Genomic DNA, 115,343 nt, shown 5'->3' on the forward strand with positions numbered 1-115,343 from the left:
AGTCATAAACATACCCGTTTGCCTATCCCTTATCTTAAGGGGGGAACGGTGTCCTGTCTTTCATGGGGCTCGTTCAGAAGGTACAAACGCCCCGCGCGCTCATGCTTTGAGTTTGAGAGTGAGGATTACAGCTCTCTTGAAAACGACTACTGCCAGGCCGATTGTTGGCTGCGCAGTACCTGGCCAACCATCTCTCTCAGCCACTTGTTCTGAGGGTCTCGATGAAATCGGTCATGCCAGTACAGATCAATCTCGAACGAGGGTATTTGCAGAGGCAGAGGGTGTAGGACGAGAGGATAAAAACGCGCCAAGGTTTTACCCAAGGCAATAGGCAGCGTCCATATCATGTCGGTATCCAGCAGCAAGTGCGGACCGGACAAGAACTGAGGGGTGCGCATTTTAATGCAGTCTCTGCCACCCGCATCGATCAGGGCACGCTCCAGTGCCTGGTGACCACTACCCCCGGATTCCACCAACAAATGCTCACTGGTGACAAAGGCTTCAGGGCTTAAGCCGCAATGTGCCAAGGGGTGGTCTTTGCGCATGGCGCAGACATAATGCTGAGAAAAAACCGGTGTACGGTGAATGTCAGTCTGAAGGGTCGGCATAAAGCCGAGTGCCAAGTCGATCCGGCCAGTGGACAGGCCATTGAGCGTCTCATCCATCCCACCCCCGACGGTGTGTATTCGCGCTTGAGGTGCAACCCTGGACAATTCACTCAAGATGGGGGGCAAACAAACGACTTCGCCAATATCGCGCATTCTGAAGATAAATGATTTTTCACAGTTTTTCGGATCAAACGCCGGCATTTGGCATCCGGCCTCCCTGACCATCGCAAGGGAGGCCAACAGTCGCGGCGCGATATGGACGCAAAACGGAGTGGGTTCCATTCGGCGACCGACCAGCGTAAACAACCTGTCACCATAATCATTTCGTAACCGCTTGAGCGAACCGCTGACGGCTGCCTGCGTGACACCCAGATTCTGCGCCGCAATTGAAGCTGAGTGGTCTCGCCACAACGCCTCAAACGTATAGAGCAGATTCAAATCCTTCATCACAACGCCTTGACTGATGTCCGGAAATCAAAACACTGCACTCGCCAGCAAAGCGTCGTGGGCTCCAACCGGCAAGTGCAGTAAAACTGGCACTCATGAGTGTTATGCAGTCGCGTGGATAACATCACTGGCAGATGCGCTACTGTGCAGCGGTGAAAGATCAATGTGAATTCGATAATCATTGATCAAGCGGGAAGCATTGAAGTGAACGACGACACAGCAAGGAACATTGATAACCGTGCCGTCATGCTTTGTATAATACGTATCAAAGCGCATTATTGTTGTGTCGCCTTCGCTCCACACGCCTTGAAGAACATGTTTCAGAGAGGCTATTTGAGTAAAAAATAACTCAATCGCCTCCCCGACAACTTTTTTCCCCTTCATTTCCGGGGGATTGCCAAACCGAAACACGACATCATCAGCCAGATAACTCAAAAAACCTTCAATCGACATCCGATCGACACTTTCAAACATACCTGTCAATTCATGGTTCATTGCACGCCTCATTTCTTGTTTTTGTTTTTTCATTTCTGGTCGCTGCGGTGAATCTTATGCCGCTTTGCTGACCTTGTTACGGATGGCTTGCAGGGTGGATCGCACGGCGCTCAGGTAGGACGTCTGCATGCCGGTTGAGAACTCGACTTCCTTCTCGCTGCCCGCCGATACGCCCGGCAGGGAGAAATGGAAGGAGAAGCGCAGGAACAGTTCGCCATCCTCTTCCTCGATGACGTTCTTGATCAGACCACGGGCATTACCGGAGAGGCGCACGAACTCGACTTGCTGCTCTTCAGTAAGCAGGACCATTTCCTGAAGGCGCTCACCGTAAAGCACCACTTCGCGGATAAAGGTATTGCCCTGGTCCTCAACGACATTACATTCGGTAATGGCATCAACGAACGGCACCGCATTGCGAGCCTTGCTCACCAACCCTTCCCATACCTGGCTGCGGTTCAGGTTCACACCGTCCGACTCCTCAGGGGCATTGACTTTCAAGCGACGACTTACATTGATCATGGGGTACTCCGGGGGTTCAGGTTCAAAAGTGACCGACTCCCTGTCGAGTGTCAGGGACAGTCTGTCAGGAGTCTCAAACGGTGAGATAACCACCGTCTACGGCCATTGCCGTACCGGTCACAAAACTGGCGTCATCGGACAGCAGCCATAGCGCAGCCTTGGCGATTTCTTCCGGTTTTCCGAAACGACCGATAGAGTGTCGTTCGCGCAATGCAGCGAACTGTTTTGCAAAATTCGGCTCTTCACTCGCACGCACGATCATCGGCGTTTCGATGATGCCTGGCATGATTGCGTTGACCCGGATATTGAGGGTGCCGTAGTCGACGGCGGCAGCCTTGGTCAAACCGACCACCCCATGCTTGGCAGCGATATAGTCCGACGCAGCGGCAATCGCTACCGAGCCCAGGGACGAAGCGGTATTCACGATGGCGCCACCGCCACTGTTCAACATGGCGCGGATCTGATGCTTCATGCAGTAGAAAACACCGGTCAGGTCGATGCGGATAATGCGATCCCACGCCGCAGACGAGATTTCATGCAGAGGCAAATTGCTTTGCTCGACCCCTGCATTGTTGAACGCGCCATGCAGACAGCCAAATCGAGTGACGACATCATCGACTGCTGCGGCCACAGCATCTTCGTCGGTAACGTCGCAGGGGATTGAATAAACCTTGCCGCCGGCAACCGTGACAGCACTGGCGGTTTCTTCGATGCCTGCGGTATCGCGATCAAGCAGCACAACCCTCGCGCCCGCTTTGGCAAAAGCCAGTGCCGAAGCACGGCCAATTCCGCCCGAGGCGCCAGTGATAATGATGTTCCGGTCGTCAAGGTTGCTCATATCCACACTCTCGTTTTGTAATGCCACTTACTGTATTTACCGGGGCAACGATCGAGAATCCCGTAAAACCACCAAAGACTGTTGCGCTGTTGCACCAATCAGCGGCGGGTCAAATCCAGCGCCACATCGACGATCATGTCCTCTTGCCCACAGACCATTTTTCGCCGAACCAATTCGACCAGGATGTCGACGGTACGCAACCCGTAGCGCTGGGCAGCCGCTTCGGCATGGCGAAGGAAGCTTGAGTAAACGCCGGCACAACCCAATGCCAGCGTTTCGCGATCAACGCGCACTGGACGGTCCTGCAGGGGACGAATGATGTCATCGGCGGCATCCATCAGGGTGTACAGATCGGTGCCATGGTTCCAGCCCAGGCGCTCGGCTGCGGCGATGAACACCTCCAATGGTGTGTTGCCTGCACCGGCCCCCATTCCAGCCAGACTGGCGTCAACGCGATCACAACCCTGACCACCGCGACGATGGAGTTGGCAACGCCCAAGCTCAGGTTGTGGTGGGCATGGATACCCGTCTTCGCATGGGGGGCGAGAACATTTTTCAACGCCCGGAATCAGTCGCGCACGTCGCCCATATTCAGCCCTCCCGGAGTCGACCACATAGATGCAGTTAGCACCGTAGCTTTCCATCAGCTTGCCCTGCTGCACCACCCCTTGGGAGGGCTACATATGGCTCATCATCAAGAAGCCAACCACATCCATGTCCAGCTTTCGTGCGTATCCGTTGGTCCTACGCCCACTTCCATTGAAAATTGGGGTGGCTTGTAGTCGCGGAGCGATAGCTTCAGTGATATGAAAGGACAGAAGAAAAAATCGGAGCCGGACTCGCCGGCCCCATTCCTTTCAGTCAATCAGACTAATAAGGTTGAAAACCTATTACACGCTCAAGCACAGATACTTGATTTCCAGATAGTCTTCGATGCCGTACTTGGAGCCTTCACGGCCCAGGCCCGAGGCCTTGATGCCACCGAACGGCGCGACTTCGTTGGAGATCAACCCGGTGTTGACGCCGACCATGCCGTATTCCAGGGCTTCCGCCACGCGGAATACACGGCCCAGGTCGCGAGCATAGAAGTACGAAGCCAGGCCGAACTCGGTGTTGTTGGACATCGCGATCACCTCGGCTTCGTCTTTGAAGCGGAACAGTGGAGCCAGTGGACCAAAGGTTTCTTCCTTGGCCACGGCAGCGCTCTTCGGTACGTTGACCAGAATGGTCGGCTCGAAGAAGTTGCCTTCGATGGTGTTGCCACCGGCCAGTACCTGGGCGCCTTTGCTCAAGGCGTCGGCGATGTGTTCTTTGACCTTGGCCACGGCTTTTTCGTCGATCAGCGGACCAGTGGTGGTACCGGCTTCCAGACCGTTGCCGATCTTCAGTTTGGCGACAGCCACTTTCAGCTTCTCGGCGAATGCGTCGTAAACGCCGTCCTGAATGTACAGACGGTTGGCGCAGACGCAAGTCTGGCCGTTGTTGCGGTACTTGGAAATGATCGCGCCTTCGACGGCCTTATCCAGGTCCGCGTCGTCGAACACGATGAACGGCGCGTTGCCGCCCAGTTCCAGGGACACTTTCTTGATGTCCTTGGCGCATTCGGCCATCAGTTGACGACCGATTTCGGTCGAACCGGTGAAGGACAGCTTGCGTACGATCGGGTTGCTGGTCAGCTCGGTACCGATGTCGCCGGCGCTGCCGGAAACAACGCTGAACACGCCAGCCGGGATACCGGCACGCTGGGCCAGTTCGGCTAGGGCAAAAGCGGAGTACGGGGTTTGCGAAGCAGGCTTGAGCACCATGGTGCAACCGGCGGCCAGGGCCGGGCCGGCTTTACGGGTGATCATCGCAGCCGGGAAGTTCCACGGAGTGATCGCAGCGGTCACGCCGATTGGCTGCTTGATCACGATCAGGCGCTTGTCTGGCTGGTGGCCCGGAATCACGTCACCGTAGATGCGCTTGGCTTCTTCGGCGAACCATTCGATGAAGGACGCGGCGTAAACGATTTCGCCCTTGGCTTCGGCCAACGGTTTGCCCTGCTCCAGAGTCATCAGGCGAGCCAGGTCGTCCTGGTTTTCAATGATCAGTTCGAACCAGCGGCGCAGCTTGTTCGCACGCTCTTTGGCGGTCAGTGCACGCCAGGCCGGCAGCGCTTTGTCAGCGGCTTCGATCGCACGGCGGGTTTCGGCTGCGCCCATTTTCGGCACGGTGCCCAGAATTTCGCCCGTTGCCGGGTTGGTGACGTTGATCGTCTGACCATTGTCCGCATCGACCCAAGCGCCATCAATGAAGGCTTGCTGGCGGAACAACTGAGTGTCTTTAAGCTGCATGACGTTTCCTTTTCTGAATGAGGGGTTGGCGAGCGTTGGCTTAAACCAAAGCGCTACGTCTTTTCAGCTCATGGTTCAGAATGAAATCGTTCTCGGAATAATCCACCGGGCAATCGATAACGTGCACACCCGGCTCACTGATGCAGCGCTGCAGTAGCGGCAAGAAGCCTTCGGCGCTTTCCACCCGGTGGCCCTTGGCACCATAGCTTCGCGCATACATGACGAAATCCGGGTTGCCGTAGTCCAGCCCAAAATCAGTGAACCCCATGTTGGACTGCTTCCAACGGATCATGCCGTAGCCATCATCGCGTAGGATGATGACCGTCAGGTTCATCTTCAAACGTACGGCGGTTTCCAGCTCCTGGCTGTTCATCATGAAGCCGCCGTCACCGCACACAGCTACCACAGGACGATCCGGATAGACCAAATGTGAAGCCATCGCCGAAGGCAGGCCCGCACCCATCGTTGCCAAGGCATTGTCTAACAGTACGGTGTTGGGTTTATGTGCCTTGTAGTTGCGCGCGAACCAGATTTTGTAGATACCGTTATCCAGAGCCACGATGCCTTCGGAGGGCATGGCACGACGCACGTCGGCGACAAAGCGCTGCGGGTAGATCGGGAAACGGTTGTCGTCCGCGCCCTCGATCACTTGGGCCTCGTTGGATTCACGGATCGTCATAAGGCGGGTGAAGTCCCAGTGTGAAGTGTCATTCAAGGACTCGCCGATCTGCCAAACAGCATTGGCGATATCGCCGATCACTTCGACCTGTGGGAAGTAGACCGGATCGACCTCGGCGGAGCGGAAGTTGATGTGGATGACTTCGGTGCCGCCACGGACCATGAAAAATGGCGGTTTCTCAATCACGTCGTGGCCAATGTTTACGATCAGATCAGCCGCCTCGACGGCACGGTGCACGAAGTCGCCGGAAGACAGTGCGGCATTGCCAAGGAAGCGTGGATGACGCTCATCTACCACGCCTTTGCCCATCTGAGTGGTGACAAAAGGGATGCCGGTCTTGTCGATCAGTTGCTTGAGTACCTTGGCAGTCATCTTGCGATTGGCGCCGGCACCAATCACGAGGATCGGGCTACGGGCTGTCTGCAATTTCTCGACTGCGGCCTCGATGGCCTTGTGTTCGGCCAGTGGGCGACGATGCAGGCTCGGAGGAATTGGCCGGCTTTCGGTCTGCTCCGCGGCGATGTCCTCGGGAAGTTCAAGATGAACCGCTCCGGGCTTTTCTTCCTCAGCAAGGCGGAAGGCTTCACGCACACGCGAGGGAATGTTGTCAGCGGACGCCAACTGGTGGGTGTACTTGGTCAGCGGTTGCATCATCCCAACAACATCAAGAATCTGGAAACGGCCCTGCTTGGACTTTTTGATTGGCTTCTGCCCGGTAATCATGAGCATTGGCATTCCACCCAAGTAGGCATAGGCGCCAGCAGTGACCAGGTTCGTAGCGCCAGGGCCAAGGGTCGATAAGCTGACTCCCGTTTTGCCGGTTAACCGGCCATAGGTTGCCGCCATGAAACCAGCCGATTGCTCATGTCGAGTGAGAACGAGCCGGATGTTGGAGCGCCTGAGTGATTCAAGTAAATCCAGGTTCTCTTCACCAGGAATCCCGAACACGAACTCTACGCCCTCATTCTCGAGGCACTGCACTACGACGTCTGAAGCCTTGAGCATTTCACTCTCCTCTAAAATCATGTATCCGCGCTTGAGGTGCAATCTTGGACAATTCGCTTACGATGGCGGGGAACCTAACGACTTCGCCAACGTTGCGCATTCTGATGGTAAATGTCTTTTCACAACGTTTCGGATCAAACACCGGCATTTGGCTTCCAGCCTCCCTGACCATCGCAAGGGAGGCCAACAGTCGCGGCGCGATGTGGACACAAAACGGTGTGGGTTCCATTCGGCGACCTACCAGAGTAAACAACCTGTCACCTTAGTCGTTTCGTAACCGCTTGAGCGCCCCGCTGACGGCTGCCTGCGTAACACCCAGATTCTGCGCCGCTATTGAAGCGGAGTGGTCTCGCCACAACGCTTCAAAGGTATAGAGCAGATTTAGATCTTTCATCACAGCGCCCTGACTGACATTCAGAAACCAAAACACTGCACTTGCCAGCAAAGCGACGTGGGCTTCGACCGGCAGGTGCAGTAAAACTGGAATTCTTGAGTGTTATGCGGACGCGTGGATAACTCAACGTCGTGTCAGGTCCAGTGCCACATCGACGATCATGTCCTCTTGACCACCGACCATTTTTCGCCGTCCCAATTCGACCAGGATGTCGACGGTACGCAACCCGTAGCGCTGGGCCGCCGCTTCGGCATGACGCAGGAAGCTGGAATAAACGCCTGCATAACCCAGCGCCAGCGTCTCGCGATCTACCCGCACCGGACGGTCCTGCAGCGGACGGATGATGTCATCGGCGGCATCCATCAAGGTGTAGAGGTCGGTGCCATGATTCCAGCCCAGTCGCTCGGCGGCAGCGATGAACACCTCCAATGGCGCGTTGCCCGCCCCCGCCCCCATGCCAGCCAGGCTGGCGTCAATGCGGTCACAGCCCTCTTCCACCGCGACGATGGAGTTGGCCACGCCCAGGCTTAAGTTGTGGTGGGCGTGCATGCCGGTTTCGGTTTCCGGCTTGAGCACCGCCTTGAACGCACGGAAACGCTCGCGGATGTCCTGCATGTTCATCGCCCCACCGGAATCGGCCATGTACACGCAGGTCGCGCCGTAGCTCTCCATCAACTTGGCTTGGGCAGCCAACTGCTCGGCCGGAATCATGTGGCTCATCATCAGGAAACCGACGGTGTCCATGCCCAGCTCGCGGGCATATTCGATGTGCTGTTTCGACACGTCCGCCTCGGTGCAATGGGTGGCGATGCGCACCACCCGGGCACCGGCGTTGTAGGCTGCTTTCAGGTCATGCACGGTGCCGATGCCGGGCAACAACAAGGTGGTTATCTTGGCGTGGCTGATCACGTCGGCCGCGGCCTCGATCCACTCAAGGTCGGTGTGCGCAGCGAAGCCATAGTTGAAGCTTGAGCCTTGCAGGCCATCGCCATGGGCGACTTCGATCGAGTCAACCTTGGCTTTGTCCAGGGCGCGGGCAATATCCTGCACGTTTTGCAGCGAATACTGATGGCGAATGGCATGGCTGCCATCGCGCAGGGTGACGTCGGAGATGTAGAGTTTTTTACCGGGATTAAAGGTCATGTCGGTCTCCTCAGGCGTTCAGCATCGACTGCGCCATGCGCTCGGCGGTGGCCAAGGCAGCGGAAGTCATGATGTCGAGGTTGCCGGCATAGGCTGGCAGGTAGTGGGCGGCACCTTCGACTTCGAGGAACACTGAAGTCTTGAGCCCGGAGAACTTTCCGAGGCCGGGGATGTTCAGCGGGGCGTCTTCCGGGATCACGTCGAACTGGACTTTTTGCTTCAGGCGATAGCCCGGTACATAGGCCTGTACGGCGGCAGCCATCTCGACGATAGAGGCTTCGACCAGCGCCTGATCAGCGGCTTCGGACAGCACAAACACCGTGTCACGCATCATCAGCGGCGGTTCGGCCGGGTTCATCACGATGATCGCCTTGCCCTTGGCTGCGCCGCCGATCGCTTCGATAGCCTTGGAGGTGGTTTCGGTGAATTCGTCAATGTTGGCACGAGTGCCAGGACCCGCGGACTTGCTGGCGATCGAGGCGACAATTTCGGCATAGTGCACCTTGGCCACGCGTGATACCGCTGCGACCATGGGGATGGTCGCCTGGCCACCGCAGGTAACCATGTTGACGTTGAGTTGGCCGAGATTCTGTTCCAGATTGACCACCGGCACGCAATACGGGCCGATGGCTGCAGGTGTCAGGTCGATCAGACGGATGCCGGGTTTGATCGAGCGCAGGAAGGCATCGTTTTTCACGTGGGCGCCGGCCGAGGTGGCATCGAAGACGAAATCGATGTCCTTGAACACGTCCATGCGGGTCAGGCCTTCAACACCTTCATGGGTCACCGCCACGCCCATGCGTTGGGCGCGGGCCAAGCCGTCGGAAGCCGGGTCGATGCCGACCATGGCGGCCATTTTCAGGTGTTTGCCGTGACGCAAAATCTTGATCATCAGGTCGGTGCCGATGTTGCCCGAGCCGATGATGGCGACGCTGATTGGATTACTCATTGTTATTGTGTCCTGTCGTTGCACACAGCCTGGGATCAGGCGTTACCACGCCGGCGTTCGGCAAGTGTCTTGCCACCCGCAGCCCACTGGGTTTCGGGAATCTCTTGAAGCAGCACGCGTACGCTATCTACGGGCACATCGAGGCTTTGCGCGATGGCCTGGGTGACGTTGACCAACAGTGCATGCTTCTTCTCTTCACTGCGGCCCTCGGCGAGGTGGATCATGGCGATAGGCATGGTCGATAGCTCCGGATCAACGCTGGCTGGACGAGGTGAAGCGCATGGAGACGCTACCCAAATGCTGGTAGCGGACGGTGATGTTGTCCCCGGCAGCAACGGCAATGGCTTCAGTGATACCACCGGTCATGATGAAACAGCCCGCCGGTAGTTCACGCCCCTTGGCGCCGAGCATGTTGGCCAGCATGGCGACGCTCTGCGCCGGGTGCCCAAGCACCGCGGCGCCGGCACCGGTGGCGACCACTTCGCCGTTCTTCTCCAGCACCACGCCCAGGCATTTGAGGTCGATTCCCTGCACACCGCACATCTGCCCGCCGGTGACGAAGCGCGCCGAAGAGGTGTTGTCGGCAATGACGCTCTTGAGATCGAAGCGGAAGTTCTCATAGCGCGAGTCGATCACTTCAACTGCCGGCAAAATAAAATCGGTAGCTGCCAATACGTTTCCAACATGCACGCCCGGTCCCTTGAGCGGATGCTTGAGGACAAAGGCGATCTCGGCCTCGACTTTGGGATGGATCAACCCGTCAACATCGATAGCCGCGCCGTCCAGGCAAGAGCCGTAGTCCGTAAGGAAGCCGTGGATCGGCTCAGTGACCCCCATTTGCTTCATTTTTGCGAAAGAGGTCAGGCCCATTTTCAGGCCGGCGATACGTACACCGCGAGACTCCTTGCGCTGGCGAATGGAGTCCTGGATGGCGTAGGCGTCTTCCCAGCCCATGTCCGGGTGGGCGTCGGTAATCTTGGCCACCGCCTCGCGGTTGAGCTCGGCGTTTTCCAGGTGTTCGGCCAGTTGGGCGATAGTGCTTGCAGAGAGATTCATAAAGGTTTCCTTCAAACGAAACGAACGGAGGCCGAGCCGATGCCGCCCAGACTGATGCGCAATTGATCACCGGCCTTGACCGGCACCATGGCCGCCAGTGAACCAGAGAGGATGACTTCGCCCTTATTCAGGCCAATGCCAAGTTGACCGAGTTTGTTAGCCAACCAGGCCACGGCATTCGCCGGATGGCCGAGGGCCGCAGCACCGGCGCCAGTGGCAACCACTTCACCGTTCTTTTCCAGGGTCATGCCGACACAGGCCAGGTCAACGTCACGCGGGGCCACGCCCTGCCCGCCCAGGACGAAAGCCCCGGCGGAAGCGTTGTCGGCGACGGTGTCCTGGATACGGATCTTCCAGTCACGGATGCGCGAATCGACGATCTCGAAGCACGGCATCACATAGTCAGTAGCCCGTAAAACATCAGCCACGGTGATACCAGGGCCATGCAGGTCTTCCTTGAGCACGAAAGCGATTTCGCCTTCGGCCTTGGGGGCGATCAAACCGTCGATGGCGATGGCGGCGCCGTCGGCATAGAGCATGTCCGAGAGCAGATGACCGAAGTCCGGTTGATCGACGCCGAGCATGTCCATCACCACTTTGCTGGTGACGCCGATCTTTTTTCCGATGACTCTCTGGCCGTCGTCAAGACGTCGCTGGATCATCGACAGCTGTACCTCATAGGCCTGCTCCAGCGTCATGTCCGGGTAGGTGTCGGTCAGCGGCGCCAGAGCCTGGCAGTTGCTGAGGGCCTGGTGCAGTTGCTGGCCGAGAACGTGGACCTCTTGCTTATTCATGAATGGCTCCTTACAGCCGCACGCAGACGTTGCGCAGCTCGGTGTAGAACTCAAGCGAATGCACGCCCCCCTCACGGCCGATACCCGACTGTTTGGCGCCGCCGAAGGCGGTACGCAGGTCGCGCAGGAACCATGAGTTGATCCAGCAGACACCCACGTCCAGCGCGCTGCCCAGGCGATGGGCGACCTGCAGGTTGCTGGTCCACACGCTGGCCGCCAGGCCATAGGGTGTGTCGTTAGCCAGACGGACGACTTCTTCTTCGGTATCAAAGGGGGCGATATGGCAAACCGGGCCGAAGATTTCCTCGCGAACCACGGCCGAGGTTTCCGAAAGACCGGTCCAGATCGTCGGCTCGAACCAGGCCCCTTCGGCCAGGTGTTCCGGTACCTGGGCAATGCCACCGCCGTGGACCACCGTGGCACCGTCGGCGACCGCCTGACGGCAATAAGAGAGAATTTTTTCGCGGTGACCGAGCGAGATCACTGGTCCCATGGTGCTGTCGTGCTGGTTCGGGTCACCCACTTTGATGCCTTCTGCGTGGGCCTTGAATGCAGCGACAAAGCGCTCGAACAGCGGACGCTGCACGTAGATGCGCTCGGTCCCTAGGCAGACCTGACCGCTGTTCTCGAACACGGCGCGCCCCAATCCTTTGACGGCCTTTTCCAGGTCCGCATCGGCGAAAACGATGCCGGCGTTCTTGCCGCCCAGTTCCAGCGATACCGGGCGGATACCCTTGGCTGCGGCTTTCATGATGATCTCGCCCGTGCCGGTTTCACCGGTGAAGGTGACACCATTGACCTCTGGGTGAGCGGTGAGGAAGGCACCAGCCGAGTCACCGCCGAAACCATGCACCACGTTGTACACACCCGGTGGCACGCCGGCCTCATTCATGACCTCGGCGAGCAGTGTGGCAGTGGCCGGTGTCTCTTCAGAGGGTTTAACCACCACAGTATTGCCACAGGCAAGGGCCGGCCCGACCTTCCAGGTCATCAGCAACAGCGGCAGATTCCAGGGACAAACAACAGCGATGACACCACGCGGTGCTCGCACGCTGTAGTTCACCGCCTTGCCGCCGTCAGGGGTGTCCATCACAAAACTTTCGGTCGGTACATTCTTTATCAGGTCGGCGAACACCTTGAAGTTGGCCGCACCACGGGGAATGTCCAAGTGCCCGGCGAGTGCGCGGGGTTTGCCGGTATCGGCCACTTCGGCAGCCACAAACTCTTCATGGCGACGTTCGATGCCATCCGCCACTTTGTGCAACAGGGCCGTTCGCTGGGCGACGGTCATGCTGCCCCAAGGGCCTTTCAATGCATCGCGTGCAGCTCGTACGGCGGCATCGACCTCAGCTTTGCCGGCCTCATGCACCAAGCCGATCAGACTGTTATCGGCCGGGTTTCGGTTCTCGAAGGTACGGGCGCTACTCACCCATTCACCATTGATGAAATGGCGGAATTCTTTCGCAGGCATAAGGTATTCCTTCTTGTTTTAGAGTGTTGGAGCGCTGGTTTCGGGGTCGCCCGCCGTCAGGTATTCCCACATGCGCTCGTAAATTCGGCCGCTGGTGACAGCCCGTCGTGCGCAGGCCTGTGCGTCGAGTACCGGCCCTTGAGCGGCAAGACCTGCGCTGTGCAGTTGCAATTCAATTCGCGCGGCGTCTTCCAGGTACCAGGTCAACGTCAACGCTTCGATCAGCGACGCGCCAACGACGATGGCGCCGTTGCCACGCATGACCAGGGCGTTGCCCTGTCCTAATTGATTGGCCAGGGCGCTGGCCTGTTCGTCGCTGCGCAGCAGCTGCGGGTCGTCCCACAGCGGGATTGGCGACTGGAAATAGCTGCCCATTCCATGGCGAGGACGGGGTGTGAGCCTTGCGCAAGACAGGGTCATGACCTGGGCAGGCATGCTTCGAATCACTGCGTGGACATCCGGGCGGCGACGGTATATTTGCTGGTGGATGCGGACTTCACCCAGCACTCCGTCGGGCAATTCACCTTTGATCGGCACCACAACTCCTGACTCGCCCGGCCGGATCAAACCCATCGGTTGCGCTGCGCAAACCAGAAAGTGCTCCTCATCCAGCCGCAGGCTGCAGTGCCCATAGGCATGAACCAGACCAGCGCGGGCCAAGGCGCGCGCGGCCACCCGTACTTGCGATTGCTGATCGCGGCTGGGAGTTGGCAAGCGATTCACGATTTGAACTCCGGAATGTCTGGCTTGGCGCCCCACACGCAGAATCCCGCACCCTCCGCCGGAAACTGGCGAGGCTGGTGGCTTGCATCATTCTCCGGAGAGATCAAGCTGACCCCTGTCGAGTATTCGTAGGTCATGCCGTCAGGTCCCTCGAAATAGAGGAACATCGCGCCCGAGGTGGGGTGGCGGCCCGGACCGAAGAGGATGCGAATGCCCCGCTCAACCAGGAAGTAATAGGCGCGCATCAAGTCATCGACGGTTTCCACCTGGTGGTTGATGTGTTGCACGCCGGGATGGGACGAAGGGAACAATGCGATTTTGTGGTGAACCTCGTCGATGCGCAGTAACGGCGCCTCGCCAATTCGGTCACTTACCCTGGCGTTTGCCAGCTGAGTCCAGAACAGTTCGTCACGCCGGGCATTCATGGTGCGCAAGCCAATGTGGCTGAAACCGGTGATGCCCGCATCGCGGCTTGGGAAATAGCGTCGCCCGCTGGCAAGGGGACGCAACACCAGTTCGATGTTGTTGCCGCTGGGATCCTTGAAGCGAACGAAGTCGTCGACATAGCGCACTTCAGCGTCTGCACGCGAGCCATGCTGCACGTCGAATTCATGATGCTCGAGCAACACCGCTGCGTCTTCCAGATCTTGCGCCGTCCTGACCTCGAACGCTGTCGTGGTTTCCTGCGGATCGCCTTCGTAATAGCAGAGCGTGTGGTCACGACTGTCCGATCGGAAATACACCGCGCCGTTGGCTTCTCGGGCGACCTGCAGCCCGAGAATCTGAGTGGCGTAGCGACGCGCGTCATCCAGATTCGCGGTTCCCAACCGTATGTATCGAATGTCATGCAGGTTGATCATGAGGGATGTCCTCTTATTTATTGTTGTCTGGGATTCATCTTCCCGTTGACCAGTAAATAAAAGAAGCAAATATTAGTTATTCGCACTATCTGAAATACTTATACAGATATCACCACCAGCCACCTGTTTTCTGGAGCAAAAAAAATGCCCCGTATCAGTAGATACGAGGCATTGGCACCAACGGATTAGGTTACCCGATTGCCTCTTTGGCAATGTCTGAAGTGCCCATCAGCGTACTCACCTCACCCACTGTTTTATTCCTTGGCATGGAGATCACGAACAAGGCGGAAATGACGTAGAAGCCGGCGCAGACCATCAGTCCCGCAGCCAGGCTATAAAAGCTGGCAATGCCACTGAGCAGCAAGGGGGCAAAAGCTGCTAACCCGCGGCCTGCATTGAAACAGAAGCCCGCCCCCAGCGTTCGCACCCGGACGGGGTACATCTCGCCGAAGTAAGAGCCGAACAATCCTGCAAACACCATGAAAAATGCGTACCCCGCCCCTATCCAGATCAGCGATTGGGTCTGGACGGTATAGACGTAGACCAGCGCCATCGTTGATGTGAGTAGTAGCGATATGACAATCGTAAGCCACTTGCCAATGCGGTCAGCGATGAAACCGAATACGTTCAGGCCAAAGAAATTCCCTAGATGGAGTACCGCCATAAAGCTGGTCATCGACGCCACACTCAAGCCACGGTCCTGTATCAGGTAGGTGGGCAGCCACGTGCTGACTCCCCAGGAGCCAAGCAATGCAAAGCTGGCTGCAAGAGACCCCAGCAAGGTGTTACGAAGTAGTTCAGGCGAAAAAATCTCGCTGACGGATATCCGCTTCGCAGCCGTTCCCTGAGTATCGCGCTGAGCCTTCCAGGCCGGAGACTCCGGAATTAGAAAGTACACATAAATGATCGGCAGTATCACCGAGGCGCCGGACACGAAAAACATCAAACGCCATTCCGGCAGCATGAACTTTGCCGCCATGGCAGCCACGATGGCGCCAACCGGGAAGGCACTGATCACGAAGGATATGGCTCTGGCGCGTTGCGTGGGCGGCCACGTTTCGACGATATAAGCCGAGAGGATCGTCCATACCCCGCCAAGTCCAAGACCCGAGATAAATCTCAAGCCCATCAGTACGTAGAGATCATGAGCGAATGCAAAGAAACAGGTCAGTGCGCCGAAGATTGCCAGCGATACCATCAATGCCCTGCGCCGACCGAAGTTGTCGGAGTACCAGCCTGTGGCAACGCCGCTCACACCAATACCCAGCAATGTAGCGCTTGCCAGCGCTCCCACTTCATTGAGGCTCAGCCCCAGATCCTGACGGATAACGGGCAGAGCGAGCGTTAGCAGGATGATCTCCATTGCATCAAACAGGTAGGCGATAAATCCACCGATCAGTACATGCCACTTGGATATTCCAGTCACGATTTCACCTGATTTTAATTATTGGACAGTGATGTTTGTTCCGCGGGCTGCCATGTTGTTTATGGCAGCCTTGGAAAGAGGCAAAGTTCAGAATCGGTAAACGGCCTGCAGCCAGACTTTATTACCTTCGGCACGGTTCTCGACCAGCATCTCGTGCTGCACTTTCATGACAAACCCGATTGCCGGGGTTTGGTATTTGATCGAGGGGCCGATTGCGGCGACCTGACCACGGTTACCGTCCAGGTACGTCTGACCATTCTTCCCATCATCGCTGACCTGCTTATACAAATAGCCGTTCACGCCCACTTGCCATTCGGGAGTAATGTTGTAGCCAATGTTGTAGTCGGCGTTGAACTCACGGCCGGAACGATAGTGGGTAGCGGGGTTCTCACCATTGATCATATAAATGAGCTTGGCGCTGACCTCCAGTTTTTCCAACGGATAGGCGGTAAACGAATACCATGGCCCGTAAGCCCAGTAGTTTCGACCCGGGTTGAAAAGGCGGTCCTTGTCATAGGACCCCACAGGCGCAAACACATCCAGAGCGAGTATTTGGCTGTACCGTGGAGAGCTCCACCCCAATACAAATGGAGTTACCGTCAGATCGCCGATGCCCTCTTGATGATCGCTGCGATGAACTCGACCAGCAGGCGTATCGACATCGAACTTGACGTCGCCCTTGACCAAGGGCAAGGCAATGCGACTGGCCAGCTTGGCACCCAAAATCGAGTAGTCCTGATAGACGTAATCCACTCGCATCGACAGTGCTTGAACATCAAGGTCGAAGTTGTGAATACCTTGTTTTTGATTGCCATCGCCATCCAGCGTTTTATTCGCACTGTAGTCGGACAAGTAGAAAAACTCGGTAAAGCCTGGCGGTGGCATTTTTCCCGCGAGGACCGTATTCACACCCAGTGGATATGAGGTGCCGCCGCCCTCTGTTGCATGGGCAAGCGGAACGAAAAAAAGACCTATGCAGAGGGTGCTGATCCAGGTGTTTGATGCACGATGGGTATTTGATCTTAGTGTGTTCATCTCATGTTCCATTTTTATTTTTGTATTACGGAGGAGAATTTTTTTAACTTTCAGCCCTAGCGTTACTTAAAAGCGGCTGGCAAATTTCAGGTGCGGCGATGCATACCGTCATTTGTCAGGACGCTGCAAACAGTTGAGTTATTCAACGGCCGGGCACTGATAGCCCGGTCCTCCGAGAGGTATTACCGAATAGTGGTTTCCAGCTCGCCCAGCCCTTCAATGCAGACTTTCAAAACATCACCGCGGTCCAGGAATGTGTGGCTTTCCATGCCCACGCCTGCCGGGGTTCCCGTCAATAGAACATCGCCGGGAAACAGATCGATGGTCTGACTCAGATAGGAAATCTGCTCTGCAATTCCGTACATATGATTGCGGGTATTGGAATCCTGTACCCAAGCGCCGTTCCTCGACAGCTTGATATTCAAGTTCTCGGGATCTTTGACGAATTGTGCCGGCGTCAGGTACGGGCCCAGCGGGCAAGAACCCGTGAAGCATTTGTGTCCAATCCAGTCGAAGCGAAACGGCGAGCTCGGATCGACTTGCTCTCGGCGCAGTCGATCACGCGCGGACAGGTCATTGGCGCAGGTATAACCCGCCACATAGTCGAGTGCATTTTCAATGGAGACACGCGACGCTCTCTTGCCGATCACCACCGCCAACTCGGCTTCCCAATCGAGCATGCGGACACCTTCGGGAATGTCTACCGCTTGCTTGTGTGCGACCAGACTGCCGCGGCCGGGCTTGATGAAATGCCATGGAGCAATGCCCTCGCTGCGCGGATCCAGCGACAGTTTCATGTTGAACGCACGAGCCATGGCTTCGACATGGTCACGGTAGTTTGCGCCCGCGCAATAGAGTGTGCCGGGACGCTCCAGGAATGGAGCGAAGTGCAAAGCGTCAAGGTCGAGCCGTTGCGACTCATAGTGCGCTGGCGCTTCAAATACTGATATTGCAAGGTCTTGAAGCTTTGGATTGGACGTCTCCCAGCTCTCGAGCAATGTATCAATGGAAGCTGTCGGCAACTCAAGGCCGGCCGTGGCTACCAGCTGACCGAGATCATAGGCGTATTCGCCAACCAGCAGGCCGGTAGCGTTTGACTGGACATCCATCCGATAGGTGAAAAGCTGATACTTCATGGGGCCACCATCACAGGAGCGAAAAGCGTTGGTTGGAAAAGCTGACGTGGAGCGTCAGGCCGCCTTCCATGAGCAGCCACTTGCGTATGTCCACGTCATAAACGCCGTGGGCGATAAAGGGATCTGACTGGACAATGCGCTGCGCTTCGGCATGATCCGCCGCACGCAGAATGCTCATGCCACCCAGCTCACCGGGAAAGGTCTGATCCGAAACAAAGGGCCCGGAAGCGAACAACTCGCCGCGTTGTTGCGCCAGAATCGCCCACTTCAAGTGGGCGTCCAGCAGCTCTGGTACGCGGGTCAGATCCCGTGGCGTACGCATGACCACGAACAGCGGCTTGTTCAACATCCCTGCCAGCAGTTCCTTGGTCTTAGAGCTATCACTCATCACGCACCGCCTCGAAGTTCTGAATGAACGCCTCAGGGGGTGGATTGGTTGCCCACACGGCGATCAAGTCTGGCGGTGCCCCGTCGATAGCCAGCCATTCGCTGTCATCTTCGGGAATGACATCGATGTCCCAGAAATATTCGACCATGCTGTCCCAAGGATCGCGGATGTAATGGAAGTAGTTGGAGCCGGCCACATGTCGTCCCATGCCAAAAGCGCTTTCGTAGCCCAGGCTCATCAGGTGTTGAGCGCCCAGTTCGATCTCATCAATACCCATCACCTCGAAACTGAGATGATGCAGGCCACTATGGCTGCTCTTGGCCAGGCCCAGCACATGGTGATCACCGCCACAGCCACAACGCAGAAAGGCGATCTTGTCCCCCGCACGATCAGAGACTTTCATCCCTAGCACCCGGGTATAGAAATCAATCGAACGATCCACATCGGGGGTGAATTTGATCAAGTGGCCCAGGCGTAACGGTGTGACTCGACGCAACTTCGAGGCCGGTGTGCACCCGCGCTGACCGATGCGACGGTACCGTCCAGGGGTATTCAACTCTGGCGCCGGTAACGGAGCCATCGGCATGGACTCGGCCTCACTGACGTGTACCCAGTCGCCGGAGGGGTCACGAAACCACAGCCCTTCCTGGCCAATATCAAAAGGTGCCGGATGGATGACCACACCGTGGTAGCTCAGGTTTTCGCGAATGGTCTGCAGCCCCTCAGCATCGGTACCAAACGAGACATAGCTGAGGCGCTTTGTAGTGCCGGGCATCAGTCGCACTTGATCCTGGGCGCGCCCTTTGCAACGCAACACCAAATGCTCACCTGCCATGCGGGTTTCGAGCCCAACAGCTTCGTAGAAGGAACGACCCACTTCAAGATCTGGAACTGTCACGCCTACGTGTTGTAGAGAACGAATCATCTTGGATGCTCCTTCTTAACGAATAGGGGAAAAGGGTGCGGCGCTCAACAGTTCAACCTGCTGGGCAACCACCAGATGACCGTTCTTGCCGAGGAACGTACGCCATCTTGGATCGCTGGACAGCGCCGCACGGCGTTGGGCACGGTCCTCGTAGCTGGAATATCCCCACAACTGAATGACTCGATTGATGTCCCCTGTTTCCGGCTTGAAATAACCGATCAAGTTGCCCAGTGCCTCACCCTGAAGTGGTAGCCCCTCCTCCTCGTAAGCACGGAGGAATTCGTGCAGGGCGCCAGGCTTGAGTTGATAGGTACGTTGTTCAATCAGCATGTTGTTTTCTCTTTTTTGGAATGTGCCTGGGAGTCGGCCTGGGAGTCGGCCTGGGAGTCGGCTTCGATCAACTTGATCACTGCCGAGATATCTTCTTCACCAATGCCTTCTTCGATAGCCCTTAGAAAATAGGGCTTGGCGGCATTAAACAAAGGCGCGGCGCTACCGAGTTCCTCGGACAGCTCACTGGCCATGTCGATGTATTTTTCCAGCGTGGCGAAAGGTCCTGGCGCCGGCAGGAAGTGACGATCAGCCATCATCGGTGCTCTTGCGCTGAACATCGTTGAGCCACCCGCGCTTTGGCGTATCACCTCAACTACCTGCTGTGCGCTGAACCCTGCTTTCACGCCAAGGTTTAGCGCCTCAGCTGCGGCCAATGTGTGAATAGTCACGAGATAGTTGGCGATCAATTTCATCGCGACCGCGCACCCAAACCCACCAATGTGGAACTGGATGTCGGCGATCGCATCGAGCACCGGCTTGCAGTGCTCTACCAGGTCAGGGTCGCCGCCCAGAAACAAGGAAGCCTTGCGTTGGGAAACCATTGATGGCGTACCACTGACCTCCGCCTCCAACACCCGCGCACCACGTTGTTCGATACGCTGAGCCATACGTTGCTTGAAGGCTTTGTGATAGGTGCCGATCTCGATCAGGGTGTGCTGCGGCCCTATGGACTGAAGCAGGCCATCAGGCCCCTCCATGATTCCCATGTGGGCCACTTCGCTGGGCAGGCAGGTGAGAATGAAGTTTGATTGCGCCGCTACGGCGGCTGGGCTTTCAAGCGCGATGCCACCTTGACGGACAAAGGCTTCACGATCTCGACGTCGGTAACCGACAACGCGAAATCCGGCCGCAAGCAGGTTGGTTGCGATAGGAAGGCCAAGTTGGCCGATTCCCACCATACCGATGGTTATCACAGGCATTTTTAGCCTCTCTTATTGTTGTTCTTTGACGCAAAGCTTGAAGCTCGGCTAAGCGCTAACCTAGGCGCAGCCGGGTTTGGGAGCAAACAGCTCAGGTTATGAATAAGTAGAAGCGAGGGTTATACAAAGGCCGTGAATGGGCTTGATGCCTCAGTCAGGAGGCTGGAAAGCGATGATGCACATGAAGCGGCGGTAATCGGTCCAGGCTGTATGAAAACTCGCTGGACACGCTTGCCTGAGTCGCTGGTGCAAAGGGCGAACCGCATTTGCAGCAGATGATCAGCGCGGTACAGATGGTGGTGCGTGGCGAAGCGGCACTGGACCTTGCGAACTATGGCTTCAAGGTCCCTTGCGGCACTGGTCACTGGAGGCAAACGCATCCAAACCCGTACGGTGAGCGATGTGGTGACGCCCATGAGCGTCGGTCTGGCGTGGCACCACGAACGCGCCTTTACCCCCGCGATGCAGGCAATGCGTGATTATTTCCACGATGCCTTTCTTGCGCCGCAGCGGCTTTCGTCACGGCGTTGATCGATCAAATCCGAAAACTGCCCACCAACTGTTTCAAGCGAGCCGCCTGCTGCTCCAGATCGGAACAGGCCCGCAAGGTCGATTGAAGATTTTCAACGCCGTCCCGATTGAGGGTGTTGATTTCTCTGATGTCCATATTGATCGACTCGACCACGGCGGTCTGTTCTTCCGTGGCAGTGGCGACCGATTGGTTCATGCCATCGATCTCTCCGATGCGCAGGGTCACGCTGTTCAAGCGCTCGCCGGCCAGGTTGGCGATCTCCATGCTTTCCAGGCTGTGGCGCTGGCTCTGACTCATGGTACTGACCGACTCGCGGGCGCCGACTTGCAGCTCTTCGATCATCGTCTGCACCTGTTGCGCCGATTCCTGGGTGCGATGAGCCAGGTTGCGCACCTCATCGGCGACCACCGCAAAACCGCGCCCTGCCTCACCGGCACGGGCAGCTTCAATCGCGGCGTTGAGCGCCAGCAGGTTGGTTTGCTGGGAGATACTGGTGATCACCTCCAGAATCTGCCCGATGTTCACCGTTTTGCTGTTGAGGTTCTCGATATTACCGCTGGAGGCGCCGAGCATCCCGGACAACGTGTTCATTGCCTGGATGGTTCTATCGACGACCTGCTGACCCTCTTCAGCCAAGCCTCGGGCATCGCTGGCCTGATGCGAAGCCTGGGCAGCATTGCGGGCGATTTCCTGGGCTGCGGCGCCTAACTGGTTGATGGCGGCCGCCACGCTATTGCTCCGACTGGACTGTTCGTCGGAGTTGAGCATCGACGAATTGGAGGCACTGACCACCCGCTGAGCGACTTCGTTGACACGCTCCGTGGCCGAGGAAACCTCGCGGATCGAACCATGAACCCGCTCGACAAAACGGTTGAAAGCCGTGCCGAGGATGCCGAATTCGTCCTGAGTCTGGATGGTCAGGCGTTTGGTCAAATCGCCTTCACCGTCGGCGATGTCTTGCATGGTCCGGGTCATCACCAACAGTGGTTGCATCAGGATGCGAATCAACAGGCTGAGTAACGCGATGATGATCAGCACAGCGATGACGGTGGCTATCAGCGCTGAAGCACGAAACTCGCTGAGCATCGAAAAGGCCTTGTCCTTATCAACAGACAAACCGACGTACCATTTCAGTGAGGGCAAGCCTTTGATCGGCGCAAAAGTGACGATGCGGTTTTTGCCATCCACTTGAACTTCACTGATATCGCTGCTGATCCGCGGGGCATCTTGCGGATAGACATCCTTGAGCGCCTTCATCACCAGGGTCTTGTCCGGGTGGACCAGGATCTTGCCATCGGCACTGACCAGGAACGCATAGCCCATGCCATTGAAATCCAGCGCATTGATACTGTCGGCAATCGCCTTCAGGCCAAGATCACCGCCAGCCACACCCAAGGTCTGCCCGGCCTTGTTGATCGCATCAACGACCGTGACGACCAGCCCACCGGTCGTCACGTCAATGTAAGGCTCGGTGATCGTCGGACCGCCACTGTTGACGGCGTCCTTATACCAGGGGCGGGCACGAGGGTCATAACCATCCGGCATCTTCGCGTCCGGAAAGGTAATGAACTTACCGTTCTTGTCCCCGATGTAAGTGGCTGCAAAGGTTGAGGCCAGGGCCTGTTGTTTCAACAAGAGCGTGATGTTTTCCGCCGACGGATCAATCGCCACCGACTGCGAAAGGCTTTCCATCAACAACACCCGACCATATAGCCAGTTGGCAATATTGCTCGCGGTGACATCGCCCATTTCGTGAAGATAGCTATCCAGATCTTTACGAATCGCACTGCGCTGCAGATAGTCGTTGTAGACCGTGAACAACCCGAACGCGGCGATGACAATCAGAGACACGGCCAGCAGGATCTTGTGGCTGAACTTGAGGTTTTTATTCACGACTAATCTGCAGCCCGGGTCAGCGAATCGATTGTTCGCCGCGGTATCAACATTGAAGGAGAAGCGCGAAGGCCGAATCATCAGCACGGTGTTAGTCGTTTGCATGGGAGCCTTTCAAGAAAGGGAAGTGAGTGCAGTTATTCTCCCTTCGCTGCAGCAACCAACTCGGCTGTTATCCCATGGGCGCTCGACTCAAAATGTTGAAAGCTTTACGTCGGCAGCCGATTCCGCTCTTGCTGAAAATGGACTCTCGTTGCGCAAATCACCCCTCTGTTGTTTACCCCCTTTTAACAGCGCCATCCGCTGCGTCAGCCCCATAACACCACATAAATAAACAACGCCTTTGCATAAAACTTCCATGGCTGTTCGCTCCATGCCATAGGGACCTGGCGGATGCCAATACCCCATGCGCACAGAGCTCTCCTCATCTTGAATGGAAGACTCGATATGCCGCGTTTTATGCTCAGCACGCTGACGCTCGCTCTGGCTTTGACGGCAATGACGCCCGTGGTCAATGCCGCCCCTTTGCTCGATCCCGCGCCAGAACATCCACGCGCCGACAACCAATCAGACCAGGCCAACACCTGGCTGGAGATTGATCAGGTCGCCTTCGAAGGGAACATCACCAAGCTCCAGCAACGACTGGCGGGTAAAAGCCAGATGTGCGCTGTGATGAAAGCCGATGCCTATGGCAATGGCATTGCCCTGCTGGTTCCTTCCGCAATCCGAATGGGCGTCACCTGCATCGGTGTAGCGAGCAACGAGGAGGCGCGCGTTGCGCGGGCCAAAGGCTTCAAGGGGCGTCTGATGCGTTTGCGCAGCGCCACTGTTGACGAAGTGGCCAATGCGCTGCGCTTCAACATCGAAGAACTGGTCGGCAATCTTGAGGTTGCGCGCCAGCTTAACGAATTGGCCACACGCAAAGGCGTGAAACTGCCTGTTCACCTGGCGCTGAACTCGGCGGGCATGAGCCGCAACGGCCTGGAAATGAGCACAGCAGAGGGGCAACAACAGGCGGTGGAGCTGACTCGGCTCGATCACCTGAATATCGTCGGGATCATGACCCACTTCCCGGTCGAAGAACGAGAGGACGTTCTGCGAGGGCTGGCGACATTCAAGGAGCAATCCGGCTGGCTGATCGAGCACGGCAAACTGGACCGCAGCCGAATCATCCTGCACTGCGCCAACACCTTCACCACCCTTGAAGTACCCGAGGGCTGGCTGGATATGGTGCGTCCCGGCGCTGCGCTTTATGGCTATCCGGTGGGCGGGCATAACGAGTTTCAACGGGTGATGCAGTTCAAGTCGCGGGTCGCGGCGGTCAACGCCTACCCGGCGGGCAGTACCATCAGCTACGACCGCACCTTTACCCTGAGCAAAGACTCATTGATCGCCAACATCCCGGCCGGCTACTCAGACGGTTATCGAAGAGCATTCTCCAACAAGGCCTCGGTGCTGATTCACGGTCAACGCGCGCCTGTCATCGGCAAGGTCACCATGAATACACTGATGGTTGACGTCAGTGGTATCAAGGGCGTAAAGGCGGGAGATGAGGTCGTTCTATACGGCAAGCAAGGCGATGAAGAAATTACCCAGACGGAGCTTGAGACCATCAACGGGGCGTTGTTGGCGGACCTTTATACCGTCTGGGGCAACTCCAATCCGAAAGTTTTGAAGTCCAGGTAAGAGAGGCAAAAGAAGGTGCGCAGGCACCTTCTTTTTTGCCCTGAGATGCGAGTTCTCGCAGGTTAGTCCGCAAGAGCTTTAAGCACCCCGAATTGGAGAAAGTCTTGTTGGTTCGGTCAAATCAATAATCGGAGGCCTGGACGCAATAGCCGGAATGACTCGTCAGACCAAAGTCCCCGTGCGACTGCGGCACCGGCAAATCGCTCCTGGAACCGGCGGAAAATCAAAAAGTCAGTCTTCCTTGCCGACCTCTTGATCGGAAGATTGTTCTGCAACGGCAATGGCATGCTGGAAACTTTCAAGAAATACGGTTTCTGCATGGGTCATTTTTTGCTCGCGGTTCCACAACAGGTGAATGTCTACATCGGAGACACCGTCCCTGGGTGGCAGGCGCCAGAGCATGCCGTTGTAAAGGTCAATATCAAGTAAGTGCTCTGGCAAACAGCCGATACCAAATCCTGCGATCACCAACCTGCGAATTTCTTCAAAGTTTGATGACGAGGCGACGATCCTGCCGGTGAAACCCTGTTGGTCACGAAACACGGTAAGCGGCGAAAGGTTGCCGCCTATCTGATCGCTCGTGAAGCTGACAAAATTTTCCCCCTGCAGCTCCGCCAGATCGAGACCCCGCATTCCGAAAAAACGATGGCGTTTTCCGCAAAAGAAGGCATATCGCTGACGTATCAGGCAACGCTGCTCAAGCTTGGGTTGAGCAATGCGACAGAGACCAACACCGGCGGTGGCGGTCTTCTGCATCAGCGAACTGAGAATGTCAGAGCTGCGCAGAACCTCTATTTCCAACTCCACACGCGGATGGTTGAGATGAAAACTCGCGAGAAAATCATCATAGACCGCCGATTGCACCCGGCTGATCGAGAGCAGACGAACCTTCCCCACCACATCATCCTGGGGGCCTTCGATGGCCGAGCCGATGCGCGATACGTTGCCATACATCTCTTCGGCAATTCGCAGCACTTCCTCTCCGGCCTCGGTGAGATCGAAGCGTGGCCCTTTGCGCGAAATCAAGGCGCACTCCAACTGCTCTTCCAGCCGCTTGAGCGATTGACTGACGGCCGATTGGGTAATGAACAGCCGCGCTGCAGCACGGCTGATGCTCCCTTCCTGACCAATGGCCAGATAAGTGCGCAACAAGTTCCAGTCCAGACGATCGTTGAGGAAGCGCCGCCCCCCCCATCTCGCTTGTACTAGCTCTTCATTCGAGTTTTTGCTGCTCATCTTGACGTCCATTATTAGCATTGCTTAATCAGCGATTAAGAATTAGCAAATTGCTTAATTATAGAGGCTACGAGATAAAGCACGGAAGCGCCACAGGGACAGAGCGTTACCGTGATCCGATTGATCCCTGTCGGAATAATAATTAAAGAAGGGCCTTGCATGCGTACTCACTCCAACCAACCGCGTCGCGCAGCGGCTGCAGCCTTCATTGGCACGACCATCGAATTCTACGATTTCTACATCTATGCCACTGCGGCGGCTCTGATCCTGGGGCAAGTGTTTTTTCCCAGTTCGGACGCCACGCTGAGTACGTTGGCCGCATTCGGCACTTTTGCTGTGGGCTTTATTGCCAGACCCATGGCGGGCATGGTCTTCGGCCATTTGGGTGACCGTCTGGGACGCAAAAAAATGCTGCTGTTCACCATGCTGCTGATGGGGCTGGCGACCACCGCCATCGGTTTGCTGCCCGGCTACACCAATATCGGCGTCTGGGCTCCTGTCGGCCTGATAGCACTACGTATTATCCAGGGCATTTCGGTGGGTGGTGAATGGGGCGGTGCCGTACTGATGGCCAGTGAGCACGCTCCGGCCAAGCGCAAGACCTTCTACGCATCCTTCGCCCAATTGGGCAGCCCGGCAGGTTTGCTGTTGGCGTTGATCGCCTTCCGTCTGGTGACCTCGCTTTCACCTGAACAATTCGCCCAATGGGGCTGGCGTCTGCCCTTCCTGTTCAGTGGTGTGCTGATGATGATTGGCCTGGCGATTCGGTTTGGCGTGCAAGAGTCTCCAGAGTTCAAGGCAATCGCCGACAAGGGCGAAACCGTCCAGTATCCGGTGCTTGAGGTGATTCGTACCTGCTGGCGGCAGATTCTGTTCGCGGCAGCTGCAGTGACCATAGGCTCGGCCGGGTTCTTTTTCACCAACACGTTCATGATCACGTATGTCACGCAGTATCAGGGTATTGCGCGGTCGACGATTCTCGACTGCCTGTTCCTGGTCACGGTGATCCAGTTCATCTCCCAACCCATCAGCGCACTGCTGGCCGAGCGCATCGGTGAGGGCCGCTTCCTGAAGTTGGCCGCCCTGCTGTCCATGCTGGTCCCCTACCCCATGTTCCTGCTGGTCAGCACTCAGAACATCGTCTTGATGACCCTCGGCATTGCCATGGCCGTGGTCGTTCTGTCTGGCCTCTACGCGGTGATTGCCGGCTACATGGCCCAGGCGTTTCCAGCGCATTTGCGCTACTCGGGAATTTCCATCGCGTATCAACTGATCTGCGCCATTGCCGGGGGATCCACGCCCATTATCGGCACCCTATTGGCCAGTCACTATGCCGGCCAGTGGATGCCACTGGCGATCTTCTTCAGTTTGCTGGCCGCCCTGTCGTTGATCGGCGTCTGTGGCCTGGCCCGTCTGCGCGGTGAATCCACCGCCACCGCCCCCCAACTTGCGCTTTAACAAGGAGCTCACATGTACACACCCGACAACATCGCCCCCACCGAGTGGAAGGCACGCTGCGAGTTGGCGGCACTGTATCGACTGGTCGCATATTTCCGCATGACCGATCTGATCGATACGCATATCACCCTGCGCATCCCCGGTCCCGAACACCACTTCCTGATCAACCGCTACGGTGTCATCTTCGATCGCATGAAAGCCAGCGATCTGGTGCGCATCGACCAGCATGGCCAGGTGGTGGGCGGTCCGAACGAACGTACTCGGGTCAATGCCGCAGGCTTCGTAATTCACTCGGCCATCCACATGGCTCGTTCGGATCTCAATTGCGTGGTGCATACCCACACCGCAGCCGGCATGGCCGTGGCAGCCCAGGAGCAAGGTCTGTTGCCAATCAGCCAGCATGCGCTGAAGTTCTACGGCAAATTGGCGTACCACACGTATGAAGGCATCGCGCTGTCACTGGCCGAGCGCGAACGACTGATTGCCGACCTGGGGCCACACAAGGCCATGATCTTGCGTAACCATGGTCTGCTGGCGGCCGGTGGAAACGTGGCTGAAGCCTTCCACGAGATTCACTTCCTGGAGCGCGCCTGCCAGGCGCAGGTCGCGGCGCTGGCTGGTGGCAGCCAGTTGGTCTATCCGAGCGAAGAAGTCTGCCGACACACTGCAGAACAGTTCGGTCGCGATGAAGCCGAGGAAATCATGGGCCTGAGCTGGAATGCTGCCTTGACCTTGATTGAAGACCAGCGCGAGTCCTATTGCTCATGAACACGATCGTACTGCTGTCGCGCGACAGCATCCTGCTCGGCCAGCTCCAGGCGGCCTTTGCCCGCCAGGCGCCGGATATGCGAGTGGTGCTCGCCGACGACCCGTTGGCCAATGAAGCACAAGTCGCGGCATGCTGGTTCCCGCCGGCCAACAGCCTGGGCGCGCTGCCCAATCTGCAACTGGTGCATTCGGTCGCCGCGGGTGTCGATCACTTGCACACCGATCCCAGCTGCCCGAACTTGCCGGTGTGCCGCGTGGTCGATCCCGCGCACCGCCAAGGCATGACCGAGTACGTACGCTGGGCGGTGATTCACTATCACCGACGTTTCGATCAGGTCTTGCAGCAACAGCCTGACCAGCACTGGCAGCGCCCGCTACAGATCCAGGCAAAGGACTTCAAGGTCGGTGTAATGGGCCTGGGCTCGTTGGGCGCAGCCATTGCCGAGGACCTGGCCAGCGCCGGCTACAGCGTTCGCGGCTGGGCGCGCAGTGTCAAGAGCATACCTAACGTGGCCTGCCACAACGGCGAGCGGGAGTTCAGCGGCTTTCTCGAAGGCCTCGATCTATTGATCAACCTGCTGCCGTTGACCTCGGCTACCCGAGGCATTCTCTGCACTGAAACCTTCCAGGCCCTGGCGCCAGGTGCAGTGGTCGTCAACTGCGGTCGCGGCCAGCACGTACGCATCGACGATCTACAACAGGCATTGAGCAGCGGCCGGCTGCGCGGTGCAGTGCTCGACGTCTTCGAGCGTGAACCTCTGCCGGTCGATGATCGCCTGTGGCGCATGCCTGGGGTGATCGTCACCCCGCACATGGCCTCGGCCGCGTCCCACGACTGCATCGCCAGCCAGATTGCCGAAAACACGCGGCGGCTGGCCCGTGGTGAACCCCTGAACAACCCCGTCGATACGTCCCTGGGCTATTAAGACACGCGACAAGAAGGTGAATGATGAAAGTATCCAACATCAATGGCGAACGCCTTTGGGGCAGCCTGATGGACATGGCCAAAATCGGCGCCACCGAGCGAGGCGGCAATTGTCGCCTGGCCCTTTCCAGAGAAGACCTGGCCGGTCGCGAGTTGTTCATGAGCTGGTGCCGCGAAGCTGGCCTGAGCATTGCGTTTGACGCCATCGGCAATCTGTTCGCCCGTCGCGAAGGCCTGGACAACAGCCTGCCGCCGATCGTCATGGGCAGCCATTTGGACACGCAGCCAAAAGGTGGGCGCTTCGATGGTATCTATGGTGTGCTGAGTGGCCTGGAAGTGGTGCGTTGCCTGAATGATCAAGGCATCGAAACCCGCCAACCCATCGAAATCGCCGTGTGGACCAACGAGGAAGGTGCGCGCTTTACCCCAGCCATGTTCGGCTCGGCAGTGTTCACTGGCATTCTTCCGTTGCAAACCGCACTGGATGCCCGCGATGCCAATGGCATCAGCGTCGCTGAAGCCCTCGCCGATATCGGCCAGAGTGGTGAACTGCCCTTGCAGCGGGCCTTCGATGCTTACTTCGAAGCCCATATCGAACAAGGTCCGATTCTGGAGGACAACGGTCTGCCGGTGGGTGTTGTCACTGGAGGCCAGGCGATTTGCTGGCTGGATGTGCAGGTTGGCGGTGTCAGTGCCCACGCCGGCACCACCCCTATGCCACTGCGCAAGGACGCCCTGTTCGGCGTCGCGGAAATGGCCAGCGTGCTGGAAGCCCTCGCCAGAGACTTCGCGCCCAAGGGGCTGGCCACCGTGGGCCAGCTGGAGATAGCCAAGTCATCGCGTAACACCATCCCCGGCCGGATCAACTTCACTGTCGATCTGCGTCACCACGAAGACCAACAGATCGCTGCAATGGAGCAAGCCGTATACGAGCGCTTGCAAATCGTTGCCGACAAACGCGGTTTGAGCCTGGCGATCAGTCGTCACTGGCTCAGCCCGGCGACGCCCTTCGATGCCGATTGCGTGGCCGCGGTGCGTTCAGCGGTGCAGGCGCTGGGTTACCCCCATCAGGATATCGTCAGCGGTGCCGGCCATGACGCCATCCACCTCGCCGGACATTGCCCCACCACGATGGTCTTCATTCCCTGTGTCGGTGGCCTGAGCCACAACGAAGCCGAAGACGCATTGCCTGACGATGTCCGCATGGGCTGCGACGTGCTGCTCAATGCCGTACTCCGGCGAGCACAGCACCTGACCGACTGATTTTGCAAGCAACACCAAACCTTTGAGGTCGCATCACCCACGCGACCTCAAAGGCAGGGCCCGCTTGTGCCTGAAAAACAATAAAAACCCACATCCAATCCAAACATCACCGTTACCCACACTGCCAACCAATAAATCAATCCACTGAGCCTGACGCTCAATTTGGAGATAAAAGGCATGAACAGCTCCGCGTGCATCCAGACCGCTACCCCGGCGGTCGACCCCAGCGTCAACATGAAAAAAGTCGCTGTAGCCAGTGTCATTGGCACCACGGTGGAATGGTACGACCTGTTTGTCTTCGCCACGGCATCTGCCCTGGTGTTCAACAAGATTTTCTTCCCGGCTTTCGACGCCCTGATCGGTACCCTCCTGGCGTTCGGCACCTTCGCTTCGGCTTACGGCGCACGCATTGTCGGGGCCGCCTTGTTCGGTCACTACGGCGATAAGCTTGGGCGCAAATCAATGCTGCTGATTTCGCTGTTGACCATGGGCGCGGCGACGTTTGCCATCGGTCTTTTGCCGGATTACGCCACTATTGGCATCTGGGCGCCGATCCTGCTCCTGACCCTGCGGATCATCCAGGGCCTGGCGCTGGGCGGTGAATGGGGTGGCGCGGTGCTAATGGCCGTCGAGCATGCCCCAACCAACCAACGTGGTTTGTATGGCTCATGGGTGCAGATCGGCGTGCCCGCCGGCACTATGATTGCTAACCTGGCCTTTCTGGCGATTGCCTGGCTGCAGTCACCTGAAGAGCTGCTTGCGTGGGGTTGGCGCATCCCATTCCTGGCCAGTGCGCTGCTGATTGCCGTGGGCTTGTATATCCGCCTCAACATCACCGAGACACCCGCATTCAACAAGGCAAAAACCTCCGAGCCGCAGATCAAGCTGCCACTGGCCGAAGTCTTCCGTAAATACTGGAAACAAGTCCTGCTCGGCGGTGTGGCAACCATGTCGACCGGCGCATCCTTCAATATAATTGTCGCCTTCGGCCTGACCTACGGTACCCAGACCCTGGGCTTCAGCCGCACCATCATGCTCAGCGTGGTATTGGCCTCCTGCGCGCTGTGCATCGTGCTCCTGCCAGCCTTCGGCGCACTGTCTGACCGCTACGGCCGCAAGCCGGTGATCATCGCCGGTATCGTCGGTGAAGCATTGGTTGCCTTCCCGATGTTCTGGCTGATGGATACACGCGAACTACCGCTGGTATTTCTCGGCTACGGTCTCTTGATGACTGCATTTGCCGCAAACTACGGGCCCATCGCAACCTTTCTCGCCGAGCTGTTCGGCACCCGTGTGCGTTACTCCGGCCTCTCGGTGGCTTACATGCTCTCCGGGCTGTTGGGCAGCGCCGCCACGCCCATCGTGACCACTGCCCTGCTCGCGATGACAGGCAAAGGTTCGTCAGTGGCCTGGTACATGATCGGCTCGGCGCTCATCTCCCTGATTGCCCTGTTGCTGCTGACCGAAACGTTCAAGCGCGACTTGAGCGGTGGACGTGCTGCGTAGCGCCAAGTGACCCACAACAACAATAAATCTACCTGCACTTGATCCTGCTGCCATTCACACACCGTCTGGACTTACACACCATGGAAAAAACTCTGCACCTGATTGGCCTGGGCGCCGGCGCTTGCCTCTTGACCCTGAGCCAGGTCGCTTCAGCCGATTTTATCAGCGACAGCAAGGCTACTCTGGGCCTGCGCAACTTCTACTTCAACAACGACTATCGCAATCAGCCCGGCAGTGCCGGACAGAGCAAGACCGAGGAGTGGGCACAGGGGCTGATACTCAATTACACCTCCGGCTTCACCAACGGAACACTAGGGTTTGGTGTCGATGCGCTGGGGCTGGTGGGCGTGACTCTGGACAGCGGTCAGGGGCGCCATCGCGGCAGCTCAATGATCCCCTCGGACGGTGATGGCGCCGTCGATGAGTGGAGTCGCCTGGGCATGACGGCAAAAGCACGCTTGAGCAAGACCGAAATGCGCTATGGCACGCTGATGCCCAAACTACCGATCCTGCAATCGAACGACGGGCGCCTGCTGCCACAAACCTTTGAAGGTGGTCAGATCACCAGCAAGGATATCGACAAACTGACGCTGACCGGTGGGCGCCTGGATCACGCCACCGGACGCGGTTCCAGCGACAGCACCGGATTGGCGGTCAGCGGCGGACGCCAGGAAAGCAATGAGTTTCTGTTTGCCGGTGCCGACTACGCCCTCTCGAAAGACCTGATTGCACAGTACTATTTCGCCAATCTCGAGGACTACTACACGCAGCACTTCTTCGGATTGCAGCACGTGCTCGCGCTGGGTGACGGCCAGTCGTTCAAGACCGACCTGCGCTATTTCGATACCGCCTCCGACGGTGCCAACGGGTCAACCAGCGGTCGAGCTGACGGTTATCGAGTTGGCGGTTTCACGCGCAACGGCTCAGGCGAAATAGATAACCGAACCTGGAGCGCCATCTTCACCTACAGCCTTGGCGGCCATGGGCTGACCGGCGGCTACCAGAGCGTTTCCGATGGCAGCAACTTCGTCCAGCTCAACCAGGGTTCCTTGCCCGACAAAGGCGCCGGGGGATCGAGCATTTATCTGTTTACCGATCGCATGCTTGCCAGCTTCAACCGGGCCGGTGAGCGCACCTGGTTCGGTCAGTACGCCTACGACTTCGCCGCTTCCGGCATCCCGGGACTTCGCGCGTCACTGGTTTACCTCAAAGGCAACCAGATCAAGACCACTTCCGGCAACGACCAACAGGAATGGGAGCGTGATCTGTCTCTCGATTACGTCATTCAGGACGGTACGTTCAAAGGCCTCGGATTCGGCTGGCGCTATGGCGTTTTGCACTCCGACGCTGATGGCAATCAGGACCAGAACCGCCTGATCGTCAGCTACACCCTGGCGCTGTTCTGACCCACTGGCCCGCCGCCACACGATGGTCGGCGGGCCTCATTTTTAGCGAGGTTTACCCTATGAAACGCATCCAGGCAGCACCTGGCACAATCGGTCCGGTCGGTCCTTACTCCCAGGCAGTGGTCAGCGGCCATCTGGTGTTCACTGCCGGTCAAATACCCGCCGCAGGCGGACTGGACCAGCAACCCGAAGGCTTCGAAGAGCAAGTGCGCCAGACCTTGCGCAACCTGGAAGCCATCCTGATCGCGGCAGGCTCGGACTTCGATCACGTGATCAAGGTTAACGGCTATCTCACCGATCCTGCTCAACTGGAGCCCTTCAACCGGGTCTATACCGAGGTGCTCGGCCATGCGCCGCCGGCACGCACCACAGTCTGCGTGGCACTCTGGGGAGTGGCACTGGAAATAGATTGCGTGGCCGAACTCATTGACTGCGCGCCGCAGAGGTAAGCCATGAACGCCTCTACTCAATTGCTTGAAAAGCTCCATCAGGTCAGCTTCGCCACCCTCGGGCATTTGCTCGAAGACGGCTTTGTCAGCACCGAGATTCGCTCCATGCTGAGCGCCGTCAAAGTGGTAGGTCGTGCCGTGACGCTGAGCGTGATCAACGCCGATGCCATTGCTGTCAACCGCGCCTTGGCAAGCCTGCAAGACGGCGACGTGCTGGTGATTGACATGAACGGCGATCGACGTCACGCCTGTGTCGGTACGGTCACCGCCTGCGCGGCTCAAGCGCGAGGCGCCAGAGCCATCGTGGTCGATGGCCTGGTGACCGATATCCTTGAACTGCGCGAAGCCGGACTGCCCGTTTTCGCCCGTGGCACCAGCCTGCTGACCACCAAACTGCACGGCAACGCCGAGAGCCGCTTGAATGTCCCGGTCCAGTGCGGTGGGGTTCAGGTGCACCCGGGTGATCTGGTGCTGGGCGACGATAACGGTTTACTGATTCTTGGCAGTCAGGCACTTGCCGCAGTCATCGACCAGGCACTGGCCAGTGATCGTGCAGAACCCGGTCTGCTGGATCGTCTTGAAGCCGGAGAGTCAATAGCATCCGTACTGCGTGTTCAGTGATTGGTTGCTTGTAATGTAGCCAACGATTCCGGTGCCGCGAGTCAACATGGAGTGGGCACCTGGATCGGTCAGTGAGACCTGTTTATCCAGCGATTTGGTTCTCCGGCTGCTAGTTCTGTGTAACGCAGAAGCAGTGTACGACGGCTAAGGAGCGACCCGTATCTTCACGAACACCACGTTGGCACCAACAAAATCGACAAAACCCGCTGAACGATTTAGCCAATCTGTTGCGTCGACCGGTTCAATCCACAACCATAAGCAGTCACTCAGCGACATTCAATAATGTGTGTGCTTTCCCGGGTGTTTAAGACCATATGCACTGGTAAATTAAGACTGCACGGTCATCGTCTCAATGCTCTTTGACTTTCTTGATACGGAGCACGATCAACGCAAGAATACCGATCGCGAACGGCGCCATTACCAGCATGGCCTCTCGCGGGGCCACCGCAACGCCAAGCAGGTGCAGCCCTGAGTAACCCAGCTTGAGCAAACTGAGCAGGTAGTAGGTAATGGCAATAATCCTATAGGTCTCGATTTCCAGCAGGCGGCGTATCATCCGCCCCTGGCGGTAGGCGTTCAGGCGCCGGTTGACGAACAGAATGTGGTTGTTGCCATCCTCGCTCAGGCGAAAATCACTCTAGACCATTGCATCGCCACCCCCCACGCAAGAACCGCTCGGATCCTTGAAGCCGTAACGGGACAGATCCAGGCCGACTTCACCACGCACTACGATCTGCACCGAGTTGATCAGCGCCGGCAAATTCACTTCAACCTTTGACGCCAGCACCTCGGGCAGCGTTGTCCAGGACAAGTCATCACACATAGAACGGCTCGTTTGGTGTCTTGACTTCCGAACCATCAGCCAAAAGCGTGACGAGTGTCACATTTAGAAAATATGTGCCCCCCTCCCCTTGAAAAACTTCAAGCGAGAAGGAGCCTTATTATTTGAAAGCAAAGAAAAAGCGGCGATCCCCCCCTCCCGTGAGCCCTTACTGCCACGCAATTTCAGGTGGCCTCTGCTCCTCGCACTTTTCCTGTCTTTGATGACGCAACCATTAGGTTGCACCGAGTGGGTGCTGGAGGGGATCGCCTTTCTTTGGCGGCTTTGCCGCCACCTTCTCTTTGCCTACAAAGAGCGCTTTTTCACTCAGAAAAATTCGATACAGGGCACCTGCGGTGGGCGATTTGAAGGTACTCGTACGCCTGGAATTTGAGGGCTGTGTCCGTCTGTGTTCACGTAGCCTGCAGCCTCTGGGAAATCGCACCTTACTTAATCAGTGTCTTTCAAGCGGATCGTCGACACTCCGGAGAAGCAGGCGTCGATCCTCAGCAACATTCTGGTGGAAAAAAATGGCTAATATCGAGGAAATTTTTCATAGGCAGTGGCAAGTCGCTCAGGATCAATGATGATGGGGGCTGCGATGATCACTGATAGAGACTGGACGGCGAAGTGAGGTGATTTTACTCACGCCTCTTGAATCTCCACCATCTCACGAAAATCCCGCCTCGGCTTACTATGTTCTGGTGTAGGCGAGATGATCGGTATTTAACAGTGATTTTTTCTTATTCGCTGAGTGGCTTTCCTATCACATAGATTGGCGTCCAGTTGTTTGGATATTTTCTGGACTTCCACGTCGCCATAAATCTTTCGGTTCCCAGAAAATCTTCCGTAACATAAAATACGGCGTAAAAATATTTAAATACGGGATGATCTTCGTAACCTACCACGTCGTCGCTAATACCTGCAAAAGCGGAGTCTAAGTCGGTTTTGTTTTTTGATAGTTTAACCTCGATGCCCACCCCCAGCTCTTCGATGTAGATATCGCAGAAGTATTTTTTATTGATCTTCGGATGTACTACTTTCGATCCTATGGTTGTTGGGAATAGTATCTGCAGATAATCCTTAAGCGCATCCTGTATACATTTTTCTTTTCTTATTGCGGTCTTGGTTAGGGCGCATATTTGTCCGGTTGATCGCAAGGATCGTTCTAAAATGGCAAACTGCAACTCATTTTGGGTTGCACTGCAAGAACCATAGAAATTCAGCCCTCTGAGAAAGCTCTTCACTTCACGAAGATGCGTATTTTCATATTCATTTATTTCATATATATGATTCATGGCTGTGGCGGCTTTATATGCATCTAAAGTCTCTCCGAATTTTGAATAAAACTGCCTCAGTAGTGCATCGTTTTCGAATAGCGATAAATAGGCGATGATCGCTATGTGTAGTTCGCCGAGTCGCGAGCTCAAATGGAATTCATATTCCCCCTCATCTTCGAGGATCTGCATCGGAGGAGGAATATTGCCATTGTGAATTTCCCAGTTAACCCGATCGATTTGGAGGTTAGCCAGTGGCTGAACCAATTGATCTGCCTGATCGGCGATGCTGAGGATGAGCCCTTTTTGTTCCATTTTTTCCATGATTGCTCCTGGTTTTCTAGCTAGCTTTCAGCTGAAGTGCATAGGTGAAGCCTCACTTTGGGGAAAAGCCCACTAGCTATGCGCATTGCCTTTAGTATCGCAGCGATGGTTATCTTTAACGACATGAAAGATCCTATCCAAACGCTTGGTACTGGCCCAACCTAACACCGTGGCGATGTCTGCAGGCCTCCGAAGGTATAACAGACTCATTGATAATGTTGGAGCCGACGTGAATTTGACCCTGGTGCCGGTGTTACAGCACCCCCACCCCGATGCCCTCGAAATCGCAGGAGGCGAGATGCTCGCAAAATGGTTTTTCATCGTGATGCTCGAGGGAAAGCAGACAGAGGCGTTTGAAGCTGCCTCAGAGGCTCAATGTGAGCTGATCGGGATCAAGGTGATAGCGATAAACCAAGAGGTGGGCAAAAAAGTCACAGGCGCCTGCTTCGTAAAAGCCAGTGAAGAACGCTCAAAAGTCGGTGCTGCAGGAAACTGAAAAGCGTCTCCGCCTTCGCTCCGAAGAGGGGCAAAGCCCCTCCGACCAAAGGTCTACCCCGCGGTGCTAAAAAATTGGACCTACCGGGACCAGTCCTAACAAGGAGCTATACGCTATGGGACCGAGCTGGCTACGCGAAAGACCGCGCACTAAAAGCTTGGGTTGAACAATGCGCGAGGGGAGTTTTGCGGGGGACTGGAGAGCCTGGCACGCGATCGAGGACAAGGGAGCATCGCATAATGGACGTTATGGCTAAATCCTCGCCGGGAGCTTCGATTATCCCGGCGTCGGATTCGTTGTAAAACAACGGCTTATCTACCATAACGTCATGGAAATTATGCGAAGTATCTAATTCAGGCTTGTCGGCGTTGGCCTCACACAATTACGCTACGTTACGGTACCCAGGCCTCTACAGCACGATGACGGTCTGTGACGGTTCCGCGCTCTGAGCCGAGCCGCTTTCACCGCCACCGGCATACGTCGCTTACTTGCCCATGTTTTGGTTCATTAAATTATCCAACACCGGTGCTTGATTGGCCGCTTGCCATTCATGCAAATTTTTGCAGCCTTCCACGTTGACTTCAGCTGCGTTACTGCGCGCATCACAAATCATTGACCATTTTTTCCGTAAAGTCGGGTACTTGATAAAGTCTTCTCGCGTCGGTGCTTGGCAGCCGGATAAGGTCGCTGCCGACATGATGATGGCTGCCAATTGCCAGGCGATTGAATAATGTTTTCTAAAGATCATGATTATCAGCGCTCCCATTAAGGAAGCTCTCCCGGTCTTATTAAATGGATCTAACAACTGTCTTCAGCTGTTCAAGATGCATGAAAATCCTACGAGCTAAATGGCTCCATTAGTAGATCCATTTCCAGGTCATTTGACAGGACCATTAGGTCGCTGATATCCGCTACCGCGGCGGGATGCTGGTGAGTTCGACTTTGCCGGCTCATCTAGCCAAGGGAAAACAAGGGGAACCGTTTTATTTTCCCATGACCCGCGTGATAGACGAGATCTCACCCGTCCCCTGCCCTCGCGCCTGGCGGTCGAATTGGACGTGCGGCAAGCTATATTGATAACTGTGACGACGCGCCAAGGCGTTGCAGGCGCGGCCCTGGTCAGCTGGAACAACCCCGGAAAGAGGTTTGATCGTGAACAAACAAGACACCGCCTTCTGCAGGCTTCTGAATGAAATCGCCCTGGGCAAAAATGAGGTCAAGGCCCCTGCCGAAGTCGATACGCTGGAACGGTTGATCAGCTTCAATTATGCGCAAGCGCTGGCCGACGTCAGCCATCCGCAGCTGGTATACAGCGATGTCCAAATGACAACGATGGGAAAGGCTTTCCTGGCGGGATGTAAAGCTGCGGAACATTTTTAGCCAAGTGCTTCATCGCAAATCCGCGCTACGCTATCTCAGCGGTCGCCATGATTTCTCCGGGCGTTTCCGGGAGCTGCCAGCCGTGCTTGAGATATCAGGTCATGAGCCAGATCAGACGCGCAGTCGATAGTCGTACCCAGGCGCTTTGCAGACTGTGTCTGCTGGTGTGCCTGCTGCTGGCCTGTAACGCGTATGGCGCGCCCTTGCCGATTGATTTTTTTATCCTCGATGCGCCCCCACTGACCCTGGTCGATGATGCCAAAGGCCACGGCATCGTCGGTGACGTGGCCCTGCTGGCCATCGCTAACGCCGGTTATGTCGCCCATATACAGACGCTTCCCTGGGCCAGGTCGCAAAAATACGTCAGTGAAAATCAGGATCTCTTGATCGCCCCCCTGTCACGCACTCCAGAACGTGAAGATCACTTCACCTGGATCGCCCCGGTCATGACCATGGACCGCGCTTTTTTCAGCCTTGAACACCGAGTGAGCAGCTTCGCGGAAGCCAGGAAAATTTACCGTGTGATCGGCGTAGGCCTGGGCAGCGCGCAAGAGGAAATCCTGCGCACGCAAGGCTTCAGCAACGAGCAGATCCACACGTTGACCATCGGGGAAAACCCCGCGCAAATGCTCTTGAAAGGTCGTATCGATGCCTGGTTCAACGGTGTGCCCGAGAGCCAATACATTTGGCCGAAAGTGTCTCGACGCAAACTGCTCATGAGTCCCGTCATGAGCAGCATCGACCTCTATCTCGCCTGCTCGAAACAATGCTCCGCCGAACGGGTGCAAGGTTTGCGCGATGCGCTGGAAGCGCTTCGCCTTGACGGGACTCTGGCGCGAATACAAAAGAGTTATTTGTCGCAATAGTGCGCCTTGAACTCACTGAACCTTCTTGCGATACGCCATCGAGTCGTCGATTCTCTTGAGTATGTAGTCCCCCGCTGCTACCGGCGGATACAGGCTCAGCGCCGAATCGATGCCCAGCTCGCAGGGATCGACCATGGCCCCATAGGTCGGATCGTAGAAGGTCGCGATGGAGTAACGCTCGTGACCTGAGGTATTGATCACCCGATGCAGGGTCGAGCGAAAACGATTGTTGGACCAGCGCGCCAGCAGATCCCCGACGTTCACCACCAGGCTGCCCGGAATCGGCGTCGCATCGATCCAGCTGTTGGAGCCCAGCTCACGGACCTGCAAACCGCCGCTGTTGTCCTGATAGAGCAAGGTGATACAGCCGTAATCGGTGTGCGGCGCAACGCCGAATTGATCGGCTTCAGCCTGGGGTGGTTGCGGCGGGTAATAGACCATTTGGGTGCGTTGCAAAGGCTTGGTGTATTTGTCGATGAAAAAATCTTCGTCAATGCCCAACCCGGTCGCCACCACCCTCAACAAGTCTGTCCCGGCCTTGCCGACCTCCTCATAGTACTCAGCCAAGACCTCGCGCAACGACGGCATGAACGTCGGCCACTGGTTCGGGCCGCGCAGTGCCTCGCCAGCGAGTACGCTGGGGTCCTCTTCGGCCAGCTCAAGACCGATACTGAAAAACTCCTTGTGATCGGGTTTGCTGGCTTCGTACATGGTCGCGCCGCCCAGCGCGTGCCAGCCACGATGACGTTTATTGACGGCCGCCTCACGCTTGACCTCGGTCGGATAGGCAAAGAACTCCGCGGCGGCCGACATCGCCCGGTCGATCACCGGCTGTGGTACACCGTGATTGATGATGTAGAAGAAGCCGATATCGCAACAGGCGGTGCGGATGGCGTCGGCGGCTCGGCGAATACTCGCCTGGTCACCTTCGCGAACCCCGGACATATCGATCAGAGGCAGGCGGATACGGGTAGACATAGTCACTCCTGAGGTTGTGGTTGAGATGACATGACGCACTTATTACGCAGCTGTATATACAGCCATAAGCATTTACCGTGCCGCCCCTCTCGCCCACCACCGCTGCACCGCATGCCAAAGCGCCTATCCGCTGTTCGATAGCGCTGACGGGGGTTGATTTCTCCACGATCATTGATTTCCATACGCCCCAACAGCGTGCAATGAGCACGTATCAGGTGCGGCTTTTGGTTACACCCTCTGAGACAGCAAGGCCAGGCTGTGTCGGGCGATGACAGCGTTCTCGTCGGTGGCGATGACCCATGCCGATACTTTGCTCCCGGGCAGGGACAGACAGGCAGACGCTGCCCGATCAGGTGTCTGCCTGCCTGCGCTTTTCCGAGCTACGCCCAACCAGGCACACCCCTCAAGAATCCCATAGCGCACCTCATGCGCATGTTCTCCGATGCCCCCGGTGAACACCAGCGCCTCAATGCCACCGAGCACCGCGGCCAGCGCGCCGATTTCCTTGACGACGCGGCGTACAAACAACGCTATGGCCTGTTTGGCGGCGTCCGAACGACTGGTCAGCAGCGTGCGCATATCACTGGCCTCGCCGCCAGAGACACCCAGCAAGCCACACTCGTGATACAGCAGGTGTTCGACTGCCTGCACGCTCATGCCCCGCTCACGCAGCAGGTACAGCACGATCCCGGGATCCAGGCTTCCCGGTCGACTGCCCATAAGCAATCCGTCCAGCGTGGAGAAGCCCATGGTGGTAGCGCGACTGATCCGGTTATGCAGCGCACACAAACTGGCGCCGTTACCGAGGTGAGCGACGATCGTCCGCCCTTGTGCCGCATCGCGGTCGTAATCGGGCAAAACACCGGCAATATACTCATAGGACAAGCCGTGGAAGCCGTAACGGCGCATGCCCGCCTCACTCAGGGCCTTGGGCAGTCCGTAAAGGGTTTCCAGCGAATCGAGCGTGTGGTGAAACGCAGTGTCGAAACAGGCCACCTGGGGCATACCGGGATACTCACGGGCCAAGTGGAGCATGGGCGCCAGGCACAATGGCTGGTGCAACGGCGCCATCGGCGTCAGCGCCTGCATCTCGCGGATCAACGACGCATCGACCAGCGCCGCCACCTCGCGCCGCTGGCCGCCATGGACCACGCGATGCGCCGCGGCGCGGACACGCCACCGGGTGTTGCTGTCGATCCAGCCCATCAGATGGCTCAAGGTGGCAGCGTCCATGCCGTCACCGGCACTCGACCAGTGCGCCTGCCGTCCTGCCTTGAGCCGGGTGTCCTGATAACTCAGGCTCGCCTTGTGTTCGCGCACCTCGACACTGCCATGCCCCAGACAGTGGGGCGCTGACGCGCTCGCGTCATAAAGGGAAAATTTGAGCGTCGAAGAACCCGCGTTAAATACCAACAACGCAGGGCAAGGATCATCCATCGTGGCGCACTCCTGTTTTGCCGCACCCGTTAGTGGCCAGTGCCGTCCGCTCAGTTTTCGGAGGCCGGCGTCCATTGCCATTGCGCCACTTCCGGCAAGTCCTGGCCATGCTCGATCAGGTACAGGGCATGCCTTTCCCGAGAGGCCCAATAACGTGCACGCGCGGTCTCGACCTGCGGCTGCAGGCGCGGGACACGCTCAATCACATCCAGGGCCAGTTGGTAACGATCCAGCTGGTTGATCACCGTCAGGTCAAAGGGCGTCGTGGTGGCCCCCTCCTCCTTGAAACCCCGGACATGAAAACGCTCCTGCTGTCCGCGACCGTGCAAGAGCCGGTGGATCAACGATGGATAGCCGTGGAAGGCAAAGATAACCGGTATATCGCGGGGAAAAAGTTCCTCGAAAGCCCCCTCCGATAGACCGTGGGGGTGCTCGCTATCGGGTTGGATCACCATCAGGTCAACCACATTGACAACCCGGACCTTCAGATCCGCTACGTAATCACGCAACAAGGTCACCGCCGCCAGGGTTTCCAGGGTCGGAACATCACCGGCGCAGGCCAGCACCACGTCCGGGACCTCATCGTCATGACTGGCCCACGCCCAGCGACCAATGCCACGCAGGCAATGGTTGATGGCAGATTCGATATCCAGCCACTGCCAGGCCGGTTGTTTACCCGCGACGATGACGTTGATGTAGTTGCGACTGCGCAGGCAGTGATCCGTCACCGACAACAGGCAGTTGGCATCAGGCGGCAGGTAAATGCGCACCACCTCGGCTTTCTTGTTGGCCACCAGATCGATGAATCCAGGGTCCTGATGGGAAAAACCATTATGGTCTTGCTGCCAGACATGGGAAGACAGCAAAAGATTGAGCGAAGCAATGGGTTTGCGCCGTGGCCCGGGCCGGTGACAAAGAGCAGGTTCAGGTCATGAGTCTTGATCAGGTAGTTAAGGTGCACGTAGATCAGATTCAAGCCAGGGCTGGTCCCCCAGTGCCCCAGCAACCGAGGTTTTACATCGGTCAGCACCAGGGGTCTGCGCAACAGCGGATTATCCTTGAGGTAAATCTGCCCAACGGCCAGATAGTTGGAAGCCCGCCAGTAGGCATCGAGACCTTCCAATTGATCATTGTTCAGAAAGTCACTCATGAAAAACTCCGATTGGTACGCGCACGGGCTTTTACTATCGGAGCCGGAACACTTTCCGGCTTGATCTACATCAAGCCGACCGGCTTCCTGGCCCGTTACCGAGCCATCAATTCCGGTTGCAATTGATGCGCCCTATCGGCTTGCGCCCCCTCTTGCACCTGCTCATACGTATTCGAGGCCGCGGGAGGCAGTTTGAGTGCTAGCACATTGCAGACGGGATTATCGAGAATACCCTCAGCGGTGCTTCCGATGGTCGAACTGAGAAGATGGTGATTGGCCGAGCCAATGATCAGAAGATCATAAGCATTGCGCTGGACATAACCACGAATGACGTTGGCCGGTGCTCCCACCAGGAAATGCCGATGGTCCTTGGCGAACCCATGCTCAGTCGCCAATGCATCGAATACGTTCCTGCGGGCCTCATAACTCGGCAACCCACCACTTGAGAAGGCTGCCGTAATGCGCTTGCAGCCCACGGCATCGCAGTTGTAGACCGTAATCAGATGCAACAAAGCATGACGGGCATCCGCCAATTGCCGGGCCATACGGATGACTTGGTCATTTTCAGTGGCGCGCCCCTCGCCCTCCAGTTCAATATCCACGGCAATCAGGAACTTGCGCAGGCGCGGGGCTGGTGCTTGCTTGATATAGAGTACCGAAGTCGGACTGGCACATAACAAGTCCCAATCGAGCGACGACAGCACCGGACGCTTTAAATGAGCGCCTTCATGCAAGTCCTTGATAATCAGATCAGCGTTCATCTGCCGCGCGTAGGTCGCCAGTTCGAAAGCGGTTGGTTTGCCCCAAATAACCTCGTGCTGCACTTCAATTCCTTTTTCGCGCAACGATACCGTTTCGTTGTTCAACCACAGCCGATAAACATCCATCATGCCGTTGCGGGCTTTGTCCAGATTGACCGAACTGCCGTGCCTGACCACATCAAGTTCCGCTGCGTGGACGAAAGCAACCAGATGCAAGGCCGCGTTGAGCGTCTGCGCCAGCCCCCCCGCATATTCCAACGCGGGGCTGTGCACCGGCTGGGAAGGCGCGATAAGCAGTAAGCGCAATGATCGGATCATGACCCACCTCGGCATTTGGCAGCCCTGCCGTTGAATGACCCATGTACGCCCGTGCTGCGTCATGGCCTGCTCTCATCGTGGACCCAAAGCAGCGGGCGAATTTGATCTCCCTCAACAAGCACGCTGTTGTTGAGCACCGTACAGAGCAGAATCCATCACTCAAGATCGGCGGTGCGCCGCCGGCCCGGACTGTTATCGACTGTCAAGATAACGGAACAGTTCTTCCTCCTGATCAAAATGCAAACGCACGAGGGTATCCAGGCGAATCAACTGATGCTGAATCTCATCAGCGCAAACCGTTGCATGAGCGGCACTGAAATCGAGGCTCATCCGCGCCAGCAAATGGATAAGGCGGAAAATCTCGCGGTGTACGTGACTCATGGCCGACAAAGGGTCCTCGCCCCGCAGGCTTCGGGTCAACAGCGGATACAGGGTGTTTTCATCTTCCCGTTCATGTCGCGCCAGAGTGACTTGCAGTTTTTCCACCAACGTCAGTAAATCGCTCCGAGCTTGCTCAAGCGGGCGCTGGGCAAAGTCGCCGGCCAGTTGATGCAGGTCGCTCAGCACAGTGGCCAGTTGCGTGTGTACGTCCTGGAGGTGATCGATATGTGCCGCGGCAAGCTTTCGTTGGCGGAACCCCCACGACGCCGCCAATGCACGCAAGGCATTGATGATGATCAGCACGTCGATGCCCTCTTGCACAATGGCGCCGGCAAGCGGCGGCAGATAGCCGAAGGCCGCGATGGCCATCGCCAGCAATGACAGGCCCATGCCGACCTGTACACCCCGGCGGGCTATCTGGCGGGTCCGCCGGGCAATATCCAGCGCCTCGACCAGTCGGTCCAGGCGATCCACCAGCAACACGACACCGGCGGCTTGCGCGGAGGCAGTAGCGCCGGCCGCACCCATCGCCACGCCAACGTCGGCCGCCGCCAGGGCCGGGGCATCGTTAATACCATCGCCGACCATCAGCGTACTGGCACGCCGGCAGCCCTCCTGTACGGCACGTACCTTGTCCTCGGGGGCCAAGCCGGCATGCAACTCGTCGATTCCGGCTGACAAGGCAATCATCTCGGCGGTTTCCAGGCGGTCCCCGGTGAGCATGACGATCCGCTCGATGCCCCTGCCACGCAATCGACGCAGCGTTTGCGGGGTTTCCCGACGCAGGTTGTCGGAAAACACCAGCAGCCCGGCGAGTGCCCCATCCACCTCGATGAAGCTTCCACTGCACGCCAGGTAATCCATGTGGCGCAGCATGGCGGCGGCCCAGTCAGCCATGGGGACTTTCGCATGGGCAAAAGACAATGTACCGAAGCGCACCCGCTGGCTGTCGACCCGTCCACAAAGACCCGCCCCCGGGCTTTCTTCTACTTCCTGCGGGGCGCTGAGTGGCAGTTGGCGCTGCTGCGCCGCTTCGACAATGGCCTGGCAGATGGGATGCGTCGAGGCCTGCGCCAGCGACGCGGCCAGGCCCAGCAAACGCTGCGGATCGAGCGGACCGTTAACTTCGATCGACTGCAGCCGGGCATGACCGCTAGTCAGCGTGCCGGTCTTGTCGAGAAACACCTGCTTGACCCCGGCCAGCGCTTCCAGGGTCGCCCCGTCCTTGATCAGGATCCCGCGCCGCGCCGCCCTCGATATGCCTGACATGATGGCAATCGGCACCGCCAGAATCAAAGGACAAGGTGTGGCCACCACCAGGACCGCCAGGGCTCGCAACGGATCTCCGCTTATTTGCCAGGCTATTGTGGCAACCAGCAACGTCAGAGGAATGAAGAGCAAGGCATAGCGGTCGGCCAGGCGCACGTAGGGTGCGCGCGAGCGCCGTGCGGCCTCGGCCAACCGCACGACCCCGGAGTAGGTGCTCTGTGCGGCCGTTCGCGTGGCCATTAACAGAAACGGGGCACCGACATTGGATACGCCGCTGAGCACCAGCTCGCCTTCCCGGCGGGTAACCGGCAACGACTCGCCGCTGAGCGCCGACTCGTCGAGAATGGCCACGGCACTCAACAGGCGACCGTCGACCGGAACCACCTCGCCCAGGCGTACCAGCAATGTCTGGTGCGTCTGGACCTGCTCGACGGGGACTTTGCGCAAGTCATCCTGTTCCTGCAGCCAGGCAAAACGTGGCGCCCGGTCGACGAGCGCACGCAATTCGCGTTCGGCGCGTTGCTTGGTAAAGAACTCCAGGGTGCGTCCGCTGGCCAGCATCAAGGCAATCACCGCCGCCACCAGCATCTGCTGAAAGGCCAGGGCGGCGGCAATCGACAGCAGCGCAATAAGATCGACGCCCACCTCGCGCCGAGCCAGGCGTCTGGCGATCTCGAACAGCAATATCAGGACCATCAACAGGCTGCCCGCGGCCCAGCACATCGACGCCCAGTTGGACTCATGAGCGAAATGCGCGACCGCCCCGCCCAGCAGTGTCAGGGCGGTGATCAGCAACAGCAACGGGTCCAGCCACTTGCCTGGCATCGAAGTGACCCCCTCAAATAATCACTTATCCCCCAACACCCACCGCCGCCACTGCCATGAACGAAGACCACCAGACCGATTGCATTCATTGGTAGAAGCAAGTCGGCTGAACATTCGACATCCATCAGGTCCAGCTTTCGAGACTGGGGCTCAAGTATCGGAAGGCTCCTCGGTGTTTGTGTCAGGCGCCGATTCGCGTCGCCAGGCCCGTTGCAACAGATCGATGACCTGCTCATCCGAGGTCTGGGAAAAATCGTTGTACCAATAGCCGATTGACATGAGCCAATCGGGGACAAGCGGGCATATCACCTCATTCACCTCGCAGCGCAGCGCCTCCACCGTTTCAAGCGGTGCAACCGGCACGGCGACGACGATGCGAGCCGGCGCCTGCAAGCGCACCGCCGCTATCGCCGCCCTCATCGAGGCACCAGTCGCCAGGCCGTCGTCGATCAGAATCACCACCTGATCCTTGAGCGACACAGGCGCACGCGATGCCCGGTAAACCTGCTCACGACGCGACAACTCCCACGTTTCCCGGGCGACTACCGCCTCTAGCGTGGCCGGGGCAATCGGGTGAGCCCGCAGGGTGTCTTCATTGAGAATCCGTATGCCGTCACCGGCAATGGCGCCCATGGCGAACTCAGGGTGTGCCGGAACCCCCAGCTTGCGCACCAGTATCAGGTCCAGGGGCAAGTCCAGGGCGGTGGCCACTTCATAGGCAACCGGAACACCGCCACGGGGCAAAGCGAGGACAATGACCTCGGGCCGCCGAGCGTATTTGAGCAAGGGTTCCACCAGGCTGCGACCGGCGGCAGCCCGGTCGGGCAAGAGGGTTTGCGAGGAGAGACTCTGGGTCACTGGAAAACCTCCTCAGGCGATCGCGCCTGAACAACTGTGTCCTTTGAGCTTCTATGAAACGATGGGGGCAACGTTGACTTATATCAATATAGACACTACGTCGCGCAGCCTCGCGGACAGTGCCCTGGAACTCATCATAAAACTGCGCAACACACTGGCCAACATGAATCCGGCAAACAACCCCAACGGCGGTGCCGATACGTCCGGTGGCGAGTTTGCTTGATCCATATCAATCACGAAAAACCCCATAGGCCGGCACCTCCCCCTCGACGCTGATGGCCACTTCATCGCCCGGCCGCGGGCATAAATGGCCGGGCAAACGCGCAATCAGCGTTGTCGATACGGCCGCATCATCCGAGAGATTCAGGTGCACACAGGCATCGTGTCCGTAGTAGTCCACTTTCAGCACCCTGCCCCGCGCCTGAGCAGCGCCGCTGCGCAGGCCGTCATGTAGCGCTGCAAGCCTGATCTGCTCAGGCCGCAGCAGCACCTGCACCGGCCCGTCGGGCATCGCCGCCATCAGCCGCAAAGAGCCGAGGGCACACACGACACCAGCGCCATTGACGATACCCGGCAAGAGCATGGCATCACCGACAAAACGCGCCAGTTCAGGACTCACCGGCATCCGGTACAACTGCTCGGGGCTTGCCACCTGTACCAGCTCGCCCTGCCATAACACCGCGACCTGGCTGCCCATCGACAAGGCTTCGGACTGATCGTGAGTGACCAGCAAGGCCGTGGCGCCGGCGGCCGACAAGGCCTGTGCCACCGCTTGCCGGGTTTCCACACGCAAAGCGGCGTCCAGCGAGGAAAACGGCTCATCGAGCAGGACCAGTGCCGGCGCTGGCGCGAGCGCCCGGGCCAGCGCGACTCGCTGCTGCTGCCCGCCGGACAATGAATGCGGCGAGCGATTGGCGAAGTCGCCGGGCAAACCGACCAGTTCGAGTAACTCGGCCACCCGATGGCGGGTCTTGCGCAGCTGCCGCGACAGGCCAAAGACGATGTTCTCAGCCACCGACAGGTGTGGAAACAGCGCGCCTTCCTGCGGCACATAACCGATATGACGTTTCTCCGAGGGCACAAAGACGCCGGGGCCGCTGACCCGCAGGCCATTGATCTGAATCGTCCCCCCGTCCCCGCGCTCGAAACCACAGAGCAGGCGCAACAAGGTGGTCTTGCCGCTGCCGGACGGGCCAAGAATCGCCACCAGGCTACCGGACGCCACCGACAAATCGACGCCACGCAATACCGGAGCGTTGCCAAACGTCTTGCGCAGGCCGCGAACTTCTACATCAGCCATGTCGATCCCTATGATTGGAAGCTACCCAGCACTGCCGATTTGCCGAACAACGACATCAGCAGCCAGGTGGAAAACAGTGAAATACCGACCAGCATGGCGGCATACGGCGCGGCGGCGGCAAACGCCAGCGCCGAGGTATCGACCCAGACCTGGGTGGCCAGCGTGTGGGTGCCGATGGGCGACAGCAACAAGGTGGCGGTCAGTTCCGTGACGATGCTGATAAACACCATCGAGGCCGCCGCGCCGATCCCCGGTCCGGCCAGCGGCAGAATCACCCGCCATGCTGTTTGCCACCAACGCAGGCCCAGCGAACGGGCAGTGTCTTCAAGGCGTGGTTCGATCTGCACCAGGGTTGCATGCACACCGACCAGGGCCAGCGGCAGAAACAGGATCGCATAGGTCAGGATCAGCAACGCCGCACTCTGGTAAAGCGGCTGGATGAAGCGAATCGAGATCGAAATCACCGCCAGGGCGATGACGATGCCCGGGACGCCCTGCCCCAGATACGCGATACGCTCCAGCAAGGTACTGATACGGTTTGGAAAACGCGCCAACAAAAAGCCCAGCGGCAACGCGAGCAACGTGGTCAGCAGCGCCCCGGCCAGGCCAAAGCCCAAGGAGGCACAGGTCGTGCTGATCAATTGCTCGGCGGAGAATTCGACCGGCGTCACGGCGGCCTCACTGTGCTGCAGCAGCCAGTAGCCGATCATGCCCAGGGGAACGCCCAGGGTGGTCGCGGTCAAACCGGCAAACCCGGCCCATACCAGCCATTTCGCCCGGCCCAGCTCGTAGCGAGTGGCCGATCGACGTGTGCCACGGTCGAGCCGGTCATAACGGCTGAGACCGCGCACCTTGAACTCCGCCACCAGGCAGATCAGGCACAGCAACACCAGCACGCTGGCCAGCAAGGCCGCACCGGCACCGTTGAAGCTGGCACGATATTCGGCGTAGATCTCGGTGGTAAAGGTACGGAAACGCAACAGTGCGAACGCGCCAAACTCGGACAGGACACTGAGGGCAACCAACAGTACCCCGCCCAGCAATGCCGGTTTGAGCTGTGGCAGCACCACACGATAGAAGCAGCGCCACGGTCCGAGCCCGAGGGACCGGGCGGTTTCCTCCAGTGCCGGGTCCATGCCCCTGAGTGCGGCGGAGACCGGCAGGTAAACCAGTGGAAAGTAGGCGGTGGTGACCACCAGTAAGGCACCGGAGAAATCCTGCAACGACAGGCTCAAGGAGACCCACGCATAGCTGGTGATAAAGGGTGGCATGGCCAGCGGCACCACCGCGAGCACGGCCCAGACACCTCGGCCCGGCAGATCGGTGCGTTCGACGAACCAGGCCAGCGCCGTACCGATCAGGGCCGAGGCGAACGTCGCCGCCCCGACGATCAGCAGGGTATTGCCCGCCAGTTCCCCGACAATTGGCCGGAACAGCAACTCAACCGCATCATCGTAGCTAAAGCTCGCGGCCTGCTTGAGCGTGAAGGCCAGCGGCGCCAGCACCAGCAGCGCCACCGCGACACAGACTAGCAAAAGTCCGAACGGCGTGCGCCGCGCGGACTTGACCGCGATGCTCGGATTGGCCATTTACAGCAAGCCGGCCTGACGCAGCAACTTGACCGCATGGCTATCGTCACCCAGCGTCTTCATATCCAGCGCCGGTGGCGAAAGCTGGCTGAGCGGCAGCAGCAACGGGTCCGGAGCGACGCCTGCCCGCAGCGGATACTCGTAGGTCACCTTGTTGCCGGCCATCAATTGCTGCGCGCCCTCGCTGGTCAGATAGGCGACAAACTGGTTCGCCGCCTCCTGGTTGCGCGTGGTCTTCAGCACCGCGACGCCCGACACGTTGACCAACGCCCCGACATCGCCCTGGGTGAAGTGATAGAGCGCACTGTGGGTCCCTTTGTCGCCCAGTTCGGTATGCAGGCGAGCCCAGTAGTAGCTATTGATCACACCGACAGCAACCCCGCCGCGGTTGACGGCGGCGCTGACGCCTTCGTCATCGTTGAAAATCTGCGAGTTGCTGCGCAGGCCCTTGAGCCACTGCAAGGTGCTGGCTTCGCCCTTGAGTGCCAGCATGGCGCTGACCAGCGGCAGGAAGTCGGCATCCGACGGCGCGATGGCGACCTTGCCTTTCCACGCTGGTTCGGCCAGGTCGAGCAGCGAGGCCGGCAGTTCAGTCGGTTTGACCAGCTTGGTGTTGTAGGCCAGCGCGTTCTCGCGGGCCAACACGCCAACCCAAGCGCCGCTCGGCGAGTTGTAACGCGCCGGGATAGTCGCCAGGGTAGCGGGCTGCACGGGGGCCAACAGGCCCTTCTCTTCCAGCAGCATCAGCTCGGGAGAGTTCTCGGTAAAGTACAGATCAGCGGGCGAGGCGCTGCCTTCAGCCAGCAGTTGTGCCGCCAGTTCCGGGCCCTCGCCGGTACGTACCTTGACCGAGATGCCGGTCTGCTTTTCGAAATCCTTGACCAACTGATTGACCGTCTGCTCGTGCTGCGCACTGTACAGGGTCAATGAAGCCGCCTGAGAGAGTCCGGACGCGAGCAGCGCCGCCGCCAGGCAAGCGAGTTGGAAGGTGCGCGGCAGCGTGTGGTTGAAAACCTTGAAAGACATTCGAATACTCCAATACAGCGATGATTACAGCCCAAGGGGCGCATCCCGCTAGCGGACCCGCCCCAACTCGACAGCCCTTAGCCTTCGAGCCCCTCGAACAATCCGGCACCGATGAACGAACCCTCGCGGGCACCCGGTGGGCAGGCAAAGATCGCGCTGCCCACATGGGTGGTGAACTGGTTCATGATGTCCTGGGTGGCCAGTTTCTTGTTGATCTTGATAAAGCCGCTGCGCGGGTCGCGCTGGTAAGCCACGAAGAACAACCCGGCATCGAGCATCATGCCTTGGCGCCATGGCGGCCAACGCTCGGCATAAAACCCCACGCCATCGTTGTAGGAGTAGGCGCGACGCAGGATCTGCGCGCCGTCGTTTTCGGCGGCGGCGGACAGGCGCGCATGGGCATTGTCCGGGATGACCAGGTTGCCGTCCTTGTCTTGAGCCTCAAGATCCAGCGGATCGGACTCGTGGGTCTTGCCCAGCGGTGCGCCGCTGGACTTGTCCCGCCCCACCACCTCCTCCTGAAAGCCCAGCTCCGTCTTGTCCCAGTGCTCCAGCGCGATACGGATGCGCCGCACCACGACATAGGCGCCCGCCTTCATCCAGCCACCTTCATCGCCGACCCAGACCACCTGGTCCATCATCTTGCTGTCGCGCGTGGACGGATTGTTGGTGCCATCCTTGAAGCCCATCAGGTTGCGCGTGGTGCCGCCGCCAGCCGGTGGGCTGGTAAAGCCGGACTGCATCCACTTGATCAGGGCCACACCATCCGCCAGGGCCAGCAGTTCGCGCAGCGCATGGAAGGCCACCTGCGGATCATCGGCACAGACCTGGATGCTCAGGTCGCCACCGCACTTCTCGGCCACCAGTTGATCACCGTTGAATTTCGGTAAATCGACCAGCGCTTCCGGGCGCCGCGCTGCCAAGCCATAACGGTCCTTACCATCACTGCCGACAAACAATCCCGGGCCAAAGCCAAAGGTCACGGTCAGGCGCGACGGCTTGAGCCCCTCGGCCGAACCGCCGTCCAACGGCGCGGCATCCTTGGGTAGCGCCAGCGGCTGTGCGGTCTCGCCACCGCTCATGCGGTTGGCGGCAATGGTCCAACGCTTGAGCAGCGCGATCACCTCCGCCCGCGCGGTGGCTTCCAGGTCGAACGCGGCAAACAGCGAGTGGCTCTGCTGCGCCGTGACGATGCCGCCCTGGTGCACGCCATAGAACGGCTCGACCGAGGACAGCGCCCCGGCCGCCTGCGGCTTTGCCAGGCGCTCGGCGGCGGCCACGCCGCCGCTACCAATCACCCCCGCGGCAACCGCCAGGCTGCTGGCCGCGCCGAGGAAACGACGCCGGGACAGGCCAGGGGCGTTTTCGTCGTGCCGGCTCATTTGGCCAGGACCAACATGTTCACGTCGTCTTCGACGTAGTAGAAACCGTCACCGCTGGGGGTGATGACCAGACCGAACAGATCGCCGTTACCAGGTGGGACCTGGGCCTTGTTGGCATCGATCCACTGAGCAAAGAGTTGCTTGCCGGTTTGTGGGTCGATCTCCACGACCTTGCCGTTCAAGCCATTGGTGGTCAGTAGATGACCATTAGGGGCGGTGGTCAGCGCCAGGGGACGCAGCAACATCCCATCCTTGGTCAGCGTGCGGCCTACACCGGCACTGGTGGTCCGGGTGCTGGCATCCCAGATTTCGCTGATGCGGTTGGCGAGCGTATCGGAGACATACAGTTTGTCGTCCTTGCCCATGGCCAGGCCCGTCGGCCCAACGAGGAACACACCTTTGTCAGCCTGGGCGCTGAAGCCGCTGCCGACCACGGTCTGCTTGCTGATCACCGGCGGCTTGCCTTCCGGGATGGACAGGTCCAGGCGCAGTACCGTGGACTGAATCACCACCGGTGGCGTGCCTTTGGCGCTACCGATAGCAAAGCCGGCATTGCTGACGAACAAGGTCGCGCTGGAACCGTTGTCGATCACCGCCATGTTGCCCCACGGGTCATTGATATTCGGCCCGGACCAGACATCGACGACCTTGCCGTTCGGGTCGAGCACCACCAGGCAACCGGCGCCCTTGGTGTCGGTGGTCCCGTCATTGCTCGGGGTGCTGCCGACGATCACCCAGCCACTTTTGAGCATGGTCATCGCGGTGCTGAGGCCTACGCCACCCGGGCACTGCGGCAAGTCATGGGGCAACTGGGCAAACAGCGACAGCTGTTTGGTGCTCGGGTTGTAATCGACAATGGTGCTGCCGACACCCTGCAGGTTGGCCGCGTTGTTGAAGTTGTCGACCAACACGTCGTCTTTCTGGATTTTTCCGGCGGACACCGGCGCCACGGCAATGGCGTAGGGATTCTGGTCGCCATTGTCCGGCACCGTGGACGTCAGGGTCTGGTGCTTGTGGATGTTCGGCAAAAAGCCTTGGGCGTCATCGGCGTGTGCCGGCAGGACGATGTTGAAGGTCAATAGCGTGGCCAGGACCACAAGGCCCTGGCCCAGGCGCGGCAAGCTCGAATACGTCATGCAATACTCCTGATTTCTCGAAGTCGGCAGGCCCAGTCAGGCAGGGCCACCGTCAAACAAAGCGGATCGGTGCGGTTGGGCGGGCGCGGAGCTCCCGGCCAGCGTCCGGTCTAGAGGGTGATGTTGGTGCGCAAGCCCCAGACCAGCGTGTCGCCCATTCGCCGCGTTGGATCGTTCGGGTTCTGGCCCGCGCCCGGATTGAGCGTGTACTGAATATCCGGTTGCAGTTGCAGCCAGGGGGTTAGCTGATACTGGTAGGTCGCTTCAACAAAGGTCTCGCCATTGCGCACGCGGTTGCCACTGTCGAGATCCAGACCCGCGGCGCGGCTGCCGACCTTGACGTAGCCCAGCCCCAGGCTAACCGTATCGGCATCGCGGCCTTCGAAGGGCGCGGCGAGGGTCACACCGGCGTTGGCACTGAAGCTGATCAGGTTGCGATCGCCCGGTGCGCCCATCAGGCGCGTGAACACGCCCACCGAACGCATGCTGTCCGGGGCTTGGCGCCAGATCATCTGGTCGGCCACGGCGTAGACGCTGTAGTTGCCTGAGTGCTCGGTCGCGCTGCCATTGCTGTTCGGATCGGCGAGCGACAGCCCGTCGGTGCCGTAGCGCTGGTCGGCGAAGTTCTGCGTGTTGTACCAGGCGCCAAGTTTGTAGGTGCCCGGCAGGCCAGCGTTGGCGGTCTCCGTCTGGCCCAGCGAGGCCTGGTTGACGCCGTACTGCAGCTCGCCGATGTACAGCGCGCCGGTGTGCAGGTCGAAGTTGGTGCCGTGGGCGTTTTGCCGTTGCGGGTCACCGTCGTTGGTGCCGGCCGGGTTACCGTCATAGACACCCGCGAGTACGGTAATCGCATCGGACGGGTGGACCCGGACACGGATCCCCAAGGCCGACAACGGGTACGCCGGGCCCCCGGCCGGCATGTCGTAGGACGGCACCGCCGGCCAGCCGAACATGGTGTTGACGAAGGTGCTGGCGTACTGGCTGACCATGAACTCCTGGTCGATGCTTTGCTGGCCGACCCGGAAGTCCAGGGCCTCATCGAGGAATTTCTGCTGGTACCAGGCCTCCCACAGACGGGTGCCGGTGTCCGCTTCGATGCCGCTGGCGGTCTGCAGGGTGCCGAGCTTGTTCGCGCTGAGGTTTTGCCCGTGAACGTTCACCGCACTGATGTTGAGGGTGCCGCCGGCCAGGCCGAAGAGCTTGAGGGTGTCGAGCTTCAGCGTCATGGTGGTGAGACCGTCGTAGTCCCCGCCACGATGCAGGCCACCCTTGGCATTGTTCAGGTATTCACTGGTTTCGGTCAGCCCCAGGGTCACGCCATAAGCCGCAAGGCCCGAGCGCAGCCCGCCGATATCGCCAAGCATGTTCTGCCGTGTCAGGAAGCCGGTCCACTGACCCGCGGGGGCTGCCTTGATCGCCAGGTCCGCTTCGGGCAGGTCGGCGGGATTGACGTCGTCAGCGGCTGCGGACGGATTAGCGGCCGGTGCCGCGGTCGCCGCGCAAGCGGGATTGACCCATAGCCAGGCAACAGAGCAAGCCAGTGCGGTCGACAGGACAACACGCTGTGTGGATCGGTGGTACGACAGTGCGCGCATCGATGACTCCAGAAGAACTTGACCCTACTGCTGCGCGGCAAATACGGTTTGGCCACGGCATACGGATCAAAATGAGAATCTAAATGAGAATCCATATCGAATTTGCGCGCATACTAGTCCAGCATTTTTTTTAATACAATTTGTTTCGGATGAAACTTGGCCCTTCAAACATGAAACTTCGCCCGAGGGATCTGGATCGGCCTTTGTGGAAGTGGATGTGGCGAGCGGGCAAGCCCGCTCGCCACAAATCTCGGCCAAGTTTGAAATCAACTCAGTCATTAGCCCCTGACGGGGGCCTCAGCCCAGGTCACCCCCGCCCACCGGCAAGGTCACGCCGGTGATGTAGGCGGCATCGTCGGAAGCGAGGAAAAGGATCGCCCCGGCCTGTTCATCAACGCTGCCGTAACGCTTCATCAAGCTGCTGTCCACGGTCTGCTCGACGATCTGCCGGTACCAGGCTTGCTCATCCTCGCTGGGTGCCTGGGCATTGCGCGGGATACGCCGTGGCGGCGCATCGGTCCCTCCCGGCGCCGTGGCATTGACCCGGATTCCGCGGCCGGCGGTTTCGAAGGCCAGGCAGGCGGTCAGGGCATTGACCCCACCCTTGGCCGCGCCGTAGGGCACTCGATTGACCCCGCGGGTGGCCACCGACGAGACATTGACGATCGCCCCGCTGCCTTGCTCCAGCATGTAGGGCAATACCGCGTGACAGCACCACAGGGTCGGGAACAACGAGCGGCGTACCTCGGCTTCGATCTCATTTTCCAGGTAATGCTCGAAAGGCTTGGCCCAGATAGTCCCGCCGACATTGTTGACGAGGATATCGATCCGCCCGAAGCGCTCGTGAGCCGCGCCCATGACTTCCGTGCACGCGGCATGACGCTCCAGGTCGGCGGTAAGGGTAAGCGTTCGTTCACCACGCAGCTCATGGATCAGCTCGGAACGATCCACCGCCACCAGCCAGGCGCCCTCCTCCAGAAAACGCTCGGCCACCCGCCGGCCGATGCCTTGGGCTGCGCCAGTGACCAGTGCGACTTTATCCTTGAAACGTGGGTTCATCACGATCTCCTCAGGCGGCATCGCCGGTCACGATGCTATTGGCGGTGAACTTCTCGTAGTAGACGCTGCTCGGGGTCACGCCCTGGACCTTGAAGTGCTGCCTCACGGCATCGACCATCGGCGGCGGCCCGCACAGGTAAACATCGACCTCGCCACCGTTGAGCATCCCGTCTGCCAGGTGCTGGGGCACATAACCCTGGCGCGGATGTCGCGTCTGTGGGTCCGAGACACAGGTGACAAAGCCGAAATTCGGCAAGCGCTCAGAGAACCCTTGCAGTGCCTCGACCATGACTAGGTCCTGGTCCCGGGAGACCCCATAGATCAGGTGGATCGGCTGATGTTCGCGGCGCTCGGCGAGCACTTCGAGCATCGACAGAAACGGCGCCAGCCCGGTGCCACCCGCGAGAAACAGCAGCGGCCGAGTGACCGTGCGCAGGTAGAAACTGCCCAGCGGCCCAGTCATCGACACTTTCTCTCCGGGTTGGGCACCGTCCAGCCAGCGGCTCATGAGCCCGCCGGGGACATGCTTGATCAGGAAGCTGGCGTGGCGGTCGCCAGGCAGGCTGCTGAACGAGTACGAACGGGTCTGCTCACTGCCGGGAACGCCGATATTCACGTACTGTCCCGGCAGGAACGCCGATGCCTGGTCGAGTTCGAAGCACACTTCCAGGGCCGCGCCGGCATGGCGGGTGATGCCCGCCAAGGTTGCATCGAATCGCGAGGTAGCGGTCTTGCAGGCACTGGACGGCACCGGCACAGCCAGCACACAGTCGCTTTCCGGGATCATCTGACAGGTCAACACCTGGCGCTGCTCGACCTCATCGGCCCCCAGCGCGTCCTCCAGATAGTCTTCGCCGAGGTCATAGGCGCCACTTTCGCAACGACACTTGCAAGTGCCGCAGACGCCGTCGGAGCAATCCATGGGCAGGTTGATCCGCTGGCGAAAAGCGGCGTCGAGCACCTTCTCGCCGGTTTTGCAGTCGATAAAACGGGTGACCCCGTCCTCGAAATTCAGGGCTATGCGATACGTCATGGGACCCACCCTTAAATATGATAGATATCAATGACCTGGTGGATATAGTCATTCTTGAGTATCACCTTCTTGCGGGTGATCAGCGGTTGTTCGCCGCTGATATCCAGGCGATAGAATGAGGTCCCGAAGTACGAATCCGTGGTCTTGTAGCGATGGCTGAGGGTGTGCCAGTTGAAGCGCAGTTCGACTTCGCGTCCGTCGCCACCCAGCACTTCCAGGTTGGCGAGCAGATGCGCAGTGCGCGGTTGCGGAGTACTGGCGCTGGAACGCTCGGTCTTGATCCGGAACACCCGGTCTTCCAGGCCGTCGCGGTTGGGGTAATAGATCAACGAGATCTCGCGCTGCGGGTCTTCGGTCAGGCTGTCGTGGTCATCCCAGGCAGGCATCCAGAACTCCGCCCGCGGGCTATAGCATTGCAGCCACTCGTCCCATTGGCGGTCGTCGAGCAGCCGGGCCTCGCGATGGAGGAAATCCAGCAGGCGATCACGTGACAGGCTCATAGCTGGCCCTCCTTGTCCGTGGCGATCAAGCCCTGGCGCTCACTCTCCAGTGCCCTGAGCAGGCTGGCGGCCCAGTGCGCGTGCTGACGCACGAACAGGCCTTCGTCCTCGGTCTTGATGCCGCTGAGCTGCGGGGTCATGCCCATTGCCCGGGCATTCTCATCGGGCCCATCCAGCCATTGCTTCGCGCCACGGCTAAGATCGTTCCACAACGGGATCGAGCCCTGGTAGCCGGTCTGGCAGGAACGGAATTCCTCCAGGTCATCGGGCGTGCCCATGCCGCTGACGTTGAAGAAGTCCTCGTATTGGCGGATACGGGTCGCACGCTCCTCGGCGCTTTCGCCCTTGGGTGCCATGCAATAGATGGTCACCTCGGTCTTGTCCACCGTGAGCGGTCGCACGACGCGGATCTGCGTCGAGAACTGGTCCATCAGGTAAACGTTGGGGTACAGGCACAGGTTGCGGGTTTGCTCGACGATAAAGTCGGCCCGTTCCTCGCCCAGGCGCTGGGCCAAAGCCTGGCGATGGGCATGCACTGGACGGACTTCAGGGTTGAGCAGACGGGTCCAGAGCAGGATATGGCCATGCTCGAAGGCGTAGACGCCGCCCAGGCTTTTTGACCAACCATTGGCATCCACGGTGCGTGTGCCCTCGGTTTCGTAGTTGCGCCGCTGCATGGTCGCCGAGTAGTTCCAGTGCACGGAACTGACGTGGTAACCGTCGGCGCCGTTCTCGATTTGCAGCTTCCAGTTGCCGTCGTAGACATACGACGAACTGCCGCGCAGTACCTCCAGGCCCTCGGGGGCCTGGTCGACCATCTGGTCGATGATGACCCGGGTTTCCCCCAGGTATTCGTGCAATGTCAGGACCTGCTCCGAGAGGCTGCCGAACAGGAACCCGCGATAGTTCTCGAACCGCGCCAGGCGCCGCAGGTCATGGGAGCCATCGCAGTCGAAGCTGTCGGGATAGGCGCCGGTCTTGCCATCCTTGACCTTGAGCAGCTTGCCGGTGTTGCTGAAGGTCCAGCCGTGGAACGGGCAGGTGAATGAGCCTTTGTTGCCTTGCTTGTGCCGGCAGAGCATGGCGCCACGGTGCGCGCAGGCGTTGACCAGGCCATGCAGTACCCCCTGTTTGTCGCGGGTGATCACCACCGGCTGGCGGCCGATGACGGTGCTGAAGTAGTCGTTGATCTCGGCGACCTGGCTTTCATGGGCCAAGTAGATCCAGCCGCCTTCAAAGATGTGCTTCATCTCCAGCGAGAACAGTTCGCTGTCGGTGAAGATGTCGCGGCGGCAGCGGAAGGTTCCGCTGGTGGGGTCTTCCTGAACCGACTCGCGGATCTGGCGGGCGAGTCTGTCGAGTGTGTCGGTCATGGGCTGGGCTCTCCATTGTTCTTGTCTCAGGCGCCCTCACCTTATGCCTGCCCTGCCCGCGACAATATCCGCCCCCTGCAAATCGCTATCCGTTCAGCGCAAGCGCCTCCTGGCGCCGACGCCAGGTCTGCGAGGGCAGCTCGCCAAAGCGTTTGCGATAGGTTTCGGAAAAGCGCCCCAGATGGACAAAACCATGGTCCAGGGCCACTTCGGTGACGCTACGGGCGCCCGGCAACTGCAGCATCGCATGCACCCGCTCCAGCTTGCGTTGGCGTACATAGTCACGGGGCGAGAGGCCGACATGGCGCTCGAACAGCAAGTACAGGGAACGCTCGCTGACCCGCGCCACCTCGCGTAATTGCGCGATGCCAATCTCGTCGCGCAGATGCGCCTCGATAAACTGGCGTACCGCCTCGAAGCCGCCGCTTTCCTCAGCCTCGGGGCTGACCCGCCGGACATTGCTCGCCAGCAGGCCCAGCAGCTTGCTGGCGACTATGCGCTCATACAGCACCTGCACCTCGGGTGCCGCACAGTGCTCGGCTTCGTGACAGATCAGCGCCAGCAACGGCACGAAGCCCTCGAGCCCGGCCAGGTCGCGGCGCTCGCTGTCGAAGCGGATGCCCTGGCGCGGCAGCAGCCAGTGCTGCTCCAGGCAGGCATTTTCCAGCAAGCGCACCGGCAGCTTGACGATGAACTTCTCGCAATCGGCCGAGTAGGTCAGGTCCACCGGGTCATCGGGGTTGATCAGCAGGATTTCGCCCGGCGTGTAGATCCGTTCCGCGCCCCGGAAGCTCGAACGACAATGCCCGCTCAGCAGGATCTGCAGGTGATAGATGCTTTCCAGGGCCGGTGACATCACCTGGACCCGGGCACCGTAGCTGATGCGGCAGAGGTCGAGGCTGGAGAAGGTCCGGTGCTTGATACTCGCCTGTGGGCGGCCCTTGGGCGGCAAGCGAATGCAATGGCTGCCAACGTGTTGGTTGACATACTCGGAGACAGCGTGGGCGTCGGCCTGTTCGAAGATCCGGCTGCGCTCGCTCAACAAGGTGGTCATGGAATAAGCCTCTCTTGTTTTTCTATTCAAGGCTGGCGTAACGACAAAAGTCCCGCGGGCAGACGCACGCGGGACCTGTCACGCCGGAACGCGGCGAGCGTCAGGCTTCGAGGGCCCTCACCCGCTCACGCTTGTCCTGCTCCTTCGCGGCGTCGGTCGACTGCAAGGCAAAATCGAAGTCGATCTCGGCATGCCGGCCGTTCGCATCGTCCTTGAAGACGATTTCGGCAATCAACTCGTCGCGGGTGGCATAGGCAAAGTCATCGTGCAGGTACGGGTCGCCGGCCAGGTTGATCTGCGTGGTCAGGTGACGGTGACCCGCGGCGGAAATGAAGAAGTGGATATGCGCCGGGCGCTGGCCGTGCCGGCCCAGTTGATCGAGCAACTGCTGGGTAGGGCCATCCGGCGGGCAGCCGTAGCCGGAAGGCACGATACTCTGGAAGCGATAGCGACCTTCGGCGTCGGTACGGATCCGCCGACGCAGGTTGAACTCCGATTGCGCGGGGTCGAAGTACGAATAGGTGCCACCGGTGTTGGCGTGCCAGACATCGACTAGCGCATGGGCCAGCGGCTTGCCTTCGAGGTCACGAACCTGGCCGCGCATGAACAGCACGGTGCCCGGATCACGGCCGTCATCGAGTCGGGCCTGCTCCTCGCAGAGTGGCGCGCCGGCCACATACAACGGCCCTTCGATGGTCCGCGGGGTGCCGCCGACATGGCCGGCCTGCTCGTCTTCGGCATCCAGCAGCAAGTCGAGATAATGTTCCAGGCCCAGGCCGGCCACCAACAGCCCGGCCTCCTGGCGACTGCCCAATTCGTTCAGATAGTTCACCGCCTTCCAGAACTCTTCAGGCGAGATCCGCAGGTCTTCGATCAGACGGATGCTGTCGGTCAGCACCCGATGGACAATCTGCTTCACCCGCGGACTACCAGCCGGTTGGTCAAGGCCGGCGGCACCTTCGAAGAAGCTCTGGACTTCGGCGGTTTGGGAAATACGAACGGTCATGCTGGAGTTCCTCATCATTGTTCTTGTGGATACAAACCTTGGAAAACCCGGGTTCAGCGGTCGTCGGCGTGGACCGAAGAGGGGTGCCTGCACAGCGCCATGACCTCAATCTCCATATAGGGATAAAGCGGCAGTTGCATCAAGGTGTCGTGCAGCGCCTGGGCATCCGGCACATCGAAGACACTGACATTGGCATACAAGCCGGCGATGCGCCAAAGGTGCCGCCAGCTGCCTTCGCGTTGCAGGCGCTGGGCCAGTTCGCGCTCCTCGGCCTTGAGCTGCGCGGCCTGCTCGGCGGGCATGTCGGTAGGCAGTTTGACGGTCATGCGGACGTGAAAAAGCATGGTGCGAAGGTCCTCTCGGTTCAAGTCAGTGGCGGGCAAAGCGCGCCAGGCGTGCTTCATCGAGTGTCAGGCCGAGCCCGGGGGTTTTCGGGATCAGCAACTGGAAATCACGATAGGTCGGTGGTTCGATCAGGATGTCCTCGGTCAGCAACAGCGGGCCGAACAGCTCGGTGTGCCACTCCAGCTTGTCGAGGGTGGCAAAGGCGTGCGCGGCCGCCAGGGTGCCGATACTGCCTTCGAGCATGGTCCCGCCGTACAGGCCGATGCCCGCCGCCTCGGCAATCGCGGCCGTGCGCAACACGGCGCGTGGGCCACCGGTCTTGGCGATCTTCAAGGCAAAAATACTCGCGGCGCCCATTTGCGCCAGGGCAAAGCTATCCTGCACCGACTCGATGGCTTCATCGGCCATCAGCGGGATCGGGCTGTGGGCACTCAGGCGCACCATGCCGGCACGATCATGCCGAGACAACGGCTGCTCGATCAGTTCGACCCCGGCCTCGGCCAGTCGGCGACAGGCCTGCACCGCCACGGCTTCGCTCCAGGCCTGGTTGATGTCCACCCGCACGCTGGCGCGGTCGCCCAGGGCGCGTTTGATCGCCGCCACATGGGCGATGTCCCGAGCGGGTTCGCCGGCACCGATCTTCAGTTTGAAATGACGATGGCGACGCAAGTCGAGCATCCGCTCGGCTTCCTCGATGTCCTTGCCGGTGTCGCCGCTGGCCAGGGTCCAGGCCACTTCGACACCGTCACGCAAGCGGCCACCGAGCAGTTCGGCCAGTGGCAGACCGAGACGTTTGCCCTGGGCGTCGAGCAAAGCGGTCTCCACCGCCGAGCGGGCGAAGGTGTTGCCGCGAATGGCCCGGTCGACCCGCTGCATGGCCGCATTGACATTGCTCGCCTCCTGGCCGATCAACAGCGGAGCGAACCAGGTATCGAGGTTGATCTTGATGCTTTCCGGGCTTTCCCCGGCATACGCCAGGCCACCGATGGTGGTGGCCTCGCCAATGCCGACGATACCGTCGCTGCAGCGGATGCGCAGGATGACCAGCGTCTGGCCGTGCATGGTGTGCATTGCCAGCTTGTGCGGGCGAATCGTCGGTAAATCGACAATCTGGGTATCGAAGTGTTCGATTACTACAGCGCTCATGGCGTATCCATCTACGTGGTGTTTGTCTTTGAGCCATGATTGACGCCCAAGGCGGCGCCGGTCCAATATTGAATAAGTCTCGCTTCATACCCAGGAGGTATCGTGGAGCTTCGTCATTTGCGCTATTTCAAGGTGCTCGCCCAGACCTTGAACTTCACCCGCGCCGCCGAGCAGTTGAACATCGCCCAGCCGCCCCTCAGCCGGCAGATCCAGCAATTGGAGGATGAGTTGGGGGTTCCACTGCTGGAGCGCTCGCGGCCGTTGCGCCTGACCGAGGCCGGGCGCTTTTTCCAGGAGCATTCCAGCCAGTTGCTCGAACAGCTGGAGCGGGTCTGCGCCGACACCCGCCGGGTGGCCAGCGGCCGCAAGCGCTGGCTGGGTATCGGCTTCGCGCCGTCGACCCTGTATGGCGCCCTGCCCGACCTGATCCGCCGCCTACGCGGTTTCGGCGATATCGAACTGGGCCTGTCGGAGCTGATTACCCTGCAGCAACTGGAAGCGCTGAAAAGCGGGCGGATCGATATCGGCTTTGGCCGGATGCTGTTCGATGACCCGGCCATTGTCCAGAAGGTCCTCAGGCAGGACCCCCTGGTCGCGGCGTTGCCGGCCGGGCACCCGCTGCTCGGGCGGGCGGTCAGCCTGGAGGAACTGGCCGCGCAGCCGTTTATCCTCTACCCCGCCAGTCCGCGTCCGAGCTATGCCGACCATGTCCTGGGGGTGTTCGCCGGGCATGGCCTGAGTATCCACGTGGCGCAGATGGCCAACGAACTGCAGACCACCATTGGCCTGGTGGCCGCCGGGGTCGGCATTGCCCTGGTCCCAGCCTCGGTACAGCGCCTGCATCGGGATGACATCGGCTATACGTCGTTGCAGGACAGCAGCATCACCTCGCCGATCGTGGTCAGTTACCGAGCCGGCGATGTCTCGGACGTGTTGCAGCGCTGCCTGCGATTACTGAACAGTCACGATGAGTAGCACTTTTCCGAGCGCTTTTCATTTGTCTGATCGCCGGCTTGGCTGCAAACTGCCCATCTGCCGTGAGCTACAAGGAGCCCGCATGACAGAGCACAGCACGGGGGTCACCCTCACCGCCAAGGGTTTGGTGTTCGAGGATGATTGCGGCGAGCCCTTTCTCCAGGACACCGCCATACGTGGGCTGCTGGAGAAGGTCTTTGCCGGTAGCGGCGTCGATATCGACGCAATCCACACCCAGAGCCAGTACAAGAAGGCCCTGCGGCATGTGATGATCAGTTCGATCCAGGGCCCGGGCGGCGTCGAGGCGATCCTGGCCATGGCCCTGCAAGGGGTCGAGCTGCTGCATCAGCAATTCGCCGGGCGCGATGACTTCCAGTCGCGGCTGTGTGCCAGTGCGCTGCAAGGTCTGTTGAACGGCGATCCCGATGGTCTGGCCAAGGCCAAGAGAGCCAGCAGGATCCTCGCCAGCGGCTTGCGGCCCGTCGCCGCGCCGCGAGACCTGTAGGCGCAGAGCTTGCTCGCGAACCGCTGCAAGCGGCCATTCACCGCAAGACCGCGGCGCTTACAAAACCGTCTTCGTACCCACGGAAAGAAGTTTTTCGAGTTCTTGCGGTGAAACAGGCTTGCTGAAGTGATAGCCCTGCATTTCATCGCACAGGTTATTGCGCAGGAACCTGAGTTGATCGTCGGTTTCGACCCCCTCGGCTATGACCTTGAGATTCAGTTGATGACCCAAGGTGATCACCGCTTTGGCGATGGCTGCGTCAGCCGGATCGGTGTGGATGTCGCGGACGAACGATTTATCGATTTTCAGTCGCATGATCGGAAAGTTTTTCAGTGCACTCAGACTGGAGTAACCGGTGCCGAAGTCATCAATCGAGAGCCCGACGCCCATCTGGTTGAGTTGATTCATGGTCGCGATAGCCTGCCCGATATCCTGCATGATCAGACTTTCGGTGAGCTCCAGTTCGAGATAACGAGCTTCCAGTTTGCTTTCCTGTAATGCATGGGTGACACGCGCGATCAGATTTTTTTCCCTGAACTGACGCGCAGATACGTTCACCGAAACGGTGCTGGGCGGAAATCCTCGCAACTGCCAGTCTTTGTTCTGTTTACAGGCAGTTCGCAGCACCCAGTCGCCGATCGGCACAATCAGTCCGGTTTCTTCCGCCAGTGCGATGAAGTGTTCCGGCGTGATCAAACCCAACTGCGGGTGCTGCCAGCGAATCAATGCTTCGACCCCGATGATACGGTGTGTTTGCAGATCGACCTGCGGTTGGTACAGCAGCAGGAATTCATTACGGGCGATGGCATTTCGAAGTCCTTCCTGCATCACCAGCCGATCACGAATCCTGGCATTCAACGCTGGAGTGAAAAACTGAAAATTGTTGCGACCTTGCTCCTTGGCGAGATACATGGCGGCATCCGCGTTCATCAACAAGGTATTCGTATCATTACCATCGTGGGGAAAAGTGGAAATGCCCATGCTGCACGTTATATCGATCTGATGGGTAGCAACCATGGTTCTCTGCGAGACCGTATCCATGATTTTCTGGATCACGCCGGCAATGGTCTCTGTTTGGGTCGGTTGATCGAACAGGATGATCACGAATTCGTCGCCGCCCAACCGCACCACCGTATCGGCACGGCGTATGCACTGCTCCATTCGCCGCGCGATGATTTTCAGCAGTTCGTCGCCGACGTTGTGACCAAGACTGTCATTGATCAACTTGAAATTGTCCAGGTCGATAAAGACTATCGTGACGAAGCGAGCGTAGCGCTGGCCATGCAAAATGGCCTGGTCAAGACGATCCTTGAGCAAGGTGCGGTTGGGTAGGCCCGTCAGTATATCGTGGTGTGCCATATACTTGATGCGCTCTTCCGCGCGCTTGTGTTCGACCGCAATGCTGGCGATTCGGAGCGCCATTTCGACGAGCTGGATATCTGGCTTGGTGGGCTCACGGCCTTGCGCTCCATACAGTGAAAGTGCGCCAAGCACCTGGCCTTCACGTGACAGGATCGGCCACGACCAGACGGTCGTGAAACCAAACGGGGCGACCAATTCGCGGTAATCGGCCCACAGTGGGTTGTCCTGGATATTGGCCACGGCGACCGGCTCGCGGCGATAGACCGCCGTGCCAAAAGAGGCGGCCCGGGGACCGATGGCAATGCCGTTGATGGCCCTGGCATAGGCCTCTGGAAGCCGCCCGGTGGAAACGTGCCGCAGGTGCAGGCCGTCATCGTCGAGCAATTGAATCGAGCCCATCGCCCCTTCGGATTGGGACTCGAGAAGCTGGGTGATGCTGTCCAGAACCTGTTCCAGCGGGGAGCCAGACGCAATCATTTCGAGTGCGCGACCTTGTTCGGCACGCAGGGATTCCGCCCGCTTGCGCGCATCAATGTCGTGTGCAAGCCAGATCGCTCCACTGCTCAAGTCGGACGGGTCAACCGCCGTCACTATGGATTCGGCCCAAAAGAAACTGTCATCGCGACGCCGGAGTCGAATGTCGATCGCGTGGGTTTTACCCACCTCGATGGCTGCTGAGATGTGCTTTCCGAGGTTTTGGAATGCTTCCTCTGAAACATGCAGCGAACGCGTCGATGAACCGATCAACTCATCGATCCGATATCCGAACATCGTTGCAAAGGTGTGATTGCAACGAACAATCCGACGGTTCTTGAGAAATGCTATACCAACTGAGGCGTTTTCGAGAATGGTCTGCTGTTCCGCCACGATACCCCGCAGATTCTCTTCGGCCTGGATACGCACCGCCGATTCCTGTCTCAACTGGGTGTTTTGCGCGGCAAGTTGCCGCTTGATTGCCTGCAACGCCAGATGCGTCTTGACCCGGGCCAAGAGTTCCTCAACCTGAAAGGGTTTGGTCAGGTAGTCGACGCCACCGGCGGCAAATCCGGCGACTTTGTCGTGGAGATCGGCCAGCGCGGTCATGAAAATCACCGGGATCTCGCGCGTCAGATCGATTGCTTTCAGGCGTCGGCAGGTTTCGAAACCGTTGATGCCCGGCATCATCACATCGAGCAGAATCAGATCGGGAATGATCAACTGGGCTCGTTTGACGGCCTCTTCGCCGCCCTGCGCGACCAGCACCTTGAAATCGTGCTCCTCCAGGAAATTAACCGCCAGCGCAAGGTTGGCCGGCGTGTCGTCGACCACCAAGACTGTCTGTTCGGCGATTTCAGGTGTCATGGGGAAATCTGTCATTCGGCCACCGGCGTGGGGTTCATGCAGGTATCAACAAGCCTTACGATAGCCTCGGACTGAAAGCCTTGTGCCAGCTTCTGCAGTTTTTCCGCGAACGGCTGATATTGCGCGTCATGCGCGGCGAGTTCGCCGGCCCACTGTTTGATGCCGCGCATGTTTCCGGCCAGAGCCAAGGCGTGCAGACGTTCCATTTCCGAGCCTGCCGGAATGACCCATGGCTCCAGACCTTGAGCGAGCGAAGGAAGCGGTTCGGCTATCGCGCCCTCGACAATCCCATCCAACTGCGGGTGCGCGGCGATTTTCTGCGGTAGATGGCCATTTTCAATGGGCTTGGTCATGGGCGCATCAACCACCGGCAGCGAGAGGTCGAACCAGAAGCTGCTGCCATCGCCAGACTGACTTTTGACGCTGATTTCACCGCCCATCAAGCGGATCAGTTGTCGACTAATGCTCAAACCCAGGCCGGTCCCACCGGAGCGACTCTGCACTTCGCCTACCTGCTCGAAAGGTTCAAAAATGGTTTGCTGCTTGTTCTGCGCGATGCCCACGCCGGTATCGCGGACCTCGAACCTCAGGCATACATCTCCTTCGGAGGGTGATAGCAAGGTGATATGCAGGCCTACATGCCCATGATCAGTGAACTTGACCGCGTTGCTGAGCAGGTTGAGCAGCACCTGGCGCAAGCGTTTGTCGTCGCCTTGCACATACCGGGGCAGATCCGGTGCGACCTCGAGGAGACAGGTGAGTCCCTTTTCCTCGCTCTTGATGCGAACGATGTCGACCACCCCCGACAGGGTATTCGGTAAATCGACGACACAGGGACAGAGCTCAAGCTTGCCGGATTCAATCTTGGCCAGATCGAGGATATCCGTAATCAACATCAGCAAATGTTCGCCACTTTGCTGGATTATGTTTACCGCGTTTGTCTGCCGTTCGCCCAGGGTGACGTCCCGCTTGAGCAACTGCCCGTAACCCAGAATGGCGCTCAGCGGGGTCCTCAACTCATGGCTCATATTGGCCAGGAACGTCGACTTGGCCCGATTGGCCCGCTGCAGCTCATTGGTGCGCTCGCGTACGCGCTCCTCAAGACCATCGCGCGCGCGCTGCAGATCCAGATTGGCGTTGGTCAAGTCGCTGCGCGCGCGTCTCAGTCCCTCGCGGGCACCGTCCAGGCCCACCGCGGCGATGCCGATCTCGGCCTGAAGCAGGTTGAAACTCTCGGTCATCCGACCCAATTCGTCCCTTGAGTGGATTTGCAAGGGTTCGAGCGAAAAGTGGGCATGAGCCTCGTCAATATTACCCCTCCCCAACGCACTCATGGCATCGGAAAAATCCTTCAGTGTGCCGAGCGCGAGTCGCCGGGCGGATGTACTGACCCGTTCGGCCGAGTGGGCGATCATCCCCGGCAACACAATCCCGACCGTGATCGTCAGGATCGCTACCGCGACGAAGATGTCCTCCAGGGCGGTCACAAACGCTCCGTGCTGGTCGGGGATCTCGCCGATCGCCAGGATATAGCCGGCTCCGTCCATGGCGAGCACAGCCAACATCGCGCCGGTGAGTTTCACGTGCAGCGTCGGGCTGAACGGTGGCAGGCCTTGTAGCCGACGATCCTCGATCTTGCGCCAGGCGAACAACGCCGCACCGGAATAGGCCATGGCCAGCCCGAACACCACGGTCGGCAGGCCGAACTGCTCGAAACCGAAGAGCGTCGATGCTCCCCAGCCTGCCGCGGCGACAAGACCCAGGCCGATCATGCCGCGCGGCGCCCGGTATGGCCGAAGCGCGTCAGGCGCATCACGACGCAACAGCCACACGGCGACGCTCGCCAGCGAAATGGCAATCAGATAATTGAAGTTCGCTGCCGCGATCAACCAAATCGGATCGCCAATCAGCAACAAGCCGATCGACACGCCGGCAGTCACCAGCGTGGCGGCCCATGGTGCATCGGTGCGGATCCGCAGCGCCAGGAACCTGGGCGCCAGTCCATCTTCGGCGAGCTGCGCCAGCGTGCGCGAAGCGCCCGCCAGCGGTTGGAGGGTACCGTGGAACATGTTGAACATCATGAACCAGATGGCCATCGCCTTCGCGGCGCTGCCGAAGATCGGCGTGAAGGTCGGGCCCAGCGTCAGGGCCAGGTCGTCGCCAAGCGACGCGGGGCCGAGCGCGCCCAGCCAGACGACGGGCAGTACCGCGAAATACACCGCCGCCATCAACGCACTGGCGAGCATCGCGCGCGGCACATTGCGATTCTGGTCGACGGTTTCGCCGACGTGACAGGTCGCCGCCTCGAATGCGGGAGCGGCGAAGCCGACCAGGTAAAGGCCCGCCATCAGCGAGGTCAGATCGCCGAACCATCCGGGGAATGGCACGCTAAGGTGAAAGTCGCTCGCCTGGTGCCAGTCGACCTGACTGGTGAGAATCGGCGCGAGGGAGGATATAAAAGCCAGCAACGCGGAAGCGGTGGCTACCGGTGTCGCCACCCGTGTGGTCCATTTGATCCCACACAGATTCACCAGCATGAAGAGTATGACCAGTGTGCAGGCGAGCTCCGTCACCGATACGTCCGGCAGATACCACTGCTTGATGGCCGACGCCGAAAAGATCGCCGTCAGTCCGCAAGTCGGAACCCAGCCCCACCAGTAGCACACGCCCGTGATGGTCGAGAGCATCGGGTTGTACGGTTTGAACGCCTCCGCGCAACTGGCGGCAATTCCGCCGACCCGATTGGGCGACATCAGCGCCAGTTCAGTCCAGCCAGGCGCGGCCGCGTAGCTGAGTAACAGGCCGACAATCAGGAGAGGTACGGCCGCGCTGCCCTGGCCGGGTATTGCGCCCTGCCCGACAAAGAGCGCCGCGATCAGGAAGAGGCTCTGGTTACTGCCCCCCATTGCCAGCGCCGTGGTGCCAATCCATCCGAGTCGCCGTGGGTGTGGACGAGGGGCTCTTGTTGCCTGTAAATCCATATCCATGGCCCCCCAGAATTCGATTGACTGTGTTACGCGGAGCATCTGAACAGACTTGAAACCTCAAGCGCGACTAGCTCGTGTAGAATTCGGCAATGCGGCACGATTAAGCAGATTGTTGCCGGAGAGCATTTTAGGTGTAGGTGACAGGCCGCACATATGCAAGATGGAACATCGCAGCGCCACCCCAATCTAATGCGTCGACGTGCCGATCCTGTTGCACAATCGGTTCATGCACACCGCCCCCACTACCGCGAGAATGATCGGCACCAGGAAATCGTGGTCGATCCGGGTGAACTCCGCCACCAGTACAATAGCGGTGATCGGCATGCTCATGGACGCCCCCAGGAACGCCGCCGCGCCGACAATGGCGAAGGCCCCCAGCGCTATACCTGGCCAGGCCAGGCTCCATAACCCACCCAGCAGAATCGCCATCAACGCCCCGATCGCCAATGCGGGCGTCAGCAACCCGCCTTCGGCCCCTGCACGCAAGCTGCCGCAGGTCACCAGCAGCTTGGCTAGCAACAGGGCCGCCGCCAGCCCCAGGCCCAATTCACCGTCAAAGCCCAACTGCGCCGGCCCTTTACCGTTGCCCAACACCTGGGGTAGATAGACCGCCACGCAGCCGATCAGGGTGAAATTGATCAGGGACAACACTGGCAGGTGCCAGCCACGGGCGGCATGCAAGCGGGCGCGGCCAGTCAACTGCACGAAAGCATAGGCGGCGCCCCCGAAGAGCGGCCCGGCCAGCACCGACCAGACCAGCAGCCCGGGTGTCAGTGCCAGGCTCGGCACCACGTATTGCACCTGCGCGCCCAATCCGACCCAAGCCACGGCGGCGGCAATGGCTGACGTTGCCAGGGCCATGGTCGCCGCCGGCCAACTGAAGGCCACCATCAGCCCTTCCAGGGCGAACACCGCACCGCCCAACGGCACGTTGTAAACCGCTGCCAAGCCGGCCCCCGCACCACAGGCAATCAGCAATCGGTGGGTCTCGGGGGCCAGTCGTGCCTTGCGCGATAACCAGGCCCCCAGCAAGGCGCCAATCTCGCGCGGTGCGACTTCACGGCCCAGCGGTGAGCCCAGGGCAACGGTGATGATCTGTAGCAGCGCATGGCACAGGGTGGTCCCAGGCGGCATTGTCGGTGCATCGGCCGAGACAGCTTTGCGGATGCCGACCAATGGCCGACCGAACCGGTAGATCGCCCACCAGCCCAGGCCCGCCACCACGCCGCAGAGCATCAAGACCAGGATCCGCCGCGAGGTCGAAGCGCTGCTCACGCCGATCAGGAAGCTTTCATGATTGCTGAGGCTGTCCTGTCCGTAGCCATACGCCAGGTGCTGGACCGCGTGCAACAACATCGCCAGCAACATGCCACCCAGGCCGGCACCGATACCGGTCAGGATCACCACCAGGGCAAGGACGAATAAAGCGCGGAATCTGGAGCGAGCGTTGACTTCCGTGGGTAGTGCAGGTTCCAGCAAGGCCATTCGAGACTCCACGAGGTCAGGTGCACAACGACCGGAGGCCGCACGTCGGAAGTAATTATGTCGCCTGCGACGAAATCTGCCCATCCCGACGCGGCGTTACCGGCGCAGGTCGAATCCCCCTCTACCACACAGCGATATGAGAATCGGTACGCGGTTCGGTACCGCCACACAACACACCGCTGAGCGGGTCGCGCAGGATGATCTGACCACGCCCATACTCGGTCAGATCACAGGCGATTTGCACCTGGTGACCGCGCCGTGCCAGGGCCGTCGCCAGGTCCCGTGAAGCGCCCTGCTCGATGCCGACCTTCATCTCCCCCAGCCACTGCCAGCGTGGCGCATCCAGGGCGGCCTGGGGGTTGAGGCCGAAGTCGACCAGGTTCATCACCATCTGCACATGACCCTGCGGCTGCATGTAACCGCCCATCACGCCGAACGGGCCGAGGGGTTCGCTGCCCTGGCTGAGAAAACCGGGAATGATGGTGTGATAGGTCTTCTTGCCAGGTGCCAGGCAGTTGGCGTGGCTCGGCTCGAGGCTGAATTCCTGTCCGCGGTTCTGCAAGGCGATACCGCTGTCGGGCAGCACCACGCCGGAGCCGAAGCCGTGGTAGTTGCTCTGGATAAACGAGACCATATTGCCTTCGGCATCGGCACTGGCCAGGTACACCGTGCCGCTGGCATGGGGATCGCCAGGCTTGGGCGGTTGCGCCTGCTCGCCGATCTGCCCGCGGCGCCGGGCGCTGTAGTCGTCGCTGAGCAAGTCCGCCACCGCCATCCGCATATGCAACGGATCGGTGATGTAGTGCAGGCCATCACTGTAGGCCAGCTTCATGGCTTCCAACTGGCGGTGCCAGGTCTGTTGGCTGTCGCGGTGATCGAAACGGAAGCCTTCGAGGATCTTCAACGCCATCAGTGCCACCAGGCCCTGGCCGCTCGGGGGGATTTCCCAGACGTCATAGCCGCGGTAGTTGATATGGATCGGTTCGACCCACTGCGCGCGATAACCTTGCAGGTCGCTGCTGCGCAGGTAACCGCCGGTGGCGCGGGAATGGGCATCCAGGCGCGCGGCCAGTTCGCCGCGATACAGGCTTTCGCAAGTCGTCGCCGCCAGCTCTTCGAGGGTCCGGGCCTGGGCCGGGTTGCGGAACAGCTCACCGGCCTGGGGCGCGCGGCCCTCGATCAGGAAGGTTTCGAACCAGGCTTCGAGCACGGCGTCGCGCTGCGCAGCGAACTCGGCCAGGGCCTGCTGCCATTTGTAGGCGATGACCGGGGATACCGGGAAGCCCTCGCGTGCCAGGCTGATGGCCGGCTGCAACAGGTCGGCAAAGGGCAGCTTGCCAAAGCGTTTCGACAACTCGGCCCAGGCCGACGGGCAACCCGGTACGGTCACCGGTGTCCAGCCATAGAGCGGCATCTGCGCATGTCCCGCCGCCTTGACCGCGTCGATGCTCAACGCCGCCGGGGCCTGGCCGTTGCCATTGAGGCCGTGCAGTTTGCCTTGGCACCAGACCAGCGCGAAGGCGTCCCCGCCGAGGCCGCAGCCGGTGGGCTCGACCACCGTCAGCGCCGCCGCCGTGGCGATGGCAGCGTCAATGGCATTGCCGCCCTGGCGCATGATCTCGATACCGGCTTCGGCGGCCAGGGGTTGCGAGGCCGCCACCATGCCACGGCGGGCAAACACGCTCTGGCGCTGCGACGGATAAGGGTATTGGTGGGCAGAAAATTTCAACATGGCAAAGGCTCTTCCAAACAAGGGTTGGTTTTACAACACACGGCTGAGAAAGGCTTGGGTACGCGGGTGCGCCGGCCGACTGAAGATCTGCTCCGGCGGGCCCTGCTCGATCAGTTCGCCCTGGTCGAGGACCACCACCCGGTCGGCGACTTCCCGGGCAAAGCCCATCTCATGGGTGACCACCAGCATGGTCATGCCCTCCTCGGCCAACTGCTTCATCACCTGCAGCACCTCGCCGACGGTTTCCGGATCCAGGGCGCTGGTAGGCTCGTCGAACAACATGGCCTGGGGTTTCATCGCCAGGGCCCGGGCAATCGCCACCCGCTGCTGCTGACCGCCGGAGAGCATCGACGGGTAATGCCCGGCCTTGTCCGCCAGGCCAACCCGGGCGAGCAAGGCCCGGGCCTGTTCCAGGGCTTCGGCCCGCGAGACACCGAGCACCTGGATCGGTGCTTCGATGATGTTTTCCAGGGCGGTCATATGCGGGAACAGGTTGAAACGCTGGAAGACCATGCCGATATCCCGGCGCTGGCGGGCGATATTGCGCTCGGAGTCGCGCACCAGGCTGCCGTCGGCACGCTCGCGATAACCCATGGCCCGGCCGTTGACGCGAATGCGTCCACCCTGGATGTCTTCCAGCAGGTTGATGCAACGGATGAAGGTGGTCTTGCCCGACCCCGAGGCGCCGATCAGCACCACCACTTCACCGCGCCGTACTTGCAGGGAAATGCCCTTGAGGATCGGCAAGTCACCGAAGGACTTGTGAATATCCTGGGCCTCGATGATCAGTTCTTCACTCTTGTGCGCCATGCTTAACGCCCTCTCAACAGTTTAAGGGCGCTACGACCGAACATCCGGCTTGACGCCGGCGGCCGTGACGAAGGCCGGTCCGACTGACCGAAGCGTGCTTCGAGCCAGCGCTGGAAGAAGCCCCAGAGCGTGGTCAGCAGCAGGAAGTAGATCGCCACCACCAGGTACAGCTCGAACACCCGGAACGTCGCCGAGGTGACCATCTGCGTGCTCAGCAACAACTCCTGCACGCCGATCACGCTGACCAGCGTGGTGTTCTTGAGCATCACGTTGAACTCGTTGCCCAGCGGCGGAACGATCACCCGGAAGGCCTGGGGCAGGACGATACGCCGCATCAGCTTGCCGAAGGTCATGCCCAGCGAACGCCCGGCCTCGTACTGGCCCTTGTCCACGGCGCCGATGCCGGCGCGGATGATCTCGGCCATATAGGCACCTTCGTTCAGGCCCAGGGCAATGATTGCCGCCTGAATATTGCCCGGTACCAGCAGGCCGAACAGGTTGAAGTCCTCGAAGCGGAAGACCCCGCCGGCCGCCAGCGCGGTGTAGAGAAAGACGATCTGCACCAGCAGCGGCGTGCCACGCATCAACCACACGTAAAACCGCACCGGCAGGTGCAGCAAGGGATTGCGCGACAGGCGCAACAACGCCGCCGCCAACCCCAGTACACAGCCCAGCGACATCGCCAGCACACTGATCAGGCAAGTCAACCAGAGCCCGGTGAGATACACCCCGCTGGGCTGCAACAGGTACTGCCAGAACACCGCCCAATTGAAATTCATCAAGCGCCCGCCTCAGTCGAGTGTGTCGCTGGCGACATGCCATTTGCCCAGCAGTTGGGTGTAGCTACCGTCGCTGCGCATATCACTGACGATCTGCTGCACGGCCTTGCCCAGTTGCGGATCGTCCTTGCGCATCCCCAGGCCGGTGAGAATCCGGCTGAAGGCCGGCACGCCCTCCTCGAACAGGTCGGGCGCCATGGCGGCGTAGTAACCGGCGGTTTCCACGGTGGTCCCGTAGGCATCCACCTGGCTGATACGCAGGGCCTGGAAGGCATCGGTATCGGTGTTATAGACCACCAGCTTCATCGGCGGTTGGCCGGTCTTGGCCAGCGTGTCGTTCTCGGCGTCGAGCAGGGTCTTGATCGTCGAGCCGTTGAGCACCGCCACCTTGTGCCCGGAGAGATCGTCCAGGGTCTTGATATGTTTGGGGTTGCCCTTGGGCACCACCACCGACTGACTGGAATACATGTAGTTGACGATGTCGATCACCTCTCGCCGTTCGGGCTTGTCGAACAGTTGGTCGACGATCAGGTCGCACTGTTGGGCCAGCAGCGCCGGGAGCAGTCCGGAAAACGGAATGACCCGCCACTCGACTTTCTTGCCCCCCAGGCGTTTGGCGATTTCCAGGCCCAGGTCAACGGTCAGGCCCTTGGGCTTCTGAGCTTCGTCGAACGACACCAGCGGGGGTGAATCCATCCCTGAGCAATAGGTCAGTTTCTCGACCTTCTGCAATCGCTCCGGGACCTGGGGCGCGGCGAGCACCCCCTGTACCAGCAGCCCCAGGGATACAGCAGCAAGCAACACGCGGCGTTTATGCATGACCAGACACTCCAGTTCGTCAATAACGGGGGCAGTACTCGAAGTCAAAACACGGCCGGGCTTGAACCCGGTTCTATTTTTCCGATTGCAGAAAGCTGATCAGCGCGGGCACCGTGCCTTCGATGTGTTCGCGCACCACGGTTTCGGCCCGCGCGGCGTCGCCCAGGCGAATCGCATCAAGGATCACCGCGTGTTCCTGGCGGGCACTCAAGGGCTTTTCGCTGTGTTGCAGCCACAGGCGCATGGGCGCCTCGATCAGCGAATACAGGGCCGAGATCTGCTTCATCAGCCGTGGCCGGCCGCTGAGGCTGCACAGGTATTCATGGAAGGCCCGATGGCGACTGACCCACTCGGCGCTGTCGTCGCGGTAGTCGTCCATCCCGTCGAGCATGCGCTCCAGGGCCGCCAGTTGCCGTTCACCAATCCTCGGCACGGCCACACGGATCGCCAGGCCTTCGAGGGCACTGCGCATATCGAAGACTTCCTGCAGTTCGTCGAACTCCAGGCCGCTGACAATCGCCCCGCGATTGGGCCGCAAGGTCACCAGGCCCTGGGCGTCCAGGCGGCGAAAGGCCTCGCGCACCGGCATCCGGCTCATGCCAATCTCACTGGCGATGTCCTCGGCGACCAGCCGCTCACCTTTGCGGTAGCGACCCCGACAGATCGCTTCCAGCAGAAAGGTATAAGCCTCCTCCTCGGCGGTCTGGGGCTGACGGTCAACGTAAACGGGGGCGAATTGCATGGGTCGGCACCTTTGTCTTTTTGTATCCAATTATCCATGGATACAAAAAAGCATAAGTCATGCCAGTTTCCTGAGCATGAACTCAAGGCGTTGACAGGCATGAGCTTTCGCCGGAAACCGGCGCTTTCAGGAGGGGATGGCGTGACCGCCGACTGCTACAAAAGCGCGCAGTAACGCGCCAAAAAGGTGAAGCATGGTGTCCCGGTAACACCTCGCCTACACAACACGTGGGGGCAGTCGGCACATCGCGAGGACAAAGACGCTCAGTGTTTCAACGAAGCGCTGATCCAGTTTTTCAGGTCAGCGACTTCCAGCGCGCTGATGGTGTGTCCGACACCGGGATAGGAGTGAAACTGCGGCGCGATAGACAGGCCCTGCAATACACCCAAGGCCTCGGTCGCACCGACGTAAGGCACCTGCGGATCGGCGGTGCCGTGACCGATAAAGACCTGCAGTCCGGCGTACTTCGGCCCGCCCTTGAGCTCGGCGCGCAGCACCGGCAGCAGCCGGCCACTGAGGGGGGCGATACCGCGCAGCAACTCGGGATGCCGCAGTGCAACCTCATAGGTCATCATCGCACCCTGGCTGAAGCCCACCAGGAACACCTTGCCAGGCCGGGTATGGTATTTCTCGGTGACCCGGGCGATAAAGTCGCTGATGGCCGCGGTGCTCAGGCGCAGATCGTCGCTTTCGCCGTCGTACTGCGGCGCCCCGCTCTTCTGGTGAAACCACTGGTAGCCCCCCTGCTTCACTTCCAGGCGGCCACGCACCGAGAGCACGGTGTAGTTGGTCGGCAGATCGTCCTTGATCCCGAACAGATCGTCCTCGTTGCTGCCATAACCGTGCAGGAAGATGACCAATGGCTGGTCGCGGGTATCGGCACTGGCCTGCGCCTGGTAAGTCAGCGGCATATCGGCAAGCAGTTCGGCCTGTGCCGTCGACGCGGTGAACGCCAACAGCAAGGCCAGGGCCAGGGGTTTGAGCATGGTCAGTGTTCTCCGGGCGATCAGTGGGCGCCAAGCTTAACATTGACGCCCCAACGAACCACTCAGTTCGCGGGAACGCCCTGTTCCCAGGCTTTCCAGTTACCGAGGATCGCCTGCACCAACGGGTTGCCCGCCCGGTACAGGTTCTCCAGGGCCGGGACAAAGCCGCCCTGGTCGGTGTACTTCAGCAGGTTGTCGACCTCGCTATAGCCGGGATACGGTCGGTCGAAATCGGAGCCGGCACGCACCACCGCCAGGCGGTTGATATCCACCCGCCCGGCCTTGCTCGCGCGGAGCAAGGCTTCGTAGGTGGAGTTGTCTTCCTGCTGGGTGGTGCAGTAGAGGCCCTGGTTATCCGTCAGCAAGCGGGTCCAGACCTCGGCCCGCTCACTCAGGCGCGTCCCGGAAAACCAGGTATTGCCCGCCAGGGTATCGCATTGGGTCACGAGCGGAGGCTGGTTGGCCGGCGCATACGGGTATTTGACCCGCCAGGCCGCGGATTCCTTGCTTTCGCTCAAGCTCACCTGCCGCGACAGGGCAAAGGCCTTGGCCTGCAACTTGGGGTTGAGCTCGAAGACTTCGGTCTTGTAGTCCAGCGGCGGCTTTTCGTTCGGGCCACGGGTGTTGATGCCGATATAGCCGCTGGGCCAGTCTTTCGGTGCATCCCGCGAATCCAGCTCCCACTGGGTGCCGAACTCCACCAGGTAGTGGGCCCAGGCCGCCGTACCGAGGGTGCCTTGGTGCGGGTTGATCCCGGCAATACCGGCAATCAGGAAATACGACTGGTGCAGGTCGAACTGCGGCGACAACGCCAGGGCCAGGGTCGAGGCCGCCGCGTTGGTCTGGCCCATGCCGGTCACCAGCAGGCAGGTGTCCTGGTCATTGCAGCGAATGTTCGGGTACTCGGCGCTGAGGCCCGGCACCGCAACTTCATGCTTGAGTGCCAGACGCTCGATCCAGGCCTGCGCTTCCGGCGCGAACATGGTGATGAGCATGACCTTGGGCTTGATCGGCGATGCCGCTGCGGCCCAGGCCAACTGTCCGCCCAGGCTGCCGAGCAGCACGCCGGCGATGAGCGAATGACGAGTCACAGCGCGCATGAACGCTCCTATCAACGAATGGCTAGCCGACACCGGCGTAATAATCCCAGCCAAGCCAGCCCCCAGACGGTTCAAAGCGCCTGGAGACGCTCGACAATCTGGTTCTTCACTTTCAGTCGCCGTTCCTTCAGCGTTCGCAACGGATCATCCGCCGTCTGGGCGGACTCGGCCGCCAGCACTTCCTTGTCGATGTCATCGTACTGATCAAGCAGTTGGTTGAGCCTGGGATCCTTGCGCCTGTGCTGCGCAAGCGCCTCTTTGTTCAACTTCAGGTCCGCGAGCAAATCGTGCTTGACCGGCATATCGTCACCTCTTGGTTCTGTGGGCAATACAGGAAATTCCAGAGCCGCCCCTTCATGAAAGGTTCAAGGCGATGCATCCCTAAGCAATAGCACGCCCTGGCCGACCTTGCCTCAAAGCTTCGCTTTACGCCGACGGACCCACAGCGCCGCCAACCCGCCCAGTACCGCCAGAACGCCAACCACCAGCACCACCTTGTAGGGCCGCAAGGCCGAACGCACTGCATTCAACGGTTGGGTCAGGTAACGCCTGTTGGCCTGGTCAAAGTTCGGTTCCTGACACTGCTGGCCAAAATTCGTCGCCCAACTCACGTACGGGCCTTGCTCGACATAACGCTGGTAATACTGGATTTCTTCATCGCTGCCGGCAACCCAACCGGCCGCCTTGCACAACACGGCGGCAAAGGCCTGACTGCTGTGGGGCAACTGGTCGGCGGCCTGATTGGCCAGGTCCGCGGCGACCCAGCGATAGTGATAACGCCGGTCGGGCTTGGCCGCGGAAGCCTGCTGCCGTTGGATTTCCGCGGTTTCGAGAAACGGTGCCGGCTGCATCGGGGGCGCGCCCAGGCTGTAGTAACCGTCCAGGGAGCGGTAATCCGGCGCCATCTCGTAGCCGAGGATTTCCATGCCCGATTTGCGCGCCAGGGTAGCGGCGGCAAACAACGCTTCGGCACGCCCGGTGGCGGTCCAACGCGACACGGCCTGCTGGCGGTCGCGGCCATAATCCCGCGCCGTGGCCTTTAATTCGGGGTTGTCGAAATACCCCGGCGCTTCATCGTAGCGCCCTTCGCGCAACAGGCGCCGGCCCAGCAGTTCACGCAGCTCCGGGCGTCGAACGTAGCTGTCCTTGTCCTCGGGTTTGGGCGTCAGCGCAGGCACATGGGCATCGACATAGGCTTTCAGTTCGTCGAGCGTCAGCACCCGCTCGGCCACGGTCGCGGCATCCATCCAATAGAGGCCCTGGCTGCGGTAAAGCTGGTCGAACGCTTGCAGGTAGTCGCCACGGTCCAGCGCCAGGATCGCGCTTTCAGCCTGGACCCGGCAACCGGGCTGGATGCTTTCGAAGCTCCAGTCCGGCGTACGCCGCGGCCCCCAGACTTCGTCCTTGGGAAACGCCTGGGCCGCCTTGGCATAAGCGGCCGCGGCCTGCACCTTGTCGCCGTCGCGCAACGCCAGCTTGGCCCGCACCCACCACGCCAGGCCGCCATCACCGGCGTGTTCGAGAAAAGCCTTGGCCCCCGCGTAGTCAGCCTTCTGGTAACTCAGGGCCGCCAGGCGATCAGCGTTGTCCAGGCTACCAGCGACACTGGCCAGCAAGACCTTGGACAGGCGCTGCTGCTCCTCAGGCTGCTCATCGAAGAACCAGCCGACCCGGCTCAACACATAAGCGGTCAACAACGCCTGGACGTTTTTCTCCTTGAGCAAGACGCTCAATTCGTTATCCGGTAACCGCGCCAACTCGCCGGCGATCTGCTTGAGCGAGGTGTAACCGCTGTTGGAACCCAACCGGCTCTGGCTGGCGTATAGCGCGATGGCCGTGTTCCAGTCATTGTCGAACCTGGCCAGCAGGGCTTCTTCGCCAAGGCTGGCAACGCCCAGTTCCAGGGGATCGCTGAAATCCCCCGCGCTCAGCGCCCGCGTCTGCTGGAACGCAAGCCGGGCCTGGGCTTGTAACTCAGTGCTGGTGACGACTGGCGCGGCGTTGTCCGCCGGGGTGTCGACACCCGCTTCGGCCTGGGCGCCAAGGGCGATCAACGCCCGCCCCAGCGAATACGCGGCCCAGGTGCTGCGCAACTTGCGCTGGTCGGCCGGCAAGGCCAGGACCTGGCGGAAATATTCCGCCGCCCGCTGCGCATCACCGGCCTGGAAGGCAACGGCACCGGCGATATACAAGCGCAGTTCGGCCGGCAGGCTCGCGCCCTGGGTTTCGACCTGCTGCGGGTCCGGCAGGCTGCGTAGGCGCGTCACCTCGGCCCGCAGGTTTTCCGGCAGCTCGCTGGCCTCCACCTTGTCGCGTTGCTCGCGATAGGGTTTGCTGTTGTCGTCGCTGTCCCAATAGGGCGTCAGGGTGGCTTCGGTCGCCGGTTTCAGGCCGGCAATGGCTTCGCCGAGACGATTGACCTCAAAGGCGAAGTTGGTTTCCGGCAGATCGGCCAGGGACTGGGCACGATCATCCAGCAGGCGCAGGGGGAAGTCCGGACCGCAGGCCAGTGCCGGGAGCGGCAGACTGAGGGACAGGCACAGCAGGTGCCGAGGCCAGTTACGGGTAGACATTCCAAGCTCCTTGATCGATTCGGGTACAGCGCGCCCAGCCGAGCGCACGTTGACCGCCAGCGGCGATGCGCGCGCTGGACTGGCGGGTAAAAATGAGCTGCTTCGGGGTTTGCTGCAAGGTATAGCCATTGAGCCCGTCGACGCCATCACACTGCTCGGCGTTCAACTCCACCCGTGCCGGTAGCGGCCGGTCGAGATTGCCGGCATTGCCCAAGCGTATGTCGTAGCGACCGTCGTCGGCCGACAGTTCAATCTGCCATTGACTTGAGAGCGTCTCGCCACGGGCCACCGCGCGCAAGGTCGTCAGGCTCCAGGCGCGGCGGTCACCGGGCAGCGGCAGGCGAAACCAGATCAGCCCGGCCAGGTGCGCCGGCGGTTTGGCCCGCAGTTGTTGGGCCAGGGTCGCCAGTTGTTGCGGGTCGGCCAGCAGCTCGCGGCGCTCACCGCCACGCTTCAGCACCACTTCGCTTTCGACCACCGGGCCGCCCTGATCGTCCGGCAGCAAGGCGACGCCATAGGCCGGCAGCGCCAGGTAAAACGCTTTGTCGCTGATGCGGCCCCAACGTTCGGCCCAGTCCCTGGCTTGTCCTGGGTTGAACAGCCCGAGCCTCGGGTTGCTCACCGCATGCACCTGCAACACGCTGCTGTCGACCGCCTGCAACAAGGCCGGCAGCTGCGGACTGTCTAGCCAGGCCGGCAATGCCGTGATGCTCAGTTTCAAGGTAGGCGGCAACAGGCCACGCAGCTTGACCAGGAAATCGGTATAGCCCGGTAGCCGGGCGCTGCCGCTGTCATAGTCGATTTCCAACCCGACTGGCATCACACCGCCCACTTGCCAATCAGCCAGCAGCTTCAAGATCTGCGTGCGCGCCAGGTCCAGATCCAGGGCCGGAAGCTGGCCATCGAGGCGGATCACCGCAATCACCGGGCGACCATCGGCCTTGAGCTGCACCAGGTCCACCCGCGCCCTGCTCCACCCGGCCTTGGGCTGGGCCTGGAGGGCCAGCACCCGCAAGGTCGAGAAATCCGCCCGGCTCTGAGCCAGGGCCTGTTCATGGGCCGGCCGCCACTGGCGCTGCCAGATGTAGAGCTGTTGGTCGAGGGCCGCTGGCGGTTGCGGCTGGCAGCCGCTGAACAGCAAGAGCAGGCCAAGGGAAACCAGCCTGCGGGCAGAAGAAATCACGGACATACGAGCCTTTAGTGAACGCGACGGACCTGTTTCGCCGGCATCTTACCTCAACCAGCACAGCCGTTTCAGAGACTCGCCAATGGCAGCGAACCCGCCGCCCGCTCGAACAGCACCCGCAAGCCGGCGTCGTGGGCACTCAACGAACGCAGCGTGGTGAACGTCGCCGTGGCCAGCCCACGTGGCACCTTCACCTGTGACCCGGCTTGAAAGCCGACACGTCGATGCAGGTTGCGCAGGGTCAGGATCGCCAGGCCAATGGAGTACAAACAGAAGAACCTCAAACCGGGATGCTCGGGCGCAATCAGCAGTGTGTAATCAAAGGCCCGGCGTAGATGGGCGTGGGCGATGCCGATCAGTTCCGTCAGCGCCTGCGCATAGCCAGGCTGCGTACTCGCCTGCAATGACAGCAAGCACACGCCATGTCGCGCAAACAGGTCCTGTGGCAACCAGCAAACACCACGCCGACGATCCTCCCATTGGTCCTTGAGGATATTGGTCAGTTGCAAGCCCTCGCCAAACGACACCGCCAGTGCCGACATCCGTTCCTGATGAACCGCCAGTTCCGGCGCGAAGTCGACGAACAAGTCGGTGAACATTTCGCCGACCACACCGGCGACGCAGTAACAGTAGCGTTTGAGCTCAGCCAAGGTCGCCAACCCCTGTAAACCGGCGACACGCTGGAAGTCACTCATGCCGGGGCACATCACCGTCAGGCACTGCACAATGGCCGTCTGCTGGGGATTGTCGAGTGTCCGAAAGACCTCCAGTACCCGTGGCAACTGGCTCAACAACGCCCGCTCCGCCGGCGAACTGGCCTCGGAAAGCAAGAGGGTCAGCTCAGCGCAGAACGGTTGGGCATCGATCTCACCACGGACCGCCTGGATATAGGCCGCTTCATACCGCTGTTTGTCGGCAATCGACAGCGCCGGCTCGTCTTCAATGGTGTCGGCGATCCGACAGAGCAGATAGGCGGTGGTCATGGCGGTGTTCAACGGCGCCGGCAATTGCGGGATGGTGAGGGCAAAAGAACGAGACACCTGAGGGAAAATCGCCTCCTGATAACCGAGGGCGCTCTGCGGTGCCAATGCTCCGGCTGTGTGGCTAAAGGGCATGGTCAGGCTCGTTGAATAAAAGAAAATCGCTTGGGGCGCGTGCATCTTAAAGGCTGGAAAGCAGCGACAAGATACCGTCTTGCAACCGATTGTTATAACGAGCCGGCGCCCACAGCAGAAAATATTCATCGCGACCGTCGCTGGCGTTGCTGCCTGAGAGCCAAACCGACAGCCCGCGACGCCTCACTTGCCGGTCAAATTGCCCCCCTGCCAGCCGCCGCCAAGGCTCTGGATCAACGCCACACTGCCCTGGGTCAGTTGGCCCTGGGTGTCACGCAGGCTCTGCTCGGTCTGCAACAGGATCAGTTGCTGGGTCAACACGCCCTGCAGGCTGACCGTCCCAGCCTTTTGCTGAGCCTGCTGGCTGCCGAACAGTTGCTGGTTGCGCTGGTAGATCTGCTGGTAGGCCTGGGCCTGGGTTTGCAGGTGATTGAGCGCCGAGAGATTGTCTTCGACGTTCTGCAAGGCACCGAGCACCGTGCCGCGATAGTTGGCGACTTCCTCGTCATAGCTGGCTTCGGCCGCCTTGACCGCCGCCGTGCGCGCACCACCGTCGAACAGGGTTTCGGCCAGCGCCGGGCCAACGCTCCAGATCCGGTTCGGCAACGAGAACAGGCCGCCCAGTGCGCTGCCGGTGTAGCCGACCTGGGCCGTCAGGTCGAGATTGGGATAGAACGCCGCCTTGGCGACGCCGATTTTCGCATTGGCCGCGGCCACCGAACGCTCGGCGGCGACTACGTCCGGACGCCGTTGCAACAACCCCGACGGCAGACTCAGCGGGGTGGCCGGCAGGTTGAAGGCAAAACTGTCGAGCGGCGCCAGGCTGAACTGCGCCGGCGCCACGCCCACCAGCACCGCCAGGGCATGCTCGAATTGCTCACGCGAACGCTGTGAGGTCTGCAAGGCGGCCACCACGCTGGTCAATTGGTCCTGGGCCACCAGCAACTGATCGTTGGACGCGGTGCCCTGGGTGTATTCGGTCTGGATCATGTCCAGCAATTGCTGGTTGATGCGCTGTTGCTGCTCCAGCAAGCGGATATCCATATCCAGTTGGCGGACGCCGAAGTAATTGCTGGCGACACTGCCACCGATGGACAGGCGGACCCCGGCCAACAACGCATCGGAGGCCTGGGCCGAGGCCTGGCTGGACTCGATGCCACGGCGGACCAGGCCCCACAGGTCCGGCTCCCAACTGGCGCCAAGGGTAGCGCTGACACTCTGCTCGACCCGGCTACCCGAGGTACTTGAAGTGTTTGAGGTACTGCCGCTGCTGCTCTTGAGCACCCCGCGGGAACCGGACAATCCGGCGGACACCGTCGGCCAGAGCCCGGCCCGGCTGGAAGCGACCTGCGCCTGCGCCAGCCGGTAAGCCGCCTCGGCAGCGACAATCGACTGATTGGCCTTGGCTGCGCGGGTCATCAGGTCGTTGAGGAGCGGATCGTGGTAATCCAGCCACCACTGGCTGTCCAGTGCGCCCTGGGGGTTGGCCACCGCTCGCTGCCATTGCGCGCCTTCCTTGAAGCCCTGCGGCAACTCGAGCGGCGGTTTCCGGTAATCCGGCCCAAGCAGGCAGCCGCTCATGCTCAAGCTGAATAGCAGGACCAGCCAGGGCGCGCGTTGACCCATCATCATTGTTCAAGACTCCTTGCCGCGCCGACGCAGTCGCTCGGAAGCGCTGTCCAGCCACAGATAGATAACCGGCGTGGTGTACAGCGTCAGCAATTGGCTGAGCAGCAACCCACCGATAATGGAAATCCCCAGCGGCCGGCGCAACTCCGAACCGTAGCCACTGCCCAGGACCAGCGGCAAGGCCCCGAGCATGGCCGCCAGGGTGGTCATCATGATCGGCCGGAAGCGGATCAGGCAGGCCCGGTGAATCGCCTCGCGGGCGCTGCGCCCGTGCTGGACCCGCTCGGTAATGGCGAAGTCGATCATCATGATGGCGTTCTTCTTGACGATCCCGATCAGCAGGATCACCCCCACCAGGGCAATGATCGACAGCTCGGTGCCGGTCAGCAACAAGGCGATCAGGGCCCCAACACCGGCCGACGGCAGGGTCGAGAGGATCGTCAGCGGGTGCATCAGGTTCTCGTAGAGCATGCCCAGCACGATATACACCGACAGCAGCGCGGCAACGATCAGCAGCGGCTCGCTGGCCACCGACGACTGGAACACCTGGGCCGTGCCGGCGAATTGCCCGACCACGCTGGCCGGCATGCGCAACTGGGTCACGGCGTCTTCCACCAGCACCGTGGCCTGGCCGATGGCAATACCCGGCGCCAGGTTGAACGAGGCCGTCACCGCCGGAAAGGTGCCCTGGTGGGCAATGGAAATCGCCGTGCGCTGAATGCCGGTATCCGACAGCGCCGCCAGCGGCACCAGTGTCCGGCCACTGGCCGGCAGCGTTGCGGTGCTTGCCGTCTGGCTGGAACTCAGCGGCCCGGTGGGGACATAGATCGACTTGAGGGTCTGCGGATCGGTCCAGTACGGCGGCGCCACTTCCATCACCACATGGTATTGGTTGGCCGACCTGTAGATGGTCGAGACCTGGCGTTGGCCGAACGCGTCGTAGAGGGTCTGGTCGATATTGCCGATAACGACCCCCAGGCGCGCGGCGCTATCGCGATTGATGCTGATATTGGCCAGCAGGCTGTTGTCCTGCTGGTCGGTGTTGATATCGGCCAGCTGCGGCAAGGTGTGCAGCACGGCGACGACCTTGGGCACCCATTCATCCAGGGTATCCTGGTCATCGGCGGTCAGGGTGTACTGGTATTGCGCCCCGCTCTGCCGCCCGCCGACGGTGATGTCCTGGGCCGATTGCAGGTACAGCCGGGTCCCCGGCAGGTCACCGAGGGCCTTGCGCACCTGGGCGATCACCTGGTCGGCGCTGTCCTTGCGCTCGCCGATCGGCTTGAGTGCAATAAACAACTGGCCGCTGTTGATCGCCCCGCCGCCACCGCCACCGCCGCCGATAAAACCACCGACGGTCTGCACATTCGGGTTCTTCGACACGGTCTGGTTGATCTTGCTGAACGCCTCCTGCATCGCCGCATAGGAAATACTTTGCGGGGCGATGATGCTGCCCTGCAGCCGCCCGGTGTCCTCCTGGGGAAAGAAGCCCTTGGGCACCAGCACATAGAGCACGCCGGCGAGGATAATGACCAGCACGGTCAATAGCCCCATCAGGGCCGAATGCTCGACGACCCAGACCAGGGTACGGTCATAGAACCGATGGAAACTCGAGTCCGGGTACTCGTGATCGGCACCCGTCGCCTGGCTCGGCCGCAGCAGGATGCTGGACAGCATCGGGGTCACGGTCAGGGAGATCAGCATCGAGATCAGGATCGCCACCGACAGCGTGATGGAGAATTCGCGGAACAGGCGCCCGACGATACCGCCCATCATCAGCAAGGGGATGAACACCGCGATCAGCGACACACTGATGCTCAGCACCGTGAAGCCGACTTCCCGCGCCCCGGTCAGTGCCGCCTGCAGGCGGCTCTCGCCGCGCTCCAGGTGGCGCATGATGTTTTCCACGATAACGATCGCATCGTCCACCACGAAACCGGTGGAAATGGTCAGCGCCATCAGCGACAGGTTGTTCAGGCTGTAACCGAGGAAATACATGGTGCCAAAGGTACCGAGCAACGACAGCGGCACGACGATGGCCGGCACCAGGGTGCTGCGCCAGTCGCGGAAGAAACCGAAGGTCACCAGGGTCACCAGGAGAATCGACGCCAGCAGGGAGACTTCCACATCGTGCAACGACGCGCGGATGGTGGTGGTGCGGTCGAGCAGGATATTGAGCTTGATCGAGGCCGGGATCGAGTTCTGCAGGAACGGCAACGAGGCCTTGACCGCATCCACCGTCTCGATGACGTTGGCCCCCGGCTGCTTGAACACCACCAGCAGCACCGCCGGCCGACCATTGGAGAGGCCGAAGTTACGCAGGTCCTCGACATCCTCGCGGACGTAACCCAGGTCGGCGATATGCACCACGTCACCGTTGTTCTGCTTGACCACCAGTGGCGCGTAATCCTCGGGCTTGAACAGCATGTCGTTGGCGCCGATGCCGTAGGAGCGATCGCCGATGGACAACGCGCCTTTGGGCAGGTTGGCGTTTGAGGAGCCGATCGCCGCGCGAACCTGCTCCAGGCTGACACCGTAATGGTTGAGGCGGTCCGGGTTGAGTTCGATGCGTACCGCCGGCAACGCGCCACCGCCAACGGTGACATCGCCAACCCCACGGGTTTGCAGCAGTTTCTGCTCCAGCAAGGTCGAAGCCACGTCATACATCTGACCCGGCGTGGCGCTGTCGGAGGTCAGGCTGATGATCATGATCGGCGAATCCGCCGGGTTGACCTTGCGGTAGGTCGGATTCCCCGACAGATCGCTGGGCAGGCTGCTGCGGGCAGCGTTGATCGCGGCCTGGACATCGCGGGCGGCGCCGTCGATATTGCGGCTCAGGTCGAATTGCAGATTGATGCGGGTCGAGCCCAGGTTGCTCGACGAGGTCATCTGGGTCACCCCGGCGATTTGCCCGAACTGTCGTTCCAGCGGCGTGGCCACCGAGGTGGCGACGGTTTCCGGATTGGCGCCCGGCAACGAGGCGCGCACGCTGATGGTCGGGAAGTCGACTTGCGGTAATGGCGCCACCGGCAACAACAGGAACGCCAGCCAGCCGAACAGGGCCAGGCCGACCGCCAGCAGGAAGGTTGCAATCGGGCGCTGGATAAACGGTGCGCTGATGTTCATCGGCATCAGCCCTCAGTCTCGGTTTGACGCGTGCCGAAACGACCTTCGAGCTGGTTCATCGCGAGGAAAATCACCGGTGTGGAAAACAGTGTCAGCAACTGGCTGAGCAACAACCCGCCGATGATCGCGATACCCAGCGGATGACGCAGCTCCGAGCCAATGCCGGTGCCCAACGCCAACGGCACCGCGCCGAACAGCGAGGCCATGGAGGTCATCAGGATTGGCCGGAAACGCAGCTCCGCGGCCTTGCGAATCGCCGCCACCGGGTCGAGTCCGTCCTTGCGCTGCAACTCCAGGGCGAAGTCGACCATCATGATGCCGTTCTTCATGACGATGCCGATCAACAGCACAATGCCGATCAGGCCGATGATATCGAACTGGGTGCCGGTGACCAGCAACGCCAGCAAAGCGCCGAGGGCCGCCGAGAGCAAGGTCGAGAGGATGGTCACCGGGTGCACGAAGCTCTCGTAGAGAATCCCGAGCATCAGGTAGACCACGACAATCGCAGCCACCACCAGGAATATCTGGTTCGACAACGAGGATTGGAAGGTCGCGGCGGCACCCTCCAGGTTGGCCTGCACCGTCAGCGGCAGGCCGAGGTCTTTTTCAATCTGATCCAGACGCGTCACCGCCGCGCCCAGGGTCTGGCCAGGGGCCAGGTTGAAGGAAATGTCGGCATAGGGGAACTGGCCCAGCCGGTTGATGGTGATGGGCGTACGGATCACCTGCTGGGTCGCCATGCTCGCCAGGGACGTCACCGTGCCGCTGCCGGTGGTGACATAGAGCCCGGTCAGCAGATCGGCGATATTGCGCGGCGGCCGGTCGGTGGCCATCACCACGTGATACTGGTTGAGCTGGGTGTAGATGGTCGACACCTGGCGCTGACCAAAGGCGTCGTACAGCACGTTATCGATGGCCTGGGGCGTCACGCCGAGCCGGGAAGCGGTGGCACGGTCGATGTTGATCTGGATCTGATTGCCGAACTGCATCGCCTGGCTTTGCACATCGCTGAACAGCGGGTCCTTGCCGATGGCCGAGAGCAACTTGGTCGTCCACTCTTCCAGGACCTGCGGGTCGGTGGCCTGCAAGCCGAGGCGGTAGCTGGTGGTCGAGATTGTCGCGTCGAGGGTCAGGTCCTGCACGCTGTGCAGGTACAGGCGCACCCCGGAATCATCGGCATTGGCGTCCGACAGCCGACGAATCACCGCCGCCGCACTGTCACGCTGGCCGCGCTCCTTGAGGTTGATCAGCAGATTGCCCTGGTTGATGGTCGGGTTGGTCTGGTCGATACCGACGAAGGACGACAGGCTGGCCACCGCCGGATCCTTGAGGATGCGTTCGGCGAGCTTCTGCTGTTGCAGCGCCATCTGCTGGAACGACACGGTGGGCGACCCCTGGGAAATACCCTGGATCAGCCCGGTGTCCTGTTCGGGGAAAAAGCCCTTGGGCATGATCACAATGGTGAACAGGGTCAGCAAGGCGGTAAAGACGATGGAGATCAGCGTCAGGGTACGGTGCACCAGCACCCAGTCCAGGCCGCGGACGTAATAGCTGTTGATCCGGTCGAAAAAGTCCGGACGGCGCTCCCCGGGATCGTTGCGCAGCATGCGCGAACACATCATCGGTGTCAGGGTCAGGGAAATGATCGCCGAAATCACGATGGTCACCGCCACCGTCATGGCGAACTCGCGAAACAGCCGGCCGACCACATCGCCCATGAACAACAGCGGGATCATCACCGCGATCAGCGCCACCGACAGCGAGATGATGGTGAAACCGATCTGCGCCGAGCCCTTGAGCGCGGCCTGCAACGGCGTATCGCCCGCCTCCAGGTAGCGGGTGATGTTTTCGATCATGACAATGGCATCATCGACCACAAAACCGATGGCAATGGTCAACGCCATCAGCGTCAGGTTGTTCAGGGAAAAGCCCAGGGCGTAGGCCACCGCCAGGGTACCGATCAGGCTCAGCGGCACGGTGACGGCCGGAATCACCGTGGCCGGTACATTGCGCAGGAACAGGAAGATCACCAGCACCACCAGCAGCACCGCCACCGCCAGTTCGTACTGGACGTCGGTGACCGAGGCGCGAATGGTCTGGGTGCGGTCGGTCAGCACGCTGACCTTCAGGGTCCCCGGCAAGCTGGCGCGCAGCTTGGGCAGCAGTTGCTGGACCCGGTCGACCACCTGGATCACGTTCGCCCCCGGCTGGCGCTGGATATTCAGCACGATCGACGGCGTGTCGTTGGTCCAGGCCGCCTGCCGGGGATTTTCCGCGCCCTGGATCGAGCTGGCGATCTGCGCCAGGCGGATCGGCGCACCGTTTTTGTAGGCGATCACCAGGTCGCGGTATTCCTCGGCCGATTGCAACTGATCGTTGGCGCCGATGGAAAACGCCTGGAACTTGCCGTCGATATTGCCCTTGGCCTGGTTGACGTTGGCCGCGCCCAGGGCGCTGCGCACATCCTCCAGCGACAGGCCCATGCTGTTGAGCGCCGAGGTGTTGGTTTCAATCCGCACCGCCGGACGCTGGCCGCCGCTGATGGTGACCAGCCCAACCCCGGAAATCTGCGAGATCTTCTGTGCCAGGCGGGTATCGGCCAGGTCCTCGATCTTGGTCAGCGGCAGTACATCGGAAGTCAGCGACAGCGTCAGGACCGGCGCATCGGCCGGATTGACCTTGCTGTAGACCGGTGGGTACGGCAGATTCGCCGGCAGGAAGGTGCCGGCGGCATTGATCGAGGCCTGCACTTCCTGTTCAGCGATATCCAGCGACAGTGACAAGTCGAATTGCAAGGTGATAACGGAAGCACCATTGGAACTGGTGGACCCCATCGACTTGAGACCGGGCATTTCGCCGAACTGGCGCTCCAACGGCGCGGTGATCGAGGAACTGATCACCTCCGGGCTGGCACCGGGGTATTGGGTGAAGACCTGGATGGTCGGGTAATCGACTTCGGGCAGGGCCGAAACCGACAGAAAGTGGTAGCCCAGCAGCCCCAGCAGGAACACCGCGACCATCAGCAGCGTGGTGGCGATGGGGCGCTCGATAAAGGGTCTGGAGATATTCATGAGCGATCACCCTGTGGCGATCGGGCTTGTCGGAACGCCGAACCGCCACAAATAGAGTGTCTGAGACATTGTTGAACTCACTGACTGACCACCTTCACCGCAGAGCCGTTGTCCAGTTTGTCGGCCCCTTCGGTAATCACCTGTTCACCGACTTTCACGCCCTCCTCCAGCACCGCCGTCAGGTCAGCGCTGACCGGCCCGCTCTTGATAGTGCGCAGGCTGGCTTTATTGCCTTGCACCACGAACACGAAATCGCCCTTGCTGCCGTGCTGGATTGCCAGGGTCGGCACCACCGCGACCTGCTGCAAGGTGTCGGCCTTGAGCCGGGCATTGACGAACTGATTGGGGAACAGCGCGTTGCCGGCGGCATTGAATTGCGCCTTGACCCGCACCGTGCCGGTGCTGGTATCGACCTGGTTGTCCAGAGCCAGCAAGGTGCCGCTGGCCAGCAGGTTATGCTTGTTGCGGTCATAGGCCAGGACATCGACCGCGCCCTTGGCCATGGCCTGGTCGATGGCGTCGAGATCATCCTCCGGCACCGCAAACACCACCGTGGCCGGGTTCATCTGGGTGATCAGCGCGATACCCGTGGTGCTGCCCGCGTTCACGAAGTTGCCGGGGTCCACCAGGCGCAGCCCGACAATGCCATCCACCGGAGAGGTGATGGTGCAATACCCCACCTGTACCTGCAGGTTCTGCACCGCACCATCATCCGCCGCCACCGTGCCCAGTTGCTCTTGCACTGTGGCAACCTGGGTATCGAGGGTCTGTTGGCTGACCGAGCCGATCTTGATCAATTCGCGAAAACGCGCGAGGTCGCGCTGGGCATTGACCAGCACCGCCTGGTCATGAGCCAGCACGCCCCTGGCCTGAGCCAACTGGGCCTTGAGCGCCCGGTCATCGATACGCGCCACCACCTGGCCCTTGCTGACCCGTTGCCCTTCCTTGAAGTCCACCGAGGACAGGATGCCGGAGACCTGGCTGACCACGGTCACGCTACGGGTTGGCGTCACCGTGCCCAAAGCATCGATATACACCGGCACATCCATCAACTTGACGGCGACGGCCGTCACCGGATCGCCCATCGAGGGCGGTTTGCCCTTGGGTGTGTTCACGTGCTGATAAAGCGCCCAGCCACCTACCAGGAGCCCCAGCACCACGACCACCAGCAGAATTCGTGTTCCCTTGCTGTGCTTCACTCATCGCCCCCTGGGTCCGCTTCCGCACCGGCAGCGGCCACTGGCCCTGTGCACTGAAGGTTAGTCTGCTATGGAGGTTGCGCCCCGGAACCTGAACCTGAGCTTTCTGCGGCCGACACCGATCGTGAAACTCTTGTCAGTTAATAAACCTGCGTATCGCGCAACGGCTCACCCGGAGCCGATCAGCCACGCTCGCCAACTTGCGACGAACGGCCAGGACAAAATGCCCGGCCCGCCTTGCGATTGCGCAAACGCGATCTATTGTCTAGCAATCTCACTCAAGAAAATCTGAGCTCCCCTCAACGTATTCTGGTCTGCAGTGTTGTCCAGTGACAACGACACCACGGAGTCCGAGTCATGGAAGAAACCCTCATTTTGGTAGATGAGGACGATTGCGAAACCGGCAGTGCGCAAAAGCTGCTCATCCATCAACAAGGCCTGCGGCATCGGGCTTTCTCGATCTTCATCTTCGACGAGCAGGGCCGTTTGTTGCTGCAACAACGCGCCCTCGGTAAATACCACTCCCAAGGTCTGTGGACCAACACCTGTTGTGGCCACCCGCGCCTGGGCGAACAGACCCATGCCGCTGCACAACGACGCCTGTTCGAAGAAATGGGCCTGACCTGCCCGCTGAAAAAGGTCGCCTCCCTGCTCTATCGGGAACAGGTTTCGAACGCGCTGATCGAGCATGAGTTCGATCATCTGTTCGTCGGCACCAGCGACACCCCACCAATTGCCAATCCCGATGAAGCCCTGGCCTGGGAATGGCTGCCGCTGTCCGATATTCCCGGATGCATCGCCGCTGAACCGGAAAAGTACACAGTCTGGTTCCGAAAGATCTTCGACATCTACACCCTCGCAGGTTTGCGCGCCTGGCAAGACATGGCGCTCAAGGCGTCCTCGACCGGTCATCTGGCCCTCTAGAGATCAACGTCATGACACTGAACGCGCACGATGCGTTGGCGACCTTGTTGCCAACCGAGAATGCCCTGCCCACCTTTGGCGATTGGAGACACGCGGTACTGGGGCGAATCGAACGTCGACTCGAAGATGAATTGCCACCCCAGGGAGCCCCCGCATCGCGCCTGCATGAAGCCATGCGCTACGCCGTATTGAACGGCGGAAAGCGCCTGCGCCCGTTGTTGTGCCAGGCCAGCGGCATAGCCCTCGGAGCCGCACCACAGACCTTGGATATTGTTGGCGCGGCCTTGGAAATGGTCCACGTCAATTCATTGGTTCATGACGATCTGCCGGCCATGGACGACGATAACCTGCGCCGCGGGCGTGCCACCGTGCACGTCAAATTCGATGAGGCCACCGCCATCCTGACGGGAACCGCGCTGCTGGCGCAGGCGTTCACGACCTTGCGACACACACCGCTGCCCACCAGCCGGCAGGCGCTGTTGATGGCAGAACTGGCCCGAGCGATCGGCGCGCAAGGCATGTGCGGCGGACAGATGCTTGACCTGAGCCATTCGGGCCTCTCGATCGACAGAGCTACCCTGGAGCATATGCATCAACTGAAGACCGGTGCACTGATCCAGGCCGCGTTACGCATGGGCGCGCTCTGCGCCCAGGCGGCCCCGCCGAACCGCGATGAGCTGGATCGCTACGCGGCGGCCATCGGCCTGGCGTTCCAGGTTGTCGATGACATTCTCGACGTCACCCAGGACTCGACGATGCTGGGCAAAACCGCCGGCAAGGATGCCCGCGCTCGAAAACCGACCTACGTCTCGCTGCTTGGCCTGGAGCCGTCGCGCCACCTGGCCCGGCAACTGAATGAACAAGCTCATGCCGCCTTGGCGAACTTCGACGGCCGCGCGACCTATCTGCATGACCTGGCTGACCTGATCGTCAACCGCTTGCACTGAGACACACAGAGGAGCCCGGCATGTTCGAGCTACTGAACGCCATCGACAGCCCCGTCGATTTGCGAACACTGCATCCCAGGGCACTCTCGGCGGTCGCCGATGAGCTGCGGGCCTTTATCCTGCACAGTGTTTCACGGACCGGCGGGCACCTGTCGGCCAACCTCGGCACCGTGGAGCTGGCCATCGCGCTGCACTATGTGTTCGATACCCCGTATGACCGGATCGTCTGGGATGTGGGGCATCAATCCTATCCGCACAAGATCCTGACCGGGCGCCGCGAGGCCATGGCCGGCATTCGCCAACTGGGAGGGATCTCCGGTTTTCCCCGGCGCCAGGAGTCCGAGTACGACACCTTCGGCACGGCCCACTCCAGCACTTCGATTTCCGCGGCACTGGGCATGGCCCTCGGGGCCCGGATCAAAGGTGAACGGCGCCATGGCATCGCCGTCATAGGTGATGGCGCCCTGAGCGGTGGCATGGCCTACGAGGCGATGAACAATGCCGGCCTGCACCAGGACCTGCCATTCCTGGTGGTCCTCAACGACAACGACATGTCGATTTCCCCCGCCGTCGGCGCGCTACGCCACTACCTGGGTAAACTCACCGCGCATCGCTGTATCCCGGCCGCCGAGGCCTCTATCAAGCGCATCCTGCGCGATGACGCAGCACCAAGGCGGTGGCCCCAGCGCTTCGAAGCGCAGCTCAAAGGGCTGAAATTGTCAGCGACCCTGTTCGAGGCCCTGGGTTTCAACTACACCGGCCCCATCGACGGGCATGACCTCAACGAGCTGATTCCGGCGTTGCAGTCCCTGAAAAACCTGCGTGGCCCGCAACTGCTGCATATCATCACCGAAAAAGGCCATGGCTATAGCCCGGCGGCCATGGATCCGGTGCTGTATCACGGCCCCGGAAAATTCAATCCGGAGCAAGGCATCCTGCCCACGGCGCCCGGCAAGCCGACCTATACCCAGGTTTTTGGCAACTGGCTGTGCGACGAAGCCGAACGCAATCCCGACGTCGTGGCGATTACCCCGGCCATGCGTGAGGGCTCGGGACTGGTGGAGTTCGAGCAGCGCTTCCCTGATCGCTACTTCGATGTCGGGATCGCCGAACAGCATGCCCTGACCTTTGCCGCCGGCCTGGCCAGCGAAGGCTTGAAGCCGGTGGTGGCGATCTACTCGACCTTCCTCCAGCGTGGCTACGACCAACTGATCCACGACATCGCCATCCAGAACCTGCCGGTGGTACTGGCCATCGATCGCGCCGGCATTGTCGGGGCCGACGGTGCCACCCATACCGGCGCCTTCGATCTCGCCTACCTGCGCTGCGTGCCCAACCTGGTCGTCATGGCACCGGCGGACGAAAACGAATGTCGGCAGATGCTACACACCGCCCTGTTGCAGAACGGACCGGTGGCAGTGCGTTATCCGCGCGGGGCCGGCAGCGGTACGGCGACGCAAGTCGAGCTGAATGTCCTGCCCCTGGGCCGAGGCGAAATCCGTCGACAGTCGAGCCAAGCGCAAGGCTTGCGAATCGCCATTCTTGCGTTTGGCTCCATGTTGCAGCCCAGCCTTGAGGCCGCCGAGGCACTGGATGCGACAGTCGCCAATATGCGCTACGTCAAACCCCTGGATGTCGACCTGATAGAAGCCCTGGCGTGCAGTCATGATCTGCTGGTGACGGTTGAAGAAGGCTGTGTGAAGGGCGGCGCCGGTGCCGCGTGCCTCGAACACCTGGCCGCGGCACTGGTGTCGCGCAAGGTGCTGCAACTGGGTTTCGACGACCAGTTCATCGAGCATGGCGCGCCGGAACAACTACTCGGTGCCTGCGGCCTGGACGCCAAGGGGATTATCGCCTCGATCCAGGTGTTTTGCGGGCAAGTCGCATTGGCGCAGGAGATGTACCGGCGCAGCGGCGACAGTCGCCGACAGGCCATCAGCGGAGGCCGCCCATGAACGTCATCCTGGCCCAACCTCGCGGCTTCTGTGCCGGTGTGGTGCGGGCGATCGATATCGTCGAACTGGCCCTGGAGCAGTACGGCGCGCCGGTGTATGTCCGCCACGAAATTGTCCATAACCGCCAGGTGGTCGACAGCCTGAAAGCCAAGGGTGCGATTTTCGTCGAGGAACTGAACGAAGTGCCGATCGATGCCGTCACGGTGTTCAGTGCCCATGGCGTTGCCCGGGTCGTCGAAGACGCCGCGCGCCAACGCCAGCTGCGAGTCCTCGACGCCACCTGCCCGTTGGTCAGCAAGGTGCATAACCAGGGACGCCACTATGCCGCCAAAGGTTATCAGGTGATCTTGATCGGTGAGTCCGGGCATCCCGAAGTGATCGGCACCCTGGGGCAGATTCCCGCTCCGGTAGTCGTCGTCGGCGACGTGGCGCAAGTGCAAGCCTTGGCGTTTCCAGTCAACACACCGATGGCCTATATCACCCAGACCACCCTCAGCCTCGATGACACCAAGGCCGTGGTCCTGGCCCTGCAACAGCGTTACCCGGACATCGTCGGCCCGGATACCCGCGACATCTGCTACGCCGTGCAAAACCGCCAGACCGCGCTGCGCACCTTGAGCCACTGCGTCGACCTGGTGCTGGTGGTGGGCGCGGCGAACAGCGCCAATTCAGTGACCTTGCGCACAATTGCCGCTGACACGGGGGTGCCGGCTTACCGGGTGGCCGATGCCAGCGAGCTGGAGCGGCAATGGTTCGAAAACGTCAAGACGCTGGGAATCACCGCCGGGGCCTCGACACCCGAGGCCTTGGTCGACGAGGTGATTGCCGCGCTCGGGAGGCTGGCGCCACTGACCATCAAAACCCTGCCGGGCCGCGAAGAACAGGTGCAGTTCAATCTGCCAGGCGGGCTGATCGCCCGCAGTCGTTAAACAACCAGGCTTATAGGAGGTGACATCATGCCTGCATTCGATCTACCACCGATTCACCTGCCCTTTGACTCAAGGATCAACCCCTATCAGGACGTGGCAAGCCAAGGTGCCAACAACTGGCTGGAGTCGATGGGCCTGGTCGACAGCCAAGCGCGCCATGCGTTTGAGTCAGCCCGGTTCTTCGAGCTGGCTTCCAGGGCCTATCCCGAGGTGCAGGCCCGCGAGTTGGATCTGCTGGCTTTCGCCGAGGTACGTCGCTATACCGGCGCCACCCAGTTGATGTTCAGCGCCGGCGAATCCGCCGGCCATGCCGAGCTGCCTGAAGCGTTCTGTCACAGCTGGCCCTTCCAGGTCCTGCGGGACACTGCCAGTGACGTGGTGGTGTTGGTAAACGACCTGTTGTCCTATGGCAAAGAAACCCATTACGACGAAATAAGCAACTACGTGGTCGTTTGCCAACACCATCTGGGCCTGTCACTGCGCGAAGCCATGGCATTCGTCAATAACTTGTTGAACTCCCGTGTGCATGCCTTCGAACAGGCGCGAGAAAGACTGCCCCTGTTCATTGAGCGCCAGCAGTATCCACACGCGCAAAGAATCGCGATTGAGCGCTATATCCGCCTGTTGGAAAGCTGGATGAGCGGCAATCTCGACTGGTCATTGCGTGCGCCACGCTACATCGATAGCCATACCTGGCAAGGGGGCAACCGATGAACACGCCCATTCCCCGTCGCCAAACCCGGCAGGTGCTGATCGGTGCCGTGACGCTGGGCAGCGCCAGCCCCATCGTGGTCCAGGCCATGACCAACACCGATACCGCCGACGCCCTGGCCACCGCGACCCAGGTCGAGCAATTGGCCCTGGCCGGCGCTGAGCTGGTACGGATCACGGTCAATGGCCATGAGGCGGCGTCCCAGGTGGCAAAGATTCGCGAACGGCTCGACGCCCGGCAGATCGACGTGCCGCTGGTGGGCGACTTCCACTTCAACGGCCACCGCTTGCTGGCGGCCTATCCCGACTGCGCCCAGGCTCTGGACAAGTACCGGATCAACCCCGGCAACGTCGGCAAGGGCGCCAAGCGGGACGAGCAGTTCTGCGAGATGATTGAAATCGCCTGCCGTTACGAAAAACCGGTGCGCATCGGCGTCAACTGGGGCAGCCTCGACCCGGACCTGCTGGCGCGGATGATGGATGCCAATGCAGCATTGGCCGTACCGCTGGCGGCCGATGCGGTGATGCGCGAAACCCTGGTGGTGTCGGCACTGGAGAATGCGCAACGGGCCATCGAAGTCGGCCTGCCGGCAGAGCGGATCGTGTTGTCGGCCAAGGTCAGTCACGTTCAGGACCTGATTGCCGTGTACCGTGACCTCGCCGCGCGTTGCGACTTCCCGTTGCATCTGGGCCTGACCGAAGCCGGCATGGGCTCAAAAGGTATCGTCGCCTCCGCCACCGCCCTGGCGGTGTTGTTGCAGGAAGGTATCGGCGACACCCTGCGCATCTCCCTTACCCCCGAACCTGGCGGCGAGCGCAGCCGCGAGGTGCTGGTGGCCCAGCAGATCCTGCAGACCATGGGCCTGCGGGCGTTCAGCCCCACGGTGGTGGCCTGCCCCGGTTGCGGGCGCACCAGCAGCCGTTTGTTCCAGGAACTGGCGCAACAGATCGAGGACTACCTGCGCGAGCAGATGCCCATCTGGAAAAGCCGTTTCAGCGGTGTCGAACAACTGCAGGTGGCGGTCATGGGCTGCGTGGTCAACGGCCCGGGGGAAAGTCGCCTGGCGGACATCGGCATTTCCCTGCCCGGCGCCGGCGAGCACCCGTCGGCGCCGGTGTATATGGACGGCGAACGGGTACTGACCCTCAAGGGCGGCACCATAGCCGATGACTTCACCCGATTGCTCCAGGCCTATGTCACGGCCCGTTACGGTGGAGACGCCGGTGCCCGCGAGCAACTGGCGCGGATGGTCAGCCCATTCACCGCCCATCCCCGTGAGTTGATTGCCCGTGACACCCCATAAAGGAGTCCGACCATGCATCAGCGCCTGACCCTGCTCGGGGCCACCGGTTCTATCGGTGACAGCACCCTGGACCTGGTCGCGCGGCATCCCGAGCGTTTTTCCGTGTTCGCCCTGACCGCGCATCAGAATATCGACAAGCTGTACCGCCAATGCCTGGCCTTCCAACCCGCAGTGGCGGTGGTCGCCGATGCCGAGGGGGCGGCACGCTTGGCGGACCGGCTGAAGACGCTTGGCCAGCACACCGAAGTGCTGCATGGCCCGCAAGCACTGGTGACCGTAGCCTGTGCCAGCGAATGCGATACCGTGGTCGCGGCGATTGTCGGTGGCGCCGGGCTGGCCTCGACATTGGCCGCGGCAAAAGCCGGCAAGCGCATTCTGCTGGCCAACAAGGAAGCGTTGGTGATGTCCGGCTCGCTGTTTATGGGCTGTATCGCCACGTCCCAGGCACAGTTACTGCCAGTCGACAGCGAACACAATGCGATTTTCCAATGCCTGTCGACTCACCCCGAGGCCCGTCCCGAACGCCTGATCCTGACAGCCTCCGGCGGCCCGTTCCTGACCCGTGCGCTGGAAACCCTGGGCAACGTCACCCCCGACCAGGCCTGTGCCCACCCGAAATGGCGCATGGGCCGCAAGATCTCGGTGGACTGCGCCAGCCTGATGAACAAGGGCCTGGAGCTGATCGAGGCGCACTGGTTGTTCGAGATGCCGTCGGAACGGATCGAGGTGCTGATTCATCCGCAAAGCATCGTGCACTCGATGGTGGTTTACGCCGATCAGTCGGTCCTGGCGCAACTGGGCAATCCCGATATGCGCACACCGATCGCCCAGGCCCTGGCCTACCCGCAACGGATGGACTCCGGGGTCGTGCCACTGGACCTGACGCGCTGTGAGCCATTGGCGTTTTCCCCGCCGGACCTGCTGCGTTTCCCCTGCCTGCGCCTGGCCCTGGACGTGGCACACGGCGGTTGCGAGCTAAGCGTGGTGCTCAATGCGGCCAATGAAGTGGCGGTGGCGGCCTTTCTGGCCGGTGCGTTGAAGTTCAGCGATATCGCCCGCGTCGTTGCTGAAACCCTGGAACAGACTCCTGCGGTGGCCATTGACAGCCTTGCGGCAATCGAGGACACCGACCGGCGCGCACGCGCCAGGGCGACGCAGTTGTCAGGCCTGCCACCACCGTGGCAATAGCTGCCGGACCTTGGCCTCGGCAAAACGATCATCGATCAACAGCACCACGCCGCGATCCTGCTCGCTGCGGATCACCCGTCCAGCCGCCTGCACGACTTTCTGCACACCCGGGTACAGGTAGGTGTAGTCGTACCCGGCACCGAACAAGGCCGCCATCCGTTGTTTGATCTGTTCATTGACCGGGTTCAGTTGCGGCAAGCCCAGGGTCGCGATAAACGCGCCGATCAGCCGTTGCCCGGGTAAGTCGATGCCCTCGCCAAAGGCCCCGCCAAGGACCGCGAAGCCAATGCCCTGGCTGTGTTCGGTGAACTGCTCGAGAAAGGCCTGGCGCTGGCTTTCCTCCATGCGCCGCGATTGTTGCCAGAGTGGGATCTGTGGATGGATCTCGGCCAGCAACTGCGCCACTTGCTGCAAATAGTCGAAGCTGCTGAAAAATGCCAGGTAGTTGCCGGGGCATTCGCCGAACTGTTCGGCCAGCAGCTCGACGATGGGGGCCAGCGAGGCCTGGCGATGGAGGTAGCGGGTGGAGATCCGGCTGATGATCCGCAGGTCCAGTTGCTCGCGCTTGAACGGCGACTCGACATCGATCCACGCGGTGTCCGCTGGCAGGCCCAGCAAATCAGTGTAGTAGTGCCGGGGACTCAAGGTCGCGGAAAACAGTACGCTGCTGCGCGCCGCCTTCAGCCGCGGACGCAGAAAACCGGCGGGCACCACATTGCGCAGGCACAGCTGCGAGCTGCGGCGCTGGCCGCTCTCCCGCAGGCTGATATCGAACAGGTAATGCTCGTCGAACAGTTCACCCACCCGGGAAAACTGCAGGAGCTCGAAGTAGAAGCCCTGGAGCTCAGCATCGACGTCTTGCGGATGTTCATTGAGGTAGTCGCCGATGGCTGACACGCACAGGCCAATAGCATTCAGCAACTTGGCCGGAGCCTGCGCATAAGCCTGATAAGGACCGACCTGCTCCTTGTGCAGGGCATTCCACTCACGGTTCAAGCGCTGCAACGACTTTTTCAAGGCTTCGGGCACACTGCGCCGGACGCTGTTCAGGACCTGCTGGTCGAGACTCGCGCTGTACATCTGGCGCCCGCGTTCCACCAGGTTGTGGGCTTCGTCCACCAGCGTCGCGACCCGCCACTGGTTGGCCTGGGCCAGCCCGAACAGCAAGGCGCTGAAGTCGAAGTAGTAGTTATAGTCGGCGACGACCCAATCGCTCCAGCGCGCCATTTCCTGGCTCAGGTAATAGGGGCAGATTGCATGCGCCAGGGCGATGCTCCGCAGCGCCTGCTGGTTGAGCAAGGGCACGCCGACCGCAGCCTGGCGCGCCGCGGGCAGGCGATCATAAAACCCTCGGGCCAGGGGGCAGGACTCGCCGTGACAGGCCTTGTCCGGGTGTTCGCAGGCTTTGTCCCGGGCGACCAGTTCCAGCACCCGCAACGGCAGATCAGGTGAGCGTTCGTAGAGCACCTGCGCCGCGCCGAGGGCCAACTGGCGGCCCGGAGTCTTGGCCGTGAGGAAAAACACCTTGTCCAGTTGCTGCGGTGCCAGGGCCTTGAGCATCGGAAACAGCGTGCCGAGGGTCTTGCCGATCCCGGTCGGCGCCTGGGCCATCAGGCAACGCCCGGTGCTGACAGCCTTGTACACCGTCTCGGCCAGGGCCCGTTGGCCGGGGCGAAAGTCTTCGTGGGGAAAGGCCAGGTCCCGGGCCGCCTGGTCGCGAGCCTGGCGATGGCCGGTCTCTTGCTCGGCCCAGTGCAGGAAGCGTTCGCACTGTTGCACGAAGAACGCCTCAAGATCCACGGCGCGCCAGGTTTCCCGCAGCACGCTTTCCTTTTCGCTGACGATATCGAAATAGACCAACGCCAGGTTCATTTCCGCCAGCTGTAACTGCTGACAGACCAGCCAGGCGTAGATCCGCGCCTGGGCCCAGTGCAGTTGCCGGTGATTGGCCGGCTGCGCGGCGAGGTCACCCCGGTAGGTCTTGATTTCCTCGAGCAGGTTCTGCCGCGGATCATAACCATCCGCCCTGCCCTGGACCTTGAGGTGGCGGTAATAGCCTTCCACCGGCAGTTCCGCTTGATAACCCTCGGCACGCCGCGACGCCACGGTGCGATGCCCGAGCATGCCCTCCTGGGCACTGGGCGACGGCGTGAAGCGCAGGTCCAGGTCGCCGACCTTGGCGGTGAACTCGCACAGGGCGCGCACGGCAACGCGGTAGGTCAAAGGTCCTCCGCTGCCCATTGCACGTAGCAGACGGCAATCGGCATCCCGTGCTGCCGGCAGAACTCCAGCCAACGCAACTGGTTGTCCTGCAAGCGGTCACCGGGGCCTTTGACTTCGATCATCCGGTAGCTTTTTTCAGCCGGGTGGAACTGGATCAGGTCGGGCATGCCGGCGCGGTTGGCGCGGATATCCAGCAGCAGGCGTTCGAACCAGTGTTTCAGATGTGCGGCGGGCAGACAGTCGAGGGCCTGTTCGAGCAACTCCGGGGTCAGTACGTTCCAGAACACAAAGGGTGACTGCAGACCCCATTTGGCACTGAAGGTGGCGCGCATGCTGTCCTGGTAGCGGCCGTCCTCCAGTTGCCCCAGGCACTCGGCGAACAGCTCGGCGCGGCGAGCGTGGAAATCTTCCTCATGCAGGTCCGCCGGGCCGCTCTGGAACGGGTGGAAAAACGCCCCCGGCAATGGCGCGAAGATCGCCGGCCAGCACAACAGGCCGAACAACGAGTTGATCAGGGTGTTTTCCACATAGTGCACCGGGGCCTGCGGCTGGTGCAGGTGGCGGGCGACGCCTTCCTCGACGGACAGGGCCGGATCGTTGGCCAGTACCAGGTCCAGTCGGGTAATCGCCACCGGCGCCGTCGGGGCAGTCGCCGGCAACCCGAGCCTGCGCCGCAACCGGGGCAGGATACGCAGCAGATGCTGTTGTTCTTCGGCGCTGTGGGGCGCGTCCTGTGCCTGCAACGCCAGGTCCAGGGCAAGCTGGAACTCGCCGAGGCGTTCGAGCACGCGGATGCGCCGCTGGCGCGCTGGCGGGTGGCTGCAGCCGCTATAGATCGCCAGTGCGCCGGGCCAGTCCTGCAAGCGCTCGCTCTGTTGTCCGATCTGGAACAGCAGTTTGCCCCGACGCCGTTCCAGCCAGGGGTTGTCGGTGTCCAACCGGTTGACGTGCTGGTGTATCAGGCCAGGTTCCTCACCCGCCTCAAGGGCTTCGCGAGCAGCCTGCAAATGCAGGTAGCCATCGAGGTCGGCGCGGCTGCGCAGGCCGCGGGACGATGCGTGGAGTTCGACCTTTTCGTAGCTGAAGATGCCCAGGTCCGCCAGCACGAATTCGGACCAGTCCTGGTACAGGTTGCCGAAAAACATCAGTCTCAGGCGGTCGCACAGCGGCATCACCTGCAGGCTGTAAAGCGGCTCGGGAAGGCTTGGGCACCATTGGGCGAACGACCGGCTCTCGTCGAAGCGCAGGGCCAGCTCCGCATAAAGCTCGGGCTTGTTGGCCCTGGGCTGGGTGATATCGGCCTTGAAACTGCTCACCACCTCGGCCTTTTGCAGGACCGCGAACAACTGCGCCAGGCTCAGCAGCGCATCATCGCGCAGCCAGCCCAGGGCCAACAATGGCAGCGCCGCCGGCTCAGGATCGCCGATTTCGGCATAGTTCAGCTTGCCGGCCCGGAAATGTTCGCCCTTGCGCATCACCATCCGCACCAGCAGGGCCCGGGAGGCCTTGGGCAAGCGGGCGAAGTCTGCGATAAAAGCGTGTTCCTGGGCGTTCAGCAGGTCGGCATAACGCTCGGCCAACCAGTCGAGCACTTGCTGGAAGTTGTTCAGGTAGTAGAACGGATCGTCGAGGGGCTGGGTTGTCACAGGCGGGGAAGACCAAGGTTATCGAATGCTGGTTATGCATACAGATAACAGGCCATCCCGCCCCTGGCAAATACAAACGGACCAAGGGCGTCTCAGTCGAGCTGTTCAAGGCGCAGGGCATCGGCCAGGACGCCCAAGGCCTGGTCCAGATGCCGATGGGAAGTGCTGCACAGGCGCAAGTGCTGCTGATGCAGGCCATGCAGGCTGAACAACTCGCCGGGGGCGAAGACGATTTTCTGCTCCAGCAAGCGTTCGAACACCTTGCGCATGTCCACCGGCCGAGTCGCCTGGGCCCAGATCGTCGCCCCGCCCTGCGGCGGCACGAAGGCCAGGCTGTCGGCCAGACGCTCGTGCAACAGGCCGCTCATATGGGCCATGCGCTCCTGCAACAGACGGCGCAAGGTCAGCAGGTGCTGGTCGATCCGACCGCTGCTGTAGAGCCGGGCAATCGCCTTCTGTCGGGTCGGCGACATGCGGAACGAGCGCAACAGGAAATGCCGCTGCAGCTCCGCCCCCAGGTGCCGGGAGAGCAGATAGCCGAAAGGCGCTTCGGCGCCCATGATCCGCTCGAAGCTGGCAAACACCAGCAGGCGATCCGGGTCCACCAGGTCGCGCATCCGCGGGCCGCTGAATTCGAAGGCGAACTCGCCATGGCTGTCGTTTTCCAGCAACCAGATGCCGAAACGCTCCAGCAACCGCGCCAGCTGCTCGCGCTGCGCCAAAGGTATCAAGCTGCCACGGGGCACACTGAACCCGGAAGACATCAGCAGCAATTTGACCGGCCGGGTCTGCAGCAAGTGCTCGAGGGCCGCCAGGTCGAAGCCACCGTCGTCCTGCAGTGGCAGCTCGATGATATTGACCCCACCGGCCTGCAACAGGCGCAGAATCACCCAGTCGCAGGGCGACTCCACCAGGACCGTCGCCTGTTTCAGGCTCAACGCGGCCATCAGGGTTTCCAGCACGCTGCGCAGGTCCGCACCGATGTAGACATCGTCGGCATGCCAATAGCGCTGGGCCGAGGTGGTGTAGCGCACGGCCAGGGCGGTGCGCAGCTCCAGCTCGCCGAAGGGCTGAAACTGTGGCGCCTGCTGGCGCGGGTACTGGCGCACCAACTCGCGTTCGAGCAACAGCAGCGGATTGTCCAGCGACAGCAGCAGCGCCGGTTCATCACTGCTCAGCACCAGGGTGCCGGGACGCCGCGAATGCACATACAGGCGCTCCAGCACATCGGCGCTACCACTGACGAACGAGGCGCCGGAGACCGGCAGCGCGTAATAGCCCGACTTGGCCAGCGAGTACACCCGCCCCTCCTTTTCCAACAGGGAGTAAGCGTACTGGATGGTCGAGATCGAAACATTCAGGCGCTCGGCCAGCTGGCGCAGGGATGGCAGCTTGACCCGGGCATCGGTCTCGACCTCGTTGATCAGGCTGACCAGATAACGATAGACCGCCTGGTAAGCAAAATCCGAGTGTTTGCGGCCCTTGTCGGGCGCCGCTTGAGTCAGGTCTTGGGGCGCGGACGAATCCGCGCCCGGTTGGGGAATGTCTGAAACTATCAATACCAATCCTTTTTAACGTCCCGACAAGACTTCTTTGAACACTTCACCGTTGTCGGGATTGACGATGTCGATACGGTGCTTGTCCGGATCGCTGGCGCGGACCCGGGCAATCAGCGAACTGACGCCGGAGAAGTCCACCTGGGCCTTGGTGTAGAGATCCCCCAGCAACGCCGGGGTCAGGCCGCTGACTTCGCTCAGCCATTGCCAGATCTGCTCGGGCACCACCTGCCCGGCGAGGGCCTTGTGCAGGTCCGGCAGGGCCACCAGCATGCCGGGGTGACAGCCACGCAGGAACGACTCGAGCCCGTTGCCACGGTTGACGAAGGGCGCGAACAACAAACACGTCAGTTGGGCCTCGCTCAGGCCAAAGGCCTCATGCGCGTAGGCACTGGCCAGTGCCCGTCGATCGAGGATCTTCTCAGCGCTGTCATAAGCGCCCATGGCCTGCTCCACCAGCCGCGCCGGCATGTGCTTGCGGCGCATCATGGCGTCGGCCAACTGCAGGTACTCGCCGATGCCGGCCTCATAGCTCAGACCCCTGACGTATTGCGCCTGCAGGCCGCGCATATGGGCCATCAGCAAGGGATTGGCGCAATCGGACTCGCTGAAGTGAAAGGCCAGGTCATCGAACTGGAAGCCGAGAAACTCGGTCAGCAGTGGCCAGCGCTCCTCGATGTCGCGACCGACTAGGTCGTAGACGCTGACCAGCATCGGCGCCGTGGCCCGGCTGGAGCGACTGATAGCCGGGCCCTCGGGCTCCACCAGGGCCTCGCCATACAGCTCACGGTAGTAATCCAGGCCGAGGTCGTGGCAGGTTTTCACCGCCTCGTCGAACTCCAGCGCCCGCCCGCCGACCCAGGCCCGCTCGGGCTTCTCGGTTGCCCGCAACAGCCAGGTCATGTACTGCTTCTGCTCCCGCGGCGACTCGCCGCTGACCAGGGCATCGACGCCTTTGTCCCAGGCGCTGGAGCGCTCGTAGAAATCGGCCATGGACAGGTAGCAGCCATTGCAGAAGGTCGCCCGCCCATCGCCCGCGGTCAGATGGCCGCTCACCAGCAGGTTGCGGCGGTTGATCTCACGATTGAGTTCGGACATCGGCAGGCGATGATTGAAGGGCCGGACATGCTTGTTGTCCACCATCAACAGCTCGACCCGGGGATCGTCATAGACGAACAAGGCGCTGTAGCTGCGATGGATATTGTGCATGACCGTGGCGGTGACCCCGGCATGGCGCAAGGTGGCGACTCGCAAGTTGAAGGTCGCCGGCGAACGCCCGGCAATACTCAACTGCGCCGCCCGCAGGAACGCCAGTGTGTAACTGCTGTCCTTGCCGCCACCGTGGGCCACCATGACCTTGAATTCACCAATACGCTCTATACCGCCCGCCGCTACGATCAGACGTTGAATCAACAACTGTAAAGCAATACGTTCAGCGCGCGTGAAGTAACTCATCAGACGCTGCAACACTTGCTGATAAACATAATTCATTGCCTGCTCATGAATGGAGCTCATAGCCTTTATACACCTGGATTGAGTTCAGTGTCGGGCAAACAGCGCTCGCATTACCGGCAGTCACTGGATCGTACGGAAGATTGCCTGTCCCCTGTAACCCTGATGCGGACAAGCAACACCCGAAGTATTGCACAGGCCTGAAACACCCACGGCAAGAGCTTTCGAGCATGACCGACGTCACTGATTGCCAGTTAGCGCTGGGAGTCTGCGTACCAATAAAAATATCTTAGGAATATTCTTACAATGACCTACAACTATTAACTACCCACAAGAAATTAACGACATAAGGAGGCAGTCTTCGCCCGACGCACTGAAAGCAAGATATTCCAGGCGTTGGGTCCAGGAGGGTTCGACCTGAAACTTCGAAAAACAACGAGACTCCGATACAGCAGCTGATCGTGAACCATAACTCATTCCTTGAGCGGTAAGTGACCCTTTCAATTATCAGCACTTACCCGACGATTAACAGATACAGAATTTGGCGAAAAACCGGTTCAGTTGATGGCATACTTCGGCGCGAGTAAAAAGCCCGGAAAGTTGTTAAAACATATTTCGGAGCACACATAAAAAACCCCGCATCGCAGAACGACACGGGGGTGATGTGGGCTCAAACAGCCTGAGTCAGCTCAACTGGGTTCGATTTGCAGCGCGACCCGGCCGCGACAAGGGCAACCGTCCATGTAGCGGTGCGCCTCGACAAATTCGTCGAATGGAAAAGTGCGGATTTCCAGCGGTGGCAACACCCGGTCGGCCGTCAGCTGGTTGATATCGCGCAAGGCCCGTTGCAGCGCTGCCTGGTCCTGGACGATGCCCAGTTCCGGCTTGCCGGTGAAGTTGCCGATGCAGTGGACGAAGAACTGGATATTCTTCTGGAACGCCGCGCACGCCGGGAACGGGGTCTGGTTACCGCCCTGCAGGCCGTAGAGCACCAGACTGCCACGTGGCGCCAGGACATCGCCGAGCATGGACATCTGCGGGCCACCAAGGCCGTCGAAGACCATGTCGACGCCACGGCCATCGGTGTACTTGTTGACCTGCATCAGCAGGTCCTGCTCCTCGGTGACGATCACCTTGTCGGCCCCCAGGGACAACAGGTACTCGCGCTCTTCCGGGATCTTGGTCGCGGCAATCACCTTGGCGCCCAGGGCCTTGCCCAGTTGCACGAAGGAAGGTCCGGCGCAGTGGCTGGCATCGGTGACCAGGGCAAACTGCCCCGGCTTGACCCGCGCCAGGTCGACATAAGCGAAATAAGCGATCAGCAGCGGCGTGTAATGCACGCTGGCCTGGACGGGAGTCAGCACATCCGGATAACGGGTCAGGGCCGTACGTGGCAGGACGATCAGCTCGCCATAGACCGGATAATCGTTGGCGCTCTGGGCCGGAAAGCTGGCGACCTTGTCGCCAACGGCCAGGTCATCGACGCCATCGCCGACGGCGGTGACCACACCGGCCATTTCATGACCGATACCGGCCGGCAAGCGGGCCTGGGACGAAGCCAGATTCTGCCGCCAAAGGACGTCGTACCAACTGATGCCAATGGCCTCCACACGCACCTGCACTTCGCCCGGCGCGGGCAGAGTGGCCGTATGCTCTTCGCATTTGAGCACCTCGGCCGGACCAAACTTGTGAAAACGGATCGTGCGGGACATCGCAAACCTCGTCAAATGAACCTCTAATGTCACGAACTCTATCCGGGCTTTTCAGCCAAAACCATCAGTGGCTATTAATAGTCGACATGCCTGTCATTGATTGGCGACCATTGTACACAGTTCAAAATTCCGTGCGAATCAACCACTTTTGCCCGTAAGATTGACCTTCCCCGCCAGTGACCGTCTTGTGAAGCGAGCCCGATGAACCGTAACGACTTGCGTCGCGTCGATCTGAACCTGCTGATCGTATTCGAAACCCTGATGCACGAACGGAGCGTCACCCGCGCCGCGGAAAAGCTGTTTCTCGGCCAGCCAGCGATCAGCGCGGCGTTATCACGCCTGCGCAGCCTGTTCGATGATCCGTTGTTCGTGCGCACCGGCCGCAGCATGGAGCCTTCGGCCCGTGCGGTGGAAATCTTCGCCCTGCTCTCCCCGGCCCTGGACTCGATCTCCACCGCGGTCAGCCGCGCTTCGGAGTTCGATCCGGCCACCAGCACCTCGGTGTTTCGCATCGGCCTGTCCGATGACGTCGAGTTCGCCTTGCTGCCGCAGTTGCTCAAGCGCCTGCGCGCCGAGGCGCCCGGCATAGTGCTGGTGATCCGCCGCGTCAACTATCTGCTGATTCCGGCCAAGCTCGGCTCCGGCGAAATCTCCATCGGCGTGTGCTACACCACCGACCTGCCGGCCAACGCCAAACGCAAGGTCCTGCGCCGCAGCTCGCCCAAGTTGCTGCGCGCCGACTCGATGCCCGGCCCCCTGTCGCTGGATGATTTCTGCGCCCGCCCGCATGCGCTGGTGTCCTTCGCCGGCGACCTGAGTGGCTTTATCGACACCGAGTTGGAAAAGCTCGGACGCAAGCGGCATGTCGTGCTCGCGGTACCGCAGTTCAATGGCTTGAGTACCCTGATCTCCGGGACTGACATCATTGCCACCGTGCCGGACTACACTGCCGATGCCTTGACCGCGGCCGGTGGCGTGCGCGCCGAGAACCCGCCACTGGAGACTCAGACCTTCGAACTGCACATGGCCTGGCGCGGTTCCCAGGACAACGATCCGGGTGAGCGCTGGCTGCGCTCGCGGATCCAGATGTTCTGCGGCGACCCGGATAGCCTGTAACAGACTTCCACAATTGGCGACGCCGTGTAGCCTGCGCGTAAATGCCCGGGCCACACGGCAACGCAATCCTAATTTACGTGGGTGTTGAGTGGCCTTAACATGTTCGATCATTGAGACAGTCAAGTCGCACTCAACAACGGATTACGATCTCGGCCTCGAAAAATCCGAGGCTAGAACGCTGATTCCTTCAGGCTAAAACCTTTGTGGCATCACACTCTCCACTGCGCAATAAGGCTCAAACCAATTCGGCTAAAGATGCCGGGTTGAAGCCCTTCAGATCCGCGTAGTCGCCTTTTTCCACTTTGGCGGCCCAATCCGTGTCACTCAGCAGAACACGCCCTACAGCGATCAGATCAAACTCTTCGCGCTCCATGCGTTCGACAAGCCGATCCAAACTCGCAGGGGTTGATCCTTTGCCGGCGAAGGCATTAGTAACATCATTGTCTAGCCCAACCGAACCAACACTGATGGTCGCGGCCCCGGTTACTTTCTTCGCCCAACCCGCGCAGTTCAGGCCGTTCTCACCGTCAATCTCGGGGAACTCAGGTTCCCAGAAGCGACGTTGCGAGCAGTGCAGGACGTCGACACCGGCCTCGACCAGTGGCAACAACCAGTCTTCCATCACAGCTGGCGTTTCGGCGACGCGTACTCCGTAGTCCTGTTGCTTCCACTGGCTGACGCGCATGATGATAGGGAATTCGGGGCCGACCGCATGACGAACGGCAGACACGATCTCACTGGCAAAACGCGAGCGCTCTTTGATGGTCGGTCCGCCGTAACGATCGGTGCGCTGATTGGTGCCCGCCCAGAAGAACTGATCGATCAAATAACCATGAGCCCCATGGATCTCGACCGTGTCAAAGCCCAGGCGTTTGGCATCCGCCGCTGCCTTGGCGAACGCTGCTACCGTGTCGGCAATGTCCTCTTCACTCATCGCCACGCCACGCAGGTCACCTGGCGAATCAAGGCCCGACGGGCTTTCCACTGGTGCATCTGGCTCCCAGTCGTTGATGTAACGCGTGGCACCGGTGTGCCAGATCTGCGGTGCCATGCGCCCGCCAGCGTTGTGGACCGCATCAATCACGTTTTTCCACCCAGCCAGCGCCGCTTCGCCGTGAAAAAAAGGAATGCCTGAATCATTGCGTGATGCTGGGCGATCAATCACGGTGCCTTCGGACAAGATCAGCCCAACACGTCCCTCTGCCCGCCGCCGGTAGTAGGCAGTGCTCGCTTCACCCGGGATGCCTTCGGGTGAGAACAGACGCGTCATGGGCGCCATGACAATTCGGTTTTTCAGTACCAGCGAACGGATCGAAAAAGGCCGAAACAAAATACTGGTATCAGGGTTAGACATTGAGAGAGTCTCCATTGCGTTTGGAGGGCATATAAGTATATTTTGTAAACTAAATGTCAATTAGGCACCTTGAGTAGCCTAGGTATATCAGAGGGAACCATCCTTGCTCGAAATACATCCGCAATGCTTCTCATCGGACTGTCCCAGCAGGGCACTGTTTGACCAAATCGCAGATAAGTGGTCGATGATGGTTCTGGCGGTGCTTGATGACGGGCCGCATCGCTTTAACGCCATCAGGCGTCGCCTGGAGGGCGTCACTCAGAAGGCACTTACACAGTGCCTACGGCGGCTGGAACGAAATGGTCTCGTCTCGCGCCAGGTCATTTCGTTCTCGCCCGTGGCAGTGCAGTATGAGATCACCCCACTGGGTCGAACGCTGCAGCAACCATTTCGCGAATTGCATAAATGGACGCTCGACAAATTGCCTGAGGTTGAAACGGCCCGGTTGAAATTTGACCAGGCCGCGGAGGGAAAGCTGACGGTGTGATTCTCAACGATTGGCCAAGCGCCTTCGATTAGGCCACCAACCAGTGTTGGTCGATGGACTTCATGCACGATCAATTAGCGGATGGGTGCAACTTTCGGGTTTTCAATCTGGTTTGGACGGTGATTGTGGAGTATCCGGGTTGAGTTGCTGGCGTCTGAATTGCCCGGGAGGCTGGCCGTGGATCTGGCGAAAACGTCGTGAAAAATAGGCTTCGTCGGCGAAACCGCACAGCCTTGCCACCTCCCCCACGGGTCTTGTTCCATTGAGCAAATAATTGCGCGCCGCGTGCATCCTGCGTTCGAGCACCAGCTCGGTGAAGGTCTTGCCGACTTCCTTGCGTAACCAGTGGGTCAGGTAGGTCGGTGACAGGTAAGTCGCGGCGGCAACCTTGATCAGGTTGAGATCGGGATCGGCGATATTTTTACGCAAATATTCGGACATCCTGCCCAAGGCATCGCGTCGGCTGACTTCGGCGGCATTCTCTTCGGCCAGCCGCTTGAGCGGCTCGGCATGCAAGGCACAGACGCTGCCGATAAGCTGCAGCAGCAAGCCCTTGAGCATCTCGCGGGTGCCAAACTGACGGTTTTCATCCAGCAGGCGCATCTGCTCGATCAGCGCACAGACTTTGCCGAAATCCTCATCGCCCAGGATGAAATCCAGATGTTCCTGGAAGCGGAACGGCGATAGCTCCGGCGCCAGGAGAATCGAGACTTCCTCCAGATCCATCGGGTCGCACTGCAAATGCGGCAGCAGAAAGATCTGGGAGAAATTGATCACCATGAAATTGCTCTCGACCGGATGCGGAATCACGTGCACGCGATGGGGCAGGATGAAGGCCAGTGTGTTGCGCGGAAACGGCCGCTCAACGTTGCCGATATGCTGCACGGTATCGCCACCGAGGTTGACCTGGATCTGGAAATACTCGTGGCGATGCGGGCTGGTCTCGGCGCGCCGCCCCTTTTTGTCGCGGATATAGAAGTCCGTCAATTCGCTGCGTTGCTGCATGACGTAGGTAGGCACTCGACTAGCTGACAGCATCTCCTGAAAATCCTCGACAGGTACATAGGCAGGTTGTCGTCGCACCACGATGCAGGCGGCGACATGGTGATTGTGAAGGTGAATCCGGCTGATTTTAAATCAGGTCATAGGATGACATCAAAATGAAGGGGTTGTTTGCTCCCGTGTGCGAGAACTCGTCTGTCCAAAAAGCAAAAACGCCTGATATAAAAATTAATCTATAAAAAACAAAAAGATAGAAATAATTAAAGAGAAAATTACAAAAAATCAGCAGGTTTTACTTTTTGGACAGATGCGTTTGGCACTGTTCTCAAGAGAAAAAACGATCTAACGCTCTCGTTGATTTTGAATCGTTGTACGACCACTGTTACAGGCAATGCAGCCCGACCCGTCCAAAAACAATCAAAAGGTGCGCACGCCATGAACCTGCTTTTATCCCTCTTCGACCCTCCCGGCTTCACCTCGAACGCCCTGGCTGCCAGGCGTCTCTGAACGCCTGGCAGTGACTGTCCGCGCCGCTCATTCAAACAGTGATTGCCCTGCCCTCGGCATTTGCGGCAACGGAGCCGGCTGCGCGCAGATATCTCGGTTCATCCAACAATAAAAAGGTCTATTCATGTCGAATTCGCCAACCTCCCCGTCCACCGCCTCGACAGTGGCTGTCGGTGCCCAGGATGCCCTGCTCCCTCAGCGACTGCCGACCCGCCAGCGCTGGTTCATGCTGTCGTTGCTGCTGATCGCGACCATCATCAACTACATCGACCGGGTAAACATTTCGATTGCGGCACCGTTCATGGCCAAGGACCTGGGCTTGGACAAGATCGAAATGGGCCTGATTTTCTCCGCGTTTGCCTGGACCTACGCACTGGCACTGGTACCCGCCGGGTTCATTGCCGATCGCTTCGGTTCGCGGTTCACCTACGGGGTGTCGCTGATCGGTTGGTCGGCGGTCACCGTGTGCCAAGGCTTTGCTACCGGGTTCGCTTCGTTGTTCGGTTTGCGCCTGGCCGTCGGCGCCATGGAGGCTCCAGCATTTCCGGCCAACAGCCGTGCGGTCACGGTGTGGTTTCCGGCCCGCGAACGGGGGCTGGCCAGCAGCATTTACGTGTGCGGCCAGTATTTGGGCACGGCACTGTTTACCGGCGTGCTGTTATGGCTGGCCACGACCTACGACTGGCGCCATGTGTTCTACAGCACCGGGATACTCGGCATTGTTTTCGGGGTGATCTGGTTGTATGTGTACCGCGATCCGCTGAACTGCAAAAAAGTCAGTAAGGAAGAACTGAAGTACATCGAAGTCGGAGGTGGACTGGTCAAGTGCAGTCAGGCACGTACCCGGTTCAACTGGCGACAAATCGCCGAGCTGTTTGGCTATCGGCAGATCTGGGCGATTTGCATCGGCAAGTTTGCCAGTACTTCTGCGCTGTATTTCTTTCTCACCTGGTTTCCCACGTACCTGATCGAAGAACGGCAACTGACCATGATCAAGGCGGGCATCTTTGCCGTGCTGCCGTTCGTGGGCGCAACGGTCGGCATTTTGCTCGCCGGCATTGTCTCCGACCTGCTGATACGCCGCGGCTATTCAATGTCCTTTGCGCGCAAATTGCCATTGGTGGTCGGATCAATGCTGGGGATGTCGATCGTCCTGGTGAACTTCACCGATTCGAACCTGATCTGCATTGCCGTGCTGACCACGGCCTTCTTCGCCCAAGGGATCGCCTCGTCGTCGTGGGCGGCGGTGTCGGAAGTGGCCCCCAAGGAACTGATCGGCCTGACCAGCGGAATCACCAGCCTGGCCGCCAACATCGGTGGCATCGTCACCCCTATCGTGATTGGCGCGATCGTCCACGCGACGGGCTCGTTTGCCTGGGCCTTCTGGTTCATTGGCGGCGTGGCCCTGGTCGGCACCCTGTCCTACTCATTGCTGCTCGGCCGGCTGTATCGCATTGAACTCAAGGTGCGCTGAGCCCAGAAACGCCTATTTCTCCAACACGAAGCGGCTTTCGTCCAACTTCACAATAGATTGCCGCCGTACGCTGACGCTTCCAACAGGACTTCTACCAGGATGAACATGCCCGAATACGTTTTTACCCCCGATCTGCCCGTGACCTTGCCGGTTGCCGGCAGCCAGCAACGTTTCCCCGTCGGTCGGGTGTTTTGCGTCGGCCGCAATTACCCCTGGCCGGACACACAAGGCCAGTCCCGACAGCCGCCGGTGTTTTTCATGAAACCGGCGAGCAATGTGGTGGATGCCGTGGGTGAAGTGGCGTTCCCGCCAATGACGGAAGAGTTCGCTCACGAAATCGAATTGGTCGTGGCCATCGGCGAGGGGGGCGCCAATATTCCAGAGAGCCAGGCGCTGGCCTATGTCTGGGGCTACGCCGCCGGTCTTGATC

General features: G+C 60.2%; 98 protein-coding genes and 6 pseudogenes (1 of these 104 running past the window's edge). 28 read left to right on the forward strand and 76 right to left on the reverse strand.

Translation table 11 applies throughout. The features are described from left to right. Positions 1-146 precede the first annotated feature (146 nt). The 23 genes and pseudogenes from AC07VG_RS24220 to AC07VG_RS24330 form a co-directional block, all read right to left on the reverse strand. Positions 147-1,055: a LysR family transcriptional regulator gene (locus AC07VG_RS24220; protein ID WP_495021996.1), complete on the reverse strand. Its 909-nt coding sequence runs from the start codon at positions 1,053-1,055 to the stop codon at positions 147-149. A gap of 102 nt (positions 1,056-1,157) precedes the next feature. After that, positions 1,158-1,550 carry a nuclear transport factor 2 family protein gene (locus AC07VG_RS24225; protein ID WP_216743172.1) on the reverse strand — a complete coding sequence of 131 codons (393 nt, stop codon included), beginning with the start codon at positions 1,548-1,550 and terminating at the stop codon, positions 1,158-1,160. 54 nt (positions 1,551-1,604) lie between these two features. Further along, positions 1,605-2,069 carry an SRPBCC family protein gene (locus AC07VG_RS24230; protein ID WP_495021997.1) on the reverse strand — a complete coding sequence of 155 codons (465 nt, stop codon included), beginning with the start codon at positions 2,067-2,069 and terminating at the stop codon, positions 1,605-1,607. A 73-nt stretch (positions 2,070-2,142) separates the two neighbouring features. Next, the gene (locus tag AC07VG_RS24235; RefSeq protein WP_495021998.1) at positions 2,143-2,907 is read right to left on the reverse strand and encodes an SDR family NAD(P)-dependent oxidoreductase; all 765 of its coding nucleotides are present in this window, start codon (positions 2,905-2,907) and stop codon (positions 2,143-2,145) included. A 98-nt stretch (positions 2,908-3,005) separates the two neighbouring features. Further along, positions 3,006-3,656: pseudogene (gene dmpG, locus AC07VG_RS24240) on the reverse strand (4-hydroxy-2-oxovalerate aldolase); the annotation flags it as partial. A gap of 141 nt (positions 3,657-3,797) precedes the next feature. Continuing rightward, a complete protein-coding gene (gabD, locus tag AC07VG_RS24245; RefSeq protein ID WP_495021999.1) occupies positions 3,798-5,240 on the reverse strand; it encodes an NADP-dependent succinate-semialdehyde dehydrogenase in 1,443 nt (480 codons plus the stop codon). Positions 5,241-5,280: 40 nt separating this feature from the next. Further along, entirely contained in the window at positions 5,281-6,924 is a 1,644-nt protein-coding gene (locus AC07VG_RS24250) for an acetolactate synthase large subunit (RefSeq protein WP_007938271.1), read from the reverse strand. Positions 6,925-6,931: 7 nt separating this feature from the next. After that, positions 6,932-7,318, reverse strand: a pseudogene (locus tag AC07VG_RS24255) (LysR family transcriptional regulator); the annotation flags it as partial. A 123-nt stretch (positions 7,319-7,441) separates the two neighbouring features. Further along, entirely contained in the window at positions 7,442-8,461 is a 1,020-nt protein-coding gene (gene dmpG, locus AC07VG_RS24260; protein WP_095966101.1) for a 4-hydroxy-2-oxovalerate aldolase, read from the reverse strand. 10 nt (positions 8,462-8,471) lie between these two features. Beyond that, positions 8,472-9,410: an acetaldehyde dehydrogenase (acetylating) gene (locus AC07VG_RS24265; RefSeq protein ID WP_216743074.1), complete on the reverse strand. Its 939-nt coding sequence runs from the start codon at positions 9,408-9,410 to the stop codon at positions 8,472-8,474. Positions 9,411-9,445: 35 nt separating this feature from the next. Beyond that, positions 9,446-9,646, reverse strand: coding sequence for a 2-hydroxymuconate tautomerase family protein (locus tag AC07VG_RS24270; RefSeq protein ID WP_008055305.1), 201 nt, complete (start codon positions 9,644-9,646; stop codon positions 9,446-9,448). 16 nt (positions 9,647-9,662) lie between these two features. Then, positions 9,663-10,466 (reverse strand): 2-oxo-3-hexenedioate decarboxylase, encoded by an 804-nt coding sequence (gene dmpH / locus AC07VG_RS24275; protein ID WP_495022000.1) that lies wholly within the window; start codon positions 10,464-10,466, stop codon positions 9,663-9,665. A gap of 11 nt (positions 10,467-10,477) precedes the next feature. Continuing rightward, positions 10,478-11,260 carry a 2-oxopent-4-enoate hydratase gene (gene dmpE / locus AC07VG_RS24280; RefSeq protein WP_495022001.1) on the reverse strand — a complete coding sequence of 261 codons (783 nt, stop codon included), beginning with the start codon at positions 11,258-11,260 and terminating at the stop codon, positions 10,478-10,480. Between the two features lie 10 nt (positions 11,261-11,270). Then, on the reverse strand, positions 11,271-12,731 hold the full coding sequence (locus AC07VG_RS24285) for a 2-hydroxymuconic semialdehyde dehydrogenase (protein ID WP_216743071.1): 1,461 nt from the start codon (positions 12,729-12,731) through the stop codon (positions 11,271-11,273). Positions 12,732-12,749: 18 nt separating this feature from the next. Beyond that, positions 12,750-13,454: a class II aldolase/adducin family protein gene (locus AC07VG_RS24290; protein ID WP_495022002.1), complete on the reverse strand. Its 705-nt coding sequence runs from the start codon at positions 13,452-13,454 to the stop codon at positions 12,750-12,752. Next, the gene (locus tag AC07VG_RS24295; RefSeq protein ID WP_495022003.1) at positions 13,451-14,314 is read right to left on the reverse strand and encodes a VOC family protein; all 864 of its coding nucleotides are present in this window, start codon (positions 14,312-14,314) and stop codon (positions 13,451-13,453) included. Before AC07VG_RS24295 ends, AC07VG_RS24290 begins: the two co-directional genes overlap by 4 nt. A 190-nt stretch (positions 14,315-14,504) precedes the next feature. Further along, entirely contained in the window at positions 14,505-15,740 is a 1,236-nt protein-coding gene (locus tag AC07VG_RS24300; RefSeq protein ID WP_495022004.1) for an MFS transporter, read from the reverse strand. 87 nt (positions 15,741-15,827) lie between these two features. Further along, the gene (locus AC07VG_RS24305; RefSeq protein ID WP_495022005.1) at positions 15,828-16,775 is read right to left on the reverse strand and encodes a SphA family protein; all 948 of its coding nucleotides are present in this window, start codon (positions 16,773-16,775) and stop codon (positions 15,828-15,830) included. A gap of 182 nt (positions 16,776-16,957) precedes the next feature. Further along, positions 16,958-17,911 (reverse strand): fumarylacetoacetate hydrolase family protein, encoded by a 954-nt coding sequence (locus AC07VG_RS24310; RefSeq protein ID WP_495022006.1) that lies wholly within the window; start codon positions 17,909-17,911, stop codon positions 16,958-16,960. A gap of 10 nt (positions 17,912-17,921) precedes the next feature. After that, the gene (locus AC07VG_RS24315) at positions 17,922-18,299 is read right to left on the reverse strand and encodes a YciI family protein (RefSeq protein ID WP_216743065.1); all 378 of its coding nucleotides are present in this window, start codon (positions 18,297-18,299) and stop codon (positions 17,922-17,924) included. Then, positions 18,292-19,224: a VOC family protein gene (locus AC07VG_RS24320; protein WP_495022007.1), complete on the reverse strand. Its 933-nt coding sequence runs from the start codon at positions 19,222-19,224 to the stop codon at positions 18,292-18,294. Before AC07VG_RS24320 ends, AC07VG_RS24315 begins: the two co-directional genes overlap by 8 nt. A 15-nt stretch (positions 19,225-19,239) precedes the next feature. Then, positions 19,240-19,554 (reverse strand): NIPSNAP family protein, encoded by a 315-nt coding sequence (locus AC07VG_RS24325; RefSeq protein ID WP_007938251.1) that lies wholly within the window; start codon positions 19,552-19,554, stop codon positions 19,240-19,242. Beyond that, complete coding sequence (locus AC07VG_RS24330; protein WP_495022008.1) at positions 19,548-20,477, reverse strand: NAD(P)-dependent oxidoreductase; 930 nt, start codon at positions 20,475-20,477, stop codon at positions 19,548-19,550. The genes AC07VG_RS24325 and AC07VG_RS24330 overlap by 7 nt, the downstream gene beginning before the upstream one ends. A 369-nt stretch (positions 20,478-20,846) precedes the next feature. On the opposite strand from AC07VG_RS24330, the pseudogene AC07VG_RS24335 reads away from it, so the two are divergent. Continuing rightward, positions 20,847-21,008: pseudogene (locus AC07VG_RS24335) on the forward strand (LysR family transcriptional regulator); the annotation flags it as partial. Positions 21,009-21,012: 4 nt separating this feature from the next. Here AC07VG_RS24335 and AC07VG_RS24340 read toward each other — a convergent pair. Both AC07VG_RS24340 and AC07VG_RS24345 read right to left on the reverse strand, forming a co-directional pair. Next, complete coding sequence (locus AC07VG_RS24340; RefSeq protein ID WP_495022054.1) at positions 21,013-22,902, reverse strand: methyl-accepting chemotaxis protein; 1,890 nt, start codon at positions 22,900-22,902, stop codon at positions 21,013-21,015. A gap of 192 nt (positions 22,903-23,094) precedes the next feature. Next, positions 23,095-23,262, reverse strand: coding sequence for a hypothetical protein (locus AC07VG_RS24345; RefSeq protein ID WP_495022009.1), 168 nt, complete (start codon positions 23,260-23,262; stop codon positions 23,095-23,097). A gap of 87 nt (positions 23,263-23,349) precedes the next feature. Here AC07VG_RS24345 and alr point away from each other — a divergent pair, with 87 nt between their 5' ends. Next, positions 23,350-24,588, forward strand: a complete 1,239-nt coding sequence (gene alr, locus AC07VG_RS24350; protein WP_495022010.1) for an alanine racemase — start codon at positions 23,350-23,352, stop codon at positions 24,586-24,588. 231 nt (positions 24,589-24,819) lie between these two features. On the opposite strand, the gene AC07VG_RS24355 is transcribed toward alr, so the two are convergent. Further along, positions 24,820-25,824, reverse strand: a complete 1,005-nt coding sequence (locus AC07VG_RS24355) for a LysR family transcriptional regulator (protein ID WP_495022011.1) — start codon at positions 25,822-25,824, stop codon at positions 24,820-24,822. 159 nt (positions 25,825-25,983) lie between these two features. Here AC07VG_RS24355 and AC07VG_RS24360 point away from each other — a divergent pair, with 159 nt between their 5' ends. The 8 genes from AC07VG_RS24360 to AC07VG_RS24395 all read left to right on the forward strand — a co-directional run bounded on the left by AC07VG_RS24360 (position 25,984) and on the right by AC07VG_RS24395 (position 34,220). Then, entirely contained in the window at positions 25,984-27,282 is a 1,299-nt protein-coding gene (locus AC07VG_RS24360; protein WP_495022012.1) for an MFS transporter, read from the forward strand. Between the two features lie 12 nt (positions 27,283-27,294). Next, positions 27,295-28,050 carry a class II aldolase/adducin family protein gene (locus AC07VG_RS24365; RefSeq protein WP_495022013.1) on the forward strand — a complete coding sequence of 252 codons (756 nt, stop codon included), beginning with the start codon at positions 27,295-27,297 and terminating at the stop codon, positions 28,048-28,050. Further along, complete coding sequence (locus AC07VG_RS24370) at positions 28,047-28,976, forward strand: 2-hydroxyacid dehydrogenase (protein ID WP_495022014.1); 930 nt, start codon at positions 28,047-28,049, stop codon at positions 28,974-28,976. Before AC07VG_RS24365 ends, AC07VG_RS24370 begins: the two co-directional genes overlap by 4 nt. A gap of 23 nt (positions 28,977-28,999) precedes the next feature. Next, positions 29,000-30,238, forward strand: a complete 1,239-nt coding sequence (locus AC07VG_RS24375; protein ID WP_495022055.1) for a Zn-dependent hydrolase — start codon at positions 29,000-29,002, stop codon at positions 30,236-30,238. 177 nt (positions 30,239-30,415) lie between these two features. After that, positions 30,416-31,744, forward strand: coding sequence for an MFS transporter (locus tag AC07VG_RS24380; RefSeq protein ID WP_495022015.1), 1,329 nt, complete (start codon positions 30,416-30,418; stop codon positions 31,742-31,744). 80 nt (positions 31,745-31,824) lie between these two features. After that, on the forward strand, positions 31,825-33,150 hold the full coding sequence (locus AC07VG_RS24385) for an OprD family porin (RefSeq protein WP_495022016.1): 1,326 nt from the start codon (positions 31,825-31,827) through the stop codon (positions 33,148-33,150). Between the two features lie 59 nt (positions 33,151-33,209). Further along, on the forward strand, positions 33,210-33,599 hold the full coding sequence (locus AC07VG_RS24390) for a RidA family protein (RefSeq protein ID WP_495022017.1): 390 nt from the start codon (positions 33,210-33,212) through the stop codon (positions 33,597-33,599). Between the two features lie 3 nt (positions 33,600-33,602). Beyond that, positions 33,603-34,220, forward strand: coding sequence for an RraA family protein (locus AC07VG_RS24395; protein WP_495022018.1), 618 nt, complete (start codon positions 33,603-33,605; stop codon positions 34,218-34,220). 349 nt (positions 34,221-34,569) lie between these two features. Here the strand turns inward: AC07VG_RS24395 and AC07VG_RS24400 are convergent, their stop codons facing one another. Next, entirely contained in the window at positions 34,570-34,755 is a 186-nt protein-coding gene (locus tag AC07VG_RS24400) for a DUF3422 family protein (protein ID WP_495022056.1), read from the reverse strand. Continuing rightward, positions 34,732-35,034, reverse strand: a pseudogene (locus tag AC07VG_RS24405) (DUF3422 family protein); the annotation flags it as partial. The pseudogene AC07VG_RS24405 and the gene AC07VG_RS24400, both read right to left, overlap by 24 nt. Before the next feature lie 97 nt (positions 35,035-35,131). On the opposite strand from AC07VG_RS24405, the gene AC07VG_RS24410 reads away from it, so the two are divergent. Beyond that, positions 35,132-35,434 (forward strand): hypothetical protein, encoded by a 303-nt coding sequence (locus tag AC07VG_RS24410; protein WP_495022019.1) that lies wholly within the window; start codon positions 35,132-35,134, stop codon positions 35,432-35,434. A gap of 349 nt (positions 35,435-35,783) precedes the next feature. Here the strand turns inward: AC07VG_RS24410 and AC07VG_RS24415 are convergent, their stop codons facing one another. Continuing rightward, the gene (locus AC07VG_RS24415; protein ID WP_495022020.1) at positions 35,784-36,641 is read right to left on the reverse strand and encodes a PD-(D/E)XK nuclease domain-containing protein; all 858 of its coding nucleotides are present in this window, start codon (positions 36,639-36,641) and stop codon (positions 35,784-35,786) included. Between the two features lie 229 nt (positions 36,642-36,870). Here AC07VG_RS24415 and AC07VG_RS24420 point away from each other — a divergent pair, with 229 nt between their 5' ends. After that, positions 36,871-37,137 (forward strand): hypothetical protein, encoded by a 267-nt coding sequence (locus tag AC07VG_RS24420; RefSeq protein WP_495022021.1) that lies wholly within the window; start codon positions 36,871-36,873, stop codon positions 37,135-37,137. A 484-nt stretch (positions 37,138-37,621) separates the two neighbouring features. Here AC07VG_RS24420 and AC07VG_RS24425 read toward each other — a convergent pair whose 3' ends face one another. Beyond that, complete coding sequence (locus AC07VG_RS24425) at positions 37,622-37,903, reverse strand: hypothetical protein (protein ID WP_495002608.1); 282 nt, start codon at positions 37,901-37,903, stop codon at positions 37,622-37,624. Positions 37,904-38,289: 386 nt separating this feature from the next. On the opposite strand from AC07VG_RS24425, the gene AC07VG_RS24430 reads away from it, so the two are divergent. Together AC07VG_RS24430 and AC07VG_RS24435 are read left to right on the forward strand one after the other, a co-directional pair. Further along, complete coding sequence (locus AC07VG_RS24430; RefSeq protein WP_495002607.1) at positions 38,290-38,517, forward strand: hypothetical protein; 228 nt, start codon at positions 38,290-38,292, stop codon at positions 38,515-38,517. A 101-nt stretch (positions 38,518-38,618) separates the two neighbouring features. Then, the gene (locus AC07VG_RS24435) at positions 38,619-39,383 is read left to right on the forward strand and encodes a substrate-binding periplasmic protein (RefSeq protein ID WP_495002606.1); all 765 of its coding nucleotides are present in this window, start codon (positions 38,619-38,621) and stop codon (positions 39,381-39,383) included. Positions 39,384-39,395: 12 nt separating this feature from the next. Here the strand turns inward: AC07VG_RS24435 and AC07VG_RS24440 are convergent, their stop codons facing one another. From AC07VG_RS24440 to AC07VG_RS24470, 7 genes and pseudogenes are all read right to left on the reverse strand, one after another. Then, positions 39,396-40,361: an isopenicillin N synthase family dioxygenase gene (locus AC07VG_RS24440; RefSeq protein ID WP_495022022.1), complete on the reverse strand. Its 966-nt coding sequence runs from the start codon at positions 40,359-40,361 to the stop codon at positions 39,396-39,398. 228 nt (positions 40,362-40,589) lie between these two features. Further along, positions 40,590-41,798, reverse strand: coding sequence for an acetate/propionate family kinase (locus tag AC07VG_RS24445; RefSeq protein WP_495002604.1), 1,209 nt, complete (start codon positions 41,796-41,798; stop codon positions 40,590-40,592). A 50-nt stretch (positions 41,799-41,848) separates the two neighbouring features. Then, positions 41,849-42,697: pseudogene (locus AC07VG_RS24450) on the reverse strand (phosphoketolase family protein); the annotation flags it as partial. A 26-nt stretch (positions 42,698-42,723) separates the two neighbouring features. After that, positions 42,724-42,948 (reverse strand): annotated as a pseudogene (locus AC07VG_RS24455) (phosphoketolase family protein); the annotation flags it as partial. A 95-nt stretch (positions 42,949-43,043) separates the two neighbouring features. Further along, positions 43,044-44,027, reverse strand: a complete 984-nt coding sequence (locus AC07VG_RS24460) for a universal stress protein (protein ID WP_495022023.1) — start codon at positions 44,025-44,027, stop codon at positions 43,044-43,046. 192 nt (positions 44,028-44,219) lie between these two features. Beyond that, positions 44,220-46,502 carry a heavy metal translocating P-type ATPase gene (locus tag AC07VG_RS24465; RefSeq protein ID WP_495022024.1) on the reverse strand — a complete coding sequence of 761 codons (2,283 nt, stop codon included), beginning with the start codon at positions 46,500-46,502 and terminating at the stop codon, positions 44,220-44,222. A 150-nt stretch (positions 46,503-46,652) separates the two neighbouring features. Beyond that, entirely contained in the window at positions 46,653-47,360 is a 708-nt protein-coding gene (locus tag AC07VG_RS24470; protein WP_495002600.1) for a phosphoribosyltransferase, read from the reverse strand. A 73-nt stretch (positions 47,361-47,433) separates the two neighbouring features. Here AC07VG_RS24470 and AC07VG_RS24475 point away from each other — a divergent pair, with 73 nt between their 5' ends. Beyond that, complete coding sequence (locus tag AC07VG_RS24475) at positions 47,434-47,583, forward strand: hypothetical protein (protein ID WP_495002599.1); 150 nt, start codon at positions 47,434-47,436, stop codon at positions 47,581-47,583. 6 nt (positions 47,584-47,589) lie between these two features. On the opposite strand, the gene AC07VG_RS24480 is transcribed toward AC07VG_RS24475, so the two are convergent. The 14 genes from AC07VG_RS24480 to AC07VG_RS24545 all read right to left on the reverse strand — a co-directional run bounded on the left by AC07VG_RS24480 (position 47,590) and on the right by AC07VG_RS24545 (position 62,904). Further along, a complete protein-coding gene (locus AC07VG_RS24480; protein WP_495022025.1) occupies positions 47,590-48,660 on the reverse strand; it encodes an ABC transporter ATP-binding protein in 1,071 nt (356 codons plus the stop codon). An 8-nt stretch (positions 48,661-48,668) separates the two neighbouring features. Then, positions 48,669-50,249, reverse strand: coding sequence for an ABC transporter permease (locus tag AC07VG_RS24485; protein ID WP_495002597.1), 1,581 nt, complete (start codon positions 50,247-50,249; stop codon positions 48,669-48,671). Continuing rightward, positions 50,250-51,275 carry an iron ABC transporter substrate-binding protein gene (locus AC07VG_RS24490; protein ID WP_495022026.1) on the reverse strand — a complete coding sequence of 342 codons (1,026 nt, stop codon included), beginning with the start codon at positions 51,273-51,275 and terminating at the stop codon, positions 50,250-50,252. It abuts the gene before it with no gap. A 77-nt stretch (positions 51,276-51,352) separates the two neighbouring features. Next, positions 51,353-52,657 carry an iron uptake transporter deferrochelatase/peroxidase subunit gene (gene efeB, locus AC07VG_RS24495; protein ID WP_495002595.1) on the reverse strand — a complete coding sequence of 435 codons (1,305 nt, stop codon included), beginning with the start codon at positions 52,655-52,657 and terminating at the stop codon, positions 51,353-51,355. After that, entirely contained in the window at positions 52,654-53,793 is a 1,140-nt protein-coding gene (locus AC07VG_RS24500; RefSeq protein WP_495002594.1) for an NHL repeat-containing protein, read from the reverse strand. Before AC07VG_RS24500 ends, efeB begins: the two co-directional genes overlap by 4 nt. Positions 53,794-53,903: 110 nt before the next feature. Beyond that, positions 53,904-55,388 carry a carbohydrate porin gene (locus tag AC07VG_RS24505; RefSeq protein ID WP_495002593.1) on the reverse strand — a complete coding sequence of 495 codons (1,485 nt, stop codon included), beginning with the start codon at positions 55,386-55,388 and terminating at the stop codon, positions 53,904-53,906. A gap of 297 nt (positions 55,389-55,685) precedes the next feature. Beyond that, a complete protein-coding gene (locus tag AC07VG_RS24510) occupies positions 55,686-56,447 on the reverse strand; it encodes a 1,6-dihydroxycyclohexa-2,4-diene-1-carboxylate dehydrogenase (protein WP_495022027.1) in 762 nt (253 codons plus the stop codon). A gap of 10 nt (positions 56,448-56,457) precedes the next feature. Then, positions 56,458-57,480, reverse strand: a complete 1,023-nt coding sequence (gene benC, locus AC07VG_RS24515) for a benzoate 1,2-dioxygenase electron transfer component BenC (protein WP_495022028.1) — start codon at positions 57,478-57,480, stop codon at positions 56,458-56,460. Positions 57,481-57,491: 11 nt separating this feature from the next. Then, positions 57,492-57,980, reverse strand: coding sequence for a benzoate 1,2-dioxygenase small subunit (benB, locus tag AC07VG_RS24520; RefSeq protein ID WP_495002590.1), 489 nt, complete (start codon positions 57,978-57,980; stop codon positions 57,492-57,494). After that, positions 57,977-59,353, reverse strand: coding sequence for an SRPBCC family protein (locus AC07VG_RS24525; RefSeq protein ID WP_495002589.1), 1,377 nt, complete (start codon positions 59,351-59,353; stop codon positions 57,977-57,979). The genes benB and AC07VG_RS24525 overlap by 4 nt, the downstream gene beginning before the upstream one ends. A gap of 85 nt (positions 59,354-59,438) precedes the next feature. Then, the gene (locus AC07VG_RS24530; protein WP_495002588.1) at positions 59,439-60,407 is read right to left on the reverse strand and encodes an AraC family transcriptional regulator; all 969 of its coding nucleotides are present in this window, start codon (positions 60,405-60,407) and stop codon (positions 59,439-59,441) included. Positions 60,408-60,507: 100 nt separating this feature from the next. Continuing rightward, on the reverse strand, positions 60,508-61,413 hold the full coding sequence (gene catA / locus AC07VG_RS24535) for a catechol 1,2-dioxygenase (RefSeq protein ID WP_495002587.1): 906 nt from the start codon (positions 61,411-61,413) through the stop codon (positions 60,508-60,510). A gap of 53 nt (positions 61,414-61,466) precedes the next feature. Then, positions 61,467-61,757, reverse strand: coding sequence for a muconolactone Delta-isomerase (catC, locus tag AC07VG_RS24540; protein ID WP_495002586.1), 291 nt, complete (start codon positions 61,755-61,757; stop codon positions 61,467-61,469). A gap of 25 nt (positions 61,758-61,782) precedes the next feature. Next, positions 61,783-62,904: a muconate cycloisomerase family protein gene (locus AC07VG_RS24545; RefSeq protein ID WP_495002585.1), complete on the reverse strand. Its 1,122-nt coding sequence runs from the start codon at positions 62,902-62,904 to the stop codon at positions 61,783-61,785. 102 nt (positions 62,905-63,006) lie between these two features. Here AC07VG_RS24545 and AC07VG_RS24550 point away from each other — a divergent pair, with 102 nt between their 5' ends. Together AC07VG_RS24550 and AC07VG_RS24555 are read left to right on the forward strand one after the other, a co-directional pair. Beyond that, positions 63,007-63,879: a LysR family transcriptional regulator gene (locus AC07VG_RS24550; RefSeq protein ID WP_495002584.1), complete on the forward strand. Its 873-nt coding sequence runs from the start codon at positions 63,007-63,009 to the stop codon at positions 63,877-63,879. An 82-nt stretch (positions 63,880-63,961) separates the two neighbouring features. After that, entirely contained in the window at positions 63,962-64,384 is a 423-nt protein-coding gene (locus AC07VG_RS24555) for a hypothetical protein (RefSeq protein WP_495002583.1), read from the forward strand. 57 nt (positions 64,385-64,441) lie between these two features. Here the strand turns inward: AC07VG_RS24555 and AC07VG_RS24560 are convergent, their stop codons facing one another. The 18 genes from AC07VG_RS24560 to AC07VG_RS24645 all read right to left on the reverse strand — a co-directional run bounded on the left by AC07VG_RS24560 (position 64,442) and on the right by AC07VG_RS24645 (position 92,312). Then, on the reverse strand, positions 64,442-67,087 hold the full coding sequence (locus tag AC07VG_RS24560) for an EAL domain-containing protein (RefSeq protein ID WP_495002582.1): 2,646 nt from the start codon (positions 67,085-67,087) through the stop codon (positions 64,442-64,444). An 11-nt stretch (positions 67,088-67,098) separates the two neighbouring features. Beyond that, positions 67,099-69,993, reverse strand: coding sequence for an APC family permease (locus tag AC07VG_RS24565; protein WP_495022029.1), 2,895 nt, complete (start codon positions 69,991-69,993; stop codon positions 67,099-67,101). A gap of 267 nt (positions 69,994-70,260) precedes the next feature. After that, entirely contained in the window at positions 70,261-71,559 is a 1,299-nt protein-coding gene (locus AC07VG_RS24570; RefSeq protein WP_495022030.1) for a chloride channel protein, read from the reverse strand. Positions 71,560-71,680: 121 nt separating this feature from the next. Continuing rightward, positions 71,681-73,291: a gamma-glutamyltransferase family protein gene (locus AC07VG_RS24575; protein ID WP_495022031.1), complete on the reverse strand. Its 1,611-nt coding sequence runs from the start codon at positions 73,289-73,291 to the stop codon at positions 71,681-71,683. A gap of 30 nt (positions 73,292-73,321) precedes the next feature. Next, the gene (locus AC07VG_RS24580) at positions 73,322-74,101 is read right to left on the reverse strand and encodes an amino acid ABC transporter ATP-binding protein (RefSeq protein ID WP_495022032.1); all 780 of its coding nucleotides are present in this window, start codon (positions 74,099-74,101) and stop codon (positions 73,322-73,324) included. 2 nt (positions 74,102-74,103) lie between these two features. Continuing rightward, positions 74,104-74,880, reverse strand: a complete 777-nt coding sequence (locus AC07VG_RS24585; RefSeq protein ID WP_495022033.1) for an amino acid ABC transporter permease — start codon at positions 74,878-74,880, stop codon at positions 74,104-74,106. Positions 74,881-74,892: 12 nt separating this feature from the next. Further along, complete coding sequence (locus AC07VG_RS24590; RefSeq protein ID WP_495022034.1) at positions 74,893-75,699, reverse strand: ABC transporter substrate-binding protein; 807 nt, start codon at positions 75,697-75,699, stop codon at positions 74,893-74,895. Between the two features lie 73 nt (positions 75,700-75,772). Next, positions 75,773-76,441, reverse strand: a complete 669-nt coding sequence (locus tag AC07VG_RS24595) for a GntR family transcriptional regulator (RefSeq protein ID WP_495002577.1) — start codon at positions 76,439-76,441, stop codon at positions 75,773-75,775. 263 nt (positions 76,442-76,704) lie between these two features. Continuing rightward, a complete protein-coding gene (locus tag AC07VG_RS24600) occupies positions 76,705-77,427 on the reverse strand; it encodes an alpha/beta hydrolase (RefSeq protein WP_495002576.1) in 723 nt (240 codons plus the stop codon). Positions 77,428-77,489: 62 nt separating this feature from the next. Continuing rightward, positions 77,490-78,527, reverse strand: coding sequence for a purine-nucleoside phosphorylase (locus AC07VG_RS24605; protein ID WP_495002575.1), 1,038 nt, complete (start codon positions 78,525-78,527; stop codon positions 77,490-77,492). A 71-nt stretch (positions 78,528-78,598) separates the two neighbouring features. Beyond that, positions 78,599-78,829, reverse strand: coding sequence for a DUF465 domain-containing protein (locus AC07VG_RS24610; RefSeq protein ID WP_495002574.1), 231 nt, complete (start codon positions 78,827-78,829; stop codon positions 78,599-78,601). A 111-nt stretch (positions 78,830-78,940) separates the two neighbouring features. Continuing rightward, complete coding sequence (locus tag AC07VG_RS24615) at positions 78,941-81,100, reverse strand: hypothetical protein (protein WP_495022035.1); 2,160 nt, start codon at positions 81,098-81,100, stop codon at positions 78,941-78,943. After that, the gene (locus AC07VG_RS24620; RefSeq protein WP_495002572.1) at positions 81,087-82,289 is read right to left on the reverse strand and encodes a DUF3142 domain-containing protein; all 1,203 of its coding nucleotides are present in this window, start codon (positions 82,287-82,289) and stop codon (positions 81,087-81,089) included. Before AC07VG_RS24620 ends, AC07VG_RS24615 begins: the two co-directional genes overlap by 14 nt. A 65-nt stretch (positions 82,290-82,354) precedes the next feature. Further along, the gene (locus tag AC07VG_RS24625; protein ID WP_495002571.1) at positions 82,355-83,401 is read right to left on the reverse strand and encodes a phytoene/squalene synthase family protein; all 1,047 of its coding nucleotides are present in this window, start codon (positions 83,399-83,401) and stop codon (positions 82,355-82,357) included. Between the two features lie 183 nt (positions 83,402-83,584). After that, positions 83,585-85,033, reverse strand: a complete 1,449-nt coding sequence (locus AC07VG_RS24630) for an efflux transporter outer membrane subunit (protein WP_495002570.1) — start codon at positions 85,031-85,033, stop codon at positions 83,585-83,587. A 3-nt stretch (positions 85,034-85,036) separates the two neighbouring features. Then, positions 85,037-88,156, reverse strand: a complete 3,120-nt coding sequence (locus AC07VG_RS24635; RefSeq protein WP_495002618.1) for an efflux RND transporter permease subunit — start codon at positions 88,154-88,156, stop codon at positions 85,037-85,039. Between the two features lie 5 nt (positions 88,157-88,161). After that, on the reverse strand, positions 88,162-91,227 hold the full coding sequence (locus AC07VG_RS24640) for an efflux RND transporter permease subunit (RefSeq protein ID WP_495002569.1): 3,066 nt from the start codon (positions 91,225-91,227) through the stop codon (positions 88,162-88,164). A 77-nt stretch (positions 91,228-91,304) separates the two neighbouring features. After that, a complete protein-coding gene (locus tag AC07VG_RS24645; protein WP_495002617.1) occupies positions 91,305-92,312 on the reverse strand; it encodes an efflux RND transporter periplasmic adaptor subunit in 1,008 nt (335 codons plus the stop codon). Positions 92,313-92,783: 471 nt separating this feature from the next. Here AC07VG_RS24645 and idi point away from each other — a divergent pair, with 471 nt between their 5' ends. Genes idi through AC07VG_RS24680 form a run of 7 tightly spaced genes read left to right on the forward strand, consistent with a single transcriptional unit; the run spans position 92,784 to position 100,384 of the window. Further along, positions 92,784-93,350 (forward strand): isopentenyl-diphosphate Delta-isomerase, encoded by a 567-nt coding sequence (gene idi / locus AC07VG_RS24650; protein WP_495002568.1) that lies wholly within the window; start codon positions 92,784-92,786, stop codon positions 93,348-93,350. Between the two features lie 11 nt (positions 93,351-93,361). Beyond that, a complete protein-coding gene (locus tag AC07VG_RS24655) occupies positions 93,362-94,297 on the forward strand; it encodes a polyprenyl synthetase family protein (RefSeq protein WP_495002567.1) in 936 nt (311 codons plus the stop codon). 20 nt (positions 94,298-94,317) lie between these two features. After that, a complete protein-coding gene (gene dxs, locus AC07VG_RS24660; protein WP_495022036.1) occupies positions 94,318-96,252 on the forward strand; it encodes a 1-deoxy-D-xylulose-5-phosphate synthase in 1,935 nt (644 codons plus the stop codon). Next, on the forward strand, positions 96,249-97,181 hold the full coding sequence (gene ispH, locus AC07VG_RS24665) for a 4-hydroxy-3-methylbut-2-enyl diphosphate reductase (protein ID WP_495002565.1): 933 nt from the start codon (positions 96,249-96,251) through the stop codon (positions 97,179-97,181). Before dxs ends, ispH begins: the two co-directional genes overlap by 4 nt. Positions 97,182-97,208: 27 nt before the next feature. Then, complete coding sequence (locus AC07VG_RS24670; protein WP_495002564.1) at positions 97,209-97,895, forward strand: terpene synthase family protein; 687 nt, start codon at positions 97,209-97,211, stop codon at positions 97,893-97,895. Continuing rightward, positions 97,892-99,196: a flavodoxin-dependent (E)-4-hydroxy-3-methylbut-2-enyl-diphosphate synthase gene (ispG, locus tag AC07VG_RS24675; protein WP_495022037.1), complete on the forward strand. Its 1,305-nt coding sequence runs from the start codon at positions 97,892-97,894 to the stop codon at positions 99,194-99,196. The genes AC07VG_RS24670 and ispG overlap by 4 nt, the downstream gene beginning before the upstream one ends. Before the next feature lie 12 nt (positions 99,197-99,208). Further along, on the forward strand, positions 99,209-100,384 hold the full coding sequence (locus tag AC07VG_RS24680; protein ID WP_495002562.1) for a 1-deoxy-D-xylulose-5-phosphate reductoisomerase: 1,176 nt from the start codon (positions 99,209-99,211) through the stop codon (positions 100,382-100,384). Here the strand turns inward: AC07VG_RS24680 and AC07VG_RS24685 are convergent. The 5 genes from AC07VG_RS24685 to AC07VG_RS24705 form a co-directional block, all read right to left on the reverse strand. Beyond that, on the reverse strand, positions 100,358-102,607 hold the full coding sequence (locus AC07VG_RS24685) for an ATP-dependent DNA helicase (RefSeq protein ID WP_495002561.1): 2,250 nt from the start codon (positions 102,605-102,607) through the stop codon (positions 100,358-100,360). The two genes, AC07VG_RS24680 and AC07VG_RS24685, sit on opposite strands and share 27 nt — an antisense overlap. Beyond that, on the reverse strand, positions 102,604-104,253 hold the full coding sequence (locus AC07VG_RS24690) for a VRR-NUC domain-containing protein (RefSeq protein WP_495022038.1): 1,650 nt from the start codon (positions 104,251-104,253) through the stop codon (positions 102,604-102,606). The genes AC07VG_RS24685 and AC07VG_RS24690 overlap by 4 nt, the downstream gene beginning before the upstream one ends. 92 nt (positions 104,254-104,345) lie before the next feature. Then, positions 104,346-105,758: an aminotransferase-like domain-containing protein gene (locus AC07VG_RS24695; RefSeq protein ID WP_495002616.1), complete on the reverse strand. Its 1,413-nt coding sequence runs from the start codon at positions 105,756-105,758 to the stop codon at positions 104,346-104,348. Between the two features lie 66 nt (positions 105,759-105,824). Continuing rightward, positions 105,825-107,324: a hypothetical protein gene (locus AC07VG_RS24700; protein WP_495002559.1), complete on the reverse strand. Its 1,500-nt coding sequence runs from the start codon at positions 107,322-107,324 to the stop codon at positions 105,825-105,827. Between the two features lie 626 nt (positions 107,325-107,950). Further along, complete coding sequence (locus AC07VG_RS24705) at positions 107,951-108,973, reverse strand: zinc-dependent alcohol dehydrogenase family protein (protein WP_495002558.1); 1,023 nt, start codon at positions 108,971-108,973, stop codon at positions 107,951-107,953. Between the two features lie 201 nt (positions 108,974-109,174). Here AC07VG_RS24705 and AC07VG_RS24710 point away from each other — a divergent pair, with 201 nt between their 5' ends. Further along, entirely contained in the window at positions 109,175-110,089 is a 915-nt protein-coding gene (locus AC07VG_RS24710; RefSeq protein WP_495002557.1) for a LysR family transcriptional regulator, read from the forward strand. A 235-nt stretch (positions 110,090-110,324) separates the two neighbouring features. Here AC07VG_RS24710 and AC07VG_RS24715 read toward each other — a convergent pair whose 3' ends face one another. Beyond that, positions 110,325-111,443, reverse strand: coding sequence for an NADH:flavin oxidoreductase (locus tag AC07VG_RS24715; protein ID WP_495002556.1), 1,119 nt, complete (start codon positions 111,441-111,443; stop codon positions 110,325-110,327). Positions 111,444-111,546: 103 nt separating this feature from the next. On the opposite strand from AC07VG_RS24715, the gene AC07VG_RS24720 reads away from it, so the two are divergent. Continuing rightward, positions 111,547-111,930, forward strand: a complete 384-nt coding sequence (locus AC07VG_RS24720; protein WP_495002555.1) for a winged helix-turn-helix transcriptional regulator — start codon at positions 111,547-111,549, stop codon at positions 111,928-111,930. A gap of 102 nt (positions 111,931-112,032) precedes the next feature. Here the strand turns inward: AC07VG_RS24720 and AC07VG_RS24725 are convergent, their stop codons facing one another. Next, positions 112,033-112,968, reverse strand: a complete 936-nt coding sequence (locus tag AC07VG_RS24725) for a helix-turn-helix transcriptional regulator (RefSeq protein ID WP_495002554.1) — start codon at positions 112,966-112,968, stop codon at positions 112,033-112,035. A 595-nt stretch (positions 112,969-113,563) separates the two neighbouring features. Here AC07VG_RS24725 and AC07VG_RS24730 point away from each other — a divergent pair. After that, positions 113,564-114,913, forward strand: coding sequence for an MFS transporter (locus AC07VG_RS24730; protein ID WP_495002553.1), 1,350 nt, complete (start codon positions 113,564-113,566; stop codon positions 114,911-114,913). 99 nt (positions 114,914-115,012) lie between these two features. After that, positions 115,013-115,343 carry the beginning of a fumarylacetoacetate hydrolase family protein gene (locus AC07VG_RS24735; protein WP_495022039.1) on the forward strand. The gene runs 362 nt beyond the window's last position, so only the first 331 of its 693 coding nucleotides appear in the window; its start codon is at positions 115,013-115,015; its stop codon lies beyond the right edge, outside the window.

The sequence above is a fragment of the Pseudomonas sp. GW821-FHT03C07 genome (genome assembly GCF_059420925.1).

Bases quoted from the DNA above. Each gene is read 5' to 3' on its own strand.
- AC07VG_RS24615 (WP_495022035.1), bottom strand. From the start codon at position 81,100: ATGTCTACCCGTAACTGGCCTCGGCACCTGCTGTGCCTGTCCCTCAGT.
- AC07VG_RS24585 (WP_495022033.1), bottom strand. From the start codon at position 74,880: ATGAATTTCAATTGGGCGGTGTTCTGGCAGTACCTGTTGCAGCCCAGC.
- ispH (WP_495002565.1), top strand. From the start codon at position 96,249: ATGAACGTCATCCTGGCCCAACCTCGCGGCTTCTGTGCCGGTGTGGTG.
- AC07VG_RS24680 (WP_495002562.1), top strand. From the start codon at position 99,209: ATGCATCAGCGCCTGACCCTGCTCGGGGCCACCGGTTCTATCGGTGAC.
- AC07VG_RS24390 (WP_495022017.1), top strand. From the start codon at position 33,210: ATGAAACGCATCCAGGCAGCACCTGGCACAATCGGTCCGGTCGGTCCT.
- AC07VG_RS24375 (WP_495022055.1), top strand. From the start codon at position 29,000: ATGAAAGTATCCAACATCAATGGCGAACGCCTTTGGGGCAGCCTGATG.
- AC07VG_RS24640 (WP_495002569.1), bottom strand. From the start codon at position 91,227: ATGAATATCTCCAGACCCTTTATCGAGCGCCCCATCGCCACCACGCTG.
- AC07VG_RS24360 (WP_495022012.1), top strand. From the start codon at position 25,984: ATGCGTACTCACTCCAACCAACCGCGTCGCGCAGCGGCTGCAGCCTTC.
- AC07VG_RS24555 (WP_495002583.1), top strand. From the start codon at position 63,962: ATGACAGAGCACAGCACGGGGGTCACCCTCACCGCCAAGGGTTTGGTG.
- AC07VG_RS24235 (WP_495021998.1), bottom strand. From the start codon at position 2,907: ATGAGCAACCTTGACGACCGGAACATCATTATCACTGGCGCCTCGGGC.
- AC07VG_RS24545 (WP_495002585.1), bottom strand. From the start codon at position 62,904: ATGAGCGCTGTAGTAATCGAACACTTCGATACCCAGATTGTCGATTTA.
- dmpH (WP_495022000.1), bottom strand. From the start codon at position 10,466: ATGAATCTCTCTGCAAGCACTATCGCCCAACTGGCCGAACACCTGGAA.
- AC07VG_RS24395 (WP_495022018.1), top strand. From the start codon at position 33,603: ATGAACGCCTCTACTCAATTGCTTGAAAAGCTCCATCAGGTCAGCTTC.
- AC07VG_RS24580 (WP_495022032.1), bottom strand. From the start codon at position 74,101: ATGGCGCACAAGAGTGAAGAACTGATCATCGAGGCCCAGGATATTCAC.
- AC07VG_RS24630 (WP_495002570.1), bottom strand. From the start codon at position 85,033: ATGATGATGGGTCAACGCGCGCCCTGGCTGGTCCTGCTATTCAGCTTG.
- AC07VG_RS24600 (WP_495002576.1), bottom strand. From the start codon at position 77,427: ATGCTCAAACCCCTGGCCCTGGCCTTGCTGTTGGCGTTCACCGCGTCG.
- AC07VG_RS24285 (WP_216743071.1), bottom strand. From the start codon at position 12,731: ATGCCTGCGAAAGAATTCCGCCATTTCATCAATGGTGAATGGGTGAGT.
- AC07VG_RS24265 (WP_216743074.1), bottom strand. From the start codon at position 9,410: ATGAGTAATCCAATCAGCGTCGCCATCATCGGCTCGGGCAACATCGGC.
- AC07VG_RS24465 (WP_495022024.1), bottom strand. From the start codon at position 46,502: ATGCCAGGCAAGTGGCTGGACCCGTTGCTGTTGCTGATCACCGCCCTG.
- AC07VG_RS24490 (WP_495022026.1), bottom strand. From the start codon at position 51,275: ATGTCTTTCAAGGTTTTCAACCACACGCTGCCGCGCACCTTCCAACTC.
- AC07VG_RS24645 (WP_495002617.1), bottom strand. From the start codon at position 92,312: ATGGGCGATCCGGTGACGGCCGTCGCCGTCAAGTTGATGGATGTGCCG.
- AC07VG_RS24560 (WP_495002582.1), bottom strand. From the start codon at position 67,087: ATGACACCTGAAATCGCCGAACAGACAGTCTTGGTGGTCGACGACACG.
- AC07VG_RS24305 (WP_495022005.1), bottom strand. From the start codon at position 16,775: ATGAACACACTAAGATCAAATACCCATCGTGCATCAAACACCTGGATC.
- idi (WP_495002568.1), top strand. From the start codon at position 92,784: ATGGAAGAAACCCTCATTTTGGTAGATGAGGACGATTGCGAAACCGGC.
- AC07VG_RS24480 (WP_495022025.1), bottom strand. From the start codon at position 48,660: ATGGCTGATGTAGAAGTTCGCGGCCTGCGCAAGACGTTTGGCAACGCT.
- AC07VG_RS24655 (WP_495002567.1), top strand. From the start codon at position 93,362: ATGACACTGAACGCGCACGATGCGTTGGCGACCTTGTTGCCAACCGAG.
- AC07VG_RS24635 (WP_495002618.1), bottom strand. From the start codon at position 88,156: ATGAACATCAGCGCACCGTTTATCCAGCGCCCGATTGCAACCTTCCTG.
- AC07VG_RS24320 (WP_495022007.1), bottom strand. From the start codon at position 19,224: ATGATTCGTTCTCTACAACACGTAGGCGTGACAGTTCCAGATCTTGAA.
- AC07VG_RS24505 (WP_495002593.1), bottom strand. From the start codon at position 55,388: ATGCGCGCACTGTCGTACCACCGATCCACACAGCGTGTTGTCCTGTCG.
- AC07VG_RS24710 (WP_495002557.1), top strand. From the start codon at position 109,175: ATGAACCGTAACGACTTGCGTCGCGTCGATCTGAACCTGCTGATCGTA.
- AC07VG_RS24620 (WP_495002572.1), bottom strand. From the start codon at position 82,289: ATGTCCGTGATTTCTTCTGCCCGCAGGCTGGTTTCCCTTGGCCTGCTC.
- dmpE (WP_495022001.1), bottom strand. From the start codon at position 11,260: ATGAATAAGCAAGAGGTCCACGTTCTCGGCCAGCAACTGCACCAGGCC.
- AC07VG_RS24530 (WP_495002588.1), bottom strand. From the start codon at position 60,407: ATGACCACCTTGTTGAGCGAGCGCAGCCGGATCTTCGAACAGGCCGAC.
- AC07VG_RS24250 (WP_007938271.1), bottom strand. From the start codon at position 6,924: ATGCTCAAGGCTTCAGACGTCGTAGTGCAGTGCCTCGAGAATGAGGGC.
- AC07VG_RS24500 (WP_495002594.1), bottom strand. From the start codon at position 53,793: ATGACGTATTCGAGCTTGCCGCGCCTGGGCCAGGGCCTTGTGGTCCTG.
- AC07VG_RS24220 (WP_495021996.1), bottom strand. From the start codon at position 1,055: ATGAAGGATTTGAATCTGCTCTATACGTTTGAGGCGTTGTGGCGAGAC.
- AC07VG_RS24355 (WP_495022011.1), bottom strand. From the start codon at position 25,824: ATGAGCAGCAAAAACTCGAATGAAGAGCTAGTACAAGCGAGATGGGGG.
- AC07VG_RS24425 (WP_495002608.1), bottom strand. From the start codon at position 37,903: ATGGGAGCGCTGATAATCATGATCTTTAGAAAACATTATTCAATCGCC.
- AC07VG_RS24385 (WP_495022016.1), top strand. From the start codon at position 31,825: ATGGAAAAAACTCTGCACCTGATTGGCCTGGGCGCCGGCGCTTGCCTC.
- AC07VG_RS24330 (WP_495022008.1), bottom strand. From the start codon at position 20,477: ATGCCTGTGATAACCATCGGTATGGTGGGAATCGGCCAACTTGGCCTT.
- AC07VG_RS24225 (WP_216743172.1), bottom strand. From the start codon at position 1,550: ATGAACCATGAATTGACAGGTATGTTTGAAAGTGTCGATCGGATGTCG.
- AC07VG_RS24230 (WP_495021997.1), bottom strand. From the start codon at position 2,069: ATGATCAATGTAAGTCGTCGCTTGAAAGTCAATGCCCCTGAGGAGTCG.
- AC07VG_RS24460 (WP_495022023.1), bottom strand. From the start codon at position 44,027: ATGATCCGATCATTGCGCTTACTGCTTATCGCGCCTTCCCAGCCGGTG.
- AC07VG_RS24610 (WP_495002574.1), bottom strand. From the start codon at position 78,829: ATGCCGGTCAAGCACGATTTGCTCGCGGACCTGAAGTTGAACAAAGAG.
- catA (WP_495002587.1), bottom strand. From the start codon at position 61,413: ATGACCGTTCGTATTTCCCAAACCGCCGAAGTCCAGAGCTTCTTCGAA.
- AC07VG_RS24445 (WP_495002604.1), bottom strand. From the start codon at position 41,798: ATGGATGATCCTTGCCCTGCGTTGTTGGTATTTAACGCGGGTTCTTCG.
- benB (WP_495002590.1), bottom strand. From the start codon at position 57,980: ATGAGCCTGTCACGTGATCGCCTGCTGGATTTCCTCCATCGCGAGGCC.
- AC07VG_RS24625 (WP_495002571.1), bottom strand. From the start codon at position 83,401: ATGCCCTTTAGCCACACAGCCGGAGCATTGGCACCGCAGAGCGCCCTC.
- AC07VG_RS24295 (WP_495022003.1), bottom strand. From the start codon at position 14,314: ATGATCAACCTGCATGACATTCGATACATACGGTTGGGAACCGCGAAT.
- AC07VG_RS24705 (WP_495002558.1), bottom strand. From the start codon at position 108,973: ATGTCCCGCACGATCCGTTTTCACAAGTTTGGTCCGGCCGAGGTGCTC.
- AC07VG_RS24525 (WP_495002589.1), bottom strand. From the start codon at position 59,353: ATGACCGACACACTCGACAGACTCGCCCGCCAGATCCGCGAGTCGGTT.
- AC07VG_RS24575 (WP_495022031.1), bottom strand. From the start codon at position 73,291: ATGTTGAAATTTTCTGCCCACCAATACCCTTATCCGTCGCAGCGCCAG.
- AC07VG_RS24315 (WP_216743065.1), bottom strand. From the start codon at position 18,299: ATGAGTGATAGCTCTAAGACCAAGGAACTGCTGGCAGGGATGTTGAAC.
- AC07VG_RS24485 (WP_495002597.1), bottom strand. From the start codon at position 50,249: ATGGCCAATCCGAGCATCGCGGTCAAGTCCGCGCGGCGCACGCCGTTC.
- dxs (WP_495022036.1), top strand. From the start codon at position 94,318: ATGTTCGAGCTACTGAACGCCATCGACAGCCCCGTCGATTTGCGAACA.
- AC07VG_RS24440 (WP_495022022.1), bottom strand. From the start codon at position 40,361: ATGTCTACCCGTATCCGCCTGCCTCTGATCGATATGTCCGGGGTTCGC.
- AC07VG_RS24605 (WP_495002575.1), bottom strand. From the start codon at position 78,527: ATGCGCGCTGTGACTCGTCATTCGCTCATCGCCGGCGTGCTGCTCGGC.
- AC07VG_RS24435 (WP_495002606.1), top strand. From the start codon at position 38,619: ATGAGCCAGATCAGACGCGCAGTCGATAGTCGTACCCAGGCGCTTTGC.
- dmpG (WP_095966101.1), bottom strand. From the start codon at position 8,461: ATGACCTTTAATCCCGGTAAAAAACTCTACATCTCCGACGTCACCCTG.
- AC07VG_RS24510 (WP_495022027.1), bottom strand. From the start codon at position 56,447: ATGAACCCACGTTTCAAGGATAAAGTCGCACTGGTCACTGGCGCAGCC.
- AC07VG_RS24370 (WP_495022014.1), top strand. From the start codon at position 28,047: ATGAACACGATCGTACTGCTGTCGCGCGACAGCATCCTGCTCGGCCAG.
- AC07VG_RS24565 (WP_495022029.1), bottom strand. From the start codon at position 69,993: ATGGGGGGCAGTAACCAGAGCCTCTTCCTGATCGCGGCGCTCTTTGTC.
- AC07VG_RS24590 (WP_495022034.1), bottom strand. From the start codon at position 75,699: ATGCATAAACGCCGCGTGTTGCTTGCTGCTGTATCCCTGGGGCTGCTG.
- alr (WP_495022010.1), top strand. From the start codon at position 23,350: ATGCCGCGTTTTATGCTCAGCACGCTGACGCTCGCTCTGGCTTTGACG.
- AC07VG_RS24345 (WP_495022009.1), bottom strand. From the start codon at position 23,262: ATGGAAGTTTTATGCAAAGGCGTTGTTTATTTATGTGGTGTTATGGGG.
- AC07VG_RS24380 (WP_495022015.1), top strand. From the start codon at position 30,416: ATGAACAGCTCCGCGTGCATCCAGACCGCTACCCCGGCGGTCGACCCC.
- AC07VG_RS24365 (WP_495022013.1), top strand. From the start codon at position 27,295: ATGTACACACCCGACAACATCGCCCCCACCGAGTGGAAGGCACGCTGC.
- catC (WP_495002586.1), bottom strand. From the start codon at position 61,757: ATGCTTTTTCACGTCCGCATGACCGTCAAACTGCCTACCGACATGCCC.
- AC07VG_RS24270 (WP_008055305.1), bottom strand. From the start codon at position 9,646: ATGCCTATCGCCATGATCCACCTCGCCGAGGGCCGCAGTGAAGAGAAG.
- gabD (WP_495021999.1), bottom strand. From the start codon at position 5,240: ATGCAGCTTAAAGACACTCAGTTGTTCCGCCAGCAAGCCTTCATTGAT.
- AC07VG_RS24715 (WP_495002556.1), bottom strand. From the start codon at position 111,443: ATGTCTAACCCTGATACCAGTATTTTGTTTCGGCCTTTTTCGATCCGT.
- AC07VG_RS24595 (WP_495002577.1), bottom strand. From the start codon at position 76,441: ATGCAATTCGCCCCCGTTTACGTTGACCGTCAGCCCCAGACCGCCGAG.
- AC07VG_RS24325 (WP_007938251.1), bottom strand. From the start codon at position 19,554: ATGCTGATTGAACAACGTACCTATCAACTCAAGCCTGGCGCCCTGCAC.
- AC07VG_RS24730 (WP_495002553.1), top strand. From the start codon at position 113,564: ATGTCGAATTCGCCAACCTCCCCGTCCACCGCCTCGACAGTGGCTGTC.
- AC07VG_RS24670 (WP_495002564.1), top strand. From the start codon at position 97,209: ATGCCTGCATTCGATCTACCACCGATTCACCTGCCCTTTGACTCAAGG.
- AC07VG_RS24725 (WP_495002554.1), bottom strand. From the start codon at position 112,968: ATGCTGTCAGCTAGTCGAGTGCCTACCTACGTCATGCAGCAACGCAGC.
- AC07VG_RS24700 (WP_495002559.1), bottom strand. From the start codon at position 107,324: ATGAGCTCCATTCATGAGCAGGCAATGAATTATGTTTATCAGCAAGTG.
- benC (WP_495022028.1), bottom strand. From the start codon at position 57,480: ATGACGTATCGCATAGCCCTGAATTTCGAGGACGGGGTCACCCGTTTT.
- AC07VG_RS24570 (WP_495022030.1), bottom strand. From the start codon at position 71,559: ATGGCCTTGCTGGAACCTGCACTACCCACGGAAGTCAACGCTCGCTCC.
- efeB (WP_495002595.1), bottom strand. From the start codon at position 52,657: ATGAGCCGGCACGACGAAAACGCCCCTGGCCTGTCCCGGCGTCGTTTC.
- AC07VG_RS24415 (WP_495022020.1), bottom strand. From the start codon at position 36,641: ATGGAAAAAATGGAACAAAAAGGGCTCATCCTCAGCATCGCCGATCAG.
- AC07VG_RS24310 (WP_495022006.1), bottom strand. From the start codon at position 17,911: ATGAAGTATCAGCTTTTCACCTATCGGATGGATGTCCAGTCAAACGCT.
- ispG (WP_495022037.1), top strand. From the start codon at position 97,892: ATGAACACGCCCATTCCCCGTCGCCAAACCCGGCAGGTGCTGATCGGT.